87 protein-coding genes and 2 pseudogenes (1 of these 89 running past the window's edge) are annotated in these 102,256 nt (G+C 69.7%); 49 read left to right on the top strand and 40 right to left on the bottom strand.

Features of this window, described 5'->3' with window-relative positions; genetic code table 11:
• Nucleotides 1-178: 178 nt before the first annotated feature.
• The 6 genes from mug to QMG73_RS21395 form a co-directional block, all read right to left on the bottom strand.
• Nucleotides 179-724 carry a G/U mismatch-specific DNA glycosylase gene (gene mug, locus QMG73_RS21420; protein ID WP_281898303.1) on the bottom strand — a complete coding sequence of 182 codons (546 nt, stop codon included), beginning with the start codon at nt 722-724 and terminating at the stop codon, nt 179-181.
• Between the two features lie 610 nt (nt 725-1,334).
• Nucleotides 1,335-2,090, bottom strand: a complete 756-nt coding sequence (locus tag QMG73_RS21415) for an SDR family oxidoreductase (protein ID WP_281898301.1) — start codon at nt 2,088-2,090, stop codon at nt 1,335-1,337.
• Between the two features lie 12 nt (nt 2,091-2,102).
• Nucleotides 2,103-2,471: a hypothetical protein gene (locus QMG73_RS21410; RefSeq protein ID WP_407676835.1), complete on the bottom strand. Its 369-nt coding sequence runs from the start codon at nt 2,469-2,471 to the stop codon at nt 2,103-2,105.
• Nucleotides 2,472-2,535: 64 nt separating this feature from the next.
• Nucleotides 2,536-3,345 (bottom strand): DUF692 domain-containing protein, encoded by an 810-nt coding sequence (locus QMG73_RS21405; RefSeq protein WP_281898299.1) that lies wholly within the window; start codon nt 3,343-3,345, stop codon nt 2,536-2,538.
• Nucleotides 3,346-3,368: 23 nt separating this feature from the next.
• Entirely contained in the window at nt 3,369-3,941 is a 573-nt protein-coding gene (locus QMG73_RS21400; protein WP_281898297.1) for a TetR/AcrR family transcriptional regulator, read from the bottom strand.
• Nucleotides 3,942-3,995: 54 nt separating this feature from the next.
• Nucleotides 3,996-4,772, bottom strand: coding sequence for a thioesterase family protein (locus QMG73_RS21395; protein WP_281898295.1), 777 nt, complete (start codon nt 4,770-4,772; stop codon nt 3,996-3,998).
• A gap of 102 nt (nt 4,773-4,874) precedes the next feature.
• Between QMG73_RS21395 and QMG73_RS21390 the strand changes: the two genes are divergently transcribed.
• From QMG73_RS21390 to QMG73_RS21380, 3 genes are all read left to right on the top strand, one after another.
• Nucleotides 4,875-5,684, top strand: coding sequence for a carbon-nitrogen hydrolase family protein (locus tag QMG73_RS21390; protein ID WP_281898293.1), 810 nt, complete (start codon nt 4,875-4,877; stop codon nt 5,682-5,684).
• Between the two features lie 67 nt (nt 5,685-5,751).
• Entirely contained in the window at nt 5,752-6,417 is a 666-nt protein-coding gene (locus QMG73_RS21385) for an HAD family hydrolase (RefSeq protein WP_281898291.1), read from the top strand.
• A gap of 131 nt (nt 6,418-6,548) precedes the next feature.
• Nucleotides 6,549-7,433 carry a serine protein kinase RIO gene (locus QMG73_RS21380; protein WP_281898288.1) on the top strand — a complete coding sequence of 295 codons (885 nt, stop codon included), beginning with the start codon at nt 6,549-6,551 and terminating at the stop codon, nt 7,431-7,433.
• Between the two features lie 44 nt (nt 7,434-7,477).
• On the opposite strand, the gene QMG73_RS21375 is transcribed toward QMG73_RS21380, so the two are convergent.
• The 4 genes from QMG73_RS21375 to acnA all read right to left on the bottom strand — a co-directional run bounded on the left by QMG73_RS21375 (nt 7,478) and on the right by acnA (nt 13,836).
• The gene (locus tag QMG73_RS21375; protein WP_281898287.1) at nt 7,478-7,723 is read right to left on the bottom strand and encodes a DUF2630 family protein; all 246 of its coding nucleotides are present in this window, start codon (nt 7,721-7,723) and stop codon (nt 7,478-7,480) included.
• 10 nt (nt 7,724-7,733) lie between these two features.
• Entirely contained in the window at nt 7,734-10,094 is a 2,361-nt protein-coding gene (locus tag QMG73_RS21370) for an AAA family ATPase (RefSeq protein WP_281898286.1), read from the bottom strand.
• A 2-nt stretch (nt 10,095-10,096) separates the two neighbouring features.
• Nucleotides 10,097-10,759, bottom strand: a complete 663-nt coding sequence (locus QMG73_RS21365) for a DcrB/PsbP domain-containing protein (RefSeq protein ID WP_281898284.1) — start codon at nt 10,757-10,759, stop codon at nt 10,097-10,099.
• Nucleotides 10,760-11,058: 299 nt separating this feature from the next.
• Nucleotides 11,059-13,836: an aconitate hydratase AcnA gene (acnA, locus tag QMG73_RS21360; protein WP_281898282.1), complete on the bottom strand. Its 2,778-nt coding sequence runs from the start codon at nt 13,834-13,836 to the stop codon at nt 11,059-11,061.
• Between the two features lie 501 nt (nt 13,837-14,337).
• On the opposite strand from acnA, the gene QMG73_RS21355 reads away from it, so the two are divergent.
• Together QMG73_RS21355 and pulA are read left to right on the top strand one after the other, a co-directional pair.
• Nucleotides 14,338-14,718: a hypothetical protein gene (locus QMG73_RS21355; RefSeq protein ID WP_281898281.1), complete on the top strand. Its 381-nt coding sequence runs from the start codon at nt 14,338-14,340 to the stop codon at nt 14,716-14,718.
• A gap of 66 nt (nt 14,719-14,784) precedes the next feature.
• Complete coding sequence (gene pulA / locus QMG73_RS21350; protein ID WP_281898279.1) at nt 14,785-20,064, top strand: pullulanase-type alpha-1,6-glucosidase; 5,280 nt, start codon at nt 14,785-14,787, stop codon at nt 20,062-20,064.
• A gap of 609 nt (nt 20,065-20,673) precedes the next feature.
• Here pulA and QMG73_RS21345 read toward each other — a convergent pair.
• Nucleotides 20,674-22,137: an aminopeptidase P family protein gene (locus tag QMG73_RS21345; RefSeq protein ID WP_281898277.1), complete on the bottom strand. Its 1,464-nt coding sequence runs from the start codon at nt 22,135-22,137 to the stop codon at nt 20,674-20,676.
• 66 nt (nt 22,138-22,203) lie between these two features.
• Between QMG73_RS21345 and asnB the strand changes: the two genes are divergently transcribed.
• From asnB to QMG73_RS21320, 5 genes are all read left to right on the top strand, one after another.
• Nucleotides 22,204-24,132 (top strand): asparagine synthase (glutamine-hydrolyzing), encoded by a 1,929-nt coding sequence (asnB, locus tag QMG73_RS21340; protein WP_281898276.1) that lies wholly within the window; start codon nt 22,204-22,206, stop codon nt 24,130-24,132.
• Between the two features lie 144 nt (nt 24,133-24,276).
• Nucleotides 24,277-25,020, top strand: coding sequence for an SCO2525 family SAM-dependent methyltransferase (locus QMG73_RS21335; RefSeq protein WP_281898275.1), 744 nt, complete (start codon nt 24,277-24,279; stop codon nt 25,018-25,020).
• A 40-nt stretch (nt 25,021-25,060) separates the two neighbouring features.
• The gene (locus QMG73_RS21330; RefSeq protein WP_281898273.1) at nt 25,061-26,905 is read left to right on the top strand and encodes an SCO2524 family protein; all 1,845 of its coding nucleotides are present in this window, start codon (nt 25,061-25,063) and stop codon (nt 26,903-26,905) included.
• Nucleotides 26,906-27,823 (top strand): SCO2523 family variant P-loop protein, encoded by a 918-nt coding sequence (locus tag QMG73_RS21325; RefSeq protein ID WP_281898271.1) that lies wholly within the window; start codon nt 26,906-26,908, stop codon nt 27,821-27,823.
• Complete coding sequence (locus QMG73_RS21320; protein WP_281898269.1) at nt 27,808-28,779, top strand: SCO2522 family protein; 972 nt, start codon at nt 27,808-27,810, stop codon at nt 28,777-28,779. Before QMG73_RS21325 ends, QMG73_RS21320 begins: the two co-directional genes overlap by 16 nt.
• Here QMG73_RS21320 and QMG73_RS21315 read toward each other — a convergent pair.
• Together QMG73_RS21315 and QMG73_RS21310 are read right to left on the bottom strand one after the other, a co-directional pair.
• Nucleotides 28,772-29,761, bottom strand: coding sequence for a DUF6879 family protein (locus QMG73_RS21315; RefSeq protein WP_281898267.1), 990 nt, complete (start codon nt 29,759-29,761; stop codon nt 28,772-28,774). The two genes, QMG73_RS21320 and QMG73_RS21315, sit on opposite strands and share 8 nt — an antisense overlap.
• Entirely contained in the window at nt 29,758-30,687 is a 930-nt protein-coding gene (locus QMG73_RS21310; protein WP_281898266.1) for an SCO2521 family protein, read from the bottom strand. The genes QMG73_RS21315 and QMG73_RS21310 overlap by 4 nt, the downstream gene beginning before the upstream one ends.
• A 120-nt stretch (nt 30,688-30,807) precedes the next feature.
• Here QMG73_RS21310 and QMG73_RS21305 point away from each other — a divergent pair, with 120 nt between their 5' ends.
• Nucleotides 30,808-31,764 (top strand): FAD-dependent oxidoreductase, encoded by a 957-nt coding sequence (locus QMG73_RS21305; protein ID WP_281898264.1) that lies wholly within the window; start codon nt 30,808-30,810, stop codon nt 31,762-31,764.
• A gap of 42 nt (nt 31,765-31,806) precedes the next feature.
• On the opposite strand, the gene QMG73_RS21300 is transcribed toward QMG73_RS21305, so the two are convergent.
• The 3 genes from QMG73_RS21300 to QMG73_RS21290 form a co-directional block, all read right to left on the bottom strand.
• Nucleotides 31,807-32,829 carry a lytic polysaccharide monooxygenase auxiliary activity family 9 protein gene (locus QMG73_RS21300; protein ID WP_281898321.1) on the bottom strand — a complete coding sequence of 341 codons (1,023 nt, stop codon included), beginning with the start codon at nt 32,827-32,829 and terminating at the stop codon, nt 31,807-31,809.
• 262 nt (nt 32,830-33,091) lie between these two features.
• Nucleotides 33,092-33,925, bottom strand: coding sequence for an MBL fold metallo-hydrolase (locus QMG73_RS21295; protein WP_281898262.1), 834 nt, complete (start codon nt 33,923-33,925; stop codon nt 33,092-33,094).
• Entirely contained in the window at nt 33,909-34,316 is a 408-nt protein-coding gene (locus QMG73_RS21290) for a thioesterase family protein (RefSeq protein ID WP_281898261.1), read from the bottom strand. The genes QMG73_RS21295 and QMG73_RS21290 overlap by 17 nt, the downstream gene beginning before the upstream one ends.
• Nucleotides 34,317-34,430: 114 nt before the next feature.
• On the opposite strand from QMG73_RS21290, the pseudogene QMG73_RS21285 reads away from it, so the two are divergent.
• Nucleotides 34,431-35,426, top strand: a pseudogene (locus QMG73_RS21285) (phosphatase PAP2 family protein); the annotation flags it as partial.
• Here the strand turns inward: QMG73_RS21285 and QMG73_RS21280 are convergent.
• Both QMG73_RS21280 and QMG73_RS21275 read right to left on the bottom strand, forming a co-directional pair.
• Nucleotides 35,335-36,750 carry a PH domain-containing protein gene (locus QMG73_RS21280; RefSeq protein WP_456107255.1) on the bottom strand — a complete coding sequence of 472 codons (1,416 nt, stop codon included), beginning with the start codon at nt 36,748-36,750 and terminating at the stop codon, nt 35,335-35,337. The pseudogene QMG73_RS21285 and the gene QMG73_RS21280 sit on opposite strands and share 92 nt — an antisense overlap.
• Nucleotides 36,747-37,256 carry a PH domain-containing protein gene (locus tag QMG73_RS21275; protein WP_281898257.1) on the bottom strand — a complete coding sequence of 170 codons (510 nt, stop codon included), beginning with the start codon at nt 37,254-37,256 and terminating at the stop codon, nt 36,747-36,749. The genes QMG73_RS21280 and QMG73_RS21275 overlap by 4 nt, the downstream gene beginning before the upstream one ends.
• Before the next feature lie 497 nt (nt 37,257-37,753).
• On the opposite strand from QMG73_RS21275, the gene QMG73_RS21270 reads away from it, so the two are divergent.
• Genes QMG73_RS21270 through QMG73_RS21260 form a run of 3 tightly spaced genes read left to right on the top strand, consistent with a single transcriptional unit; the run spans nt 37,754 to nt 40,748 of the window.
• Nucleotides 37,754-38,887: an AAA family ATPase gene (locus QMG73_RS21270; protein WP_281898256.1), complete on the top strand. Its 1,134-nt coding sequence runs from the start codon at nt 37,754-37,756 to the stop codon at nt 38,885-38,887.
• Nucleotides 38,884-39,801 carry a DUF58 domain-containing protein gene (locus QMG73_RS21265; RefSeq protein WP_281898255.1) on the top strand — a complete coding sequence of 306 codons (918 nt, stop codon included), beginning with the start codon at nt 38,884-38,886 and terminating at the stop codon, nt 39,799-39,801. Before QMG73_RS21270 ends, QMG73_RS21265 begins: the two co-directional genes overlap by 4 nt.
• Nucleotides 39,798-40,748 carry a VWA domain-containing protein gene (locus QMG73_RS21260; protein WP_281898253.1) on the top strand — a complete coding sequence of 317 codons (951 nt, stop codon included), beginning with the start codon at nt 39,798-39,800 and terminating at the stop codon, nt 40,746-40,748. Before QMG73_RS21265 ends, QMG73_RS21260 begins: the two co-directional genes overlap by 4 nt.
• 982 nt (nt 40,749-41,730) lie before the next feature.
• Here QMG73_RS21260 and QMG73_RS21255 read toward each other — a convergent pair.
• The gene (locus tag QMG73_RS21255; RefSeq protein WP_281898251.1) at nt 41,731-42,399 is read right to left on the bottom strand and encodes a response regulator; all 669 of its coding nucleotides are present in this window, start codon (nt 42,397-42,399) and stop codon (nt 41,731-41,733) included.
• Entirely contained in the window at nt 42,396-43,589 is a 1,194-nt protein-coding gene (locus tag QMG73_RS21250) for a sensor histidine kinase (RefSeq protein WP_281898249.1), read from the bottom strand. Before QMG73_RS21250 ends, QMG73_RS21255 begins: the two co-directional genes overlap by 4 nt.
• A gap of 111 nt (nt 43,590-43,700) precedes the next feature.
• On the opposite strand from QMG73_RS21250, the gene fabG reads away from it, so the two are divergent.
• The 4 genes from fabG to QMG73_RS21230 all read left to right on the top strand — a co-directional run bounded on the left by fabG (nt 43,701) and on the right by QMG73_RS21230 (nt 47,092).
• A complete protein-coding gene (gene fabG / locus QMG73_RS21245; protein WP_281898247.1) occupies nt 43,701-44,405 on the top strand; it encodes a 3-oxoacyl-ACP reductase FabG in 705 nt (234 codons plus the stop codon).
• 19 nt (nt 44,406-44,424) lie between these two features.
• Complete coding sequence (gene fabI, locus QMG73_RS21240; RefSeq protein ID WP_281898245.1) at nt 44,425-45,192, top strand: enoyl-ACP reductase FabI; 768 nt, start codon at nt 44,425-44,427, stop codon at nt 45,190-45,192.
• A 112-nt stretch (nt 45,193-45,304) separates the two neighbouring features.
• Nucleotides 45,305-46,285 carry a ferrochelatase gene (locus tag QMG73_RS21235; protein WP_281898243.1) on the top strand — a complete coding sequence of 327 codons (981 nt, stop codon included), beginning with the start codon at nt 45,305-45,307 and terminating at the stop codon, nt 46,283-46,285.
• A gap of 66 nt (nt 46,286-46,351) precedes the next feature.
• Nucleotides 46,352-47,092, top strand: a complete 741-nt coding sequence (locus QMG73_RS21230) for an HAD-IIA family hydrolase (protein WP_281898319.1) — start codon at nt 46,352-46,354, stop codon at nt 47,090-47,092.
• Between the two features lie 137 nt (nt 47,093-47,229).
• Here QMG73_RS21230 and QMG73_RS21225 read toward each other — a convergent pair whose 3' ends face one another.
• Both QMG73_RS21225 and QMG73_RS21220 read right to left on the bottom strand, forming a co-directional pair.
• Entirely contained in the window at nt 47,230-47,868 is a 639-nt protein-coding gene (locus QMG73_RS21225; RefSeq protein WP_281898242.1) for a hypothetical protein, read from the bottom strand.
• 58 nt (nt 47,869-47,926) lie between these two features.
• Nucleotides 47,927-48,712, bottom strand: coding sequence for a hypothetical protein (locus QMG73_RS21220; protein WP_281898240.1), 786 nt, complete (start codon nt 48,710-48,712; stop codon nt 47,927-47,929).
• Nucleotides 48,713-48,800: 88 nt separating this feature from the next.
• Between QMG73_RS21220 and QMG73_RS21215 the strand changes: the two genes are divergently transcribed.
• Nucleotides 48,801-49,631 carry a DUF3097 domain-containing protein gene (locus QMG73_RS21215; RefSeq protein WP_281898238.1) on the top strand — a complete coding sequence of 277 codons (831 nt, stop codon included), beginning with the start codon at nt 48,801-48,803 and terminating at the stop codon, nt 49,629-49,631.
• Nucleotides 49,632-49,634: 3 nt separating this feature from the next.
• Here the strand turns inward: QMG73_RS21215 and QMG73_RS21210 are convergent, their stop codons facing one another.
• Both QMG73_RS21210 and QMG73_RS21205 read right to left on the bottom strand, forming a co-directional pair.
• A complete protein-coding gene (locus tag QMG73_RS21210) occupies nt 49,635-50,117 on the bottom strand; it encodes a Rieske (2Fe-2S) protein (protein WP_281898237.1) in 483 nt (160 codons plus the stop codon).
• Between the two features lie 72 nt (nt 50,118-50,189).
• Nucleotides 50,190-51,509, bottom strand: a complete 1,320-nt coding sequence (locus tag QMG73_RS21205) for a serine hydrolase domain-containing protein (RefSeq protein ID WP_407676834.1) — start codon at nt 51,507-51,509, stop codon at nt 50,190-50,192.
• A gap of 97 nt (nt 51,510-51,606) precedes the next feature.
• Between QMG73_RS21205 and QMG73_RS21200 the strand changes: the two genes are divergently transcribed.
• The 6 genes from QMG73_RS21200 (at nt 51,607) to QMG73_RS21175 (ending at nt 57,733) form a co-directional block, all read left to right on the top strand.
• Nucleotides 51,607-52,044, top strand: a complete 438-nt coding sequence (locus tag QMG73_RS21200) for an NfeD family protein (protein ID WP_281898235.1) — start codon at nt 51,607-51,609, stop codon at nt 52,042-52,044.
• 30 nt (nt 52,045-52,074) lie between these two features.
• Complete coding sequence (locus QMG73_RS21195) at nt 52,075-53,178, top strand: SPFH domain-containing protein (protein ID WP_281898233.1); 1,104 nt, start codon at nt 52,075-52,077, stop codon at nt 53,176-53,178.
• 105 nt (nt 53,179-53,283) lie between these two features.
• On the top strand, nt 53,284-54,045 hold the full coding sequence (locus QMG73_RS21190; RefSeq protein ID WP_281898231.1) for a hypothetical protein: 762 nt from the start codon (nt 53,284-53,286) through the stop codon (nt 54,043-54,045).
• A 19-nt stretch (nt 54,046-54,064) separates the two neighbouring features.
• Complete coding sequence (locus QMG73_RS21185; RefSeq protein WP_281898229.1) at nt 54,065-54,856, top strand: TrmH family RNA methyltransferase; 792 nt, start codon at nt 54,065-54,067, stop codon at nt 54,854-54,856.
• A gap of 4 nt (nt 54,857-54,860) precedes the next feature.
• On the top strand, nt 54,861-56,471 hold the full coding sequence (locus QMG73_RS21180; RefSeq protein WP_281898227.1) for a PucR family transcriptional regulator: 1,611 nt from the start codon (nt 54,861-54,863) through the stop codon (nt 56,469-56,471).
• Nucleotides 56,472-56,530: 59 nt separating this feature from the next.
• On the top strand, nt 56,531-57,733 hold the full coding sequence (locus QMG73_RS21175; protein ID WP_281898225.1) for a YncE family protein: 1,203 nt from the start codon (nt 56,531-56,533) through the stop codon (nt 57,731-57,733).
• Between the two features lie 38 nt (nt 57,734-57,771).
• Here the strand turns inward: QMG73_RS21175 and QMG73_RS21170 are convergent, their stop codons facing one another.
• Complete coding sequence (locus QMG73_RS21170; RefSeq protein ID WP_281898223.1) at nt 57,772-59,082, bottom strand: hypothetical protein; 1,311 nt, start codon at nt 59,080-59,082, stop codon at nt 57,772-57,774.
• A 37-nt stretch (nt 59,083-59,119) separates the two neighbouring features.
• On the opposite strand from QMG73_RS21170, the gene murD reads away from it, so the two are divergent.
• Nucleotides 59,120-60,436 carry a UDP-N-acetylmuramoyl-L-alanine--D-glutamate ligase gene (murD, locus tag QMG73_RS21165; protein WP_281898221.1) on the top strand — a complete coding sequence of 439 codons (1,317 nt, stop codon included), beginning with the start codon at nt 59,120-59,122 and terminating at the stop codon, nt 60,434-60,436.
• A 46-nt stretch (nt 60,437-60,482) separates the two neighbouring features.
• On the opposite strand, the gene QMG73_RS21160 is transcribed toward murD, so the two are convergent.
• Nucleotides 60,483-61,397: a hypothetical protein gene (locus QMG73_RS21160; protein ID WP_281898219.1), complete on the bottom strand. Its 915-nt coding sequence runs from the start codon at nt 61,395-61,397 to the stop codon at nt 60,483-60,485.
• A 74-nt stretch (nt 61,398-61,471) separates the two neighbouring features.
• Between QMG73_RS21160 and QMG73_RS21155 the strand changes: the two genes are divergently transcribed.
• The 4 genes from QMG73_RS21155 (at nt 61,472) to QMG73_RS21140 (ending at nt 66,097) form a co-directional block, all read left to right on the top strand.
• The gene (locus QMG73_RS21155) at nt 61,472-62,794 is read left to right on the top strand and encodes an aspartate aminotransferase family protein (protein ID WP_281898217.1); all 1,323 of its coding nucleotides are present in this window, start codon (nt 61,472-61,474) and stop codon (nt 62,792-62,794) included.
• 92 nt (nt 62,795-62,886) lie between these two features.
• Nucleotides 62,887-64,302, top strand: coding sequence for an N-acetylglucosamine/diacetylchitobiose ABC transporter substrate-binding protein (gene ngcE / locus QMG73_RS21150; protein WP_281898216.1), 1,416 nt, complete (start codon nt 62,887-62,889; stop codon nt 64,300-64,302).
• Complete coding sequence (locus QMG73_RS21145) at nt 64,302-65,210, top strand: carbohydrate ABC transporter permease (RefSeq protein WP_281898215.1); 909 nt, start codon at nt 64,302-64,304, stop codon at nt 65,208-65,210. The genes ngcE (QMG73_RS21150) and QMG73_RS21145 overlap by 1 nt, the downstream gene beginning before the upstream one ends.
• Nucleotides 65,207-66,097 carry a carbohydrate ABC transporter permease gene (locus QMG73_RS21140; protein ID WP_407676833.1) on the top strand — a complete coding sequence of 297 codons (891 nt, stop codon included), beginning with the start codon at nt 65,207-65,209 and terminating at the stop codon, nt 66,095-66,097. The genes QMG73_RS21145 and QMG73_RS21140 overlap by 4 nt, the downstream gene beginning before the upstream one ends.
• Before the next feature lie 67 nt (nt 66,098-66,164).
• On the opposite strand, the gene QMG73_RS21135 is transcribed toward QMG73_RS21140, so the two are convergent.
• Nucleotides 66,165-67,139, bottom strand: coding sequence for an N-acetylglucosamine kinase (locus tag QMG73_RS21135; protein WP_281898214.1), 975 nt, complete (start codon nt 67,137-67,139; stop codon nt 66,165-66,167).
• 147 nt (nt 67,140-67,286) lie between these two features.
• Between QMG73_RS21135 and QMG73_RS21130 the strand changes: the two genes are divergently transcribed.
• From QMG73_RS21130 to QMG73_RS21100, 7 genes and pseudogenes are all read left to right on the top strand, one after another.
• Complete coding sequence (locus QMG73_RS21130; RefSeq protein WP_281898213.1) at nt 67,287-68,159, top strand: MurR/RpiR family transcriptional regulator; 873 nt, start codon at nt 67,287-67,289, stop codon at nt 68,157-68,159.
• A 31-nt stretch (nt 68,160-68,190) separates the two neighbouring features.
• Nucleotides 68,191-69,600: an N-acetylglucosamine/diacetylchitobiose ABC transporter substrate-binding protein gene (gene ngcE / locus QMG73_RS21125; protein ID WP_281898211.1), complete on the top strand. Its 1,410-nt coding sequence runs from the start codon at nt 68,191-68,193 to the stop codon at nt 69,598-69,600.
• 10 nt (nt 69,601-69,610) lie between these two features.
• On the top strand, nt 69,611-70,522 hold the full coding sequence (locus QMG73_RS21120; RefSeq protein WP_281898208.1) for a carbohydrate ABC transporter permease: 912 nt from the start codon (nt 69,611-69,613) through the stop codon (nt 70,520-70,522).
• A 15-nt stretch (nt 70,523-70,537) separates the two neighbouring features.
• Nucleotides 70,538-71,428, top strand: a complete 891-nt coding sequence (locus QMG73_RS21115) for a carbohydrate ABC transporter permease (protein WP_407676836.1) — start codon at nt 70,538-70,540, stop codon at nt 71,426-71,428.
• A 51-nt stretch (nt 71,429-71,479) separates the two neighbouring features.
• Nucleotides 71,480-72,976 (top strand): annotated as a pseudogene (locus tag QMG73_RS21110) (bifunctional 3'-5' exonuclease/DNA polymerase); the annotation flags it as partial.
• A gap of 263 nt (nt 72,977-73,239) precedes the next feature.
• On the top strand, nt 73,240-73,839 hold the full coding sequence (locus QMG73_RS21105; RefSeq protein WP_281898202.1) for a type IV toxin-antitoxin system AbiEi family antitoxin domain-containing protein: 600 nt from the start codon (nt 73,240-73,242) through the stop codon (nt 73,837-73,839).
• Between the two features lie 34 nt (nt 73,840-73,873).
• Nucleotides 73,874-74,638, top strand: a complete 765-nt coding sequence (locus QMG73_RS21100; protein WP_281898313.1) for a nucleotidyl transferase AbiEii/AbiGii toxin family protein — start codon at nt 73,874-73,876, stop codon at nt 74,636-74,638.
• 31 nt (nt 74,639-74,669) lie between these two features.
• Here the strand turns inward: QMG73_RS21100 and QMG73_RS21095 are convergent, their stop codons facing one another.
• The 4 genes from QMG73_RS21095 to QMG73_RS21080 form a co-directional block, all read right to left on the bottom strand.
• Nucleotides 74,670-75,251, bottom strand: a complete 582-nt coding sequence (locus tag QMG73_RS21095) for an ASCH domain-containing protein (protein ID WP_281898201.1) — start codon at nt 75,249-75,251, stop codon at nt 74,670-74,672.
• Nucleotides 75,241-76,128 (bottom strand): amidohydrolase family protein, encoded by an 888-nt coding sequence (locus tag QMG73_RS21090; protein WP_281898199.1) that lies wholly within the window; start codon nt 76,126-76,128, stop codon nt 75,241-75,243. Before QMG73_RS21090 ends, QMG73_RS21095 begins: the two co-directional genes overlap by 11 nt.
• A complete protein-coding gene (locus QMG73_RS21085) occupies nt 76,125-76,934 on the bottom strand; it encodes a metal-dependent hydrolase (protein WP_281898198.1) in 810 nt (269 codons plus the stop codon). The genes QMG73_RS21090 and QMG73_RS21085 overlap by 4 nt, the downstream gene beginning before the upstream one ends.
• 64 nt (nt 76,935-76,998) lie before the next feature.
• Entirely contained in the window at nt 76,999-77,430 is a 432-nt protein-coding gene (locus tag QMG73_RS21080; protein WP_281898197.1) for a DUF1707 SHOCT-like domain-containing protein, read from the bottom strand.
• A 162-nt stretch (nt 77,431-77,592) separates the two neighbouring features.
• Between QMG73_RS21080 and QMG73_RS21075 the strand changes: the two genes are divergently transcribed.
• Together QMG73_RS21075 and QMG73_RS21070 are read left to right on the top strand one after the other, a co-directional pair.
• Entirely contained in the window at nt 77,593-78,693 is a 1,101-nt protein-coding gene (locus QMG73_RS21075) for a sensor histidine kinase (RefSeq protein ID WP_281898195.1), read from the top strand.
• 69 nt (nt 78,694-78,762) lie between these two features.
• Nucleotides 78,763-79,434 (top strand): response regulator transcription factor, encoded by a 672-nt coding sequence (locus QMG73_RS21070; protein ID WP_281898193.1) that lies wholly within the window; start codon nt 78,763-78,765, stop codon nt 79,432-79,434.
• A gap of 160 nt (nt 79,435-79,594) precedes the next feature.
• On the opposite strand, the gene QMG73_RS21065 is transcribed toward QMG73_RS21070, so the two are convergent.
• Nucleotides 79,595-80,641 carry an LLM class flavin-dependent oxidoreductase gene (locus tag QMG73_RS21065; protein ID WP_281898191.1) on the bottom strand — a complete coding sequence of 349 codons (1,047 nt, stop codon included), beginning with the start codon at nt 80,639-80,641 and terminating at the stop codon, nt 79,595-79,597.
• Between the two features lie 131 nt (nt 80,642-80,772).
• Here QMG73_RS21065 and QMG73_RS21060 point away from each other — a divergent pair, with 131 nt between their 5' ends.
• The 5 genes from QMG73_RS21060 to QMG73_RS21040 all read left to right on the top strand — a co-directional run bounded on the left by QMG73_RS21060 (nt 80,773) and on the right by QMG73_RS21040 (nt 85,420).
• A complete protein-coding gene (locus tag QMG73_RS21060; RefSeq protein ID WP_281898190.1) occupies nt 80,773-81,378 on the top strand; it encodes an alpha-ketoglutarate-dependent dioxygenase AlkB in 606 nt (201 codons plus the stop codon).
• Nucleotides 81,379-82,055: 677 nt separating this feature from the next.
• Nucleotides 82,056-83,048 (top strand): ABC transporter ATP-binding protein, encoded by a 993-nt coding sequence (locus QMG73_RS21055; protein ID WP_281898188.1) that lies wholly within the window; start codon nt 82,056-82,058, stop codon nt 83,046-83,048.
• Entirely contained in the window at nt 83,045-83,845 is an 801-nt protein-coding gene (locus QMG73_RS21050; RefSeq protein ID WP_281898186.1) for an ABC transporter permease, read from the top strand. Before QMG73_RS21055 ends, QMG73_RS21050 begins: the two co-directional genes overlap by 4 nt.
• A gap of 2 nt (nt 83,846-83,847) precedes the next feature.
• Entirely contained in the window at nt 83,848-84,642 is a 795-nt protein-coding gene (locus QMG73_RS21045; RefSeq protein ID WP_281898184.1) for an ABC transporter permease, read from the top strand.
• Between the two features lie 10 nt (nt 84,643-84,652).
• Nucleotides 84,653-85,420 carry an ABC transporter ATP-binding protein gene (locus QMG73_RS21040; RefSeq protein ID WP_281898182.1) on the top strand — a complete coding sequence of 256 codons (768 nt, stop codon included), beginning with the start codon at nt 84,653-84,655 and terminating at the stop codon, nt 85,418-85,420.
• Here the strand turns inward: QMG73_RS21040 and mdlC are convergent, their stop codons facing one another.
• The 7 genes from mdlC to QMG73_RS21005 all read right to left on the bottom strand — a co-directional run bounded on the left by mdlC (nt 85,421) and on the right by QMG73_RS21005 (nt 94,804).
• The gene (gene mdlC, locus QMG73_RS21035; RefSeq protein ID WP_281898181.1) at nt 85,421-87,025 is read right to left on the bottom strand and encodes a benzoylformate decarboxylase; all 1,605 of its coding nucleotides are present in this window, start codon (nt 87,023-87,025) and stop codon (nt 85,421-85,423) included.
• A complete protein-coding gene (locus QMG73_RS21030; protein WP_281898179.1) occupies nt 87,022-87,798 on the bottom strand; it encodes an ABC transporter permease in 777 nt (258 codons plus the stop codon). Before QMG73_RS21030 ends, mdlC begins: the two co-directional genes overlap by 4 nt.
• Entirely contained in the window at nt 87,795-88,562 is a 768-nt protein-coding gene (locus tag QMG73_RS21025; RefSeq protein ID WP_281898177.1) for an ABC transporter permease, read from the bottom strand. The genes QMG73_RS21030 and QMG73_RS21025 overlap by 4 nt, the downstream gene beginning before the upstream one ends.
• 1 nt (nt 88,563) lies before the next feature.
• On the bottom strand, nt 88,564-89,541 hold the full coding sequence (locus QMG73_RS21020; RefSeq protein WP_281898175.1) for an ABC transporter substrate-binding protein: 978 nt from the start codon (nt 89,539-89,541) through the stop codon (nt 88,564-88,566).
• Complete coding sequence (gene glgB / locus QMG73_RS21015) at nt 89,528-91,423, bottom strand: 1,4-alpha-glucan branching protein GlgB (RefSeq protein WP_281898173.1); 1,896 nt, start codon at nt 91,421-91,423, stop codon at nt 89,528-89,530. Before glgB ends, QMG73_RS21020 begins: the two co-directional genes overlap by 14 nt.
• Nucleotides 91,420-92,751: a glycosyltransferase family 4 protein gene (locus tag QMG73_RS21010; protein WP_281898171.1), complete on the bottom strand. Its 1,332-nt coding sequence runs from the start codon at nt 92,749-92,751 to the stop codon at nt 91,420-91,422. The genes glgB and QMG73_RS21010 overlap by 4 nt, the downstream gene beginning before the upstream one ends.
• Nucleotides 92,752-92,899: 148 nt before the next feature.
• Nucleotides 92,900-94,804, bottom strand: coding sequence for an amylo-alpha-1,6-glucosidase (locus QMG73_RS21005; protein WP_281898169.1), 1,905 nt, complete (start codon nt 94,802-94,804; stop codon nt 92,900-92,902).
• Between the two features lie 82 nt (nt 94,805-94,886).
• On the opposite strand from QMG73_RS21005, the gene QMG73_RS21000 reads away from it, so the two are divergent.
• Entirely contained in the window at nt 94,887-97,526 is a 2,640-nt protein-coding gene (locus QMG73_RS21000) for an MGH1-like glycoside hydrolase domain-containing protein (RefSeq protein ID WP_281898168.1), read from the top strand.
• A 913-nt stretch (nt 97,527-98,439) separates the two neighbouring features.
• Nucleotides 98,440-99,360, top strand: coding sequence for an FAD-dependent oxidoreductase (locus tag QMG73_RS20995; protein WP_281898167.1), 921 nt, complete (start codon nt 98,440-98,442; stop codon nt 99,358-99,360).
• A 58-nt stretch (nt 99,361-99,418) separates the two neighbouring features.
• On the opposite strand, the gene QMG73_RS20990 is transcribed toward QMG73_RS20995, so the two are convergent.
• Nucleotides 99,419-99,850 (bottom strand): RusA family crossover junction endodeoxyribonuclease, encoded by a 432-nt coding sequence (locus QMG73_RS20990; protein WP_407676832.1) that lies wholly within the window; start codon nt 99,848-99,850, stop codon nt 99,419-99,421.
• A gap of 268 nt (nt 99,851-100,118) precedes the next feature.
• Between QMG73_RS20990 and QMG73_RS20985 the strand changes: the two genes are divergently transcribed.
• Both QMG73_RS20985 and QMG73_RS20980 read left to right on the top strand, forming a co-directional pair.
• Complete coding sequence (locus tag QMG73_RS20985; protein ID WP_281898166.1) at nt 100,119-101,384, top strand: ABC transporter substrate-binding protein; 1,266 nt, start codon at nt 100,119-100,121, stop codon at nt 101,382-101,384.
• Nucleotides 101,381-102,256, top strand: the 5' portion of a protein-coding gene (locus QMG73_RS20980; protein ID WP_281898165.1) for a carbohydrate ABC transporter permease. The gene runs 15 nt beyond the window's last position; only the first 876 of its 891 coding nucleotides appear in the window; it begins with the start codon at nt 101,381-101,383; the stop codon falls past the right edge of the window. Before QMG73_RS20985 ends, QMG73_RS20980 begins: the two co-directional genes overlap by 4 nt.

Here is a 102,256-nt window from a genome sequence, read left to right as displayed (position 1 = left end):
CGCCCTCACCCGCCTACACCTCGGCGGCTACCAAACCCCACTACCCGGCCGCAACTCTCCCACCTGACCCACACATCAGACAGGAGAGCCAAAAGCGCGTGGTTTGATCTCTTTTCCGCGTGTATTTGCCCTTGATCCATGCGACGTTCCTTGATCGGGGTTGCGCCGCGCTGGTCGCCTAGGCCGCCGCCGCCGCCGCGCGCAGCGCGGCGAACTCGGCCGCCAACGCGTCGAGCTGGAAGTGCGCGTTGAGTCCGCTTGGATTGGGCAGCACCCACAGCCCCGCCGCCCCGAGCCCTTCAGTCTGCCGTCCCACGGCAGCCTTCGGCCGTCCGAAAGCCGTCCGGTAGGCGGTTACACCCACCACCGCCACCCACCGCGGCCGGCGTCGGGCCACCTTGGCGGCGAGGATTTGACCGCCTTCGACCAGTTCGGCGACGGCCAACTCGTCCGCGCGCGCGGTGGCTCGGGCCACCAGGTTCGTGATCCCTAGTCCGTACTCCAGCAGTTCTCCCTGCTCAGCCGGGTCGAGCTGACGCGGGGTGAAGCCCGCCCGGTGCAGCGCCGGCCAGAATCGGTTGCCCGGCCGCGCGAAATGGTGGCCTGTCGCGCCCGAGTAAAGGCCCGGGTTGATCCCGCAGAAGAGCACGTCAAGATCGTCGCGGATCACGTCTGGGATGGTGCAGCCGGCTGCGGCGGCGACCTGGGATTTCGAGGGCCTCATCCCTTTATCGTTGCCGCCTGATCGACATGAGGCCGACCCCTACGAGGACGGCTGCTGTGACGAGAAAAACGCACGCTGCTACCACCAGGTGCCACGGTTGGAGCGCTGCCATAGAGCGCACCCTATGGGGTCGGCGCCACCATTTCCTTGCCTGGCGATAGCCGATCAAGGGATTTCGTCGCGATCAAGGGCATTGTCACGTGAAAAAGAGATCAAAGCGCGTGCGTTAGCCCTTGATCGGCGGGAGAGAGAGGGGGTGGGGCTGTGGGCGCGCGGCGGCCCGGGCGAGGAGCCCAGGCCCCACCCGGCCCCGCCGATCAAGGGAAATCGCATGGATCAAGGGCAAATACACGCGGAAAAGAGATCAAAGCGCGTGCATTCGCCCTTGATCGACGAGAAGAGGGGCGGCGCGGCGGGGGAGAGGCGCGGCGCGGCCGGGCGGGCGCACGGGCGGGCGGCGCGGTCCGGCGGCGCGGGCTCGGCGGGCCGGCGGCGCGGGCCGGGCGCAGTCGGGCGCGGGGCGCGGCGGCGCGGGGTGTGATGGCGCCGGAGTGTGGTCGCGCGGGAGTGGGTGGCGCGAGCTGGGACGGGGTGGGCGGGGCGCGGTGGGTTAGAGGGAGCGGAGGAAGGAGCCGTCTATCGGGATGGCGGTGCCGCTTACGTAGCTGGCCGCGGGCGAGAGCAGGAAGGCGGCCACGCGCCCAAACTCGGCGGGGTCGCCTATGCGGCGGAGCGGGATCGACGCCTCCGCCTCGGCGCGGGCACGGTCGGCGTCGCCGGTGGCGGCGAACAGCTCGCGGTTGCGGTCGGTCAGGAAGCGGCCGGGCAGCAGGCTGAACACGCGCAACCCCCGGGGACCGTACTCGTCAGCCATGTCCTTGGCCACCGCCGCCAGCCCCGGCCGGAGGCCGTTGGAGATGCCGAGGCCGGGGAGCGGGCTGCGCACGGAGGTTGACAGTACGAGGCCGATGGCCCCGCCTTCACCGAGTGCGCCGGCCACCGTGCGGGCTGCCCGGACGGCGCCGAGGAAGACCGTCTCGAACGAGTCGCGCCACTGGTCGTCGCTGATCTCGGCGGCGGTGCCGCGCGGCGGTCCGCCCACCGACAATAGTGCGCCGTCCAGCCGGCCGAACTGGTTCCGGGCCGCCTCGACGAGGTGGCCCGCGGCGGCCGGGTCGCGGAGGTCGGCCGGTACGCCGAAGGCTCGATCGCCGAGCTTTTCGCAGGCGGCGGCCACACCGTCGGCTGAGCGGGCGGATAGCACCACGCGGGCTCCGTCGGCCACCAGGCATTCTGCGGTGGCGAACCCCAAGCCACGGGACGCGCCGGTGAGGACGTACACCCGTTCGCTGAGTCCGAGATCCATGAGCTGATCGTGTCACGAGCGGCGTCGATGCCACCATCGGCGGGGGCGGGGCGTGCGGGAGGCGAGCTCGGCCGCCGCGGCTCCGGTGAGCGGGACCGAGCGGGCCAGGTCCAGGCCGTCCTGCCAGCCGCCCTGTGGCGGCCGGCCGGCGGCCCACTCGGCGAACACCTCTGGCCATCGCGCGCCGAACGAAGCCGCCAGCAGCGGCCAGTGCCGCGCCACATCACCGGCCCGCTTCCGCAACAACGCCCGCCGGGCAGCCTCGACAAGGCGCGCGTCAAACCCGTCGGGGATGGCCGCCCCGGCGACCAGCGCCTCAACAAGCGCCGCCTGCCTCTCCTGCAGCGTCTCACCCGATCCCGGCGATCTTGCGCTTGTCATGTCCCAAACCGGGCAATCCGCCATGACAACTGCAAGATCGACGTGAGCGGGGCCGGGGAGCGGGTCATGTCATCACCGGGTAGCCGGAAGCTGCCGCTATCGCGTCCAGCTCGGCGCGCAATGTGGCGGCGGGTGGGTAGGTGCCGTCGCGTTCCAGCATCAGCGCCGGCGGGCGGTGCCGCTCGCAGAGGCCCGTGACCAGGTCAAGGACCGGCTCGGGTACCGCGTGGGTGTGGGTGTCGTGGTAGAGGCCGTCGTGTTCGGCGCCGCCGGCCACGTGGACGTACGCCACCCGCTCCAAGGGCAGGTGGTCGAGCAGGTCGACCGGGTCGATGCCACGGTTGCGAGCGTTGGCGTACACGTTGGCCACGTCGAGGAGCAGCCCCGCCCCGGTGCGGTCGAGGATCTCGGTCAGGAACTCCGCCTCGGTCAGCTCGTCGTCCGGCCAGTCGAAGAGCGCGGCGATCGGCTCCAGCGCGATCGGCACCGGCAGTTCGGCCTGGGCACGGGCGACGTTGGCGACCACCGCGTCGACCGCCTCGCGGCTGCGTGGCAGCGGAAGCAGGTGACCCGCCTCCAGGCCGCCGGCCCGCACGAACGCGATGTGCTCGCTGACCAGCGGAGCGCCCAGCCGCTCGGCGGCGGTGGCGAGGTGGCGCACGCGGGCCGGGTCGACGGGCTCGGCGCCGCCGAGGGAGAGCCGCACGCCGTGCGGCACCACCGCCACACCCCGGTCGCGCAGCGCGGTGAGCGGTTCCGGCAGCGGTCCGGTAGCCGGCACCGACTCGGCGATCACCTCGGTGAAGCGCAACCCGGGCAGATCAGCCACGAACCCGGAGATCTCGGGACGCCACCCGATGCCGACCCCGTACATGCTCCCCAGTGTGCGACCCGGTGTCACGCGCGCCGGACGGCCTCTTCGACCAGGTCGAGAACGCGCCCGAGGTCGCCCGCCGGGCGCCCCATGGCCAGGTGCAACACCAGGCCGTCGTAAGCCAGCTCCAAAAACTGCGTCAAAACCTCAAGGGGTACGTCGTCCCGCAGCACCCCGGCCTCCCGCTGGCGGCGCAGGCGCTCGTGGGTCGCGTCGGTGATCGCGGCCGACCGCTGCGCCCACCTCTTGGCGAAGTCTGGGTCGGTGCGCAGCCGGCGGGACACCTCCAGCTGGCTGCCGAGCCAGCCGGCGGTCTCGCTGGAGTCGGCGCGGGCGAGCAGGTCGCGCATGACCTGGACGAGGCCGTTGCGCGCCACGGTCTCGACCATGGCGACGGCGTCGTCTTCGGCGACGGCGAGGAAGAGCGAGTCCTTGTCGCGGAAGTGGTGGAAGATCGCACCCCGGGAGAGCCCGGTCGCCTCTTCGAGCCGGCGTACCGTAGCGCCCTCGTAGCCGTGCCGAGCGAAGCAGGCCCGCGCCGCGCCGAGGATCTCCTGGCGGCGTGCGTCGAGCTGGTCCTGGCTTACCCTGGGCACGCAGCGATCGTGTCATGACGACCCAGCACGGGGCAATCCGTACGTACGGCTTGGTTAACCGCGCCGGCCGACCAGAAGCGCCTGGGCGCCCCGCCCCACCCGTCCAGCCCGGTCGAACAGCTCGGTCTCGGCCAGGCCCACGCCGCTCGGGTCGAGCGTGGTGCGGGCGCTCATGCACATCCACTCGCCGGCCGGCTGGCGGTGCAGGTGGACGGTCAGCTCGGTGTTGATGAAGAGCCACTCGTCCGAGTCGATCAGGCCGCTGACGCCGTTGCCGGAATCGGCCAGTACCAGCAGGCGCTGCAGGCCGCTCGGCTCCTCACCCGACACCAACGGCACCCGCTGCCGGGCCCACACGACGGCCGGGCCGGGCTCCTCGAAGTGTCCCTCGGCGAACCGCCACTCCAGCGCCTTCAGGTACCCGACCTGCCACATCGACTGGGCGAAGGTCGTCTCATCGGCCGGCAGCGGCGGCGCGGGCGCGGGTGGCGGCAGGGTGAGGTCGAGCGGTGCGGTGCGCACCCGCCAGGCGCGCGCCTTGACAACTGGGCGTTCGCCGACGAGTAGCTCGGCCTCGACCAACTCCACGGAGCGGCCCGGCCGGACCACCTGGGCGCGGGTGCGTATCTCGGTCACCGGCACCGCGCCGAGGATCTCGACGGTCAGGCGCACCACCTGGGCCGGGCCGGCCACTGTGGACGGTACGCGCTCGATGGCCCGAGCCAGCAGGGCGGACGGCGGGCCGGCGTGCTGCTGCCCGGGCACCCAGGGGCCCTGCGTGTGCGGCGTGGCGGCGAACGCGTCGTCGCCGACCGGTTCGTAGAAGCTCATCGAGAGTGATTCTGGCAGGATCGAAGCGTGCGTCCCACAGCGCTCAATGGTTCGCCCAGTCCAGGCGCCGCCGCGCCACCTCCCTCGCTCACTGTGGCCGCGGTGCAGGCCGAGGCGGTGCCCGGCGATGTCGCGGGCAACGCGGCACGGGCGGCCCAACTCGCAAGGATCACCGCCGACCAGGGGGCCACGCTGGCGGTACTCCCAGAGCTTTTTCTACCGGCGTATCACCCGCCTGTTTTGAAGCGGACGGCGACCGACGTGGCGGCCGATGGCGCCGGACGCGTAGCGGACGGGCGCCTGGATCCGTTGCGCGCGGCGGCCCGCGAGCGCGGAGTGGTCGTTGTGGTTGGCGCGGCCGTGCGGCATCCGGACGGCCGGCGCACGTGTGCGGCGCTGGTGGTGGATCGGGCCGGCGAGGTGTCGGCCGCGTACGACAAACAGCACCTGTGCGGACCGGACGAAAAAGCGCTGTTCACGCCCGGCGCGTCCGGTGCGACGCTCGTGGTGGACGGATGGCGGTTCGGGCTGGGGGTTTGTTACGACGGTTGTTTTCCCGAACATGGCCGGGCGGCGGCGGTGGCGGGCGCGCACGCGTGCGTGTATCCGAGCGGATACGTGGTGGGTTCGGAGCATCGGCGCGATGTGTATTACGCGGCGCGAGCGCTCGACAACTCGATGTATGTGGTTTTCGCGAACTCGGTCGGCGGAGTGGCGCCGTGGCGATTCAACGGTGGGGCGGCCATCTATGACCCGGAAGGGCGACCGCTGGAGCGCGCGCCGGACGAGGGCGAGCGGGTCGTGGTGGCGACGCTCGATGCCAGCGAGGTGGACCGTGTGCGGGCGGCGCACGCCATGCTCGCCGAACACCGTCCTGACCAGGGAAAACGTCGGCCCGAGCTGGCGGCCTGAGTTGTCACACAGCTTGTTAACGATTCGGATCTGTTGTAAGGACCACGTGGTCACGTAGGGTGCGCGAGTGCCCCTCCTGCTCCTCGATCTGGACAACACCCTGCTCGACCGTGCAGGGGCGTTCGTGGGGTGGGCAAAGGGGTTCCTGGCCGAGATCGGCGCGCCGCTGGCAGACCTCGACTGGCTGATCGCCATCGACGCCGATGGACTGACCGACCGGTGGGACGTCGCCGACGCGATCCGCGACCGGTACCGGCTGCGCATCCCGTCGATCGACCTCGTCGACGAGCTCACCGAAGGGCTGGTCGAGCGCCTCTCGCTCGATCCGCTGGTGGCGTGCGCGCTGCGGATCGCCGACGACGCCGGCTGGGTGCCGGTGGTGGTCACGAACGGTGCGAGCCGGCAGCAGGACATCAAGATCAGGCGGACCGGGCTGGATCAGTACGTCGCCGATTGGGTGATCTCCGAAGACGCCGGGGTCAGCAAGCCGAACCCGCGGATCTTCGCGCTCGCGGCGCAGCGGGTGCGGATGCGGCTCCAGGGAGCGTGGGTGATCGGCGACAGCCCGGAGGCCGACATCGGCGGGGCGGCCGCGATGGGGTTGCCCAGCGTGTGGCTGCACCGGGGCCGCACGTGGGTCGAGTCGCGGTTCAGGCCGACACGGATCGCCGAGGGTGTGATCCCGGCCCTGGCGACGGTGCTCGCCAGCGCGGGAGCCGCGCGCTACGCCTGAATAATCGGTTGCCCTCCCGCAGAAGGGTGCTTTTACTTGTCCTCGGATCGAGTGAAAGGGGGTCGCGTAATGGTTGCCATCGTCTCGCGCCTTCGCATGCCCACTTTCGCCTCGAACCAGGAGACCCCATCATGCCCCGTCGCCGCTTTGACGACGATGACTTTGACTTTGTGAAGCGGGGGCCGCGCGCCGCGGCCGCCTTTGATACCAACGCCGACACCGACGAGCCCGAGACCGGCCATCGCTGGTCCACATGGGACGGTTCCGAGCACGGTCCCGAGCCGCATCCTGACTGGCTGGTCACTGAGTTCGCGGCCGTCGACACCGAGCTCGGCATCCTGAAAACCGGCAAGGAAGCCGACGTCTACCTTGTCGAGCGAGGGGTTCCCGGCACCGATCGGGTGTGCCTGCTGGCCGCCAAGCGGTACCGGAGCGCCGAGCACCGCCTCTTCCACCGCGACGCGGGTTACCTGGAAGGGCGGCGGGTGCGGCGCTCCCGGGAAAACCGCGCGATGGCCAACCGCACCTCGTTCGGGCGGGAGATGATCGCCGGACAGTGGGCGGCGGCCGAGTTCGCGGCGCTGTCCCGCCTGTGGGAGATCGGCTCCTCGTACGGGTCGGTGTCGGTGCCGTACCCGGTGCAGTTGCTCGGCACCGAGCTGATGCTCGAGTTCATCGGGGAGGACGGCGAGGCGGCGCCCCGGCTCGCACAGATGCGCCCTTCGGGCGCGCAGCTCTCCGGGCTGTGGGAGCAACTCGTGGACGCCCTGGTGGTACTGGCGCGGGCCGGATTGGCACACGGCGACCTGTCGCCGTACAACCTGCTCGTGCACGGCGAGCGGCTGGTGCTGATCGATCTGCCGCAGGTGGTGGACGTGGTGGCGAACCCGCGCGGCCGCGAGTTCCTGGCCCGTGACGTGCGGGTGGTGTCGGACTGGTTCGCCGCGCGCGGCCAGGCGACCGACGCGGGCGCGCTGACCACGATGCTCCTGGCGGAGGCCGGCGTGCCCGCGTGATTTGTCCGTGCCCGCATCACGAGGCGCGGGCACGGACATCGGCGCTACTGGAGGTAGCCCTCGACCTCGCCGCGCGGGCGGACTTCCTCGTTTCCGGGGTCGCCGCCGGCCTCACGCGCCGCGCGGCGGCGCCGCAGCAGGTCCCAGCACTGGTCGAGCGACTCCTCCACCTCGCGCAGCCGGGCGTGCTCCTCGTCGGTCGAGATCTGGCCGGCCTGTACCTGCGTCCGGAGGCGATGCTCCTCGTCGACGAGCTTGTTGATCTCGCTCAGGATCGTGGTGTCTTCCATGGTCAGAAGCCTACGAGCCGGCGCCCTCCGCCGGGGCGCGCCAGGCTGCGTCGGGCGTCACGGTCATTTGCGGCGTGGCGGGGAGGGCAAGCGTCAGCGGCGTGTGGCCGCGGTGCGCCGACACGGCCGCGCGATGGTACGCCTCGATGTCGCGCAGCAGGCCGTCGCGCTGGTAGACCGTGCCGTCGACCAGCGGACCCTGCCGCCGCTCCAGTACCGCGACGACGTCGTCACCGGTCAGCGTCTTGTGCGTCTCCAGCGCGTGCGCCAGCATCAGCACCTCGCGGCGGTTGGCCTTGAGCAGCTCGGCCGTGCGCTCCAGCAGGGTGCTGAGGTTGTCCTCGATCCGGTCGGCGAGCGCCCGCCGCGCGGCGGCCTGGGGGTCTTCCTTCTTACCGCCCGCGCCACCACCGGGCGCGGCCATGCCGATGCGGGTGCTCGTCGCGTACGACGACACCGTCGAGCCCATGCCCCAGAAGCCCTCCATCTGCGAGGCGACCATCGTGGCCGACTCCAGGTCGCCGGAGACCCCGGACGAGCTGTCGCCGTCGAAGAACATCCGCTCGCCGGCCAGCGAGGCCAGCGACACGTGAATGTCCGCCTCGTACTCGGTGCGCCAGCGGGTGAACTGGTCCTCCGGCGGGATGCTGGCGACCATGCCGAGGTAGTCGCTGCCCTTCTCGATGGTGGCGACGTCGATCTCCATGTGGCGGCGGGTGCGGTACGCGACGATCGCGTGGCACGCCTCGTGCACGGCGACCGCGTGCCGTTCCCGCTCGATGTACTCGACGTCTTCGGGCGGACCGAGCTCCTTGAGCTGCTTGGCCTTCATCACGTCGCGCCACTCGATGACCTCGCGGTCGTCGCGGATCGCGGTGATCAGCGCCTCGTTGACCAGGTCCTTGATGCTGGCGCCGGTGGCGTACGGGGTGATCGTGGCGAGCTTGTCGATCTCGTCTTCGGTCAACTCGTGCCGGACCTTGTCGAGGTACCCCTCGTAGGTGCGTACCCGGCCGGCCTTGCTCGGGTAGCCGACCTTGTAGATCCGGTCGATCCGGCCCGGCCGCAGCAGCGCCTCGTCGAGCGCCTCCGGCAGGTTGGTCGCCATCACGACGAGGATGCGGTACTTGGGCGGCGGCTTGGGACGCATGCCGAGCAGGCGCCGGATGTACCGGTTGACGAAGCCGCGCGGTTTCTTGAGGCCGGACAGCTCGGTGAGCAGCGCCTGGAGGGTACCCATGCCGCCGCCACCGCCACCCATGCCGGCGCCCATGACGAAACGCCGCTTCTCGACGGGCTCTTCAGCCGTGGCGGTGCGTCTCAGCAACCATTGGGCTTCTGGGGAGAGGTAGGAGAACCCGTGGCACGCGGGGCTCATACCCCGCGGGAAGCCGCCACCGCCGGGCCCTTGGGCGAGCACGCCGCGGTTGCCGAGCGAGTCGGCCTCGTCAAAGAAGACGATCACGCCGCCGTACCGCAGCGCGAGCTTGCGCAACTTGCGAAAGAGCGACTTGACCTTGAGGATGCCGACCCCGAAGAACATGTTGATGAAGGCGCCCGGGTCGACGAAGACGTACGGCTTGCCGGTCTCCCCGGCGATCGCCTCGGCCATCAGCGTCTTGCCGGTGCCGGGCGGACCCCACAGCAGGATGCCGCCGGGAACGTAGCCGCCCTTCGACTCGATGGCTTCCGGCTGCTCCAGGAAGACGATGTTCTCCCGCACCTTCGCCAGCACGTGGTCCTGGCCCCAGACGTCCGTGAACCGGGTCTTGACGTCGTCGGGGTAGTAGACCTCGACGCCACCCCGCGACAGGAACCAGAAGATCGCCACGAACTGCATGACGACGATGAACAGGATGAACACCATCTGCAGGAAGAACGGGAGCAGGGACCAGAGGATCGCGGGGGCCTCGAACAGGGCCAGGACGGGCGAGGTGTCGAGTACCGCGGCGGCGACGAACGCGAACACCACGATCCAGAAGATCCATTTGACCGCGCGGGCGAGGCGGAACCGGGTCCAGTCGCTCAGCCTGCGGTGGGTGACGCGTTCGAAGCCGCCGAAGACGCGATATGTCCAGAAGTAGTGGTATGCGGCCCACCGTTCGCTGATCAGGAAGTGTGCCTGCCTTATCACCTCAAGCCCGAGCAGCACGAACACCCAGAACGACTCGCGAGCCTCGATACGCGCCGCGTCGACGAACGGCAGCAGCGGGTTGTCGGCCATCGACGCCCACACCAGTACGAGCCACAACAGCGACAGCAGCACGATGAACTTGATCCGGTCCCAGAGCGCCAGCTTGGGACGGGTGGTGCGGGTGTCATCACGCGGGCCCTCGTCCGGAGGGCGCAGTCCTTCCACCGGCTCTTCCATGATCAGCTCCTCACCGTGAAGGACGTGACGACGCTGTTCAGTTCGTCGGCCCGCTCCGTGTAGCAGCGTGCCGAGCAGCGGACGAAGAGTAGGTACAGGCGGGTCGCGTCGTTGTTGACGAGCGCGGTCAGGTCGAACGTATGTACGATGCCGAGGAGGTCGTAGTTGTAGACGACGCGCACGCCGTGCAGCCCTTCTGACGGGGTCAGCACCTCGTCATGGAGCAGTTCGAAGCCGCTCAACATCGAGCCCGCCTGGGTCGTTGCCTCGCGGAGATCCTCGGTGACCGGCAGCACCACGTTGCGCAGCGCGTCGAACGAGATGCGGTTGCTCTGCACGGGTGCGAGCTGTTCGACCTTGGCCCAGGCGATCGGGTCCGGCGTGGGAAGTAGGCCGTACACGTGCGTGGCGGATGGCGACCCGGAGGCGTCGTACGCGACGTTCCACATCAACTGCTGGCGCAGCTTGCCCAACTGGGACTGGGGGTCGGCGTCGGCCGCCCACACGTTCAGCGCGTTCTGATCGACCTTCCGCCAGGAACTCGGCACCTTGAAGTAGGTCCGCTCATCGGAGTTCTTGACGTACTCGTACTCCGGCGCTCCACAGCCCGCCGCGATGATCGCCGCAGCGAGCGAGCCGACCAGAAATAGACGTTTTGCCTGCATGGCGCCCCTCCAGCGGTAGGGCCGTCCGTGCAGGTCAGTATGAATCGTTACTGATACGAGACACAGCGTTCGACAGGCTGTTAATTGCCGCCGCAAGGACTATGTCGCGGCGGGCGCGGGGCGGGGCGCGCGACATGTCGGTCGATCAAGGGCTTTTGTGCGGATCAAGGGCGAATGCACGTGAGTGGATCTCTTTCCACGTGCATTCGCCCTTGATCGCGAAGAAGGGGTCGCGCCAGCGTCCGCGGGGCGGCGCCGCGCCGCGGCGCGGACGCGCCGCGCGGTCCGTGCGGGCTTTGTTAGGACCCGAGCATCTTCCTCAGGACGTACTGGAGGATGCCGCCGTGGCGGTAGTAGTCGGCCTCACCCGGGGTGTCGATGCGGACAACCGCGTCGAACTCCACGCCGCTGTCGGTGGCGACCCGCACAGTGGCTGGCGTTTCGCCGTCGTTCAGGGCGACGACCCCGCTGAACGTGAACGTCTCCGTGCCGGTGAGGCCGAGCGACTCCGCCGTCTCCCCGGCCGGGTACTGGAGCGGCAGCACGCCCATCCCGATCAGGTTGGAACGGTGGATGCGCTCGTACGACTCGGCGATGACCGCCCGGACGCCGAGCAGCATCGTGCCCTTGGCAGCCCAGTCACGCGACGATCCCGACCCGTACTCTTTGCCGGCCAGGATCACCAGCGGCACGCCGGCCTCGGCGTACGCCACCGAGGCGTCGTAGATCGTGGCCTGCTCGCCGGTGAGGTGGTTGACCGTGAAGCCACCCTCGACACCGGGCACGAGCTGGTTGCGCAGCCGGATGTTGGCGAACGTGCCGCGGATCATCACCTCGTGGTTGCCCCGGCGGGACCCGTACGAGTTGAACTCGTGCCGCGCCACCCCGTGCGACGACAGGTACTCGCCAGCGGGAGAGTCCGCCTTGATCGAACCGGCCGGCGAGATGTGGTCGGTGGTGACCGAGTCGCCGAGCTTGGCCAGTACCCGAGCGCCGGCGATGTCGCTGACCGGTTGCGGCTCGCGGGCCATGCCCTCGAAGTACGGGGGCTTGCGCACGTACGTCGAGTCGCCGTCCCACGCGAACGTGTCGCCCGTCGGGGTCGGCAGCGACTGCCACCGCTCGTCGCCCGCGAACACGTCCGCGTAGTCCCGGGTGAACATCTCGCTGGCGATCGCCTTGGCGATCACGTCTTCGATCTCGGTGGCGGACGGCCAGATGTCCCGCAGGTACACCGGCTGACCGTCGGATCCCGTGCCGAGCGGCTCGTTGGCCAGGTCGATGTCCATCGTGCCGGCCAGCGCGTACGCCACCACGAGCGGCGGGGACGCCAGGTAGTTCATCTTGACGTCCGGGTTGATCCGGCCCTCGAAGTTGCGGTTGCCGGAGAGCACGGACACCACGCTGAGGTCGGCCTCGTTGACGGCCGCGGAGACCGCCTCGGGCAGCGGCCCGGAGTTGCCGATGCAGGTCGTGCAGCCGTAGCCGACCAGGTGGAAGCCCAGCTTCTCCAGGTACGGCGTCAGGCCGGCCCGCTCGTAGTAGTCCATGACCACCTTGGAACCCGGCGCCAGCGTGGTCTTCACCCACGGCTTGCGAGACAGGCCCTTGTCGACGGCGTTCCGCGCGAGCAGCGCGGCACCGAGCATGACCTGCGGGTTCGACGTGTTGGTGCAGGACGTGATCGCGGCGATCACCACCGCGCCGTGGTCCAGCTCGAACTCGGCGCCGTCATCGCCCTTGACCAGGATCGGGTTGGACGCGCGGCCATTAGCGCCTGCGGCGGCGGAGACAAGGTCGTGCGGGCGGTCGGCGGGGTCGTCGGCGTGGCCCGGAGTCGGCGAGTCGCTGGCCGGGAACGACTCGGCACTCGCCTCGTCGGCCGGCCCCTCGACGTCGACGTAGTTTCCCAGCGCGCTGCGGAACATCGTCTTGGCATTGGCCAGCGGCACCCGGTCCTGCGGGCGCTTCGGGCCGGCGAGCGACGGCTCGATCGTCGACAGGTCGAGCTCCAGGCGCTCGGAGTAGTCGGGCTCGGCGGCCGGGTCGTGCCAGAGGCCCTGCCGCTTGGCGTACGCCTCGACCAGCGCGACCTGCTCCTGCGAGCGGCCGGTCAACTCCAGGTACCGCACGGTCTCGGCGTCGATCGGGAAGATCGCGACGGTCGAGCCGTACTCGGGCGACATGTTGCCGATCGTGGCCCGGTTGGCCAGCGGCACCGCGCTGACGCCCGGCCCGTAGAACTCGACGAACTTGCCGACCACGCCGTGCTGTCGCAGCATCTCGGTGATCGTCAGCACCAGGTCGGTCGCGGTGGTGCCGGCCGGCATCTCGCCGTGCAGCTTGAAGCCCACCACGCGGGGGATCAGCATGGACACCGGCTGGCCGAGCATCGCGGCCTCGGCCTCGATGCCGCCGACGCCCCAGCCGACCACGCCGAGGCCGTTGACCATCGTCGTGTGCGAGTCGGTGCCCACGACGGTGTCCGGGTACGCCTGGCCGTTGCGCTCCATGATCGTGCGAGCCAGGTACTCGATGTTGACCTGATGCACGATGCCGGTGCCCGGCGGCACGACCTTGAACTCGTTGAACGCCGTCTGGCCCCAGCGCAGGAACTGGTACCGCTCCTTGTTGCGCTCATACTCCAGCTCGACGTTGCGCGCGAACGCGTCTTCGCGGCCGAAGAGGTCGGCGATCACGGAGTGGTCGATGACCAGCTCAGCGGGGGCCAGCGGGTTGACCTTGGTGGGGTCGCCCTGCAGGTCGCGCACCGCCTCGCGCATGGTGGCCAGGTCGACCACGCACGGCACGCCGGTAAAGTCCTGCATCAGCACCCGGCTCGGCGTGAACTGGATCTCCACGCTCGGCTGAGCGGTCGGGTCCCAGCTGCCCAGCGCGCGGATGTGATCGCCCGTGATGTTGGCGCCGTCTTCGGTGCGCAGCAGGTTTTCCAGCAGGATCTTCAGGCTGTACGGCAGGCGCGCGTGCCCGTCGACCTTGTCAATCGTGAAAATCTCGTAGCTCGCGTCGCCAACGCGTAGCTCGGTTTTCGCGCCGAAGCTGTCGAGACTGGCCACGTCGCACTCCTTCCCGCCGATGTCCCGCCGACAGTCTTTCGCACCCGACGTAGCGACGCCGGGTGAGGTCAGGCTTACGTCCAAACCGTACGTCCGTCTTGCTACTCGGCGCAACTCGCCATCGCGGCCGGCGCGGCGTCGGCGACGTCGCGGTAGCTCGAAATCTCTAGAGACCTCTTTCAGGATCAAGTTCAGGACCGGGCTTTGAGCTACCGCGATGCCCGTCGCGGTCGATGCCCGTTGCTCCCGCGGCCTCACCCTCCGCGTTTACACAACCGCGGGCGTGGGTGCTGTGCGGGCCTCGGCGGTCCGTGCGCGGCTGGCGGTGCGGCGTCGGCGGTGCGGGCTCGTCGATCAAGGGCATGTGCGTGGATCAAGGCCGTACGCACGCGGTTTTGAGATCGAACCGCGTGCGTTCGCCCTTGATCGGCGCGTCGGGCGGGGCGACACGCCGTGCGGGGGAGGGTTTGGGAGCGGTTCCGGGCGGCAAATCTTTGCGGCGTGAAGACCGAACTGGACGCGCTCGCTGACTTCTTCAATCAGTACGGCGCCGCGCTCACTGCGGGTGACGTGCCGGGTATCGCGAACTGCTACGCGATGCCGGGCGTGGTGGTGTCCGACAACTACAGCTTCGCCTTCAATACCCCTGTTGCGGTGGCGTTGTCGTTCCTCGGGGCGTCGCCGGAGTACCAGGAGCGGGAGTTGGTCGCCGCGCACGCGCAGATCCGGGAGACGCAGCGGCTGACGGGCGCGTTGACGCTGGTCGCGGTCGAGTGGGAGTACCTCGACAGTCAGGGGCGGGCGGTGCCCGGCGAGCGGTACCGGTACCTGATCAGGATGGCGGACCGCGGACCTCTCATCTGCGCGGTGATCCCGGGCTGATTGCAAACTCTTGCAGAATCTTTCTGCAAGAGTTAGCGTGCGGTCACCCACGAACGGAGACCGTCGATGAAGCCGCGCGCCCTCGCTGCCGCCCTCGCTCTCGTCCTCCTCCCACTCCCAGTCGCAACCCCCGCTGCGGCCGCGGCGGCCGTGCCGCAGGCGCCGGCTACGCGCGCCGAGCAGTTCTACTTTGTACTCCCGGATCGCTTCGCCAACGGCGATTCGCGCAACGATCGCGGCGGCCTCGCCGGCGACCGCCTCAGCACTGGCTACGACCCGGCGGACAAAGGGTTCTACCACGGCGGTGACCTACGTGGACTGATCGACAAGCTGGACTACATCCAGGGCCTCGGCACCACCGCCATCTGGATGGCACCCGTCTTCAAGAACCGCCCCGTGCAGGGCAGTGGCGCCGACGTCTCGGCCGGCTACCACGGGTACTGGATCACCGATTTCACCGACCTCGACCCGCACTTCGGCACGAAGGCCGACCTGCGCGAACTCGTCCGCAAGGCGCACGGCCGGGGCATCAAGGTGTACCTGGACATCATCACCAACCACACCGCCGACGTGATCCGCTATGCCGAGAATCAGTATTCCTATGTGGACAAGGCGACCGAGCCGTATCGCGACACGCAAGGGCGGGCGTTCGAAGACCGCAACTACGCGGACGGCACGCGCGCGTTTCCAGCGGTGAACGCGTCGAGCGGCCCGTACACGCCCGTCTTTCCGACACTGGCTGACGCGTCAGTCAAGAAGCCAGCGTGGCTCAACGACCCCGCGATGTACCACAACCGGGGGGACTCGACGTTTTCCGGGGAGAACAGCGAGTACGGCGACTTCTTCGGCCTCGATGACCTGTGGACCGAGCGGCCCGAGGTGGTCGAGGGGATGACGAGGATTTACGCCGACTGGGTCACCTCGACCGGTGTCGACGGGTTCCGCATCGACACCGCCAAGCACGTCAACATGGACTTCTGGCCCCAGTTCAGCCGCGGCATCAAGGCGGCCGCCCCCAAGGACTTCTTCATGTTCGGCGAGGTCTACAGCGCCGATCCAGCCTTCACCTCCACCTACGTGCGCCAGGGCGAGCTACCCGCCACATTGGACTTCCCGTTCCAGCAAGCGGCCCGCGACTACGTGGCGACCGGCGGTTCCGCACGAGCCCTCGCCGACCTGTACGCCGCCGACGACCTCTACACCGCGCCCGGCACCGACGCCGGACGCTCGCCCACCTTCCTCGGCAACCATGACATGGGCCGCATCGGCTCGTTCATCGCCGGAGGCGGCACCGATCCCGCGACGCATCTGCGGCGTGATGTGCTAGCGCACGAGCTGATGTTCCTCACGCGCGGCCAGCCGGTTGTCTACTCAGGAGACGAGCAGGGCTTCACCGGACCGGGCGGCGACAAGGACGCGCGGCAGGACATGTTCGCGTCGAAGACGGGCGACTACCTCGACGACGACCTGCTCGGCACCGACCGTACACATGCGAGCGACCAGTACGACACCGCACATCCGCTGTACACGAGCATCGCCGCACTGGGCGCGCTGCGCCGCGCCCACCCGGCGCTGCGCGACGGCATCCAGGTCACGCGCCACGCGGACGACGGACCGGGCGTGTTCGCGTTTTCCCGCATCGACCCGCGCGAGCGGGTCGAATACCTCGTCGCCGTCAACAACGCCAGCACCGCGCGGACCGTCACCCTCGACACGTGGTCCAGTTCGTTCCACAAGGTGTACGGGGATGGCAGTGCCACTGTCGGCGACCGTGTGACGGTGACGGTGCCGCCGCTGTCGGCGGTCGCCTTCCGCGCGGGCGCGCCGCTCGCCGTGGGGGCCGCGCCGACGGTCCAGCTGACCTCGCCGAGCGGCCCGACCGCCGGCCGTGCCGAGGTGGTGGCCGAGGTCACCGGCGACCCGCTCGCCCAGGTGTCGTTCGCCGCGCGCGTGGACGATGGGAAGTGGAATGCGCTCGGCACCGTGGGCCGGGCGCCGTACCGGGCCTATCACGACCTGACCGGTCTGCCCGCTGGGGCGACACTGGAATACCGGGCCACCGTGCGGGACGCCAAGGGAAGGACGAAGACCGTGACGTCGACGGCCACCGTCGCGACGCCGCCGCAGGGCGTCAGTCGCGACTGGCTGGTCGTGCACTACCAGCGCCCCGCTGGCGGGTACGACGACTGGGGCCTGTACGCGTGGGGCGACATCGACCCGTCCTGGCAAACTGACTGGCCCATCGGTCAGCCGTTCGCGGGCGAGGACGAGTACGGGCGGTTCGCGTGGGTGAAGCTCAAGCCGGGCGCGAAGAACGTCGGCTTCCTCGTCGTCAATTCGGCGGGGGAGAAGGACGTCGCCGCCGACCGGTTCGTCGATGTCACCCGGCACGGCGAGGTGTGGCTGAAGCAGGGCGACCCCGCGGTGGCCACGGAGCACGACAAGCCGCCCGTCGAGGACGGCGTGGCGCTGCTGCACTACCGCCGAGCCAACGGCGACTATGACGGGTGGGGCCTGCACGTGTGGGACGGCGCGGCAAGCCCGACCGAGTGGTCAGCGCCGCTCGCACCCGTGGCCCGCGACGCCTTCGGCGCCACGTTCCGGGTGCCGCTCGCGGCCGGCGCCACCGGTCTCAGTTACATCCTCCACAAGGGAGATGAGAAGGATCTGCCCGACGACCAGCGGCTCGACTTCGCCACGGCCGGGCGAGAGGCGTGGCTGCTGGCCGGTACGCCGTCGCGCCTGCTGCCGGTGCCGGTGAGCGCCGGACACGACCTCGACCTGACGAAGTCGCGGGCACACTGGATCGACAGGTCCACGGTGGCCTGGCAGACCGGGCCCACCGACGGCAAGCGCTACGACCTCGTGGTGGCGCCCCAAGGTGGACTGTCTATCGTAGACGGATCGCTGCGGGGTTCCTTTACGGAGATACCGTTGACCGCGCGGCGCAACGGGCTGACCGAGGCGCAGCGGCAGCGCTTCCCGCACCTGTGGGACCACAAATCGTTCGCGGTGTCGCGTGCCTCTTTCAAGGACGCGTTGCGCGGGCAGTTGGTCGTGACCGAGCGGGACCACGAGGGCACCCTGCTCGCCGTCACCGGCGTACAGATCCCGGGAGTGCTCGACGACCTGTATCCCGGCGCGACGGCGACGCCGCTGGGGCCCACGTTCCAGGGCAAGCGCGCCCGGCTGGCCGTCTGGGCGCCCACCGCCCAGGACGTCGCGCTCGAGCTCTTCGACACGCCTGCCGCGCAACCGCGCGTGGTCGACATGCGCCGCGACGACCGCACCGGCGTGTGGTCGGCCAGTGGCGCCTGGCGGGGCAAGTACTACCGGTACCGGGTGACGGCGTGGCAGCCCGCCACCCAGTCGATCCGCACCGCCTCCGTCACCGACCCGTACTCGGTGGCGCTCGCCGCTGACTCGACGCACAGCCTCGTGGCCGACCTTTCCGACCCGGTGCTCGCGCCGTCCAATTGGGACCGCCTGCGCAAACCGGCCGCGGTCCCGCCGACGCGCACCCATATCCAGGAGGTGTCCGTCCGGGACTTCTCCATCACGGACACTTCCGTGCCCGCGGATCAGCGCGGCACGTACCTCGCCTTCACCGGTGACGGCGCGGGCATGCGGCACCTGCGAAACCTGGCGGCGGCTGGGGTGACGCACCTGCACCTGCTGCCCGCGTTCGACTTCGCCACGATTCCCGAGCGCCGGGCCGACCAGGCGGTGCCGCCGTGCGACCTGGCCGCGCTGCCGCCCGACTCCGACAAGCAGCAGGCGTGCGTCGCCGAGGTGGCCGACCGCGATGGCTACAACTGGGGGTACGACCCGCTGCACTACACCGTGCCCGAAGGCGGGTACGCCGTCGACCCGGCCGCGCGCACGCGCGAGTTTCGATCGATGGTCGCCGGGCTCAACGGCGCCGGACTGCGTGTGGTCATGGATGTGGTCTACAACCACACATCGGCGTCGGGCGCCGACCCGAAGTCGGTGCTGGACCAGATCGTCCCCGGGTACTACCACCGGCTCCTGCCCGACGGCTCGGTCGCCAACTCGACGTGCTGCGCCAACACCGCCCCGGAACACGCGATGATGGGCAGGCTCGTGGTCGACTCCGTGGTGACCTGGGCCCGGCAGTACAAGGTGGACGGTTTCCGGTTCGACCTGATGGGCCACCATCCACGCGACAACATCCTGGCCGTACGCCGCGCCCTCGACGCATTGACCGTGGCCCGGGATGGCGTCGACGGCAAGGCGATCCTGCTGTACGGCGAGGGTTGGGACTTCGGTGAGGTGGCCGGGGGTGCCCGGTTCACACAGGCGACCCAGGCCAACATGGCCGGCACCGGCGTCGGCACGTTCAACGACCGGCTGCGTGACGCGGTGCGCGGCGGTGGCCCGTTCGACGCCAACCCGCGGGTGCAGGGCTTCGCGTCCGGGCTCTACAGCGACCCCAACGGCGACCCGGTCAACGGCTCGCCTTCCGAGCAGCGCGAGCGCCTGCTGCACCAGCACGACCTCATCAGGGTGGGGCTCGCCGGCAACCTGGCCGGGTATCGTTTCATCGACTCGTCGGGCCGGACCGTGACCGGGGCGGATGTCTCCTACAACGGCTCGCCCGCCGGATACACGGCGGCGCCGGGCGAATCGGTCACTTACGTCGACGCGCACGACAACGAGATCCTGTACGACGCCCTGGCGTACAAGCTGCCGCCGGGCACCTCCGCCGCCGACCGCGCGCGGATGCAGGTGCTCGCGCTGTCCACTGTGGTACTTGGACAGGGAATCGGCTTCGTGACGGCCGGCTCGGATCGGCTGCGCTCCAAGTCGCTCGACCGCAACTCGTTCAACTCCGGCGACTGGTTCAACCAGATCCGTTGGAACTGCGCCGATGGCAACGGGTTCGGTGCCGGGCTCCCACCCGCTGCCGACAACCAGTCAAAGTGGACGTACGCCCGGCCGCTGCTCGCCGACCCAGCGCTGGTGCCGGACTGCGCGGCGATCGCGCTCGCCACCGCCCGGTACCAGGAAATGCTGCGCATCCGCGCGTCGTCGCCGCTCTTCTCCCTCGCGACGGCGGCCGAGGTGCAGCGCCACCTGTCGTTCCCGCTCTCCGGCCCCGACGAGACGCCCGGCGTCCTCACGATGCGCCTGGGTGACCAGGTGGTTGTCTTCAACGCGACGCCGCAGGCGGCGACCCAGACGGTGCCGGCGCTGCGCGGCGCCGCGCTCGCGCTGCACCCCGTCCTCCGCGAGTCGGCCGACCCCGTCGCTCGGACGTCGACCTTCACGGCCGCGACCGGCACCTTCACCGTGCCCGCGCGAACGGTTGCGGTCTTCCGGTAGACAGTTCCGCAGGGTGCCCGATCCCGAGGCCGCCGCCACACCCCGCGCGCCGATCAAGGGCGAGTGCACGCGCTTGGATCTCATTTCCGCGTGCATACGCCCTTGATCCATGCAGATGCCCTTGATCGGCGTTTGGATCGGCCGTCGATGGTAGCGCCGCGCCTCACTCGGCGGTCAATGAGGATTTTGGGTCAAGATTGGGCCTTGAGCTGCCGCGACGTCCTCCGCGCTCCATGCCGTTGCTCCCGCGGCCTCACCGGCCGCGATGCACAGTCAACCGCGCGCGGGTGGGTCGTGGAACGCGGTGGGTGACGCTGCGGGAGCTGCGGTCTTGCGCGCGGCGGACGTCGCGGTAGCTCAAAGCTCGGTCCTGGTGCTGAACGTGCCGCAAGCCTCGTCGATCAAGGCCATGTGCGTGGATCAAGGGCGAATGCACGCGGAAATGCGATCGAACCACGTGCGTTTGCCCTTGATCGGCGCGGCGAGGGCCGCGTGCGGCGCGGCGAGGGCCGCGGCGCCGTGGCGAGGGCCGCGGCGCCGTGGCGCAGGGCGGCGCGGCCGGCCGCCGCGCACGCGGCGGGGGAAGCGAAGGAGGGAGCGGGTGGGCGATTAGGGGAGGCGGGGGCCGGCCTCGCGCTGGGCGGCCAGCCATGCCTCCACCTCGGACGCCTGCCGGGGGAGGCCGGCCGACAGGAGCACCGCGCCCGCCGCCGTCACCAGCACGTCGTCTTCGATGCGGACGCCGATGCCGCGCAGCTCGGCCGGCACCAGGTCGTCGTCGGGCTGGAAGTACAGGCCGGGCTCGACGGTGAGCACGTAACCCTCGTCCAGTTCGCCGTCGCGGTACTTCTCCTTGCGGGCCTTCGCGCAGTCGTGCACGTCGATGCCGAGCATGTGGCCGAACCCGTGCAGGGTCCACCGGCGGTACACCGTCGACTCCTTGTCGAGCGCCTCGTCGACGCTGACCGGCAGCACGCCCAGGTCGGCGAGGCCCTCCGCGAGCACGCGCATGCACGTCTGGTGCACCTCGCGGAACCTCACGCCCGGCTTGATGACGTCGATGCCGGCCTGCTGCGAGGCGTACACGATGTCGTAGACCTGCTTCTGCAGCGGGCTGAACGCGCCGGAGACGGGCACGGTGCGGGTCACGTCGGCGGTGTAGAGGTGCCGATTCTCCACACCCATGTCCATGAGCAGCAACTCGCCGGGGCGGGTGGCGCCGGTGTTGCGCACCCAGTGCAGCACTGTCGCGTTGGCGCCGCCGCCGACGATCGAGTTGTATCCGACGTCGTTGCCCTCGTACCGGGCGCGCAGCCCGAAGACGCCTTCCAGCAGCCGCTCCGGGACGCTCCGGTCGGCGGGCAGGATGCGGGCCACGTCTTCGAATCCGCGTACCGTCGCGTCGATCGCGTCCTGGAGCTGGGCGAGCTCCCATTCGTCCTTGACGAGCTTCAGCTCGGAGATGACCTCGGCGAGCCCGCGGTCGCGGGCGCCGGCCTCGTCGGCGTCGTACGGGTGGACGGCGGCGTCGACGGCCGGGTCGAGGCCGCGCAGGACGCGGGTGCGTGCGGGCGCGCAGGCGGCGAGGGCGGCGGGCAGATCGGTCAGGGACGCCGTGCGCAGGCCCAGCTCGGTGGACTTCTCGGCGAGCGTGGGGCGGCGGCCGACCCACAGCTCGCCGTCGCGGCTGCGGAAGAACTCGTCGGACTCTCGGGACGCGCGGTGCCGGGTGTAGAGGACAGCGTCGCCGTCGGGGTGCAGGAGCAGCACGCTGCCGGACTCGTGGTCGCCGGTCAGGTACACGAAGTCGCTGCCGGGCCGGAAGTGGTATCCGGTGTCGTTGGCGCGGACCTTCTCCGGGCCGGTCGGGATCACCAGCGTCTCGCCGGGGAACGCGGCGGAGACCGCGGCGCGGCGGCGGGCGTGGTTGGCGGCTTCGGAGCGGGGCTGGACGTCAATCGAGTCGTCGCGCCAGCCGGTCTTCATGAAGGCGAGGAGAGCATCGGGGTAGTCCGGGTCGTGCGACTCGGTCCGTGGTTCCGCCTTTACGACCTCTACGACCTCTTTGTCCATAACTTGACCGCTCCCGTTCCTCAGACGTTGCCCGGCTCCGACGGTACCTCGTGGGAGAATCGGGTCATGTGCGGACTTTTGGCTTTTTTCTCCACGAACCACGACGCCGCCGATCGCCAGGAGGCCATCGCCGGAGCGCTGGAGAGCCTGCACCATCGGGGGCCGGACGAGACCGGCGTCGAACTGGTCGACTCCGACGCCGTCTTCGCGCACAAGCGGCTGTCGATCATCGACGTGGAGCACAGTCACGAGCCGCTCTCGTACGCCGATGGCCGGTACCTGCTGACCTTCAACGGCGAGATATACAACTACCTGGAGTTGCGCGAGGAAATGGCTCGCGAGTTCGGAGCCGAATTCGCGACTCAGGGCGACGGCGAAGTGATCGTGGCTGGGTACCACCACTGGGGCGAGCGGGTGCTGCCCAAATTGCGGGGGATGTTCGCGTTCGTCATCTGGGACCGCCAGGAGCGGCGGGCCTTCGGCGCGCGCGACTACTTCGGGATCAAGCCGCTGCACTACGTGGTGACCGGCGATGGCCTGTACGTCGGCTCGGAGAAGAAGGCGCTCCTACCCTTCGCCGCCGGCGCGGGCATCGACACCGGCAGCCTTTCGCACTACCTGACCCTCCAGTACGTGCCTGAGCCCGGCACCCTGCACGAGGGGATCCGGCGGGTCGGCTCGGGTGAGCTGTTCACCTGGACCGCCGCGGGCGGGCTCGACCTGCGCCGCTGGTACCGGCCGACCTTCCGGCCCACCCCGGTGACCGAGCCGGAACGCGTCTACGAGCGGATCCGCGAGACGCTGCGCGAGAGCGTGCGGCTGCACATGCGGGCCGACGTGCCGGTGGGCGCGTTCCTGTCCAGCGGCATCGACTCGACCGCCGTGGTGGCGCTCGCCCGCGAGTTCAACCCGAACATCCTGACGTTCACCGTCGGATACGACGTCGATGGGTACTCCGAGATCGAGGTGGCTCAGGACTCGGCGCGGCACCTCGGCGTCACCACGATCCCGACCCGCATCGGGCCCCAGGAGATGATGGACGCCCTGCCGAAGATCGTCTGGCATCTCGACGACCCGGTGGCCGACCCGTCGCTCGTGCCGCTGTACTTCGTCGCCAAGAAAGCCGCCGAACACGTCACCGTGGTGCTCTCCGGCGAGGGCGCCGACGAGTTCTTCGGCGGATACACCATCTATCGCGAGCCGCTCTCGCTCAACGCCGTACGCAGCCTGCCCGACCCGATGCAGCGCGGCCTGCGCGCGGTGTCCAAAGTGATCCCCGAAGGCGTCAAGGGCAAGAGCTTCCTGGAGCGCGGCACCACGCGGATCGAGGAGCGCTACTACGGCAACGCCCGGATGTTCAACGAGCAGGAGAAGCGCGGGCTGCTGCGCCGCAACGACCAGGGCGTCCGGTACACCGACGTGACCGCGCCGATCTACGCCGAGTGCGTCGACCTCGACGACGTGACCAAGATGCAGTACGTCGACCTGTTCACCTGGTTGCGTGGCGACATCCTCGTCAAGGCCGACCGGATCTCCATGGCGCACTCGTTGGAGGTGCGAGTGCCCTATCTGGACCGCGAGGTCTTCGACGTCGCCGCCACCCTGCCGGTCGACCTGAAGCTGCCGCCGCGCTCCGACGCCACCAAGTACGCCATGCGCCAGGCCCTGCGCGGGGTCGTCCCACCGGCCATCGTGGACCGCCGGAAACTCGGATTCCCGACACCCACCCGGGTGTGGTTGCGCGGCGAGATGTACGAGTGGGCGCGGCACATCCTCGCCACCTCGGCGGCCGGTGACCTGCTGGATCTCGGTTACGCCGCCCGCCTGCTCGACGAGCACCGGCGCGGCGAAGCCGACCATTCACGCAAGGTGTGGACAGTTCTCGTCTTCTGCGTCTGGCATTCGATCTTCGTGACCGGCGCCTTGGACCCGGGCATCCAACGCAATCAATCTGCCCTGCTCACCAAGCCTGTTGTGGGTTCGATGGTCGCGTAGCGGGTGAATCTGAGTGACCGTAACCTGATCCGCGCGGTTAGCTCTTACGTAGTAGGCTGACGTGGTTGGCCTGAGACCGGACCCTGAGGGTGTCACTATGAAGGCTGGGACGGCTTGGCCGTGCACAGTGGTGGGGTCGCGCCCATGACCGACGTCAAGGTCCGCCGGGAAAATGACCAACATCCTTGGGATAGGTTCGACTCTGAGGCGTACTTCAAGAAGAACTATGCCTCCATGCGCGACGACGATCGGCAGATCCTCCAGAGGATGGCCCAGTTCTTCTCCTCCCGCCTTGAGCCCGGTCCGCGCCGCTACGGTCTGGATGTCGGACCCGGCACCAACCTCTACCCGGCCCTGACGATGCTTCCGTTCTGCGAGAGCATCTTCCTGTGGGAGCGGTCTCTCCCCAACATCACGTGGCTCCGAGCGGAGACCGAAAAGTTCCGTCCCTCATGGGATGCGTTCTGGGGGCAGTTGAACCGATTTCGCAAGGGACGCGCACAAGGCGACCCCCGTCTGCGGCTCGCCCGCAGCGCGCGACTCTGTCGCGGGAGCATCTTCGACCTGCCCGTCCACAGTTGGGACATGGGCACGATGTTCTTCGTCGCCGAGTCGATCACCTCTGACTATGTCGAGTTTCGCGAGGCGACGCAGGCTTTTGTGCGGTCCCTGAAGCCGGGTGCGCCGTTCGTCGCCGCGTTCATGGAGGAGTCGAAAGGTTACCGGGTCGGGTCATACGATTTTCCCGCCGTTCCGGTTACTATCGATGACATACGCGAATGCCTGTCTGATGTCGCCGACTCCACAGTGGAGAGGATCATCAGCGATGATCCCCCTCTTCGCGATGGATACAGTGGCATGCTCCTAGCGCTGGGACAGGCTCGCTAGACGTGAAATAAACGCCTCGCCTGGATGGTGGTCGCGACAGATGAGGATGCAGCCGCGCCAGCAATTGCTCGAGGTTTGGCGGGCCACGGCCCGTTCATCCGCAAAGAACGGCAAATGGATCTGGGGCGGTCGCGACGGCGCCAACTCGATCAGCGATGCCGAGCAGCTCCTGTGCCTGATGACTCCCGCCACTGGCGTGGAGTCGTTCAAGCTCGACCAGCCCAATGCCACCGAGGAACACGTCGCGGCGGCCCTGCGTAACCTGGGCGACCCGATGGAGATTCCGCAGCGGCTGGTGCGGGTCCTCACGGAGTACATGGAGCGATACACCGACACCGACGGCACGCCGGTCTTCTCCGGCGACACGTACTTCCGCACGGCGGATCCCGAAGACGAGCCCACCAGCGCGCAGACCGCCCTCGACGTGGTCGACTCCTTCGCCATGTCGGTCACGCTGGCGCTCGCCACGATCGGCTTCCTGCGCGTCTTCCGCTCCGAGTTGCGCCGTGAAGACATCAGGCGCGAGGTCGACAAGCTGGAGACGCTCGCCAGCAAGCGCCTCACCGCCGCGATGATCGGCCTGCTCCGGAGCTTCACGGTGTACGTGTTCGACGCTGACTCCCGCGAGGGCCGTGCGTTGGTGCGCACCGCCAACCAGAGTGGATTGCCGCCCAGGCAGGTCGTCGAGCGGCTGCGGCGGGCACTGCGCCAGGTCAGCGCCACCCTCCGCGAGGTCACGATCGGTTCGGGTGCCGCGCAGGTGCCCGACCTCGACAATCCCAACAGGCTCTTCGAGTGCGGTTGGTCCTGGGGTATCGCCAAGGACGCGCCGCTCGTCGACGTTCTCGGCGATGTGGGCGTGCAGCGAGACGGCGTCGCCCAGCCCGCTCCGTACCTGTACTTCACGGTGGTGGCGCTCGACGGCATCGCGGCGCTCTTCTCCGAGCGCACCCGAATCCTCGGCCTGCTCAACGAGGAGCAGCAGCGCCTCGCCCGTGCGCTCCAGATCCGGTGGGACCTCACCCAGCAGTACTGGTCGACGATCGCGAGCTTCGACCCGGTGCGCTGGCCGCTGGAAGACATTCCGTGGCGCACCAATGACGAGCTGGAAAACGACTACTTCAGCCTCCTGGTGACGGCTGTGACGGTGCAAGACCTGGTCAGCCGCCAGGCGTCCGACGTCGAGCTGGAGCGCGTCGGTCGGGTCCTCGAAGAGCTGGCCAACCGGGGTCGCATCACGCGGCGCCCGCTGGGCACCGACTCTGCGATCGCGATGCACTCGCCGGGTGTACGTTTCGACCTGCTGGGCAGCGACGACCCCGGCGGGCCACAGCTCGCGTGGGTGGTCTCCGACTTCTCGCCGCTGCTGCTCAAGCGCACGATCCAGGTGGCCGGGCTCGCCCGCGACACCGAGCTGCGCGGCCGGCTGCTCGCCCAAGCCGACGTGATCTGGGACCACCTGGAACGGCGGCGGCTCAAGAGCGGCCCCGGGCACGCCCTGTGGGACCAGCCGTCCGGCATCTTCGCCCAGGTCGACAGCCACGGCGACCAGCCGTCCTGGTATTACACCGAGCGCGTGGTCGAGTGCCTGGTCACCGCCGCCAACCTGGTCAGTCGAGCACCGCTGCGCAGTGAGATGCTCACCGAGCTCGCCGGCGAGTTGCTCAACGAGGCCGACCACCTCTTCGACCGCGAGCTGCTGGGCGGCGCGGGCGAGGCCGGCCCCGCCCTGCGCAACTCGCTGCAGACGGCTCGGGCCAGCCTGCGCCGGGCGCGCGACGTGCTCAGCGACCGGCCGGGCACCGCGTTCGTCCTCGCCAGCGACGTGCTGCGCGAGCTGGAGCAGCTCGCCGCGGCGCGCCAGGATGTTTTCGAGGTGGAGTAGATGCTGGTCTTCGCCACCTCCGACAAAGGCGGCACCGGGCGCTCGGTGACCAGCAGCAACGTCGCGTACCGGCGGTCGCTGCAGGGCAGCGACGTGTGCTACCTCGACTTCGACTTCGGTTCGCCCACCGCTGGGACCATCTTCAACGTCGATTCGGCGTCGCGCGGCACGACCGAGGGCGGCTTGCACTCGTACTTGCAGGGCCGCATCTCCGAGCCGCAGATGCTCGACGTGTGGACCCAGTCCGACCGGCCCAGCCTGCGGCACCGGCCACCCGGCGCGGGCCGGCTCGTGCTGCTGCCCGGCGACAGTGGCGGCGGCGAGTTCGCGGTCAACCACGAGGTCGTGCAGCGGTGCATCCGGTTGATGCGCCGGCTCGACGAAGAGTTCGACCTCTGCCTGCTCGATTTGAGCGCCGGCCGGTCGTACGCGACAGAGATGGTGCTGGCCGCGACGGCCGAGCCGGAGATGCGGGCGGTGACCGCCCGCTGGCTGGTCTTCCACCGCTGGACCCGCCAGCACATCATCGCGGCGTCCGGCCTCGTCTATGGCGAACGCGGCATCATCGAGGCCGGCCGGGTCTGGGGGCATAACCAGCAGGAGCTGATGGACTCGATCCGGTTCGTGCGCACCGCGGTGGTCGACCCCAACTCGGTCGAGCTTGCCGGTCTGCGGCCCTCACAGGTGGCCTGGCTGCGCGACTGTAACCGTGATCTGCAGGAGTTGGCGAGCCAGCGCAAGGTCGGGCGCACCACGATGCTCGGCGTGATCCCGCTCGACCCGGTGCTCCAATGGCGCGAGCAGCTGATCTCCGACAACGACGTGTACGCCCGCCAGATCGCCAACCGGGAGACGGTCGACGCGTTCGACTCACTGGCCAAGCGACTGACGGAGGACGCCGCGTGGGAGACGCTCTGACCAACGAGTCGCTGGCGGCGGACGCTGTCTTCCACGAGGCGGCCGCCGAGCGGCGGGTCAAGCGCGTCCCCATGTCGCACCTGTCGATCGAGCTCGGCCACCTGTACATGGAAGACTTCCTCGCCGGCCCGGAGCGGCTGCGGGCGCTCTTCACGCAGGTCGCGCCGTGGGCGGCGACGGCGCGTCAGGCGGCCACCGCGACCGAAAAGGCGCGCGTCAGCACCTGTTTCCTCATCGACGACTACTTCAGCCGCTTCAAGACGCCCGCCCAGGTCGTCCCCGACGTGCTCGACGCGGCCAGGGAGTGCGGGCTCGAGATCGACTACGTGGCGCGCGAGTCCTCGTGCGTGGAGGCCGGGGGAGTACCGCTCGCGAGGCTGGTCGAAGGCCGCCTGGTAGCCGACCCACCGCCCGAGACCAACGGCTCCCGCCCGCCGATCACCGAGAGCGGCTGGCTGTGCAACGGTCAGCGTTCGCCGGTGAGCGGCGCGATGGAGGCGATGGGCGGCTTCCGGAAGTGGGCGCCCCCGGTGCAAAACGCCGCCAACCGGCACTCGATCTTCGTCGACGTCGAGCTGTGGGACGAGGGCCCGCGGGGACGCGTGTGGTCCTGCCCGTACCTGGCAGCTGTTTGGCAGCTGCTGCGGCTCGGCATGCTCCGCAACGAGGGCGAGCCGGTCGCGGTGCCCGAACCGTCCACAGGGGACTTTCCGGACGACTGGGATCGGCTGCCCGCGGTGGTGAAGATAAACCCGAAGGCGGCACCGTTCAGCGCCTACCGCACCCTGTCGGTACTGGCGACCCGGTTCCTGCCGATCGAGCTGGCGGTGCGCACGATCCTCAGCCAGGTCTGGCCCGACCCCGAGGTGTCCCGCCAGGTGGCCGCCGCGGCTGAGCGCGACGGCGTCGAGCTACCCGACGAGCTAGTCGGCCGCGTCCAATACGTCTTCACGTGACCTCGGCGGAAGAGTTCCATAGGTCTTCGAACTGGCGGATCAGGTCGCGTACGCGGCTTTCGCGCCGCACCAGACGCGTGTTGACGATCGTCGGCTTGTGGTCACCCTCCATTCTGGACGCTGGCGTCGTCTCGTAGCTGATCTCCTTGTCGAAGAGGACGAAGTCGAACAGCGAGCTCTTGCGCAACCGTGGGTTGCTGCTCGGATCGAGGATGCGCACGTCGATGCCGATCTCCTTCTGCCGGCTGCACTCGGCCAGCAGCCCGGAGTCCTTGGCCAGGTCGGGCTGGTCGACGATGAAGACCCGCCGGATGCGCACCCCACGCCGGACCGCGTCGCGTTGCGCCTCCAGGTAACGCTGCCCCAGGTCGCTGACCCACAGCCCGTCGTCGGTGAAGCGCGCGCCGCCAGCGTCGACGGTGGTGAGGCTGGTGGCGTCGATGGTGACGCGGGCGTTGCGCGCCAGGCCCAGCAGCCAGTCGCGGTCTTCGCCGTCGTACGTGACGTCGGAGCCGGCGCCCAACTCGCGCAGGAACGCCGATATCCGGCCGATCTCGGACTGGGCGAACTCGTAGACGATCGGCGGGCACGTCGGGTCGATCCGGGTGGAGTGCCGCACGAGCTGTGTCACCAGGTCGGTGCGGACCGCCGACGCCTCGACGAGCCCGAACAGCTCGGTCGCCTCGTTGATTTTGGAGAACTTCTCCTCGACCAGCTTCTCGATGGTGAGGAACTTGTCTTGTACGAACGCCTCGGTGCGTGACGCGTGCTCGCTGAGTCCCTCCTCGACGGCCGAGAGCCGGTTGTCGAACTCGGTGAGGAAGTCGACCATCAGGGTCACGCCGGCGACGAACGCGGACAGCAGGATCGCGTAGATCTCCGGCTGGTCGGCGAGGTTACCGATGAAGTACGCCAGGCCACCGGTGAGCAGTGTGAGCACGACTTTGCGGATGATGCGCCCGCGTACGTCGACGGGTCTCATGGCCGTGCCTCGGTGCGCGCCGCGTCGCTGAGCAGTGCCACCGTGCCCGCCGCCACCTGGTCGCGGATGCGGTTGACCGAGGCCTCCCATTGCCGGGTCAGCCCTGGCCGGCGCTCGACGGCGTCCCAGACCGACCGGTCGACGCGTGCGGCCGGCATCCACAGGTGCAGCAGGTGGTCGATCGCCGGGCCGAACCGCCGGATTAGCTGCGCGCGGTCGACGGCGCCGATGTCGCTGCCCTCGATGAGCCCCTGCAGGCAGGTCAGCAACCAGTCGTGCAGCGCGAGGTCTTCGCACACATCCGCGAGATCGGCGGGGTCTCGGCCGGTCATCGGCAGCCGCAGCGTGCGGAGCCCGCGCTCCTCGATGCCAAATTGGATGATGGCCTCGCCTCGCGGCATGACGATCGCCCAGCGCAGCTTGGAGCGGCTGGTGCGAAGGGGCGCGCGCTGGTCGAGGTGGTCTGAGGTCTGCACCTCGTGCATCACGTCGGCGCAGATCGCGCCCAGGTCAAGGCTTTCGGGTGGGTGCCCCTCGGAGAGGAACCCGTCGGCGAGGTCGTTCCAGTCGACCTTGCCGAGCGTCTCCAGGATGCCGGGGCGAGCGAGGTAGTGCGGCCAGGGCAGCCGGCGGTCGGCCGTGCTGCCGGTCAGTGTCACGAACGCGGATCCCTGCAGCACATGCCCGCCGGTGATGGCGGCGCGCGCGGCGACGGTGCCGATCGCGCGATGCCGTGACCCGGATGCGGAGGTCAGGCGGCAGTCGATGCCGCGCAGGCGCTCGGGCGATACCGCGTACTGCACGGGACGCTCGGACCGGCGCACGCGTTCGCCCTGGATCAGAGCGAGGATGTGCGCGCACCGGTCACGGGACACCGACGTCGAGTTGCGCAGGAATCCGGTGTGGACCTCGCCCAGCGTGAGCATCGCACCACCATTTCGACCCGCCGACGACCAATCGATTGGATCGCATGATATGCGGTTTGCGCAACCTCGTGGGCACTCTCCGTATTCCTCGATCGACAGATGACGGTTAATGTCAATCTCGTGACACTTGCCTTGGTAGACGTACTCGTGATCGGTGCCGGCGTTTCCGGCTTGACCACCGCTGTGTGCCTGGCCGAGGCCGGCTATGCGGTCCGGGTGTGCGCCACCCGGCTGCCCCGTGACACCACCTCCTGCGCGGCGGGAGCCCTGTGGGGTCCGTACCTTGTGGAAGAAGACAATCGGGTCGAACGGTGGAGTTTCGAGACCAGGCTCGCACTCGAGCTGCTGCACGGCGCCGGTGTCGGCGTCCGCCTGGTCCGCGGCATCGAGGCCGCACGCTCCACTGTGGAGCCCCCCAGCTGGGCGACCACGCTTGACGGCTTCGCCGTGTGCCGCCCGGACGAGCTGCCCTCCGGATACGCCAGCGGCTGGTGGTACCGGGCACCGATCGTCGACATGCCCTCCTACCTGGACTATCTTGCGCGGCGGCTCACCGCGGCCGGCGGCAAGGTGGAGATCGGCGTGGTGACCTCGCTCGACGAGGCGACCACGCAGGCGCCGATCGCCGTGAACTGCACGGGATCGGGTGCCCGCACGCTGGTGCCGGACACCGAGGTCACGCCCATCAGCGGTCAACTCGTCGTCGTCGACAACCCCGGAATCGAGCACTTCTTCGCCGAGTACGGCCACGGGCCCGAGCTGACGTACATCTTCCCGCACGGCGACAACGTCGTACTCGGCGGCACGGCGCTGCCTGGCAGATCCGACACCACACCGGATCCGGTCGCGGCCGCCGCCATCATGCGCCGGTGCGCCGCAGTGGAGCCCCGGCTGGCCGAAGCCCGGATTCGGGACGTGCGGGTCGGCGTGCGTCCCAGCAGGCCGATGGTGCGGCTGGAGTGTGTCGAGATGGCCGGTCGCCACCTCATCCACAACTACGGCCACGGCGGCTCCGGAGTCACCCTCTCATGGGGTTGCGCCAGAGACGTCCTAGCCATCGTCAACGAGCTGGCATGAAAATGGGGGCCGCACGCGGCGGCCCCCATCATCGAACATTGGTTACGCGACCGAGCAGCTCACTGTCGGCGCGGATCCACTGCCGTTCGCCACGAAGCCGAACGTCGTAGACCCGTTGGCGTTCAACGCGCCGTTGTAGTTGGCGTTTCGCACCGTCAGGTTTGGTGCGGTGCCTGTCAGCGTGCCGTTCCACAGGTTGCTGAGGCTCTGGCCGCTGCCCAGTGTCAGCGCCACGGACCAGCCAGGAATGGCGGCCGTGCCGGTGTTGGTCACGGTCACCTCACCCTGGAAGCCGCCGCTCCAGGTGCTCGTCGCGCGGTACGAGGCCGAGCAGGCGCCGGTGCCCGGGTTCGGGCCGGGGCCGGTGGTCGTCGGGTTGGGGCCCGGCGACACGGTGCCCTGGCCGGGGCCGATGCCCGTGACCTCGCCGTTGCCGCCGTCGAAGGTCACGTCGGAGCAGCCGAAGAAGTTCTCGGCGCTGTCCGAACGCACCCACCGGGAGTAGATGATGTGCCGGCCGCTCTTGTTGGACGGCAGCGTCCCGGTGAAGTAGTAGTGACCGTCGTTCGAGCCGACCGCGCCGCGCTGGGGCGGGTTGGTCACCGTCAGGAACGGCTGCGCCTCCAGGTCACTCCACGCGAGCGGCCTGGTCGGGCTCCAGCTGTTGGTGGTCACGTAGAAGTAGAACGTGCCCGGGTGGTGGGCCCAGTTGCTGTACCGGAATTCCATTGTCCGTCCGGCCGTGAGGTGCGTGAGCGGCCAGTCGTTGCGCGCCAGGTTGTACGCCGAGAACGTCGTGTTGCCGCCGCTGCACAGCTGCCCGTCCGGCACGAAGCCGGTCGTGCGGCCGGCCGCATCGGAGCGCAGCACGCTGAACCAGTTGTACAGCGGGTTGGCGCCGCCCTGGGCGACCGCCGCCTGACACGCGGGGTTGTTCGGGATGATCTGGCCGGTCGACGAGAGGCCGTCCTGCCAGCACAGGCGGGTACGGCTGCCTGGGATGATCGCGGCGCCGTGCGCGTCGGCGGCATCGGGCGTGATCACTGTCAGCACGCCGACCGCCATGACAGCGGCCGCGGCAGCCGCCGCGGCCCTGCGTAGGAGTTTCACCTTTGGTCTCCCTTTTGTGGGGTGGGAACGCGGAAGGGAGATGCAGACGGTGGCACGCGGGCTTAGCGCACCGTCCGATCTCGGACGCACGCGCCTCTCGACATGGCCCTGCCCGGCAAACGTCGGCGGCGCGTCAGCCCCCACGCCGTCGGCATCGACATTGCACCATGAATCGATTACATCGGCAATAGCCGACCATCGATACAACTGTTAACGGCTAAAGGCGGCCGGACAGCTCCGCGTACCCTCGCCGGACCGCCACCAGCGCGGCTTCCGGGCCGAACGGAGCCTTCGCCGCGACGCGCTCCGCGGGCGCGCCGTCGGCGTGCCCGTCGCGGATCACCCAGTCCAGCGCCGCGAGCTCCTCGTGCTGCCCGCGCACGAAGTTCTGCCCCACCACCGCGCCGTGACCGGGCACGACCGACGTCGCGGGCGTGGTGAGCCGCAGCAGCGCGGCGACCGTCTCCGGCCACTCCAGCGGATAAGCGTCGTCGAACGCGGGCGCCGCGCCCTCCTCGACCAGGTCGCCGGCCACGACCACATCGGCGTCGGGCACGTGCACGACAAGATCGCCGTCCGTGTGCCCACGACCGAGGTAATACAAGATCACGGCACGCCCGCCGAGGTCCAGCGTGGACTCGTGCCGCACGGTCGCGTTCGGCGCCATTATGGGTACCGTCAACAGGTCCTCGGCGATCGATGGCGCGAGCCGCAGGGCTTCCTCGTAGGCCGCCCGCCGCACCGCTTCAGCGCGGTCGCGCAACAGCCCGGCGACGCTGGCGTGCCCCCAGATCGCTCGCGGCGGCGAGCTCAAGACGGCATTGCCGAACGTGTGGTCGAAGTGGTGATGGGTGTTGACGATCGTGAGCGCCGCGGGCGTGATCGCTCGCACCGCCGCCGCCAGTTCCTCGGCCTGCGCGGCCGTGGCCAGCGTGTCGACCAGGATGGCCTCGCCGTCGCCGAGGATCAGGGTCGCGTTGACGTCCAGCACCGGATAGCGCAGCACGTAGACGTCGTCACCGACCTCGGCGAACTCAGCCCGGCTGGGCAAAGGCCCGCTCCACGAACGTGTGGCGGTCGACCAGGACCCGCTCGACCCGGCCCTCAGCCACCGTGACCGATCCGTCGAAGACGACCACCTCGAAGAGCAGCCGCCGGCCGTCGACCTTGGCGAGCTTGGCCAGCGCGGCGACCGTGCGGCCGACCGGGGTGGGCGCCTTGTGGTCGAGCTCGACCCGCACGCCGACGGTGGTCTTGCCCGGCGCCATCCGGGTGGCGGTCGCCGCCACGGTGGCCGCCTCGGCGAGGGCGAGCACCCGGGGCGTGGCCAGCACCGGGACGTCGCCGGAGCCGAACGCCTGCGCGGTGTCGGCGTCGGTGACGGTCAACTCCACCCGGGCGGTGAGGCCGGGCGCGAAGCCGGGGTCCGGCTGCTGTTCCATCCGCTAAGCGTATGCGCTCGGGCCGCGTTCCGACGATGAGTAGGGTCGGACTATGAGCGACGTGTCCAGCCTGGTCGCTACCCTGCCATCCCCCGTCGCCTAACCTGGACGCCGATGTCCGTGACGATCACACCGGCGCCCGGCGCGCCGCCTCCCGACACGCCGCCGCCGACCGAGGCCGACCGGCGGCGCCGGTTGATCGCCATGCTGGTCTGGGCGGTCCTGTTCACGGCCGGTTGGCTGCTGATCGGCCTGCCCACCGATCCGCTGTACGCGTTCGGCTGGCTGTGGACGGCGACGATCGCCTGGCGGATCGGGCAGCCGTGGCGCTCCCACCTGCTCTTCGCGCGCGACTGGCTGCCGATCGTGCTGGTACTGGTCCTCTACAACCTGTCGCGCGGGTTCGCCGACAACGACGCCACGCCGCACGTGCTGGAGCTGATCGCCTTCGACCGGTGGATGTTCGGCTGGGCCACCGGCGGCGAGGTGCCCACGGTGTGGCTGCAGCAGCACCTGTACGACCCGGACAAGGTGTACTGGTGGGACGTGCTGGTGAGCTGGGTGTACTTCTCGCACTTCGTCACCGCGCTGACCGTCGCCGTGGTGCTGTGGCTCACCTCCCGGCCACGCTGGGCCGCGTTCATGCGCCGCTGGGTGTTCCTGTCGGTCACCGGCCTGATCACGTACTTCCTGTACCCGGCCGCCCCGCCGTGGTGGGCCGCGCAGTACGGGCTGCTGCCCGACGTGGTGCGGATCTCCACCCGCGGCTGGCGGGCGATGGGCATGCACGGCGCCGGCAACCTGCTCAACGTCGGTCAGGTGGCCGCCAACCCGGTGGCCGCGATGCCGTCCCTGCACACCGCGTTCGCCCTGTTCGTCGTGGCGTTCTTCCTCAACCGGGTGCGCAAGCGCTGGTGGCCCCTGCTGCTGTCGTACCCCTTGGCGATGACGTTCACCCTGGTGTACGCCGGTGAGCACTACGTGCTCGACGTGCTCGTGGGCTGGGCGTACGTGGGGCTCACGTTTCTGGCGGTGGGGCTGGGGGAACGGTGGTGGTCGGCGCGCCGAGCCCGGCTGGCGGCTGCTGAGCCTGCGGAGTCTGAGTCTGCTGAGCCCGGGCCTCGCGAGAGCGCCGAGCCAGCTCAGCCGCCAGCCACCACGCCTCGCTGAGATCCCGGTCGCGGGCGGCGGCGCTCTGGCCGCCGGCCGTGTCGGCGTACACCGTGGCGAGCCGCAGGCGGCGCTGGAGCGGCCCCTGCACCACCCGGACGCTCTGCACGCGGGCGTACGGCACGATCACCATCTGCCGGGTCAGCAGGCCGTCTCGCGACGCGACGATCTCGTCGGTCAGCGCGATACCGATCACCGGCAGCGCGAGCGGGTGGAACCACCTGGCCCGCTTGGGCGGGTTCGACAAGCGGAAATCGGTCAGCGTCAGGCTGTGTTGGCCCGTGGGGATGGGCAGCACCTCGGCCAGTACGCGCTCGCTGGTCGGCGCGTCACCCACCGGCAGCAGCCGGTCGAACGCCTTGCTCTCCTCGCCGCCCGACGTCGCGAAGCCGGCCACGTCGAGCCGCATCCGCAGCCACCGCTTGCGGCGCCACAGCAGCGGCCAGGTCACACCGACCCCTTGGACACGCTCGACCGGGATCGTCTGGCTGCGGGTCTCCAGCAGCCCGCCGCGCAGCCGCAGGCCGGCCTCGCCGCGCGCGATCCGGAAGTTCCAGTCGACGAGCACCCGGCGTACCGGCTGGAGCAGCACGCCCGCCATCGCGGTGGCCGTACTGGCCAGCGCGATGAACGACCAGGTCGCCTCGAACGCGAACTGCACCACCACGAACGCCACGCCGAACGGCATGAACAGCGCCTGCGGCGTCAGGAGCTGGCTGATCAGCAGATCCCGGTTGGTGACCGCGTGGATCGGCACCTCGATCGGCGCCACGGCCGGGGCGTCCGGCGTGGCGGGCGTCGCGGTGCCGGCGCGCCCCGCCAGGGTCAGCAGGCGCTCGCGCAGGGCCACCGCGTCCGGCATGGTCACGAACGCCAGCGGCGCCTCGGTCTTGCCGCCGCCGACCACCTCCAGCCGCAGCTCGGCCAGGCCGGTGAGCTGGGCGAGCAGCGGCCGGACCACCTCGACGGACTGGAGGCGTTCCAGCGGGATCGCCCGGGTGCGCCGCCACAGCAGGCCCTCGTGTATCCGCAGCTCCCGGCCGACCACGTGGTAGCCCGTGTTGGCCCAGCTGACGATGCCCAGGATGACCTGGCCGAGCAGCAGCGCGAGCACCATGACGGCGAACCAGCCCAGTCCCACCTGCCCGAGCGTCTGCCACGACAGCGCCGCGATGATGACCACGAGCGCCCGCCCGCCCCGCAGCAACGGCGTAAGCGGATGCAACCGCTTCTTCGGCTCCGTAGCCACAACCTGAGGGTTCACAGGCCCTCTGCCCGGTCTTCGCCGAGGGCGGTGAGCCGGTCGCGCAGCCGGGCCGCCTCCGGCGGGCGCAGGCCCGGCACCTTGGCGTCGCTCGCCGCGGCGGCGGTGTGCAGCTGCACGGTCGCCAGGGAGAACATGCGCTCCAGCGGTCCCGCGGTCACATCGACGAACTGCATCCGCGCGTACGGCACGATCGACAGCCGGCGGATCAGCAGCCCGTGCCGCACCAGCAGGTCATGGTCGCGCTCGGCGTACCCCCACGAGCGCACCGAGCGCACGCTGACGATCGCGTCCCACACCGTGAACACGGCGATCAGAGCCAGGCCCACGCCGAACAGCCAGTGGCCACTCACGGCCCAACCGAACCCGACCGCGGCCGCCACGACCGCGGTGGCGATCCACACCCGGATCAGCTCGACCCAGATGAGATCTCGGGAAACGGGACGCCAGTCGACGGTGTCTGGCCACGGTTCGAGCGCGTCGGTCGGCGCTTCCCTGGGGGTCACCCGTTCAGGCTACGGTGCCCGGTGCTCTTCCACCTCGCGCAGAAACCCGCGGACACTCAGGAACTCGCTTAGCGATTCGCGATGGGCCTCGCACGCGAGCCACGTCTTGCGCCGCTCGGGCTCGTGCAGCTTGGGATTGTTCCACCTCAGGGCCCAGATGGCGGATTCGGAGCAACCGCGAGCGGAACACTTCACCGCTGAAGTGTAGGGCGGCAGGGTGAAAGAAAGAGCGCCGGGCGGCCACGGGGGAAGCCGCCCGGCGACGGCTGAATCGTACACGCGTAAAACCCTCTTTTGTCTACCCGTACGCCGTGCCTGTTTGGCCAGTTCCAGTGCGCCGTTCGCGCTTTGGGTTTCGCCACCCCGGGCCCGGCGCCGGCCGGATTTCCGGCGCTCCATCCCCGGCTGGTTAGCTGGGCGTGTAAGGCTAGGTGGGGCAACGCCCCGTTGCCCGACCCGACGCCTCGTCGATGACGCCGCACCGCAGTGGAGGACCGGTGGCCCAGCCGACCACGCCCGCAACCCCCGAGCCGTCCGCCGAAGCGCTGGCGCCAAGCACCACCCCCGCCGAAGACGCCACCACGCTCGAACGCGCGTTGTTCGAGGTCAAGCGCGTGATCGTCGGGCAAGACCGGATGGTCGAGCGGATGTTCGTCGCGCTGCTGGCGCGCGGCCACTGCCTGCTGGAGGGCGTGCCCGGCGTGGCCAAGACGCTCGCCGTCGAGACCATCGCGAAGGTCGTCGGCGGCACGTTCGCCCGCGTGCAGTTCACCCCGGACCTCGTACCGGCCGACATCGTGGGCACCCGGATCTACCGGCAATCGTCCGAAAAATTCGACGTCGAGCTGGGCCCGGTTTTCGTGAACTTCCTGCTCGCCGACGAGATCAACCGGGCGCCGGCCAAGGTGCAGTCGGCACTGCTGGAGGTCATGTCCGAGCAGCAGGTGTCGATCGGCGGCGAGACGCACGAGGTGCCGAACCCGTTCCTCGTCATGGCCACCCAGAACCCGATCGAGCAGGAGGGCGTGTACCCCCTGCCCGAGGCGCAGCGCGACCGGTTCCTCATGAAGATCCTCGTCGGGTACCCGACCGACGCCGAGGAACGCGAGATCGTGTACCGGATGGGCGTCAGCGCGCCCGAGCCCAACCCGGTCTTCACGCCCTCCGAGCTGCTCGCGCTGCAGCGCAAGGCCGACCAGGTGTTCGTGCACAACGCGCTGGTCGACTACACCGTCCGCCTGGTACTGGCCACCCGCGCCCCCGCCGAGCACGGCATACCCGACGTCGCGCAGCTGATCCAGTACGGTGCCAGCCCGCGCGCCTCGCTCGGCATCGTGCGTGCCACCCGCGCCCTCGCCCTGATGCGCGGCCGTGACTACGCGCTCCCGCAGGACGTGCAGGACATCGCGCCCGACATCCTGCGGCACCGTCTGGTGCTCAGCTACGACGCGCTCGCCGACGACATCCCCGCCGACCACATCGTCGCCCGCGTGATGGCAAACGTGCCGTTGCCCAGCGTGGCGCCCCGGCAGAGCGCGGCTCCGGCGGCCGCCCAGCCGTCGGCGCCACCAGCGGGGGTGGGCGCGGGCGCGCCGCAACCCGCGGGCGCCTGGCCCGGCACCCTGCAATGAGCCCGCTGGACGCCCAGACGACGGCGCGGGCCGACGCCGTCCTCTCCCGGCTCCAACTCCTCGTCAGCCGCAAGCTCGACGGGCTGTTGCAGGGTGACTACGTAGGGCTGCTGCCGGGGCCGGGCACCGAGGCGGGCGAGTCCCGCGAGTACCGGCCGGGCGACGACGTGCGGCGCATGGACTGGCCGGTCACGGCGCGCACCACGCAGCCCCACGTGCGCCGCACCGTCGCAGACCGCGAACTGGAGACCTGGCTGGCCGTCGACCTGTCGGCAAGCCTGGAGTTCGGCACCGCCAAGTACCTCAAGCGGGAGGTCGCCATCGCCGCCGCGGCGGCGCTCACCTACCTGACCGTGCGCGGCGGCAACCGCATCGGCGCGGTCGTCGGCACGGGCTCCTCCACCGTGCGGATGCCGGCTCGCCCCGGCCGCAAGGAGGCTCAGGGGCTGCTGCGCGCCATCGCGCGTACCCAGGTGCAACCCGGACGCGGCGACCTCGGCGCCCTGATCGACCGGCTCAACCGCCCACCGCGCCGGCGGGGTGTGGCGGTCGTCATCTCCGACTTCCTCGCGGTGACCGACCAGTGGGCGAGGCCCATGCGCAAGCTCGCGGTGCGCCACGACGTGGTCGCGATCGAGATCGTCGACCCCCGCGAGATGGAGCTTCCCGACGTCGGCGTGCTCACGCTCGTCGACCCCGAAAGCGGTGCGCTGCACGAGGTGCAGACCGCCGATCCCAAACTGCGCCGCCGGTACGCCGAGGCGGCCGCCGCGCAGCGCACAGCCATCGCCCAGGCGCTGCGCGGCGCCGGGGCGGCACACCTTCGACTGCGCACCGACTCAGACTGGTTGCTGGACATGGTCCGGTTCGTCGCCGCCCAGCGGCACGCACGCACCCGAGGAACCACGCGATGATCCGTTTTCTGCAACCGTGGTGGTTGCTGGCGCTCCTTCCGGTACTGGCCATCGCCGGCGCGTACGTGTGGCGCCAGTTCCGCCGCCGGCAGTACGCCATCCGCTTCACCAACGTCGACATGCTGCGCACCCTCGCGCCCAAGGGCCTCGGCTGGCGCCGCCACGTGGCCGCGGTCGCGTTCCTGATCGCGCTGCTGGCGCTGGCCACCGCGATGGCCCGCCCCTCCGTCGACCGCGAGGAGCCGCTGGAGCGCGCCACCATCATGCTCGCCATCGACGTGTCCCTGTCGATGGAGGCCGACGACGTGTCGCCGAGCCGCATCGAGGCCGCGCAGGAGGCCGCCAAGCAGTTCGTCTCCGAGCTGCCCGCGACCTACAACCTGGGCCTCGTATCGTTCGCCAAGTCGGCCAACGTGCTCGTACCGCCGACCAAGGACCGCCCGTCCGTGCTCTCGGCCATCGACGGGCTCACGCTGGCCGAAGCCACCGCCACCGGTGAGGCCGTCTTCACCTGCCTGGAGGCCATCCGCTCGGTACCGGCCGACGGCGCCGCCGGTGCCCCGCCGGCCCGCATCGTGCTGCTCTCCGACGGCTACCGCACGTCTGGCCGCTCGGTCGAAGAGGCCGGCGCCTCGGCGGCTTCGGCCAACGTGCCCGTCTCGACGATCGCGTTCGGCACCGACTCGGGCGTCGTCGACATCGGCGGCCAACTCCAACCGGTACCGGTCGACCGCCTCGCGCTCGCCGAACTGGCCGAGACCACGCGCGGCTTCTTCTACGAGGCGGCGTCGGCGAGTGAGCTCAAGCAGGTCTACGAAGACATGGGCAGCTCCATCGGCCACCGCATCCAGCCCCGCGAGGTGACCCAGTGGTACGCGGGCTTCGCGCTGCTCTTCGCGTTGGCAGCCGGAGCAATGAGCCTCCTCTGGACCAGCCGCCTCCCCTAACCCAACCCCTGCGGGCCGCCCCCCGCGCCCCGCGCTGCCCTGCCGCCGCCCCGCCGCGCCGCGCCGGCCCCCCTGCCCGCCGCCGCGCCGCGCGCCGCCCCCTTCCGCCGCGCGCCGCCCGCCCCCTTCCGCCGCGCGCCGCCCCCTTCCGCGGCGCGCCGCCCGCCCCCTTCCGCCGATCAAGGGCAAATGCACGTGGTTGGATCGCTTTTCCGCGTGCGTTCGCCCTTGATCGATGCAATCCCCCTTGATCGCCGCGCGGCAACCAGCGGGTCCGCGCCGGTCGCGGCCGTGCCGCCAGGTTTGAGGGGTTGGCGGCGGTGCGCCGCCGCACTCTGCGCGGTGCGTGCCGCACTCTGCGCGGTGCGTGCCGCACTCTGCGCGGTGCGCGCCGCGTCCTGCGCGTCGATCAAGGGCATTCGCATGGATCAAGGGCGAACGCACGTGGAAAAGAGATCGAACCGCGTGCGTTTGCCCTTGATCGGCGGGAGCGGCGTGGCGACGCGCCGTGTCGGGCTGGCCTGGGGGCGGACGCGCGTGGAAACGAGATCGAAGCGCGTGCGTTTGCCCTTGATCGGCGTGTGAGGGGTGGCGACACGTCGTGCCGGGTTGGTGTGGGGTGGGCGTTAGACGAGGACGAAGAGGACGACTACCCAGACGGCGGCGAGGGTGAAGCCCAGCGGGGCGAAGTAGCGGTTCATGGCGGATCTCCCGTGGCGACAGGGCACGAAGGCACGCCCGGTCGAAACCGGGTGGCTCAGAAGGGAGGGCGCGCGGCCCGGCTATGACTAGGGGGATCGCTATCTCGCACAGCGATCACCTCCAAAGGTCGTCCGGGCTCAGAACCGTCCGACATCGTATACCCATCAGGTGACCAGACCCGGCACGCGGCAACCAAAATCACCCCGAAGGCCAGTAGCCATCCCAGCCGTGCGGCCAACCATGCTGGTCCGTCCGGCGTGGTGTGGGGAGAGCCGGTTGGTTACTCGCCGACCGCCACGAGGCCCGTTTCGTAGGCCAGGATGACCGCCTGCGCGCGGTCGCGCAGGTTGAGTTTGGCGAGGATGCGTCCAATGTGGGTCTTCACGGTCTGCTCGGCCACCACGAGCTCGGCGGCAATCTCCGCATTGGACCGTCCACGTGCGATCAACCGCAGGACCTCGGTTTCGCGCGGGGTGAGCGCGTTGAGTGCGGTGGGGCGGGGACGGTCGCGGCTGGGGCGCGCGGCGAACTCGGCGATCAGCCGCCGGGTCACCGACGGCGCGAGCAGCGCCTCGCCGGCCGCGACGACGCGTACGGCCTGTACGAGGTCGGCGGCGGGTGCGTCTTTGAGTAGGAAGCCGCTCGCTCCGGCCCGCAGCGCCTCGTAGACGTAGTCGTCGAGGTCGAACGTGGTCAGGATCAGCACGCGTGGGCGTTCGCTGCCGGTCGGGCGGTTGCCGATGAGGCGGCGGGTCGCCTCCAGGCCGTCGAGGACCGGCATGCGCACGTCCATCAGTACGACGTCAGGGTCGAGGCGGCGCGCGGCGGTGACCGCGTCGGCGCCGTTGGCGGCGTCGCCGACCACGAGCAGGTCGTGTTGGGCCGCCAGCAGGGCTCCGAAGCCCTGCCGCACCATTGCCTGATCGTCGACGATGAGTACCCGGATCATGTCTGGTCGTAGGGTAACCGAGCGTCGACCTCGAAGCCGCCGTCATCCGTGGGTGCCGCCTCGAACTCGCCACCAAGCAGTACCGCCCGCTCCCGCATCCCGGCGAGCCCATGCCCCTCGCCAGCGGCCTCGGGTGCCGGCTGGGCACTAGGTCCATTGTGGACGCGGATGAGGAGCTGGCGGCTCCAGGGGTGGATCTCCACGCGTACGGGGGCGCCGGGTGCGTGACGTGTGGCGTTGGCGAGCGCCTCCTGCACGATGCGGTAGGCGGCCAGGCCGACCGGCTCGGGCGGTTCGGGGCCGTTGGCGGCGTCGAGTTCGACCTGGACGCCGGCGCGCTGGGCGGTGGCCACGAGTTCGGGCAGGTCGGCGAGGCTCGGCTGCGGCGCCTTGAGCGGCTCGGCGGAGTCGCTGCGCAGTACGCCCAGCAGCCGGCGCATCTCGGTCAGCGCGCCTCGGGCCGCCCCCGCGATCCCCGTGAACTCGTCACGCACGGGGTCGGGCAGGTCGCCGAGCCGGTACGGGGCGGTCTCGGCCTGTACCGCGATCATCGACATGTGGTGCGCGACCACGTCGTGCAGCTCGCGCGCGATCCGCGTGCGCTCCTCCAGTACCGCGCGGCGGGCCTTTTCCAGCTCGCTGACCTCGGACTGCTCCGTGAGCGCTCGCTTGATCCGGGCGTTCCGGCCGATCAGGTCACCGACGACGATCACGACCGTGTAGAGCAGCGCGACGCCGGCCTGGTTGCCAGGGTCCACGAAGATCCAGACCGGGATCAGGGTGATGAGACCGATCCACACCACGATCGGCCGGTCGACCCGGGCGGCGACGACCAGCAGCACCACGAGGCTGATCGCGATCTGGGTGGGCGCCCACGGCCAGATGTCATTGTGGCGGTTGAACGTGCCGAACAGCTGCGCGACCATCATCAGCCGCCAGGCCACGAGCGGCCGGGAGAGCAGGAACGGGAGCGGCAGTACGGCGAGCACGCTCAGTATCACCGCCAGGGCCATCGGCAGCCTGCGGTCGTCGTGCAGGTACTGGACGGTCACGACGCCGAGCCCGACGAGCAGGACCGCACCGAACGACGCCAGCCGTCGCCAGCGCGGCCCCAACTGGACAGGCGGATAGTCCGGGCCGCCGAGGGTGCGGCGCAGCCAGTGCCAGGCCATGCGAAGGAACGATCCCACGATGGCAGGTTACGGGCGGTGACCAGTGCGGTCGTGATACCACGGTGCCAACCGCAAGGTCATACCCCGGTAATGTCTGTGCGGCACGCCCACACGACGTAGGGGGACACAATGTCGCGCACGGTGCTGGTGACCGGCGGCAACCGGGGGATCGGGTTGGCGATCGCCCAGGCGTTCGCGAAGCAGGGCGACCGGGTGGCCGTCACGCACCGGGGCTCAGGGGCGCCCGAGGGGCTGTTCGGCGTCCAGTGTGACATCACGGACACGGCGTCGGTCGACGCGGCCTTCACCGCGATCGAGGCGGAGCTGGGCCCGGTCGAGGTGCTGGTGGCGAACGCGGGCATCACCGACGACACGCTGCTGCTGCGGATGTCGGAGGAGCAGTTCACGCGGGTCCTCGACACCAACCTGACCGGGTCGTACCGGGTGGCCAAGCGCGCGGCGACCAAGATGCTGCGGGCGCGCTGGGGCCGGATGATCTTCATCTCGTCGGTGGTCGGCCTGTACGGCTCGGTGGGCCAGGTCAACTACGCGGCCAGCAAGGCGGGGCTCGTAGGCGTCGCCCGGTCGATCACCCGTGAGCTGGGCAGCCGTAACATCACCGCCAACGTGGTAGCGCCCGGCTTCGTCGAGACGGATATGACGGCCGTGCTGCCGGAGGAGCGCAAGGCGGAGTACCTGAAGGCGATCCCGGCGGGGCGGTTCGCGATCGCCGACGAGGTGGCGGGCGTCGTCACCTGGCTGGCCGGCGACGCTGCCGGGTACGTCTCCGGGGCGGTCATCCCGGTGGACGGCGGCTTGGGCATGGGGCACTGACTCTTTGGAGGGTTTCGAGTTGTCTGGACTGCTGGCCGGTAAGCGGCTGCTCGTCACCGGGATCATCACCGACCAGTCGATCGCGTTCTCGGTCGCGAAACTCGCCCAGGAGCAGGGCGCCACTGTCGTGCTCACCGGGTTCGGCCGGCTGTCGCTGGTCGAGCGGATCGCCAAGCGGCTGCCCAAAGAGGCGCCGGTCATTGAGCTCGACGTGCAGAACAAGGAGCACCTGGACGGGCTCGCCGACAAGGTACGCGAGCACGTCGACGGGCTGGACGGCGTCGTGCACTCGATCGGGTTCGCGCCGCAGAGCTGCCTCGGCGGCGGGTTCATGTCGGCGCCGTGGGAAGACGTGGCCACCGCACTGCACGTCTCGACGTACTCCTACAAGAGCCTCGCATCGGCCGCGCTCCCGCTGATGGGCCAGGGCAGCGCGTTCGTCGGGCTCACCTTCGACGCGCAGCTGGCCTGGCCGGTGTACGACTGGATGGGCGTCGCGAAGGCCGGCCTGGAGTCGGCGTCGCGCTATCTGGCGCTGCACCTGGGCAGCCAGGGCATCCGCAGCAACCTGGTCTCGGCCGGTCCGCTGCGCACGATGGCGGCCAAGTCGATTCCGGGCTTCGAGAAGTTCGAAGACGAGTGGGTCAGGCGGGCGCCGCTCGGCTGGGACCTCGGCGACCAGGAGTCAGCGGCGAAGGCGTGCCTGGCGCTGCTGTCGGACTGGTTCCCCGCCACGACGGGCGAGATCATCCACGTCGACGGGGGATTCCACGCGGTCGGCGCCTAGGGGTGTGGACCGCGGACGGTGAGGCCGCGGGAGCAGCGGTCTTGCGCGCGGCGGACGTCGCGGTAGCTCACGCCTGTCTCTTGAAGATTTTGGGTTAGGGCAGGATAGGGGCATGGCGTACGACGCGTTGCTGCTGGTGTCGTTCGGCGGGCCGGAACACCCCGACGACGTGCTCCCGTTCCTTGCCAACGTGACCCGCGGCCGAAACGTGCCGCCGGAACGGCTGGCCGAGGTGGCGCAGCACTACCAGCACTTCGGTGGGGTGTCTCCGATCAACCAGCAGTGCCGCGAGCTGCTGGAGGCGCTGCGGGCCGGATCTGACATGCCGGTCTACTGGGGCAATCGCAACTGGCACCCCATGCTCGCCGACACCGTCGCGCAGATGCGCGACGACGGCGTGCGGCACGCGCTGGCGTTCGTGACGAGCGCGTACGGCGGGTACTCGTCGTGCCGGCAGTATCTGGAGGACATCGCGGCGGCGCGGGCGGCGGTCGGGCCCGACGCGCCGGTCATCGAGAAGCTGCGACACTTCCACGACCACCCGGGCTTCGTCGAGCCGCACGCCGATGCGGTACGGGCGGCGCGGGCAACGTTGCCCGCTGGCGACGTCCGGCTGGTGTTCACAGCGCATTCGATCCCGGTTTCCATGGCTTCCACAGCTGGGCCAGACGGTGGGCTCTATGAGAAGCAGCTCAACGAGACAGCCGCGCTGGTGGCGTCGCTCGGGGCGCCCGACCTGCCGTGGGACCTGGTGTGGCAGAGCCGCAGCGGCCCGCCGCACGTGCCATGGTTGGAGCCGGACGTCAACGACCACCTGCGCGCGCTGGCCGACAAGGGCGTGGCGGGCGTCGTGGTCAGCCCGATCGGGTTCGTCTCGGACCATCTTGAGGTGATTTGGGACCTCGACAACGAAGCCGCCGACACCGCGCGGCGGCTCGGCATGGCGTACGCCCGCGCGGGCACGCCGGGAACCGACCCGCGCTTCGTCGCAATGGTCCGTGACCTGGTGCGCGAGTGCGTCGACGCGGGTACGCTGCCCGCTCGGGACACGTGTCACGCTGGGTGCTGCATGAGCAAGGGAGGCCGGCGGTGAGCGACCGAGCGAGCAGGAGACACAGTGAGTGATCGGCGGAAGCCGGTGGAGAGCTGGCTTACGGACATGGACGGCGTGCTGGTCCACGAGGGCCAGCCGGTGCCGGGCGCACCCGAGTTCATCAACCGGCTCCGGGCATCCGGCAAGCCGTTCCTGGTACTGACCAACAACTCCATCTACACGCCGCGCGACCTGCAGGCGCGGCTGACCCGGATGGGCTTCGAGGTGCCCGAGCACGCCATCTGGACGGCGGCGCTCGCCACCGCGCAGTTCCTTGCCGACCAGCGGCCGGGCGGCACCGCGTACGTCATCGGTGAGGCGGGACTGACCACCGCGATGCACGCGGTCGGATACATCCTGACCGACTTCGAGCCGGACTACGTCGTGCTGGGCGAGACCCGCACGTACAGCTTCGAGGCGATCACCAAGGCCGTCCGGCTGATCAACGGTGGGGCGCGGTTCATCTGTACGAACCCTGACCCGACCGGCCCGTCGATCGAGGGCGCGCTGCCAGCCGCTGGCTCGGTGGCAGCCATGATCTCCAAGGCGACCGGCGTCGAGCCGTACTTCGTCGGCAAGCCGAATCCGATGATGATGCGATCGGCGCTCAATACGATCGAGGCGCATTCCGAGACGACGGCGATGATCGGTGACCGGATGGATACCGATGTGTTGTGCGGGCTGGAGGCGGGGCTGGAGACGATCCTCGTGCTGACGGGGATCAGTTCTCGCGCCGAGGCCGAACGCTATCCGTATCGCCCGTCGCGCATCATCGATTCGGTGGTCGATCTGCTGGACGAGATCTGATCCGGTGTCGCCTTGACGGTGGTCGTTGGGTGGGTTAGCTTTGAGGAGCCAAGTGCAGTAGCGCTTGGAAGTGAACCCGGTAGCCTTCCGGACGGTGGGCGGGCCGGGTTTCGCGCTTTCCGGGGCGCTTTCCAGAGTCAGGCCCTTCTGACATCGTCCACGATTTCCTCGACGCGCCTTCGCCAATGACCACCGCGCGCCCAGGACCATGCGATAGCGTCCGGAACGCCGAGCAGGCATTCCTCTTTAGCGAGCAGATGGTAGAAGGGCAGTTGTGATCCGGCGTCGCGAAGCAGACCGCTGATCAAGCGGCGGTCGCTTTTCAGCGTGCCTTCCTCGGTTTCGAGGACGAAGCGTTCGACACCTAGGGCGACCAGGTCTGTCACCATCCGGGCGAGACAGGCGTCGCGTGCCGCCTTGTATCGGCCGCCGAAGCGACCACCGTCGTACACGATTGCCCGTGTCCCGAACGCGACGACGGCGTCGAGGATCTGCTTGCGTCGCGCATCGCTCTCTTTGTGTAGGTGGATGCGGCGCTGTCGGGGGAGGATAAGTGATCTCATCGCGCTGCGTGCCGTCGATAGGTGCGATGGCGCGAGAATCGCCGCGACCATGACGTAGCGGCGTTCTTTTGTCTCGTCGGTGAAGGCGTGAAACGGCACGGCCTGATTGATAGCACACGGAAGCGCTGGCGCGCTGCCCCCGAATTGATGGCGGCGCGACGTGCGATAGCGATCGCGATCAAGGGCGATTGCATGGATCAAGGGCAAATGCACGCGGAAATGAGATCAAAGCACGTGCATTTGCCCTTGATCGACGAAAAGAAAAGGGGGGTTATTCGGGGCGTAAGGGGGAGTTGCAGGCGGCTACCAGAGCGCGGCGGCACGCCGTTGTCAACGGGCGCAGGGCGGCGTCGCGTTGTTGGGCCTCGTAGCCGTTGACGGCGCCGCCGGGCGCGGCGTGCTCGGCCAGTACCAGCACGCGGTCGAGGACGCTCGCTCGGGCGAACACGCGCCGGGCGCGCGGGTCGAAGCCGGGCGGCAGGTCGATACCCGAGTCGGGGCGGCGGAGTGCGGCGAGGGCGCCGGCCAGCTCGGGGCGCCACTGTGCCACGTCGAGCCGGGTGAGGGCGGCGGTGGCCTCGGCGAGTGCGGCCGACAGGTCGGCTTCGGCCTCGGCGGCGGTGGGATCGCCGGCGGGCAGTGGGGCGTCGGGCAGCGGGTACACGCGCCAGAGCACGGTCTCGAACGTCACGCCGGAGCCGGACGTGTGACTGCGCACCTCGGGGATGAAACCCAGGCCGCGCGCCACGACGGCTTCGCCGGCGATGAGCGCCGCGCCCGTGAACGGCCCGTGGACCGGCAGGCCGCGCGGGTCGCCGGGGGCGGGCAGCGCGAGCCGGATGTCGTCGGGGCTCAACTTGGACAGTGCCGGGAGGGCGTCACCGAGCGGCACGTCTGTCCACGTGCCTGGTGCGTCGGCGACCAGGTGCTCCTCGTCTCCGGCGATTTCGTCGGCGACCTCGTCGTACGGCACCAATCCGGCGCGCCACGCACGAACCCACGCGACGAACCGGCTGGACCGGCGCGCCGCCAACGTCGCCGCTGCTGCGGGGAACATGCGGCAAGAGTACGTGCTGCCCGCTGCCCTGTCTCGGTTGCGGCGCGTCTGCGTGGTCCGGCGTACCCACGGCGCTAGCGTCCGATTCATGTATGGGGAGGACGTGCTCGCTGGCAATCTGCCCGGACGACAGCAGGGTGTACGCCGGCGCAAGACGATTCCGGAGGTCGACGCCGAGGTCGACCTCGTGGTGGAGGACGCCGACTCGGGGTTCTGCGGTGCGGTGGTGGGGTTCGAGTACGGCGCGGTGGTGCTGGAGGACCGGCACGGCAAGCGGCGAAACTTTCCCCTGGAACCGGCCGCGTTTCTGCTCGACGGCCAGCCGGTGACGCTGCGCCGGCCGTCCGAGACACAGAAGGAAACCCGCAAGCGCACCGCTTCCGGCTCGATCGCCGTAGACGGCGTACGCGCGCAGGTCGCGAAGGCGAGCCGGATCTGGGTGGAGGGCATACACGACGCCGCTCTGGTGGAACGGATCTGGGGCGACGACCTGCGCATCGAGGGCGTGGTGGTCGAGCCGCTGGACGGCATCGACGAGCTCGCCGCGGCGGTACGGGACTTCTCACCGGGACCGCGGCGCCGGCTGGGCGTACTGGTCGACCACCTCGTCGCGGGCTCGAAGGAGAGCCGGATCGTGGCGGCGGTCACCTCGCCGGACGTACTGGTGACCGGGCATCCGTATGTGGATGTCTGGCAGGCGGTGAAGCCGGCGCGGCTGGGTCTGCGGGAGTGGCCGGTGATCCCGCCGGGTCAGCCGTGGAAGGAGGGCGTCTGCCGGGCACTGGGGGTGGCGCAACCGGCCGACATGTGGCGGCGCATCCTGTCCACAGTGAACTCGTACCACGATGTGGAAACGCCGCTGATCAACGCGATGGAGCGCCTCATCGACTTCGTCACCGTCCCGGAGACGCCCTCCTGAGGGCTACGCGAGGCTGATGCTCGTGCCGCTCACGGTGATGTCGGCCGCGGGCAGGGCCGACTTCGCGGGACCACCCAGTACCGAGCCGTCCTTCAGCGAGAACGTGCTCTGGTGGCACGTACACGTGATGGCGTCACTGTCGACCTTGGACACCAGACAGCCCTGGTGCGTGCAGACGGCGCTGAAGCACTTGAAGTCACCCTCGGTGGGCTGGGTGATGACGACCTTCTCGTCTTCGAAGATCTTGCCGCTGCCGACGGGAATTTCGCTGGTGCTGGCGAGCGCGTTCGAGCCGGTCGAGCCGGAGTCGGCGGACGACGAGGCGGACGGTGCCGCCGCGGTGGGGGTGGTGGAACCGGACGAGGTGGAGGCGGAGTCACCCGAATCGTCGGACCCGCACGCCGCCACCAGACCGACCGTACCGACGGCGCCGGCGGCCAGCACGGTACGACGGGCGACTACGCTTGGTTGAGCGTTCATCTTCATGCCACGTAAGCATGGTGGGCCACCCTGGACGGTTACTGTGGTGAACCTGTGGATCAGCTGAAAGCCTTAAACTCAGGCAAGCCGGTGTGGATCACGACTGAACACGAATGTCGCGATATCTAGTGCTTCGACGGCACCATTCGCACCGCGCCGCACGCGTAGCGTCTCGCCGTCGTTGGTGCCCGACCGGCCACGCCACTGATCGGCCCCGGCCGGCGCGAACCGCCACGCCGTTCGCCCACCGCGCACCATCACCAGCTCACCTGCGGCACCGTCCCAGGACGTTTCGTGCGCCAGCCCCATCCACCACCACTGCCCGCACAGCTCGGCCGCCTCGGGAGGCGGCGGCGCCGACGGCCGCCAGGCGGGCGCGGCCGGGGTCGGCTCGCTGTCGAGCACGGTCGTGATGATCGACCGGCCCACGGCCAGCGGTACACCGTACGCGTTGGCGTAGACCACCACGCCCGTACGGGACGGCCGGTGCACGACCAGCGAGGACACGTACCCCGGCATCGAGCCGCCGTGCCCGACCAGTACGCGCTCGCCGACCCGGTACAGCTCCGGGCCCAGGCCGTGGCCGGAGGTCCACGAGTCGAGGTCGCTCATCACGACCGGCGCGCACATCTCGGTGAGCGTCTCGGGGGCGAGCAGGTCGGGCGACGGGTCGGCGAGGAACGCGGCCCACTTGGCCAGGTCGGTCGCCGTCGACCAGAGCTGCCCTGCGGGCGCCATGGCACCGGTGTCGGTGCGCGGCTCCTCGTGCAGCGTGCCGTGCCACGGGTGCACGACGTACCCGCGCGCGAACGGCTCCTCCGGGTGGTACGTGGTGCGGTTCATGCCGAGCGGCCCGAGCAGCCGGTCGGTGAGCAGCTCGATCCAACGCCGCCCGGTGATGCGTTCCAGCACCGCGCCGAGCAGCCCGTACGCCAGGTTGGAGTAGTGGTACGTGCGGTGCGGCGGGAAAGCGAGCTTGTCGGCGGTCAGCCCGGCCAGCAGCGTGTCGACGTCGCTGCCCTCGGTGCGCTCCCACCACCCGGGGCTGTCCGGCTCGCGCTGGAGACCGGCGGCGTGCCCGAGCAGCTGGCGCAGCGTCACGCCGCCGACGGGCGTGCCGGGCAGGTGCCGGTACAGCAGGTCGTCGAGCGCGAGCCGGCCCTCGTCGCGCAGCTGCATGACCAGGGTGGCGGTCATGGTCTTGGAGATCGAGCCGATGCGGTACTGCACCCCGGCGTCGGGGTGCGGGTGCTCGCCGGCGCCGGTGAAGTGCTCCAGCTTCCCGTCCCGCACCACGCCCGCCACCAGCGACGGCGCCCGCCCGGCCGCCTGGGCCTCGGCCACGAGCACGTCGACCTGACGGGCGGTCGCGGGCAGCAACGAAGGCAGCAACGACACGATTGAAAACCTCCCTGATAGGAGTCAACGCGCTCGGACCGCCGACGTTACCGTTCCGCTGCTCGCTGTACGTGCGCGAGCGTGACACGATCGTGGTGTGGATGTAGTTCTCTGGATCGTTCTGGGCGTTGTGCTCGCGGTCGCCGAGATGTTCACGTTTACGTTCGTCTTGATCATGCTTTCGTCGGGCGCCTTCGCCGCGGCCATCGCCGCGGCGCTCGGAGCTGGCGTGGCTGTACAGGCCATCGTCTTCGCGGTGGTGTCCGCCCTCGCTTTGCTCGCCGTCCGGCCAGTGATCAAGCGACACCGGCAGTCGGCGCTGGAGTCGGGCGACACGCCGATGGGAGTCGAGGCCATCGAGGGCGCGACCGGCCTGGTACTGGAGCAGGTCGACGCCGACCACGGCCTGGTCAAGATCGACGGTGAACTGTGGAGCGCTCGCGCGTACGACGGCACCCAGGTGCTCGAAGCGGGAGAGCGGGTGCGGGTCATAGAGGTGCGGGGCGCCACGGCAATGGTGTGGCGGGACATCTGATCGGGGCCCTTCGGGGAAAGGAACACGGGCATGGAATTAGTGATCGCGGTCATCGTCGCGGTGGTCGCACTCTTTGTGGCTATTACGTTGATCAGAGCGGTGCGGATCGTGCCGCAGCAGCGCAACTTCGTGGTTGAGCGGCTCGGCAAGTACCAGCGGACGCTGCGGCCTGGCCTCAACGTGCTGGTGCCGTTCGTCGACTCGGTACGCACGAAGGTCGACCTGCGTGAGCAGGTGGTCAGCTTCCCGCCGCAGCCGGTGATCACCTCGGACAACCTCGTGGTCTCGATCGACACCGTCCTGTACTTCAAGGTGATCGACCCGGTGAAGGCGACGTACGAGATCGCCAACTTCCTGCAGGCCATCGAGCAGCTCACCGTCACGACGCTGCGTAACGTGATCGGCTCCCTCGACCTGGAGAAGGCGCTCACCAGCCGCGAAGAGATCAACCGGCACCTGTCGGGCGTACTCGACGAGACGACCGGCCGCTGGGGCGTCAAGGTGACCCGGGTGGAGATCAAGGCCATCGAGCCGCCGCCGAGCATCCGCGACTCGATGGAGAAGCAGATGCGCGCCGAGCGCGAGCGGCGGGCGACGATCCTCACCGCCGAGGGCCACAAGCAGGCGCAGATCCTGAACGCCGAGGGTGACAAGCAGGCCGCCGTGCTGCGCGCCGACGGTGATCGGCAGTCGCGCATCCTGCAGGCCGAGGGCCAGGCCAAGGCGATCCGCACCGTGTTCGACGCGATCCACACCGCCAACCCGAGCCAGAAGGTGCTCGCGTACCAGTACCTCCAAGCGCTGCCCCAGATCGCCAACGGCACGGCGAACAAGATCTGGGTCGTACCCGCTGAGCTGACCCGAGCCCTGGAAGGGCTCGGCGGCGCGCTCGGTGGCCTGGCGGGCATGGCCGACGACAAGCCGGCGGCCTCGCTGGACGCCGGCGCCGTCGAGCGCGAGGCCGCGGAGGCGGCGCAGGCGGCCGCCGACGCGGCGCGCGAGATCCAGGACGAGGTGAAGGAAGCCGAACAGCAGGTGGGTGGCGGCGCGCCGCGCGGGCTGCCGGCGCCCGAGCCGGTATCGCCGTCGAGCCTTCTCGGTACCGAGGACAGCACCGCCCGCGAGCAGGCCTGAAAAGCTAGAACCGTCCACATCGCGCCCCGGCACCTGCCACGATCAACAGATCAGGTGGTGCCGGGGCGCCGGTGCGTTTCCGGCCTTGCGAAGGGCTGCCTGCCCATGACTAAAACGGCGAAATTCACCCGCCCGGCCGGTCCGACGAAGGCACACCGCACCGCACCACATACATCCGAACCACATACATCCGACGGCCCGCCCACCAACGTGACGTGGGCGTGGTCGGTACGCCGTCTCGGCCGCGTGCTCATGTGGACACTTCCCGCGTACGCGGTGGTCTTCGGCGGGGTCACGTTCGGCCGGATGGACGGCGGCGGACCGGCGCCGTACCTGGCCAACGGCCGGCTCCCGCACCTGATCGGCTGGGTGGTGGCGACCTGGCTCGGGGTGGTGGCGCTGCTCGCCATCGCCTGCCTGCTCGCGGCCGCGCGGAGCCGGCGCAGCGCGGCGGCCGGGCTCCTGATCGGCCTGACGGGTATCGCGCTGCTGCTCCCGTTCGCCGCGCTGCCGCCCGACACGGCGGTGTACGACTGGGACGCGCGCCGCCTCGCGCTGGCGGGTGCCGGCGTCTACAGCCTCGGCTGGGTGCTCGCCGGCTGGGCGGTGGCCCGCTCGAAGCTGTTTTCCAAGGCGGACGGCCTGATGCTGATGGTGGCCGGCCCGATGCTGGGCGTGGGCGGGCTGCTGGTCGGTCCGCTCCAGACGGTTGGGGCGATCTTCGTGCTGGCCGCCGGCATCGGGATGGCCTGGAGCGCTGGCCACCTCGTGCCGGCCCCGCGCCGCGGCGCCTCCGCCGAGGCGGCCGCGGCGACCGGCGCCCGCGCGGTGGCCGCCCGCGCCGCCGTCCACCCCCTGACCCACTGACCCAGGGGAGAATCCCCGTGTGGAGCTGATTACCGATCCGCACGACGAGCGGATCGCCGACTATCGCGCGCTCACCGACGTCGAGCTGCGCACCCGCTGGGAGCCGCCGCACGGGCTCTTCATCGCCGAGGGCGAGCTGGTGCTGCGGCGCGCGCTGCGAGCCGGGTACCAGCCGAGGTCCTACCTGGTCGACGAGAAACGCGTCGGGCAGATCGCCGACCTCGGCGACGCCCCGGTCTACGCCGCGAGCCAGGACGTGCTGGAGAAGGTGACCGGGTTCCACGTACACCGTGGCATGCTGGCGTCTTTTCACCGGCGTGCGGCGCCGGCGGCGGCCGATGTGCTCGCGGCGGCGCGCCGGGTCGTGGTTCTCGAAGACGTCAACAACCACACCAACCTCGGGGCGATCTTCCGGGGCGCCGCGGCGCTCGGCGTCGACGCGGTGCTGCTCTCGCCCACCTGCGCCGACCCGCTGTACCGGCGCAGCGTCCGGGTCAGCATGGGCGAGGTGTTCGCGGTGCCGTACGCGACCCTGTCGCCGTGGCCGGACGCGCTGGAGCTGGTGCGGGAGAGCGGGTTCACGCTGCTGGCGCTGACGCCCGCGCCGGACGCGGTACCCATCCAGCGACTGACTCACGACCAGCGCGCGCGGGCGGCGCTGCTCTTCGGCGCGGAGGGCGCCGGGCTGACCCGGCGCGCGATGGAGGCCAGCGACGCGCGCGTGGTGATCCCGATGCGGCGCGGCGTCGACTCCCTGAACGTGGCCGCGGCCGCCGCGGTCGCGTTCTGGGAACTGGGTCGGGAAGACTGATCACGTGTTTCCTACCGTGCGTGAGGTCATCGCGCTGGACCCGGTGCGGCACGGCGAACCGCGTGTCGTGGCCGCCGGCTCCGCGCTGGATCGGCCGGTGCGGTGGGTGCACGTGGCCGAGGTGCCCGACATCGCGACGCTGCTGCGCGGCGGTGAGCTGGTGCTCACCACCGGCATCGGCCTGCCGGCCGACGACGAAGGGCTGCGCGCGTTCATCGCGGACCTGGCCGGCGTCGGCGTCGCGGGCCTGGTCGTGGAGCTTGGCCGGCGGTACAGCGGTAGCGTCCCCAAGGTGATGGCAGCCGCGGCCGAACGGCGCGGGTTGCCGCTGATCGAGTTGCGCCGCGCCACGCCGTTCGTGCGGATCACCGAGGCGGTGCACGCGTTGATCGTCGACGCCCAGCTCACCGAGCTGCGCGCGACCGAGGAGATCCACCAGCGCTTCACCGAGCTGTCCGTCGAGGGTGCCGAGCCGACCGAGGTCCTGCACCAGGCGGCCGAGCTGTCCGGCTGCCCGGTGGTGCTGGAGAACCTGTCCCGCCAGGTGCTCGCGTACGACACCGCTGGCGATAGCGCCGAACTGCTGCTCGACGGGTGGGAGCAGCACTCGCGGCGCATCCAGCCGGCCGGCCGTACCGCGTACGACGCCGGTTGGCTGGTCACGACCGTCGGCGCGCGCGGGCAGGACTGGGGCCGGCTGCTGCTGCGCTGGCCCGGTGCCGAGGCGCCGCCAACGCGGCTGTCGATCCTGCTGGAGCGGGCCGCTTCGACGCTCGCGCTGGGTCGGCTGATCCGCCGCGACGCCGAGAGCCTCGAACGCCAGGCGCACCGCACGCTGCTCACCGTCCTGCTCGACCACAGCCGGCCGGTCGACGAGGTCGCCCTGCGGGCGCGGGCGCTCGGCGTGCCGCTGGAGCGCCACCCGCTGGTCGGGGTCGTGGTGCGGCACCGCCTCGACGAGCCGGTGCCGCCCGCGCGGCTGCGCGACCTGTCCGAGGCGGTCGGCCAGGCGCTGCGCGAGGCGTCGCTGACCGGGCTGACCTCCGCGCTGGACGAAGCGGCCGTGGGCGCGCTGGTCGCGCTGCGCGGTGACGAGGAGCGTGCACTGTCCGCGTTCGCCGTCGCGCTTGATCGGGTACGCGGTGCCGCGGCACCGCCGGTCATCGTGGCCGCCGGATCGCGGGTCGAGGAGCTGCGGGACGCCCGGCGGTCGCTCGTCGAGGCCCGGCAGGTGGCCGACGCGGCTCGCCACGACCGGCGGGACGTCGCGGTCTTCCGGCTCCCGCACGTGGGGCTGGCCGGCCTTCTGCACCTGCTGCGTGACGAGCCGCGCCTACAGACCTTCGTGGAGCGTGAACTGGGCGGGCTGCTGGCGTACGACGCGCGGCACCCGAAGGAGCAGCTGCTGGGCACCCTGCGGGCGTACCTGGACAGCGGGCGGAACAAGTCGGCGGCCGCCGCGGCGACGCACCTGTCCCGCCCAGCCCTGTACGAGCGGCTGGCCCGCATCTCCCGCATCCTCCGAGTGGATCTTGACTCCGTCGAGTCCTGTCTATCGCTGCATGTGGCCCTGCTGGCACTGGAAGCCGTCCGCGAGTCAAACATGAAACATTGACGCTTTTCCAGATCGTCATTTTTACTAGTGGGTAACATTCGCGGTCGAAAGGACGCCCGATGCGCTCACCGTGGAGAAGACGACTGGCTCTGCTGGCTGTGCCGGCGCTGTTGAGCGGCACGCTCTTGGGGGGCGCGGTAGGCCCCGCTCAGGCGGCTGCGCCGCTGCGAAACGTGCTGATGGTCGGCAACGCGTACGCCGGCACAGTCAGCTTCATCGACGAGCAGACCTTCGCCAATCTCGGCTCCCTCAACGTCATACCCGACCTCCAGCAGCGCCTCGACGAGATGACGCTCGTCGAGCGCACCGCCTACGAGATCGTTCGCGGTCAGAACGGCGACAAGTTCGTCGACGACATGTTCCTGTCGCTGGACGGGAAGATCATGTACGTCTCCCGCGCCAACCTGCCCGACGTGGTGGCCATCGACCTGGTCACGCACCGGCAGCTGTGGCGCTTCAAGCTGGAGGGCTATCACGCCGACCACATGGCGATGTCGCCCGACGGCACCAAGCTCATCGTGTCGGACACCACCGTCAACAAGGCGCAGGTGGTCGACGCGCGTACCGGCACTGAGGTCGCCGAGTTCCCCACCGGCTCGTACCCCCACGCCAACGACTACTCGCCCGACGGTACCAAGCTGTACAACTCCAGCATCGGCACCGTCTCGCTTCCACAGTGGATGGAGTGGGCCAAGGGCGCCAAGCAGCTCACCGTCGTCGACCCGGCGACGTTCAAGGTCACCCGGGTCTACAACTTCGACCACGGCGTACGGCCAGCCGTGTTCACCGCCGACAACAAGACGATGTACGCCCAGCTGTCGTACCTGAACGGCTTCATCGAGTACGACCTCGTGGCCGGGCGGATCGTGCGGACCGTCACCATGCCCTACGGGTCGGACGGCGCGTCGATCAGCCCCGACGACTACCCGGGCAACTCGGCGCACCATGGGATGGCGATGTCGGGTGACAGCGCGAAGCTGTGCATCGCCGGCACGATCGACGACTACGCGGCGATCGTGTCCCGTCCCGGGCTGACCACCGACCGGATCATCCCCCTGGGCGACATCCCGTACTGGTCACAGACCAGCGCGGACGGCAGGTACTGCTACGTCTCGCTGAGCGGCGAAGACGAGGTGGCCGTCATCTCGTACGCGACCGCCCAGGTCGTGGCCCGCGTCCCGGTGGGCGACTTCCCCCAACGCGAACGCAACGGCAAAGCCGCCCCCGAAGCTCTAGCCACGCTGGACGCGTCCGCCGGCTAGCTCACCCACTTCCCGTGATCAGGGCGTCCCTCAAGTCGTTAGAGCGACTTGAGGGACGCCCTGATCATGTAGGGCTCGGGGATGAACGCGGAGGCGCTCGGGGTGAAAGCGTCGGAGGTCGCGGCCGTGGCCCAGGCTTCCGCGGGGACCTCCGCGGACAGCGCGACCACCACCGGCGCGTCGCGCCAGTCGTCGGAGTCGCGCAGTAGCGAGAGCGCCACTACCGACTCCTCGACCTCGCCGACGCACTCGAAGGGCTTGTGACCGTCGAGGCCGAGCAGTTCGCGGTACCCGGGGAGCTGGGTCGGGTCGGCCAGCAGGTCGGCGCTGAAGATGTCGACGAGGCGTTGGCGGGGCAGGAACGGTGCCAGCGCCAGGAACACGAACCGGCACTTCGGGCAGTGGCCGCACCAGCGGGCGCTCGGGTCGCGCAGCTTGAAGGCCGCGTTGCAGCTGGTCACGACCGCGTCGTACCGGGTGTGCCGCGCGAACAGCTTCGCGATGTGCAGCTCGGACAGCGGGCGCAGCAACGAGAAGTACGCGTCGGCCAGTCCCGCGTGTGCGGCGAGGGCGTCCCGGAGCAGGCCCTCGGCCTCCACACCCTTGGACCACTGGTGGTTGATCTCGTGCCCGTTCCAGACGAGGTTCGGGTCGGAGGCGGAGCGTTCGTTCGACATCACGACCGGGCCGAGCCCGTGCAGCACCGCCGTCGCCACGGCGATCAGCGAGTTGATCGCGGTGACCGGGATGTGGCCGTTGAGGGCGCCGGCCGCGTTGAGCTCGAAGAGTTGCGGGTCGATCGCGCGGCGGGCGGAGAGCGGGGCGAGGCCAGAGGCATCGAAGACCGACTCGATCACCCAGTTCGGGTTGACCGCGAACGGGACCGGGTCGAAGCCGCCCTCGCGTAGCGCTTCGAGGGTGACGATCGAGTCTTTGCCGCCGCCAACGGCCGACAGCGGGCGCCCGGTGACGGGGTGTGCTTCCAAAGCGGCAGCCTGTGGCGCCGAGATCCGTGTGGACAGTACGTGCGGCAGGTCGTTGCGGTAGGCGTACTCGGACATGCCCTTGGTGTAGACGGCGTCGAGCAGCGCGGCGGCGCCCTCGCTCAGCGGGGTCGTCGTGACGATCTCGCGCGGCGCGCCCACCTTGTAGTAGCTGACGCCCGCGACGAGGTGGAGCAGGGTGAGCACCTTGCCGAAGGCGGCAGGTGGCGCCTGCGCCGGCACCGGGAACGTCACCTTCTCCACGAACGCAAGGTCGTCGAGCGCGTAGGGGAAGGTCGCCACGCCGGTCGCCGGGTCGAACGACAGCGGGGGGAAGGACAGCCGCCGAAACTGGGTGTCGAGCACACGCAATACTAAGACCCACTCTGACGAAGGAGGGCATGTGCGCCTGGCTGACCTGCGCGGCCGGTCCGTCGCCGTTTGGGGCACCGGTCGAGAGGGCCGGGCGGCGGTGCTCGCCATCGCGCGGCACGAGCCGTCGAGCCTGGTGGCGGTGGACGACAGCGGCAACTTCCTGTCGCTGCCGTGGGAGCCGCCGCTGTCGGAGCTGGCGCCGCTTCGCGGCGACTTCGACTCCCTGGCCAGCGCCGACGTCGTCGTGCGGTCGCCGGGCGTCGCGCAGACCCACCCGTGGGTGGTCGAGCTGCGCGCGCGCGGCGTCAGCATCACCAGCGGTACCGCGCTGTGGATGGCGGAGCACGCGGAGCGCACCGTCGGGGTGACCGGAAGCAAGGGCAAGAGCACCACGTCGAGCCTGATCAGCCACCTGTTGACGGCTGCGGGTCGCCCCAACGTGTACGGGGGGAACATTGGCGTGGCGGTGCTCGATCTGCCGGAAAGCGACCTGTATGTCCTAGAGCTGTCGAGTTACCAGTGCAGCGATCTGACCGACTCGCCCCGGGTGGCGGTGGTGACGTCGCTGTTTCCCGAGCACCTGGACGCGCACGGGGGCGAGCGGGAGTACTACCGCGACAAGCTGAACCTCATCGCCCATGATCCGGAGACCGTCGTGGTGAACGGGCTCGACGAGCGGTTGACGGTGGAAATCGGGTCACAAGCGGCAATCAGGGTGGGTTTGTCGGATTCTTTTCATGTCCGTGACGGCGCCTTCTACCGGAAGGACGAGCGGCTCTTCGATCGCAGCGCGTTGCCGCTGGTCGGGAAGCACAACGAGCGCAACCTGTGCGTGGCGCTGGCGGTGCTGGAGTCGCTGGGCGTCGATCCGCGCGGCTTCGACGTCGCCGCGGCGGTCGGGTCGTTCAGCGCCCTGCCGCACCGGCTCGCCGAGATCGAGGATCCGTCGGGGCTGACGTTCGTCGACGACACGCTCGCCACCAGCCCGTACGCGTCGATGCACGCGATCGACGCGTACGAGGGACGGCCGCTCACGGTGATCGTCGGGGGAGCGGACCGGGGGCTCGACTACACGCCGCTGCGCGATCACCTCGCCGCTCGCGAGATCACGGTGATCGGGGTACCGGACAGCGGCCCCCGGATCGTCGAGGCGCTCAAGGGGCTGCCCGGCGTGCGCACCGAGCTCGCCGAGGACCTGGAGGCAGCGGTGCGGCTGGCCCGGTCGCTGACCCCGTCGGGCGGCGCTGTGCTGCTGTCGCCGGCGGCACCGAGCTACGGCCGGTTCCGCAACTTCGAACACCGCAGCGAAGCGTTCGCCGCCGCGATCAAGGCAACTTCTCCGTGATCAGGGCGTCCCTCAAGTCGCTCTAACGACTTCAGGGACGCCCTGATCACGCGAGCGCTGCGACCAGGTGGCGCATTGATCTGATCGCGGAGCGGATCTCCTGGAGGTATCTGCCGGGCGTCAGCACGGGCTCCGGGAGGCTGTCGTCGACGGCGCGGGGGTCGACACCGACCGTGTCGACCGTGCAGCCGTAGGGCAGGGCGAGCGTGCGGATCGCGTCGCAGTGCTGGAACGGCACGTAGATCGGTGCGGTGACGACCAGTACCCGATCGCCCTTCTTCAGCGTGGCGTGCTGCGCCCAGAAGAGCTGCGTATCGGCGGTGTGCGCCCGGCGCAGCCGGGGATCGCTCGACGGCGCTGCCAGTACCGTGACCGCCGGCCCCTCCGCGGGCTGGTAGGTGCGGACGTCGCCGTTGGAAGCGACGGGTGCCCGCACCCCGAACGCCGCCCGTACTCCCAGGTCGAGCACGTCGACCTCGGTGGCGCAGCCGCGCACGACGGGAATCGCGAGTTCCGCGTCGCTGAGCGGGCGGTAGCTGCCGAGCACGCCTACGCCCTCCGCCACGGTCCCCCGGCGCAGCAGGTGGGCGGCGTACGCGGTGCGGCGCACGCAGGCGTGTGCGAGCCCGCCGAGCACGATCAGGTGCTGGTACTCGCGGTGCCGGGGCGGGCGCGACTCCACCATGCCGAGCGCGGCGGCCGACTCCTCGACCACCGCCTTGACGGCCGGGGCGAGGGCGGGCTCGGCGGCGTCGGGGCGCTCGCCGCCGCGCCGGAAGTCCCAGTGCGCGGCCGAGAACGCGTCGAGCCAGGCGAGCAGGGAAGGGCTGTCGCCGGTGGGCCACTGCCCGCCGAACGCGGCGACGAGGTCGCGCAGTGGACTCGACGTGATCCAGCGAGCGACGCCGTCGAACACCGCGGCGGGCTCGCCGGTTGGCAGCGGTACCGGCTGGACGTGCACCGTGGGATCTTAACGGCGCCGCCGATTACAGAGTGTAGGTTGCCTGTTGAGTCGTGGCGGTGGGAGCGTGCGTTATGACCTCAGATGACCTGTTGGCGGCCGGCGGCGGCGCGCCCGACCTGCTCGCGCGGCACAAGGCCGTCATGCCGTCGTGGATGCCGATCTACTACGCCGAGCCGATCGAGATCGTGTCGGGGTCGGGTCGCCGGGTCACCGACGCCGCCGGCCGCACCTATCTCGACTTCTTCGGCGGCGTACTGACGAACATGCTCGGGTACGACATCGCGGAGGTTCGCGAGGCCGTCGAGCGGCAGTTGCGCACGGGCGTGTCGCACACCTCGACGCTGTACCTGATCCGCCAGCAGGTCGAGCTGGCCGAGAAGATCGCGCGGGTGTCCGGCATCGAGGACGCGCGGGTGTTCTTCACGAACTCGGGCACCGAGGCGAACGAGGCGGCCCTGCTGATGGCCACCACGATCCGCCGCTCCAACCAGGTGCTCGCGGTGCGCAACAGCTACCACGGCCGGTCGTACGCCGCGATCGGCATCACCGGCCACCGCAGCTGGTCGTCGAGCAGCCTGAACCCGCTGCAGGTGGCCTGGCTGCACTCCGGTGACCGCCTGCGCGGCCTGCTGGCCCGGCTGGACGAGGCCGACCACATCGAGGCGGCCGTCGAAGACCTTCGCGAGGTACTGGCCACCCAGACAGCGGGCGACGTGGCGTGCCTGATCGCCGAGCCGATCCAGGGCGTGGGCGGGTTCGTGCACGCGCCCGACGGGCTGTTCGCGGGGCTGAAGAAGGTGCTGGACGAGTACGGCATCCTGCTCATCTCGGACGAGGTGCAGACCGGGTGGGGGCGCACGGGCGAGCACTTCTGGGGGTATCAGGCGCACGGCGTCACGCCGGACCTACTGACGTTCGCCAAGGGCATCGGCAACGGGTTCGCGCTGGGTGGCGTGGTCGGCCGCGCCGACGTCATCAACGCGATCCAGGCGATCTCGTTCTCCACGTTCGGCGGCAACCCGATCTCGACGGCGGCCGGCAACGCGGTACTTGACTACGTGCTCGACCACGACCTGCAGGCCAACGCCCAGCGGGTCGGGGCGATCCTGCGCGACGGGCTGCGCGAGGCGGCCGAAAACCACCCGATCGTGGCAGAGGTGCGGGGCAAGGGCCTGATGCTGGCCGTGGAGTTCGTACGCCCGGGCACGCTGGAGCCCGACGCGGCGGTCACCACGCGGGTGTTCGAGGAGTGCAAGGCGCGCGGGCTGCTGGTGGGCAAGGGCGGCCTGTACGGCAACGCGCTGCGGATGGGGCCGCCGCTCACGCTCACCGAGGACGAGGCGCGGGAGGGCCTGGCGATCCTGGTCGACTCGATCGCAGCGGCTGCCGCGTAACAGTTCGAAACCGGGGGTTGCCGCCATCACACTCTTGTCGTAAGAATCCTTCAAAGCGCTAACAGCGATTGAAGGGAAGTGACGCAGCCCCTATGAATAGTACAAGGCGTGACATTCTTCGCCGTGGGGTCGCCGCCGGCGTCCTGGCGACCCCACTTGCGGGCGCATTGTCGAGCTGCGCGATGGGCTCCGACGACTCCGGCGACTCCACCGCCGCGGCCGGTGAAAAGAGCGAGCAGAACCCGTTCGGCGTGAAGGAGGACGCGCCGCTCGAGGTCGTCATCTTCAACGGCGGGTACGGCGAGGACTACGCCAAGGCCCACGAGGCCATGTACAACGAGAAGTGGCCGAAGGCGAAGATCACCCACTCCGCCACCCAGGAGATCAGCAAGACGCTCCAGCCGCGCTTCGTCGACGGCAGCCCGCCGGACGTCGTCAACAACTCCGGCGCCGGCCAGATCGACCAGGGCGGCCTGGTATCGCAGGGTGCGCTCACCGACCTCACGGCGCTGCTCGACGCGCCGAGCCTCGACGTGCCCGGCAAGAAGGTCCGCGACACGCTGCTGCCCGGTGTCGTCGACGTGGGCAGCTACGACGGCAAGTTCTACGTGCTCAACATCAGCTACACGACGTACGGCATCTGGTACTCCACCAAGCTGTTCGCCGACAAGGGCTGGACGTACCCGAAGACGTGGGACGAGCACATCGCGCTCTGCAGGACCATCAAGGCGGCCGGCACCGCGCCGTGGACGTACGCCGGCAAGCACCCCCGATACATGAGCTGGCCCGTGATCGCCACGGCCATCAAGTTCGGCGGGCTCGACGTCGCGAAGAACATCGACAACCTGGAGCCCAACGCCTGGAAGTCGGACGCGATGAAGGCTTCCGCCGACGCGTGGTACCAGATCGTCAAGGACGGCTTCATCCTCCCCGGCACGCCCGGCCTCGACCACGTGCAGTCGCAGACCGCGTGGTGCCAGGGCAAGGCGGCGTTCATCTCCTGCGGCTCCTGGCTGGAGAACGAGCAGAAGGCGGTCACCCCGGCGGGCTTCAACATGGCGGTCGCGCCCACGCCGAGCCTCGGCGCCAGCGACAAGCTGCCGTTCGAAGCCGTTCGCGGCACCGCCAGCGAGCCGTTCATCGTGCCCGCCAAGGCCAAGAACGTGCCCGGTGGCCTGGAGTACTTCCGTACGATGCTGTCGATGAAGGGTGCCAAGGACTTCACGGGCAAGGTCTCCGCGCTGAGCGTGGTGGCCGGCTCCGCCGACGGTGCCACCCTCGGCCCCGGGCTGACCAGCGTCGTCAAGGCGCTCGAGGCGTCGGGCACCAACGGCTTCAACTGGGTGTACCAGAACTACTACCGCAAGCTGGAGCGCGAGCTCGTCGACGCGGCCTGTGGCGAGTTCTTCAGCGGCCGCACCACCCCCGCCGAGTTCCTGGAGCAGTGCCAGAAGGGTGCCGACTCGATCGCGAAGGACACCTCCATCAAGAAGTACAAGCGGGCTTAATGCGCCACGGTAAGTATCCGCTGATCGTCGCGTTCCTTGTGCCGCCCCTGCTGCTGTACGGGGTCTTCGTCCTGTCGCCATACGTGCAGGCGTTCCAGATCTCGACAACGGACTGGGGCGGCTACACGGCCGACGCGAACTACGTCGGGTTCGACAACTTCACCCGGCTGTTCCGCGACGACTACGTGTGGAACGCCATACAGAACAACGCGATCCTGCTCGCCGTCGTACCGCTGGTGACGATCGCCCTCGGCCTGTTCTTCGCGACCATGCTCAACATGGGCGGTCGCGGCGGCAAGGCGGGCGTCACCGGCGTGCGCGGCACCGCGGCGTACCGGTTGGTGTATTTCTTCCCGCAGGTGCTTTCGGTCGTCATCATCGCGGTGGTCTGGCGCGAGGTGTACCACCCCAACAACGGCCTGCTGAACGGCTTGCTCAAGCCGCTGGGCATCGACGGACCCACGTGGCTCGGCGATCCCAGGTACGCGTTCTGGTGCGTGCTGGCGGTGATGGTGTGGAGCAACGTCGGTTTTTACGTGGTGCTTTTCGGAGCCGCCATGCAGGCCATCCCGCGTGACATCTACGAGGCCGTACTGCTCGACGGCGCTTCTCGCTTCGTCACGCTGGTGCGCATCACGATCCCGCTGCTGTGGGACACCGTGCAGGTCGCCTGGATCTACCTGGCGATCGCGGCGCTCGACGGGTTCATCCTGGTGCAGCTCATGACAGACGGCGGTCCCAACCACTCGTCCGACGTCATCGGCCTGCGGATGTACAACACCGCGTTCGCCAGCGACACGCGCTTCGGGTACGCCTCGGCGATCGGCGTGGTGATGTTCTTCCTGACGTTGTCCGTGGCGGTACTAGCGCTGCGCGCGTCCAAGCGGGATCGGATCGAGTACTCGTGACAGCTTTGCAGGAACGCGCCGCGCCGGCCCCGCCCGCCGCCGAGAAACCACTACGCCGCGAGTGGGGCGTCGCCAACGTCTTCTCCCACGGCTTCCTGGCGTTGTGGGCATTGCTGACGACGTTTCCGTTGCTGTGGGTGCTGATCAGCTCATTCAAAAACGACACGGAAATCCTCAGCGACCCGTGGGGCCTGCCCGGCGCGCTGCGCTTCGACAACTGGGCGCGCGCGTGGACCGAAGCCCACATTGGACAGTACTTTTTCAACAGTGCCGTCGTGGTCACCGGCTCGTTGACGCTCACCATGCTGTTCGGCGCGACAGCGGCGTACGTGTTCGCGCGGTACGAGTTCCGCTTCCGGCAGGTGTTCTACTACCTGTTCGTCGGCGGCATGATGTTTCCGGTCTTCCTGGCGCTGGTGCCGCTCTTCTTCGTGGTGCGCAACGCCGGACTGCTCAACACGTGGCCGGGCCTGATGATCGTGTACGCGGGCTACTCGCTGCCGTTCACGGTGTTCTTCCTGACCGCGTTCTTCCGCACACTCCCCGAGTCGGTGGCGGAGGCGGCGCTGCTCGACGGGTGCGGTCACTTCCGGCTCTTCTTCCGCGTAATGCTTCCGATGGCACGGCCGGGGCTGATCAGCATCGGCATCTTCAACTTCCTGAGCCACTGGAACCAGTTCATCCTGCCGCAGGTGCTCATGCAGGGCGACGAGTCCAAACAGGTACTGGCGCAGGGTCTCGCGACGCTGGCGGTGAGCCAGGGCTACGAAGGCGACTACAGCGGCCTGTTCGCCGGCTTGACGATCGCGATGCTCCCGGTTCTGGCCGTCTACATCCTCTTCCAGCGCCAGATCCAGTCCGGCCTGACGGCCGGCCAACTCAAGTAGCGCCACCTTCGTGATCAGGGCGTCCCTCAAGTCGTTCTAACGACTTCAGGGACGCCCTGATCATGTATCACGAGAACAGTGCGGTGTGGAGGCGCAGCGCGTCTACGTCGGGGAGGGTGCGGGCGGCCAGCCAGGCGCCCGCCGCGGCGCCGTCGGCGGCTAGGCCCAGGGGAGCGGCCGGCCAGCGTGCCGACAATGCGTCGGTCACAGCCGTCGCCAGTGGGGTGTCCGTGGTGAGGAGACTGCCGGCGCGGACCACCGGGGTCGTGTCCCCCTCGGGGCGTACTCGGGAGACGCTGTCCACGAGGTGAGCCGCGGCCTCGTTCACCACCGCGGCGGCGGTCGGGTCGTCCGCGTACAAACTTGTCACGAACGGTGACAAGCGTGCCAGCTCGATGGCCGGGCGGCGGGTGACCCGTTGTACGAGTAGGTCGACGGTGTCCCGCGGGCGCGCGGCGATCTCGGTGCTACCCAGCAGTTCGGTGAGGATGGCCCGCGCCAGCGGGCCGAGCGGGCGCCCGGCGTCGACCGCGGCGAGCGTGCGGCGCACCGCCTCGCGACCGAGCCAGAAGCCGGAGCCGGCGTCGCCGAGCAGCCAGCCGTGCCCGTCGGCGACCCGGCCGAGCGTGAAGTCGTCGACCTCGGCGGCGATCGCGCCCGTGCCGGCGATGAGCACGGTGCCGTGCGGGCTCGCGGTGCCTGAGGCGTAGGCGACGAGCGCGTCGCCGACCAGCGTGTACGGGCAGCGGAGCCCCACCGCCTGCCAGGTGCGGTCGAGCTCGGCTTGGCTCTCGGGGTCGTCACGCAGCCGGCCGACCCCGGCGAGCCCGATCGTGCCGGCTCGCACCCGAGCCGGGTCGACGTCGGCGAGGGCCTGCTTGAGCGCGCGGCCCCACTCGGCAGCGGCCGCCGCGGCGCCGTGCGAGGTGGGGTTGCCGCCGCCCGCCAGGCCGGTGCCGAGTCGCTCGCCGGTGAGGGAGGCGACCAGGACCCGGGTCGAAGTGGCGCCGACGTCCAAGCCGATCACGAGTGGATCAAACACCCCGCCATCGTGGCGGAAATCGGGCGATGAAAGCGCTTACCCACGGTAACAGTTTGAAAACTTCACCCAAGTCCTTGACAAGGTGGCCCTCTTAGTAAGAACTTTTACCACTATCAGTTAACACTCTTTTCTGAAAGGTGGTCGGTCGTGCGTGATGGTGTGCTGACGACCGTCCGCGCCAAGCTGCCGGAGTTCACCGGGGCTCTGCAGCGGGTCGCCGAGCAGGTGCTCAGCGACCCGGCGGCCGCGGCGCGGGCCACGATCGTCGAGCTTGCCGAGCGCAGCGGCACCTCGCCGGCCACCATTACCCGGTTCTGCCGGGCGCTGGGCTTCGAGGGGTACGCCGAGCTGCGGCTCGGCATCGCCGCGGAGACCGGGCGTGCTCGCGCCGCCGGCTGGACCGTCGACATTGGACGCGAGATCCAGCCGGGTGACCCGCTCGACCGGGTGCTCGGCCAGATCATGGCCGCGGACACGCGCTCGATGCACGACACCGCCGCGCTGCTCGATCTCGGCGAGGTCGAGCGGGCCGCCGACGCGATCGCCGGTGCGACCCGGGTCATCATCTTCGGCGCCAGCGGCAGCGCGCTGGTCGGCGAGGAGATGCAGTTCAGCCTCCATCGCATCGGCGTCGCGGCGTGGGCGTGGACCGATGTACACAATGGACTGGCCGGTGCGGCGCTGCTCCGCGCCGGCGATGTGGCGCTCGGGATCTCCCACAGTGGACAGACGCGGGAAATCATCGAGATGCTGGCCGAGGCCGGCAGCCACGGCGCCACCACCGTCGCCCTCACCAGCTTCCCGAAATCCCCCCTCGCGGAGCTGGCCGACATCGTGCTCGTCACGGCGACACAGGCGACCACGTTCCGCCCGGACGCGCTCTCCGCGCGCCATCCCCAGCTCGTGGTGCTCGACCTGCTCTACATCGCGGTGGCGCAGCGCACCCACGACAGGGCACACGCGGCATTCCAGCGGACCGCTCAGGCGGTCGACGGACACAAGTCACGTTCGACGAGCTAGTCACGTTTCAACGAGTTAGAAGGAGACCCCCATGTCAGAGGATCGACGCACATTCCTGCAAAGGGCGGCTGCCGCGGGCCTGCTCGCAACCCCGGCCGCGGGGCTGCTCAGCGCGTGTGTCGGCGGCGGCGATGACGACACGCAGGACCAGGCCGAGGGCGAGAAGAGCGAGACCAACCCGCTGGGCGTCGACGCCAAGGCGCCGCTCGAGGTGGTCATCTTCAACGGCGGCCTGGGCACCAAGTACGCCACCGACGTGCACATCCCGTCGTACAAGAAGTCGTTCCCCGAGGCCGAGGTGAAGTTCTCCCAGGCCGAGGAGATCGCCACCGTGCTGCAGCCGCGCTTCACCAGCGAGCAGCCGCCGGACATGGTCAACAACGCCGGCTCCAAGCTGATGGACCAGGGCGCGCTCGTGCAGGCCGGGCAGGTGCAGGACCTGACCGACCTGTTCAACGCGCCGTCGCTCGACATCGCCGGCAAGACCGTCAAGGACACCCTCGTGCCGGGCACGGTGGAGCAGGGCACGTTCAACGGCAAGCCGTACGTGCTGAACTACGCGTTCACCACCTTCGGCCTCTGGTACTCGGACAAGCTCTTCAAGGACAACAGCTGGACCGTGCCGAAGACCTGGACCGAGTTCACCGCCCTGCTCGACAGCATGAAGGCCAAGGGCGTCACGCCGTACGCGTACGCCGGCGCGAACGCCTCCTACTACCAGTACCTGGTCATCCTCACGACCGCCGCCAAGATCGGTGGCGCGGACGTCCTCAAGAACATCGACAACCTCGAGGACGGCGCCTGGCAGGTCGACGCGGTCAAGCAGGCCGCGCAGCTGTGGGGCGAGATCGGCAACAAGTACATGCTCAAGTCGCACCTCGGCCTGCGGCACACCGAGGTCCAGCTCCAGCAGAACCAGTACCGGGTCGGCCTGTACCCGAGCGGCTCGTGGCTGGAGAACGAGCAGGCCAAGGACACCCCGGCCGGCTTCAACTACGCGGTCATGCCGCTGCCGAGCGCCACCGCGTCCGACAAGCTCCCGCAGACGGCGATCTACGCGGCGGCCGGCGAGATGTACTTCGTCGCCGCCAAGGGCAAGAACCCGCGCGGCGGCATGGAGTACCTGCGGCACATGCTGTCGAAGGAGGGTGCCAAGGGGTTCACCGAGCTGACCAAGGTGCTGACCGTCGTGCAGGGCGCCACCGAGGGCCTGACGATCTCGCCGGGCCTGACCAGCAGCGAGGCCATGCTCAAGGCGGCCGGCAGCGACTACTTCGCGTACCGCTGGGACACCTGGTACAAGAAGATGGACGACGAGTGCCGCGCGGCCACCAACGAGCTGATGTTCTCCGGTGGCGACGCCAACAAGTTCGTGGCCCGCATGCAGAAGGTCGCGGACGAAGTGAAGAAGGACCCGTCCATCGAGAAGTTCAAGCGCTGAGGCTCAGATCATGCGGCACGGCAAGTACCCCTTCATCGTCGGCTTCTTGGCCGCACCGGTCGCGCTCTACGTGACCTTCGTGATCGCGCCGTACCTCCAGGCGTTCTACCTGGCGATGACCAACTGGCGCGGTGTCTCGGCGAACCCCAAGTTCATCGGGTTGGACAACTTCCAGCGGTTGTTGCAAGACGACGTCTTCTGGAAAGCCGTCCGTCACCACGGCCTGTTGCTGCTTGCCCTGCCGCTGGTCACCATCGCGATCGCGCTGTTCTTCGCGTTCCTGCTGAACGTGGGGGGCGGCTCGCGCGGTGGCGTGATGACGGGGGTCTGGGGGTCGAAGTTCTACCGCTTCGTGTTCTTCTTCCCCCAGGTCCTCGCCATCGTCATCATCGGCGTGATCTTCCAGCGGGTGTACGCCCCGGACGACAGCGGCCTGCTCAACGGCTTCCTCAAGATCTTCGGTATCGATCCGATCCTGTTCATGGCCAACGGCAGGATCGCGCTGTGGGCCATCGTCGCGGTACTGGTCTGGCAGTCGGTCGGCTTCTACGTGGTGCTCTTCTCGGCGGGCATGGCCTCGATCCCGAAGGACATCTACGAGGCGGCCACCCTCGACGGCGCCGGCCGGGGCGCCATGTTCTTCCGGGTCACGATGCCGCTGCTGTGGGACACGCTGCAGGTGGCGTGGGTGTACCTGGGCATCGCGGCGTTCGACGCGTTCGCGATCGTGCAGGTGCTCTCGGTCGACCAGGGCGGGCCGGACGGCGCCACCACGGTGCTCGGTATGGAGATCTACCGCAACGCGTTCTCCTACTCCCAGTTCGGCTACGCCTCCGCGATGGGCGTCGCCCTGTTCTTCCTGACCATCACGTTCGCCGCGCTCACCCTGCGGGTGAGCAGGCGCGAGACGATCGAGCTCTAAGGGGTACCGGTGGCACTGTTGACCCGCGAGGCGACTCGCCAGGCGGCGCCGGCTTCGACGGAGCGTCGCGAAGTAAAGGTCTTGTCGGGCTTTGCCCACCTCAGCCTGGCGGTCTGGGCGATCCTCGTGATCGCGCCGCTGGCCTGGACGGTCATGGCCTCGTTCAAGAACAACACCGAGATCTTCCTGGGTAACCCGTTCGCCCTGCCCAGCAGCTTCAACTTCGACAGCTACGTGCGGGCGTGGAACGACGCGCACGTCGGGCGCTACTTCCTCAACAGCGTCTTCGTGGTCTCGATCAGCACGGCCGGCACCATGCTGCTCGGCTCGATGGCGGCGTATGTGCTGGCCCGGTACAAGTTCTTCGGCAACCGGTTCATCTACTACCTTTTCGTGTCCGGGCTCGCTTTTCCGGTGTTCCTCGCCTTGGTGCCGCTCTTCCTCGTGGTCAACAACCTGGGGCTGCTCAACACCTACACCGGACTGATCCTGGTCTACATCGCGTACTCGCTGCCGTTCACCGTGTTCTTCCTGGCCGCGTTCTTCAAGACGCTGCCGAACTCGGTGGCCGAGGCCGCGATGATCGACGGCGCTTCGCACACCCGGCTGTTCTTCCAGGTCATGATGCCGATGGCCAAGCCCGGCCTGGTCAGCCTCACGATCTTCAACATCCTCGGGCAGTGGAACCAGTACCTGCTGCCCGTGGCGCTCATGCAGGGTGAGAACGCCGACCAGAAGTGGGTGCTCACCCAGGGCATCGCGAGCATCTCCGTGCAGGCCGGATACGAGGCGGACTGGGCGGCGCTCTTCGCCGCGCTGACGCTCTCGATCCTGCCGATGATCGTCATGTACGGCTTCTTCCAGCGCCAGATCCAGCAGGGCCTGACAGCGGGCGCGGTCAAGTAGCCGGTTTCTGTCGGTGCGTCGGTGCAGAATGCGGTCGTGGAGGTCGACGGGCGGCGGGTGTGGGGGTCGACAGCGACCTCCTACCCGCCGCTGCTGCGCGCCGGCACCCGCGTCGAGCGCTGCCACGACATCGAGCTGACCGAGGCACTGCTGCTCGGATACGACGGGCGGTGGGGTGAGCCCCGGTCGCTCGCCGCCGCGCACGCGCGGCTCGCCGGCACACCCGTGCCACCCGACCCGCCGCCGAGGGCGGCCTTACCCCCTGGCGACGGCCAGGGGACCTTGTTCGAGGCCGCGCCGCCACCCGCTGACGATCCCGAGATCTTGTCCAAGGTGTACGCGGACCAGGGTCATCGGCTCTCGTTGGTGGGCCAGCCAGGGCGGTTCAAGCTGCTGGTGGCCGCCGAGTCCGCGGGCGCGCTGATCGCCGTCGAGATGGGCGCCGTCGGGCTGCCCTGGCGTGCCGACATCCACCACAAGCTCCTCGTCGAGCTGCTCGGCGAGCCCTCGGCGGTCGGCGGTCCGCCCCGGCGCCTCGCCGAGCTCACCGCCCGCATCAACGACGCGTTCGGCGTCCGCAGCCTCCACCCCGAGTCCCCGGCCGAGGTGCTGCGTGCCTTCACCCGCGCCGGCATCCAGCTGCCCAACACCCGAGCGTGGTCGCTACGCGACGTCGACCATCCGGCGGTGCCGCTCCTGCTGGAGTTCAAGGAGCTCTACCGCATCTGGACCGCACACGGCTGGGCCTGGTGCGACGCGTGGGTGCGCGACGGCAGGTTCCGCCCGGAGTACGTGCCGGGCGGTGTCGTGTCCGGCCGCTGGGCCACCCGAGGCGGCGGCGCCCTCCAGATCCCCAAAGTCGTCCGGCGCGCCGTCGTCGCCGACCCGGGCTGGAAGCTGGTGGTCGCCGACGCCGGCCAGCTCGAACCGCGCGTGCTGGCAGCGGTCTCCGGCGACACCCGCCTCGCCGCGGCCGCCGCCTCCGGCGACCTGTACGCCGCACTCGCCACCGACTCGTTCGGCGGCGACCGGGCGAAGGCCAAGGTGGCCCTGCTCGGCGCCATGTACGGCCAGACCGGCGGCGCGGCGATCCCGGCGCTCGCCACGCTCCGGCGCCACTACCCGACCGCGTTCGACTACGTCGAGGCGGCCGCCCGCACGGGCGAGGGTGGCGGCCTGGTCCGCTCCTGGCTAGGTCGCACCTGTCCACCGTCATCCGCGCCGCTCGGCTTCAGCGAGGATGGCGCGGGCGCTGGCGCTCGGGCCCGCGGCCGGTTCACCAGGAACTTCGTCATCCAGGCGACCGCCGCCGAGTGGGCGCTGACCCTGCTGGCCATGCTTCGCGGCCGGCTCGCCGGCACCGGCGCCGAGCTGGTCTTCTTCCAGCACGACGAGGTGATGGTGCACTGCCCGGCCGACCGCGCCGACGAGGTCTCCGAGGCCGTGCACTGGGCCGCCACCCGCGCGGGTTCACTGCTGTTCGGCGACACCGCGGTCCGGTTCCCCCTCGACGTCTCGGTCGTCGACTGTTACGCGGACGCCAAATAACCGCGTCTGCCCGCCCGTGACGACGTCTCCCCACGCCCCTGTCCGCCGATCAAGGGCGAATGCACGCGGTTCGATCTCAGTTCCGCGTGCTTTCGCCCTTGATCCACGCATATGCCCTTGATCGGCGAAGGCATAGGGCTCGCCACGGTCCAGTGCGTTCGCCCAATGCAGAGCGTCAAACTAAAGGAAATTTTTAGTTTTGCGTCTCAGGAGTGCACAGAAGTACAGTTTTGCTTTAGCTACCGGTTCATGAGAGGCCGCGCGTGACTGTGGATCGCAGGGACCTACGGGCCGCGCTCTGGCGCGTCGCCAGCGCCCAGCGCGGCTACTTCACGGCCGCGCAGGCGCGCGAAGTCGGATACTCGTATCAGGCTCAGCATCACCACACGCAGCGTGGCAACTGGGTCGCCGTCGACCGGGGCATCTACCGCTTTCACGAGTTCGACATGCTGCCCAGCGGCGAAGACGACCATCTGGCTCGCTGGGCGCTATGGGGCAAGGGACGCGCGATCGTTTCTCACACGACCGCGCTGGCCGTCCATGACCTGGGCACAGCCAACCCCTCCCGGATTCACCTCACGGTCCCACCGGGGTTCCGGCAGAAGAGCGATGGGGTGGTTCTCCATCGCGCCGATCTAACGGACGACGAGATTGACGACTACGGCGGATATCGCGTCACCAGCCCGGTACGCGCGATCGTGGAGAGTGCGGCCGCGAGGATGGACCAGGACGTGGTGGACTCGGCAGTCACCGAGGCGATCCAGCGTGGGCTAACCACCCGTCGCGGGCTCCTCAAGGCCGCCCAACGGTTGGGCGTCCAAGCGGAGTTGGGCGTCGAGCGGGCACTGCGGGCCACGCCATGACGGAGCGGTACCGCAGTGCTGAGTCGCTTCGCGGATCCTCGCTCGCCTTTCGACCGACCGGGCCACCGGCTGGGTCCTCAAAGGAGGCGCGGTACTGGAGTTCCGCCTCCCCAGCCGGGCTCGTTCCACCAGGGATCTGGATCTGGCGGCGCGCCCCGAAAGCGAGCCGGAGCTCGACGGCGCCACGGTGCGAGATCTCCTCATAGACGCACTCTCGATCGACGAGGACGGCGACAAGTTCCTCTTTCGAGTCTCTCCGCCGGCTGATCTGAGAGCGGATACCGCCGGTCGGGGTGGCTGGCGGTTCTCGGTGGAAAGCCTGTTGGCGGGGAAGACGTTCGCGACCGTCCGCGTCGACGTCGTGGCTAGAGGCGAAGAGATCGCCTTGACCGAGCGGCTTCCCCTTCCCAACCTGCTGGAGTTCGCTGGCACTCCGCCCCGAGAGATTGAGGCCGTGGATCGTCGACAGCACTTCGCTGAGAAGGCGCACGCCCTCAGCCGCGACTATGGTGACCGCCCGAACACCCGGGTGAAGGACCTCGTCGACCTGGTGCTGCTCATCGAGAGCGGTCTGGCGGCCGACGCGGCATTGGCGGAGGTCGTACGCCATGTCTTCGCTGTGCGGGCCACGCATCCTGTTCCGGATGTGTTGCCTGAGCCGCCACCGACCTGGGCCGACCTCTATCCCGAACTGGCCGGGGGCCTCACCGACTCCCCGCCTCGGATAGAAGCCGCACTGGACATCGTGCATGCCTTCTGGGCTGCGGCCTTCGCGGGCGCTGAAGTGAACTCCGATTGATTTCGCTCGGGGGAAGGCGGAAGGGCAGGGTTTAGCGGCGGAAGGTCAGGTAGGCGGCGCCTCGGGGGGAGAGGCGGTAGCCGATCTCGAGCGCCTCGGTCAGGCCCAGCGCCTTCAGCTTGCGGACGTCGATCTTGAAGGAGGCTGTGTCGCGGCTCAGCATCGCGGCCAGGTCCGCCGCCCTCACGCCCGGGTGGTCGGCGATCGCTCCGAGCGCGGCCGCCGTCCATGGGCCGCGGGGGCTAGCGTGGTCGAGGCGGGCGAGTCGCTGGTCGATCGCGGCCACCCCGGCGGCGTCGAGGTGGTCGTCGGCGGCGAGGGCGTCGCGTGGGTCGGTGCCGTCGATCCGGTGGAAGCGGAGCAGGTACAGCTGCCCGTCGGGCGGGCCGGTCACGTGGGCGAGGAGGGACGCGGCGTCGGGGTACCCGGCCGCGCGGGCGTCGTCGTCGGTCAGGTCGTCGGGACTGGTTGACTCTACAGTGGACATCTCGACGATGTCGCTGCCCGTGCGGTAGCGGCGGCCGGCGACAGCCTGCGGCCGGCGCCACCGGCGCAGCGCGGCCGTGATCGAGCCGTCGGCGATGCCTTCCCGTAACCGCCGCTCAAAGAGCACGATCCATGGTAAACAGACGGGCGAAGTTGCCCCAGCACACCGCGCGCAGCCAATCGTCGCCGAGATCCAGGTCGACCAGGCCGTCGAGCTGAGTGGCGTACTGGTACGGGATGTTGGGAAAGTCGCTTCCGAGCAGCACTTTTCCGGCCAGCCCGAGATCGCGCAGGCGTGCCCGTTCCCCTGAAGGGAACGGCACGAGGTTCTCGAAAAACGGCGTGAACACCATGGTCGTGTCCAGCGACACCCGCTCGTACTCCTGGGCGAGATCGAGGAAGGACGTGTAGTCGGGCGACCCCATGTGCGCCACGATCGTGGTCAGCCGGGGGTGCCGCGCGAGCAGCGCCGTGAACGGCTCCGGTCCGGTGTACTCGGCGCCGATGGGTGCGTGCCCCGCATGGATGACGATGGGGGTACCCGTCTCGGCGAGCAGCCCGAAGACCGGCGTCAGCGCCGGGTCCAGCGGGTCGAAGGCGCCCACCTGCAGGTGGAGCTTGAACACCCGCGCGCCCGCCGCCAGCGCCCCGGTCACGTAGTCGAGTACCCCCGGCTCGGGGTAGAAGGTCGCGGAGGGCAGGCAGCCGGGCGTGTCGCGGGCGAAGGCGAGCGTCCACTCGTTGAGGTCGGCGGCCATATCGGGCCGGTGCGCGTACGCCAGCGCGGTGAACCCCCGTACCCCCAGCTTGTCGAGGTGGGCGACCCGCTCGGCGTCGGACCACCGGTACCTGATCGGCCACTCGATGCCGACCAGCGGCCCGGCGCTGTCGAAGTGATCCCACACCCTGCGCAGCATCCGGGGCGGCAGGAAGTGCACGTGCACGTCGTTCAGGCCGGGCAGCCCCAGCGTGCGCCAGAACCCCGGTACGTCGTCGTCGTTCACACCTCGATATTGAACCGGCGCAGGACGGATGGCGCCAGCAGGCCGGCTGCGCACAGCAGCGAGATGATCGTAAAGGCGCCCCGCAGCACGTACACCTCGACCGCCCCGCCCACCTTCACCGCGAGCGCGTCGGGCATGCCGATCATCCGCCACATGCGCTTCCCGGTCGGTATCGGCCACAGCAGTGGTACGCCGGCGCTGGTGATGAGGTCGCCCAGGATGTGTACGACGCAGCCGACGCCCACCGCCAGACCGAGCATCGGGTACCCGCGATCGCCGGGCAGTTCGAGGTACGTGTAGTACGCCGCGCCCGCCGAGATCAGGGTGACGAGCACCCAGCCCGCCCGCTTGGCCCACTCGTCGAACAGTCCGCGCAACGCTAAGCCGATCATCAGGAAGAGGATGCCGATGACGGCCCACTTCCCGAACGCGGTGCACAGCGTCGTGGTGCCCCACCCCACCAGCGCCGCGAACGGCAGCGTGTGGGTCAGCGTGCGGTGGCCGTTCTCCCGGTCGGGGTCATCGCTCAACCGCGTCGCGTGGTACACGCCCAGCGACAGCTTCTCGATCACCTCGGCCACGAACAGCGACGCCACGCCGAACGTGCGCGCGATCGTGGCACCGCCCTTGTTGCGCGTGACCTTGCCAGAAAGGTCGAGGTCGGGAAAGAGCGCCCCGCCCGCGCATACGGCAGTGCCGACGGCGATCGCCAGCGGCGACTGCTCGTACCCGGCGAACTTGTCCAGCGCCCACGAACCGGCCAGCCACACGGCTGCGCCGGACAGCGCATGGGACGGTCCCATCATGTGTCCGCGCCCTCCCCATATCCCAGAGCGCGGTCACTGTGTCAGAGGGACCGTCCACAATCAACTACCGCCACGGTGGTCCATGCCACGCCCGCCCGCGGTGATAGTGGTGATAGTGGCGGTGCTTCATCATCCCCACGAAGATGAACACCAGCGGGATGGCGGGCCAGAAGAAGCTCGCCCCGGAGAGCGCCCACAGTCCCACCAGCACGGCCGCGACGACGACGAACCCGCTGAAGCGCCGCCCGGCCTCCCGCCGCATCTGCGACCGCGCCTCTGGAGTCTCGGCCAGCGCGCGCCGGCCTCCGTCGGGCAGGTCGGTGGTGAGCAGCGCCAGCTCGTCGCGGTACGTCGCCGCGTAGGCTGTCGCCAGCCGCTGTTCGCCCTCCGTCAGGTCGAGCCGGCCCTCGGTCATCGCGGCGCGCAGGATCTGCGCCATCTGTTCGCGTTCGGCGTCGGATGCCCGCAGGCGGCGAGCACTAACTGACTCACTCATACCCCTAGGCTGCGCCCGTCGGGAGGACGCGGCGTCGGTTGGGCGGAGGCATTCCGGGTACGCCCAGCGGCGTACGCCGCGTTGGGGGTACTCCCGTGGGCGTACGTGGGGGACGGCGTGCGGCCGATGCGCCGCCGGTCGCCGGTGACCTACCGTCGAGGCGTGGAGGCTGGTCGGCGGTACAAGGGCACGGTTGGTGCCGCGGTGCTCGCCGGCGTCATCCAGGTGGTAGGCGCCCGGACCGGCGGGGCGGATCTCGGGGCGCTGGAGTACGTGCTGCTGCTCGCCGGGCCGGCAGCGCTGCTGGCGCGACGGAGGCAACCAGTACACGTGCTGGTGCTGACGGTGGCAGCGGCGCTGGGGTATGCCGCGCTGGCCGAGCCGGCACCCACCGGCCCGTATTTTCTGGCCGTGCTCTTCGCGATCTTCGCGGTGGGACACCGTGCGGCCACGTGGGTGGTCGCGGTCGCCGGCTACGCCGGCTACCTGCTCATCGTCGGACCACCCTGGCGTCAGGCGGCGGTCGTCGCGGTCGCGGTGCCCGCCAGCATCGCCCTGGGGGAGGCCAACCGGGTACGCCGGCAGCACTTCGCCGAGATGATGAAGTACCGGGCGGAGCAGGAGCGTGCGCGGGAGGAGCAGGAGCGGCGGCAGGCCAGCGAGGAGCGGCTGCGGATCGCTCGCGAGTTGCACGACGTGCTCGGGCACCACCTGTCACTGATCAACGTGCAGGCGGGTGTGGGGCTCCACCTCATGGACAGCCGCCCGGAGCAGGCCCGCGAGGCGCTCACCGCGATCAAGTCGGCGAGCGCCGAGGCGTTGCGGGAGGTGCGGTCGGTGCTGGGAGTACTCCGTCCGGAGGACGAGGTGGCACCGCGCGGGCCCGCGCCCGGCCTGGCGCGGCTCGACGAGCTGACCGGCGGCGCGGGGCTACCCGTGCGGACGGAGATCATGGGTGAGGCGCGATCGCTGCCCGCCGAGGTCGACCGGGCGGCGTACCGGATCGTGCAGGAGGCGCTGACGAACGTGCGCCGGCACGCGGGCGGGGCGACCGCGTCGGTGATCATCGAGTACGGGGAAGGGGCACTCACGGTGCGGGTGACGGACGACGGTCCGGGCAATGCGTCGGTGAACGACGCGGGCAATGGCATCGCCGGCATGCGTGCAAGAGCCGAGGCACTGGGGGGCAATCTGGCGGCCGCTCCGCTCGATGGCGGCGGTTTCGAGGTGTCGGCGCGCCTGCCAACAACAGACCCACCGTGATCAGGGCGTCCCTGAAGTCGTTAGGGCGACCTCGGGGACGCCCTGATCACGGTTGGGGGAGGAGGGTGAATGATCCGGGTGCTGCTGGCTGACGATCAGGCGCTGGTGCGGGCCGGTTTTCGGGCGTTGCTCGACGCGGAACCGGACATCGAGGTCGTCGGGGAAGCCGCCGACGGGGTGGCGGCCGTGCGTCTGGCCGCCGAGACCAGGCCGGACGTGCTGCTCATGGACATCCGGATGCCGGGCGTCGACGGGCTGGAGGCGACCCGGCGGATCGCGGCCGACCCCGCGCTGGCCGGCACGCGGATCGTCATCCTGACCACGTTCGAGCTCGACGATTACCTCTTCGAGGCGCTGCGGGTGGGCGCGGCCGGCTTCCTGGTCAAGGACACCGAGCCGGTCGACCTGCTGCGCGGAGTACGCGCGGTGGCGAGCGGCGACGCGCTGCTCTCGCCGGGGGTGACGCGGCGGCTGATCGCCGAGTTCGCGGCGCGGGCCCGCAGGTCGGCGCCGGCGCCGCCGTCGGAGCTGGACCACCTCACCGACCGTGAGCGGGAGGTGATGGCGCTCGTCGGCGCCGGCCTGTCGAACGAGGAGATCGCCGAGCGGCTGGTCGTGAGTCCGGCGACGGCGAAGACGCATGTGAGCCGGGCGATGGTCAAGCTCGGCGCCCGCGATCGCGCGCAACTCGTCGTGTACGCCTACGAGGCCGGGCTAGTACGCCCCGGCTGGGCCGGCTAGCCCCGCCCGCGGCTGCGCCGCCCGCCCCGCTCCTCTCCCCGCCGATCAAGGGCGAATGCACGTGGTTGGATCTCAAAACCGCGTGTATTCGCCCTTGATCCATGCGATTGCCCTTGATCGGCGCGGTCCGCTGGAGGAACGCGCCGGGACGACACGTCGTTCAGGCGGTGAGCTTGGCGATCTCTGCCATCTCCGCGGGTGGATCGACTACTGGCTGGATGACGATCTCGTCGATCCCGGCTGCTTCCATGGCGGCGACCCGGGCGAGCAGGTCGTCGCGCGTGCCGACCAGGGTGAGTCTGTCCATCAGCGACGGCAGGACCAGGTCCCGGTCCGCTGGAGCGACGCGCCCGAGGTAGTTGGTGTAGAGCGCCTGGTACCGGTCCGGCATGGTGGCCGTGGTGCCACGCCGGTCGAGCAAGCGTCGCACGGCTTCACGCTCTTCGGCGCCGAGTACCTCGGCAAAGGAGGGTTTGTCGGCGGCGAAGGCCAGGAAGGACAGAACGGTGTGGCCCGTCGCGCCACGTGCCGAGTCGCCGTACGGATCCTCGCCCTCCCCAAGCAGGTACAGCGAGGTCATCAGATAGGTCTCGCCGTCAACAGGTACGCCAGCGGCCTCCGCCGCCTCCCGGCGAGCACCGCGTAACGCGTGCCAGGCCGCGGGATCCAGGATGGCGAACGAAAGCAGGCCGGTGCCGCGTCGGCCGGCGATGGCAGCAGCCTTCAGCCCTTGCGCGGCCACCACGAACTCGATGGGGTCGGCGCTGTGCTGGTGCGGCGCGCCGTGCAGGAACCGGATGTCGCGGACCCGGTCACCCTCGCGGTAGCTGATCGAGCGGCCGGCGCACAGTTCCTGCAGCGACGCGGTGAACGTTTCGAGTTCGGCCGCTGTGGTCGGGGGCATTCCGAGGGTGCGCCGGGAGGAGTTCCCGGTGCCGACGCCGCAGATGATCCGGCCCGGTGCCAGCGCGTTGAGGCTGGCGAACCCGCTCGCCGCCGCCGGTATCGACCGCAACGCCGGTGACGTCACGCCGATACCGAGCCTGATGCGGCTGGTGGCCTTCGCGCACAAGGCCAAAGCTGTGAACGGATCGCCGTGGACCATGGGGGTGTCGTAGACCCAGAAGCTGCTCAAACCCAGCTCTTCGGCGCGTACGGCGAGCTCCTCTACACCGGGCCGCGCCGCGACCACAATGCCCGTACGCAAAGGTGCCTCCCGGGCTCGTCACGCCACGGCGTCGCCATCGTAGCGTTCCGTCGCCGTGCCTGACCGCCCGTTTCCCCTGTACTTGCACACCGTCGCACGTGTGTTCTAATGGCGGTATGTACCAACCGTCCATGCTTGACCTGGCGGAGGTCGCGGGGCTCGGTCAACTCGCCGGGCGGATCCAACGGCACACACTCACGCGTGGCGCGTGGGTCGATCACCTGCCGGGCTGGATCACCGGATCCGAGGTCGTACTGGATACGCTCCTCAGCGATGTCGACTGGCGGGCCGAGCGCCGCGAGATGTACGAGCGCGAGGTCGACGTGCCGCGCCTGCTGCGCTGGTACGGCCGGGGCGAGCGGCTGCCCCACGCGATCCTGGCCGACGCCCGCGACCGGCTGTCCGCGCACTACGCCGCGGAGCTGGGCGAGCCATTCGTGACCGCCGGCATGTGCCTGTACCGCGACGGGCGCGACAGCGTGGCCTGGCACGGCGACACCCTAGGCCGAGGCGCGCGGGCCGACACGATGGTGGCGATCGTGTCGTTCGGGTCGCCACGCGCGCTGATGCTGCGGCCTCGAGGCGGCGGCAGCAGCCTGCGGTTCCCGCTCGGCCACGGCGACCTGATCGTGATGGGCGGATCGTGCCAGCGCACCTGGGAGCACGCGATCCCGAAGACCGCGCGGGCCGTCGGTCCTCGCGTGAGCGTCCAGTTCCGCCCGATCAACGTCGCCTGATTCGCGGCCCGACTTCGCTCGGCCACCCGCACCTGGCCGTCCGAGGATGCCTGCTCCCGCCCGCACGCGCCGGCCGCGCCGCCATCCGGCCGGCGGTCTTGCGCTCCGCGATCAAGGGCGAATGCACGCGCAAAGAGATCCAATCACGTGCGTTCGCCCTGAGACGGTCCCGGGTGTGAGGCGGCGCGTCGTCGCTAGGGCTGACCGTCGGGGTTTGAGGGGTGGCGGCGGTGTGTCGCCGCGCCCTGCGCGGTACGCGGTGCGCGGTGCGCGGTGCGCGGTGCGCGGTGCGCGGTGCGCGGTGCGCGGTCCGCGTGCGCGGTGCGCGGTCCGCGTGCGCGGTGCGCGGTCCGCGTGCGCGGTGCGCGGTCCGCGTGCGCGGTGCGCGGTGCGCGGTGCGCGCCGATCAAGGCCAATCGCATGGATCAAGGGCGAATGCACGCGGAAAGAGATCCAACCGCGTGCATTCGTCCTTGATCGGCGGGGAAAGGGGCCGCGCGGTGGGCGCGGCGGAAGGGGGCCGCGCGGCGGAAGGGGGCCGCGCGGCGGGCGCGGCGGAAGAGGGCCGCGCCGCGGGCGCAGCGCGCGGCGGTGAGGTGGTCAAGATGTGGGAGGGGCTTCGTCCAAGGGTTAGGAAATGTCTCGCACGGTCGTGATCACGCCAGGATGATCATCAAGTGGACGCCATCATCGCTCGTGACCTCACCAAAACGTTCCATACCATCGCACGCCGCCCCGGGTTCGTCGGCGGGTTGAAGTCGCTGGTGGCGCCCGCCCGGATCGCGAAGACCGCGGTCGACGGCGTCTCCTTCTCGGTGCGCGAAGGCGAATTGCTCGCGCTGCTCGGCCCGAACGGTGCGGGCAAATCCACGACAATCAAGATGCTTACCGGCATCCTTGTACCGACCTCAGGCTCGGTGCACGTCGCGGGCATTGAGCCGCACCGTGACAGGGAACGTAACGCGCGCACCATCGGTGCGGTGTTCGGGCAACGCACGCAGCTCTGGTGGGATCTGCCCGCGCGCGATTCGCTCGCCATCCTCCGGGATATTTTCGGTGTCGAGGCCGAGGAGTACCGGCGGCGGCTGTCGGAGTTCGACGACCTGCTGGGGCTGTCGGAGTTCTGGGACACCCGGATCCGGCACCTGTCGCTCGGGCAGCGGGTGCGCTGCGACCTCGCCGCCGCGCTCATCCACGACCCGAAGATCGTGTTTCTGGACGAGCCGACGATCGGCATGGACGTCGTCGTCAAGGAGCAGGTGCGCGAGTTCCTGCGGCATCAGGTGGAGCGGCGCGGGCGCGCGGTCGTATTGACCACCCACGACATGACCGAGGTCAACAGGCTCGCCGAGCGAATCGTGCTCATCAATCATGGCCGGCTGTTCTTCGACGGCTCGCTGACCGAACTGCGCAGCCGGTTCGGCGCCACCTGGCAGGTGCACGTCACGCTGGCCGACGCGCCCGCCGAGGTCGCGGTGCCGGGCCTGCGGGTGCTGCGGCATGACGGGCCGCGGGTCGCGTTCGGGCCGGGCGAGGGCGCCACGACGACGCACGAGGCGCTGCGCCTCATCATCGAGCGGTACGCGATCAGCGATCTCACCATCGAGGAGAACGACCTCGAAGACGTCATGCGCGAGGCATACCTGCACCGCGAACAGGTGACAGCATGAGCGTCGCGCAATGGCGGGTCGCACGCGTCACCCCGCTGGGCGAATTCGCCCAGCCGGCCCGAATCACAGGCACCGCCGTGCGCCTGGCCGCGCAGGTGTTCCTCGTCGTCTGCCTTTGGCGGTCGCTGTACAGCCAAGTGGAGACCAGCGCCGGCCTGGCGCGCGAGCAGGCCGTCACCTACGCGGTGCTCGCCGTGCTCGCCCTTCAAATCAGGGGCCTCGACCGCTCGGCCTCGCGCGACACGATGCTGCAACACATCCAGGAGGGCACCGTCCTGTACTGGTTCGTGCGCCCGATCCCACCCCGGCGGTACTACCTGGTGCGCGCGGTCGGCGACCAGCTCTACGGATTCGCGTGGGTCATCGTCGGATACGCCATCTGCCTCGCCGCCGGAGCGGTGAAACCGCCCGCGTCGGGCGGCGCCGCCGCGGCCTTCGCGGTCAGCCTGCTGCTCGCGCAAATCATCATGTACCAGTTGCTGCTCGCCGTGGACCTGGTCTGCTTCTGGACACTGCAGAACAACGCGGCGCTGACGATCCTGCGCTTCCTGCAGAACCTTCTCTCCGGTGTCATCGCGCCGCTGTGGTTCTTCCCGGACTGGTTCCTCACGATGAGCTCGGTGCTGCCGTTCCGGTACACGTTGGACGTTCCACTGTCTCTCTATATTGGACGGTCGGCGGTCGGTGAGGCGCCGCGGCTGCTCGCGATCCAGTTGCTGTGGTGCGTGCTGCTCGCCGGGCTGACCCGGCTCATGTGGCGCAAGGCCGCCGGTGTCGTCACGGTGCAGGGAGGTTGAGGATGGGACTCGTCTGGCGAATCACCAGGCTCAACTTCCGGGCGGTGCTGGAGTACCGCGCCGAGTTCATGCTGAAGGTCGCGGTGGGCGCCGCCTGGCAGATCTCCGTCGTGGTGTTCGCGACCGTGCTGCTGACCCGGTTTCCCGGCATGGGCGGTTGGGCCACCAGCGACGTGCTGTTGCTGGCCAGTATGCGGCTGCTGAGCCACGGCCTGTACGTGCTGTTGCTCGGCCGGGTCACCTGGACGCACATCATCGTCCAGTTGGGACAGATCGATGCCTTCATGCTGCGGCCGATGCCCGTGTACCGCCAGGTGCAGCTCGCGTTCTTCAACGTCAACGCGGTCGGTGACCTGCTGGTGGCGGCAAGCCTGTTCGCCGGTGCGGTGCTGGTCGTCGACGTCGACTGGACACCGGCCCGCATCGTGTACCTCGTCGTGGCCCTCGTGGGCGGCGTACTCGCCGAAGGCGCCATCGGCACCGTGCTCGGCAGCATCGCTTTGCACGCCCCGGCCACCGCGTACTGGTCACTCTGGCTGGACGAGATGATGACCGCGTTCGGCAACTATCCGCTGCACATCCTGCCAGGGCTGGTGCGGGACGCGTTCACGTTCGTGGTGCCGTTGGCGTTTGTCGCGTACCTGCCGGCGGCGGTCCTGACCGGTCACGTCGACACGCTGGCCGTGCCGGGGTGGCTGGCGGTGGCGTCGCCGCTGGTCGGCCTGCTGGCGTATCTCGCGTCGCGGCTGTTGTGGAAGCGGAGTCTGCGGGCGTACAAGGGGTACGGCGGCACGTAAAGTGATGGTCATGCTTGAGGTGCGGGAGTTGGGCCACGCGTACCCCGACGGGCACGTCGCGCTCCACGATCTCAGCCTCAAGGTGGCCGGGGGTGAGCTGGTCAGCATCGTCGGCCCGTCCGGCTGCGGAAAGTCGACGCTGCTGCGGTGCGTGGCGGGTCTGCTGCGGCCGGTGCGCGGGCAGGTCGTGCTCGACGGTGCGCCCATCGTGGGCGTGCCCGACAACCTCGCCGTCGTGTTTCAGGACTACAGCCGTTCGCTGTACCCCTGGCTCAGCGTGCGTGACAACGTGGCGTTGCCGTTGCGGCGGCGGGGAATGGGGCGTGCCGAGCGGCGGACGGTGGCTGTCGAGGCGCTGGAGTCGGTGGGTCTCGCCTCGGCGGCCGGCAAGCATCCGTGGCAGCTATCCGGCGGCATGCAGCAGCGGGTGGCGATCGCGCGGGCCTTGGCATACCGGCCGGCGCTGCTGCTGATGGACGAGCCGTTCGGGTCTGTCGACGCGCAGACCCGCGAAGACCTGGAGGATCTGCTGTTGCGCGTGCGCGGCGGCAGCGGCATGACGATTCTGCTGGTCACTCACGACATCGACGAGAGTGTGTATGTGGGTGATCGGGTGGTCGTGCTGAGCGCGGCGCCGGGCAGCGTCAAGGCCGACCTGCCGGTGGAGCTGCCGGCACCGCGCGAGCAGATCGCCACCCGCGAGCTGCCCGCGTTCGTGCGCTTGCGCGCCGAGGTCGGCCGCCTGGTCCGCGGCCAGCAGACCGCCCAACACCCGTGATCAGGGCGTCCCTGAAGTCGCCCTAACGACTTGAGGGACGCCCTGATCACGAGGAGGGGGTACGGGGATCTCCAGCAGGTACGGGCCGTCGTGGGTCAGGGCGCGGGCCAGCGCGGCTGGCAGGTCGGCCGCGCGTGACACCCGGCTCGCGGCGCAGCCGAAGCCGGTCGCGAGCGCCACGAAGTCGAGGGCACCGAGGTCGGTGCCGGGGATCTTCGGGATGCCGATGCGGCGGCCGAGCTCCGACACAGCGGCGTACGCGCGGTTGTCGAGCACGATGACGGTGACCCGGGCGCCGTGCCGCGCGGCTGTCCACAGTGACTGGATGGAGTAGAGGCTCGACCCGTCGCCGACGACGCAGATGACCCGGCCGCCGGTCAGGGCGTGCCCGACCGCCGCCGGAAGGCCCCAGCCAAGTGCACCGCCACCCGTCGTGACGTATCCGCCCGGCCGGGTGATGGGCAGGTGCTCGTGCAGCGTGTCCTTGTGGGACGGCGCTTCCTCGACGATGACGGCATCCGCGGGACGGGCGGCGTGCAGCGCGGCCATGACGGCGGCCGCGTCGAGCGGGTCTCCCAGTGGTGGTGCGGCCGGCCGCGACCAGGCCGCCGGCGGGGACCGATCGACGTCGGTGACCAGAGCGAGCAGCCCGGCCGTGGCGGCCCGTATGGTCGAGAGCACGCTCGTGCCCGTGACCGCCCAGGCGATCACCGCCGGATCACAGTCCACATGAAACAGTCGCGTGTGGTCGGCGAGGAGCGGTCCGTCGCTGAACGAGTGGTAGGTGAACACCGGTGCGCCGAGCACCAGTACGACGTCGTAGCCGCGCAACCGCTCCGCGATCGCCGACCTCAACGGCGGCAGGTGGCCCTGGAACAGTGGGTGGTCCTCCGGGAAGGCGGCCCGGCTGGCCCTTGGGGCGGTCCAGACGGCGGCGCGCAGCCGTTCGGCGAGGGCGGTCACCTCGGTCCACGCGCCGTCTTCGTCGACGCCCGAACCCACCACGATGGCGGGGGAGACGGCACCGTCGAGGGCGGCCGCGATTTCTCGCAGCGCCATCGGATCGGCGCCGAAGATCGCGTGCACCGTCCGTGGCGGCACCGGGTCGGCGGGCGCGTCCCAGTCGTCTTCGGGTACCGACAGGAACACCGGGCCGTACGGCGGGGTGAGCGCCACGCGGTGCGCCTCGGCCAGCGCCCCCGGCACCGCACCGGGCGTCTCGGGCTGCTGGCTCCACTTGACGTATGGGCGCGGAAACGTGGCCGGCTCGGCGGCGGACAGGAACGGGTGGGCCGGCAGCATCGATCGGGTCTGCTGTCCGGCCACGATGACCAGGGGCACGCGGTCGCGGTACGCGTCGAAGACCGCCCCGAGCGAGTGTCCCACCCCGCCGGCTGAGTGCAGGCTCACCAGCGCGGCGCGGCCGGTGGCGATGGCGTATCCGGCGGCGACGCCGACCGCGGAGGACTCCTGAAGGGCGAGCACGTAGCGGAAGTCGTCCGGCCAGTCGCGGAACATCCGCAGCTCGGTGGAGCCGGGGTTTCCGAACCAGGTGGTCATGCCGGTGCGGCGGCACACCTCCAGGAAACGAGAACGCACCGTCATGCGCGCACCTGCCAGGCCAGCACCCGCCGCTCCACCGCGACCAGTGCCACGTTGAGCAGGTACCCGAGGATGCCGAGCAGCACGATCGCCGCCCATACCGTCTCGTAGTCGAAGCGCGTGGTCGCCTCCTGGAGCTGGAACCCGATGCCGTCGGCGGCGCCGGGTTGCAACTCGGCGAAGACCATGAGGATCAGCGCGAGCGACAGCGACAGCCGCAGGCCCGCGAAGATCTTCGGCAGCGCGGCCGGGACGATGACGAGCAGCAGCCGTTCCGGGCCGGTGAGGCGGAACGCGCGTGCGGTGTCGATCTGTTGACTGTCCACTGTGCGCGCTCCGTCGGCGGCGTTGAGCAGTACCGGCCACAGCACGCTGAACACGATCGAGGCGACCTGCATCGACGTGCCCAGCGAGAACAGCACGATGAACACGGGCACGAGGGTGGGTGGCGGGATGGCGCGGAAGAACTGGAGCACCGGGTCCAGCACGTCGTACGCCCACCGCGACCGTCCAATCGCGATGCCCAGTATCGCGCCGGCCAGCGCCCCGCCGATGAATCCGGCGCCGAGGCGCGCGAGGCTGGGCAGGATGTTGCTGACCGCGCCGTCAGTCAGGAACAGGTGGGACGCCGGTCCGGAGAACCACAGCTGGCCCATCTCCGCGACGATCGTGGCCGGGGTGGGGAAGAACGGGTCATCGGCGGCGGCCGCCGCGAGCTGCCAGCACACCACCACGACAGCGAAGATGGTCCACCGTTCGAGAGCGGCTCTCATCATCGCGGGGCCGCCCAGCCGAAGAGTTGCCGTTCGCCGCGCACCAGCACGGCGTTGATGACAAGGCCGATCACGCCCGCCCATACGGTGGCGGCGAGTGTCTCGTCGACGCCACCGGGATAGTTGGCGGCCTCCGCGATGAAGATGCCGATGCCCTCGCCGAACCCGCCGAACATCTCGGCGGTCACCGCCAGGATCAGGGCGACCGCCGCCGACAGCCGTACCCCGGTGGCGATGAACGGTGCGGTGGCTGGCACCGATACGCGCCACAGCACAGCCAGCCGCCCGAACCCGAACGCGCGCAACGTCTCCTTCGCCACCGGGTCGACGCCGCGCAGTCCGTAGATCGTGTTGAACAGCACCGGCCACACCGCGGCGTACACGATGACGGTCAGCTTCATCTGGATGCCGGTGCCCAGGAGCATGCCGACGAGCGGGATCAGCGCCACCGACGGTATCGGGCGCAGAAACTCCACAATGGTCGTCGCCGCGTTGCCGACGAGCGGCACGGTGGCGAGCAGCACGCCGGCAGGTACCGCGATCGCCACCGCGATGACAAGGCCGACGGCCCACGCGGCCAGCGTGGCGCGGACGTCGGTCAAAAAGGCCGGGTCGAGCGCGAGCTCGCCGGCGCGCAGCAGGATCGTCGACGCGGGCGGCAGGAAGTCGGAGTGGACGATGCCGGCGCGGCCGAGCGCCTCGCTGGCGGCCACGACGAGCAGGACGCCGGCCGCGCCGCGCCCGACGCGGCCTGCCGGTCCAGCCACGTCAGGACGCCCCCACGACGATTATCTTGGCGTCGAGCGGGTTGGTGAGCAGGCCCTGCTCGCGCATGAGATCTATCAGCGCCTGAACGCGTTCGACGCTGTTGGCGGTCGGGTACGCGGGCAGCGTCATCGCTTTGACGATTTCGGTGTCTACGTTGCGCGCGTACGTGGGCAGGATCTGTTCGACCCGGGTGCGGTCGGCGGCCATTTCCTGTGCCTTGCGCATGGCGCGCTGGAACGCGGCCGCCGTCTTCGGGTTCTTCTGCGCCCAGTCGGCGAGCGAGAAGTACCCATCGAGGGGGAGGTCGGTGACGGGTGCGCCGCCGCCGTCCGCGACGAGCCGGGCGCCGAGCTTCTCCTGCGCGTCGCTGAGGAACGGCTCAGTGACGTGGATGGCGTCTACGTCACCCTTCTGCATGGCGGCGGCCATCTGCGGAAAGACCACCTGGCGGTACTGGATCTTCGCGGGGTCGGCGCCGTTGGCCTTCGCGACCGCGTTGAACGTGATGGCCTGGATGTTGTTGAGCACGTGGACGGTGAGGCTCCGGCCCTCCAGGTCCTTGGCCGTCTGGACCGGTGAGTTGGGCATGACGAGCACGCCCATGAAGCGTGGCGTGAGCCGGGTGCCCTCGGACACCAGGGCGATCCGCATGTCGCCCTTGTCGTGGCCGAGCAGCAGCGACGCGTCGTTGGCGAAGACGAGGTCGATGTCGCCGTTCTTGAGTGCCGGGTAAGCCTGCGTGCTCTGCTGCACCGGCTGCGTCTGCACGGTCAGCCCTTCGGCCTCGAAGAGCTTCTCCTTGACCGCGATGTAGTAAGGCGCGTTGTTGACCAGCGACAACATGGCGACTTTGATGGTGGTTTTCTCCAGGCCCGTGCCGTCGCTGGATGCTGGGTCGGAGCCGCCGCACGCGGCAGCGAGCGACGCGGTGAGGGCGAGTGCGAGAACGGTGCCAGAACGGGACTTATGCCGTCTCATGCCTCTCTACGTTACGTGATGCGTCCCGGCGAAACCAGACAGCGGCATATGGGCCTACATGGATCTCCGCGGAGTGGTCGTGGCCATGGGACGGCGACGGCGACGCTTCCACGAAGCCGTAGTTGCCCACGCCCGAGCCGCCGTAGCACGTCGCGTCGGTGTTGAGGATCTCCTCCCACCGGCCGCCCGCGGGCAGTCCGATGCGGTAGTCGCAGCGGGGGACGCCGGAGAAGTTGACCACGCAGGCGACCGGGTCGGTGCCAGGGGGACCGAAACGAACGAACGACACCACGCTCTGCCGCCAGTCATCCCAGGCGATCCACCGGAATCCCTCCGGGGAGGTATCCAGCGCCCAGAGGGCCGGCAGCGACCGGTACAGCCGGTTGAGATCGCGCAGCAGCGCCGGCACGCCCTCGCCGGTCAGGGACCAGTCCAGGCCGGCCGCCTCGCTCCACTCCCGCTCGTCGGCCAGCTCGCAACCCATGAAGAGCAGCTGCTTGCCGGGGAACGCCCACATGTACGCGAGGAACCCACGCACCCCGGCCAGCTTCTGCCACCGGTCACCGGGCATCTTGCCCACCAGCGATCCCTTGCCGTGCACCACTTCGTCGTGGCTGATCGGCAGCAGGAACTGCTCGTCGAAGGCGTACACGGTGGGCCAGGTCAGCTCGTCGTGGTGGTAGGAGCGGTACAGCGGATCCCGCTCCACATAGGACAGGGTGTCGTGCATCCAGCCCATGTTCCACTTGAGACCAAAGCCGAGCCCGCCCCAGTCGACCGGCCGCGAGACCCCGGGCCACGCCGTCGACTCCTCGGCGATCATCACGGCGCCGGGGCAGGTGCGGTACACGGTTTCGTTGAGCTGCCGCAGGAACCCGATGGCCTCCAGGTGCTCGTTGCCGCCGTGCTCGTTCGGCGCCCACTGGCCGGGCTCCCTGGAGTAGTCCAGGTAGAGCATGGAGGCCACGGCATCGACGCGCAGCCCGTCGACGTGGAACTCCTGTAGCCAGTACAGCGCGTTGGCGACGAGGAAGTTGCGCACCTCCCACCGGCCGTAGTTGAAGATGAGGCTGCCCCAGTCCGGATGCTCGCCGGCCCAGGGGTGCTCGTACAGGGCGGTGCCGTCGAAACCGGCCAGGGCCCAGTCGTCCTTCGGGAAGTGGGCGGGTACCCAGTCGAGCAGTACCCCGATGCCGGCCTGGTGCAGGCGGTCGACGAGGTACCGGAAGTCGTCGGGGGAGCCGAACCGGGCCGTGGGCGCGTAGTAGCCGGTGACCTGGTACCCCCACGACGGGCCGTACGGGTGCTCCATGACCGGCATCAGCTCGACGTGCGTGAAACCGAGGTCACCCACGTACTCGACGAGCTGGTCGGCGAGCTCCCGATAGGACAGTCCCGGGCGCCACGATCCAAGGTGGACCTCGTAAACCGACATCGGTTTCGCGTGGTGGTCCGAGGCCCTCGAGGAAAGCCACGCCTCGTCGCCCCACTCGTACGACGACTCGTAGATGACCGAAGCGGTGCGTGGCGGGCACTCGGTGGCCAGCGCCATCGGGTCGGCGCGGTCCTGCCATACCCCGTCGGCGCCCTGGATCCGGTACTTGTAGCGCATCCCCGGCCGCGCGCCGGGCACGAACGCCGCCCGGATGCCGCTGGATCCGACCGGCGGCAGGGGCACGCCGTCGTACGGACCCCAGCCGCACCAGTCACCGATCACCCGGACCTCGCGGGCGTTCGGCGCCCACACGGCGAAGCGGCAGCCGCCGTCGCGCGGTTGGGCGCCCAGCATCTCCCACAGCCGTTCGTGCCGGCCCTGGTTGAACAGGAACAGATCGAGGTCGCCGAGAAGGGGGATGGAGAGTGCGGGAAGAACAGCTGTCATGAGACGGCGCCGTCCAGGGCTAGCAGGTTGCCTTCGGGTACCACGACCTTCGCCCGGCCCTCGGTGAGCAGAGCGGTGGCCTGGCGGGTGTTGAACGAGGACGATTCGCGTTCCGCCGAGGCGTACGCGGCCGCCGTGCGTGCCGCGATCGTCGCCCAGCCGTAGCGCTCGGCGACCATCGACTGTGCCTGCTTGGCGACCTTGCGCGCGAACGTCTGGTCGGCCAGCAGCGAGCCGACCGCACCGGCGAGGGCGTCGGGGTCGCTGTGCGGGAACGTCACGCCGGTCACGCCCGGCTCGACGATCTCGGCGAGGCCGCCGGTGGCCGACACGGCGAGCGGCGCCCCCGCGGCCGCGGCTTCGAGCGCCACCATGCCGAACGGCTCGTACAGGCTGGGCACCACGGTGGCGTCGGTGGCGGCGAGCACGGCCGGCAGCTGCTTCTCGTTCATGAAGCCGGCGAAGCTCACCGTGCTGTGCAGGTCGAGCCGGCCGGCCTCCCTCAGCAGCTCCTCGCGGTACGGGCCGTCGCCGGCGATCACCACGCGCAGCCCGGGGTGCCGCTCGCGCAACTGCGGGATCGCGTGCACCAGGTGCTGTACGCCCTTCTCGTAGACCAGGCGGCCGGCGTACCCGACGAGCGGTCCCTCAGCGGCGAAGCGCGAGCGGGCCGCGGCGACCGCGCGCGGCTGGGCCTGCCATACCCGGTCGTCCACCCCGTTGGGGATGACCTCGACGCGGGCGCCGGGCAGCTCCAGCAGCCGGGACACCTCCCACTTCATGTACTCCGAGCACACCAGCACCCGGCACGCCTCCTGGCCGAGCCACCACTCGACGGAGTGGATGCACCTGTTCATCTCCTCGGGGAGCCAGCCCTGGTGGCGGCCCGCCTCGGTGGCGTGGACGGTGGCGACCAGGGGGAGGTCGAGGTGCTCCTTGAGGGTGACGGCCGTGTGCGTGACGAGCCAGTCGTGCGCGTGGATGACGTCGTACTCGCCGGACTCCGCGGCCCGCAGGGCGGCGCGGGTCAGCGTGTGGTTGAAGGCCATCGTCCAGGCGAGCAGGGAGGGTGTGGCAAGGGGAAAGAGCGGAGGATCCTCGGGCGCCCGGACGATGCGCACGCCCTCGGCGTACTCCTCGAGGGGTGCGCCGGGCGCGTGCCGGGTGACGACGGTGACCTCGTGACCGGCCGCGGCCAGCGCGGTGGAGAGCGCGTGCACGTGGCGTCCCAGTCCCCCCACGACCACCGGGGGGTACTCCCAGGAGAGCATCAGCACCCGCTGCCTCGCCGGGGTTCTCATCTCGATGACGTCTGCGTTCGGTGACATACGGCCCGCCCCCTTGAAGTCTTCCCCCGTGCACACGGCCATAGGCACCAATGACCGGCGCCTACGCGACGTTGGCTTGGGACCAATCGTGCCGGTCCCGAGAAAACCAGCGAAGACACCACCATTGCAGGCCTGTAACGCGCATTAATCAAAACCGTCGGGCGCGCAGGGCCTCCGCCACTGACCAAGCCTGGAAGGGACAGCCGGTCGCGACGTGGGGCGCCAGCCCGTCCGCGGTTTCGCTTACGGATGCTAGGCCAAACTCCCGCAAATGAGACTCGATACCGCCGAACAAAACGTGAATTTCAGTGCCAAGTCGTTTAACGGCGCTCGCATAAGGTCCGACCAACCACGGCCAGACCGTGCCCTGGTGGTAGGCCGCGTCCCGCTGCGCGGGACCGCCGCGGTGGCGGGGCTCGTATCCGGCTGAGTCGGGGGCCAGGCTCCGCGGTCCGAGCGGCGTCATGAGGGCGGCTCCGATGGTACCGAGCACGGCCGGATCGGGCTCCAATGGCGCGTGCGGGAGCGACCACGCGAGCAACTGGTTCGGGCGCAGCGCGAGATCGTTGCCGCCCGGGCCGTCCAGCACGTCGTACAGCCAGCCGGTGGGCGCCGGGTAGCGCAGGCGGAAGGTGTCGAGCGCGCGGGCCAGCGCGGTGGGCGCCCCTCCAGGGTCCTGCCCCGTGCGGCGGGCCAGGGCGACGACGCCGGCCAGCCCGTTGACCCAGAGCGCGTTCACCTCGACCGGCTTGCCCAGCCGAGGCGTCACCGGTACCCCGTAGACCCTGGCGTCCATCCAGGTCAGTGCCTCGCCCGCGGCGCCCTGCGTGATCAGGCCGTCGGCGGGGTCGACGCGGATGCCGTACCGCGTGCCGGCCAGGTGGGCGTCGACCACGCCCCGCAGCGCGGGCAGCAGCTCGGCGGCCAGGTCTGTGTCGCCGGTCAGCGCGACGTGCCGTTCCACCGCGTGGAGGTACCAGAGCGTGGCGTCGCAGGTGTTGTACTCCACGCTGCCCGTGTCAGCCGTGTTCGCGAGCATCCCCTCGGAGAGGGTCGCGGTGTACGCCCGCAGCAGCTCCCGGCCCTCGTCGGCCCGCCCGGTGCACAGGAACAGCCCCTCGTACGAGGTCATCGTGTCGCGCGACCACGCTCCGAACCACGGGTACCCCGCCACCACGTCCGGCCCCGTGGCGGTGCGCACGATGAACGCGTCCGCCGCGAGGGCGAGCGTCGCGTCCACCGCGTCGGCGGGGCGTGCGGCGGCGACCACCGCCCGGTTGCGCTCCCGGGCGCCGTCGACCACGCTGGCCGCGGGCGCCGGCCGGTCGTCGAGATCCCGCGCCCAGGCGAGTACGTCGAGGGTGTCCCCGGGCGCCTCCAGCGACCCGCCGAACCGGCCCGCGTGCCACAGGTCCTCCTGCGGGTGGAGGCCCCGCTCGGCCTCCTCCCGGTGATGCGCGCCCCGCCACCACTGCCCCGTGGGCGTCCACCCGGGGCCGGCGAGGCGGTACGCCTGTTCGACCGTCGCGCCATCGGCGGTCGGTATCACCCGGGGTGGGGGCCCGTCCGCGTACCTCTCACCGTGCGCGTCCCGCCACGTGCACAGCGCGTCCAGCGCCAGCTTGACGGGACCGCCCGCGATCAGCCGGTGTACCACCGCCACTCCCGGCCGGCCATGAGTCATGGCGATCTCGCGCTCGAGTACCGTGTCGCCGATCCGCCAGCGCCAGCGCGGTACCCCCTCGATGAGGTCGAAGCGCTCCAGCAGCTCGTGGCCGCGAGGGTCGACCGCCCCCGACGCCCATTCGTGCGTCGCCAGCCGGACCTGCGCCCCGGAGGCCAGGGTGACGACGGGGTCGAGCGCCACCAGGCCGGCGTGCCGCGCCGCCGGCGTGGCGCCCGCGACCACGAGCAGCGCGTGGTACCTGCGCGTGCGCAGCCCGCTGACGGTGCCCATGGCGTACCCGCCGCACCCGTCTGTGAGCAACCACTCACGGCTGCCACCGGCGGTGAGATCTCCGACGACCTGGGGGCCGAAGCCTATTTCGATCACTAAGCTCCCTTACGTAGGCGTAACACGTCAAGGCGACAATGGTCCGGTGTGGTCACGACGGAAGAGGAAGGGGACTGCCGCGGTGGCGTCCGCCGAAGAGGCCGAGCACAAGCGCCTGGCGCAGGCCGACTCGGGAGAACAGCCGTGGCGCGCATGGGGCCCCTACCTGTCCGAACGTGCCTGGGGTACGGTCCGCGAGGACTACAGCGAGCACGGTACGGCCTGGGACTACTTTCCGCACGACCACGCCCGGTCGCGAGCGTATCGCTGGAACGAAGACGGCATGGCCGGCATCTGCGACGACCGGCAGACGTTCTGCTTCGCGCTCGCCCTCTGGAACGGTCAGGACCCGATCCTCAAGGAGCGGATGTTCGGCCTCGGGGGTGACGGCGGCAACCACGGGGAGGACGCCAAGGAGTACTGGTGGTACCAGGACTCGACACCCACCCACTCCTGGATGCGCTGGCGGTACCACTATCCGCAGACCGCGTTTCCCTACGACGACCTGGTAGCGGTCAACGCGGCACGCGGGCGCGACGAGACGGAGTACGAGCTGGTCGACACGGGGGTATTCGACGACGACCGCTTCTGGGCGGTGACCGTCGACTACGCCAAGGCGTCTCCCACCGACATGTGCGTCGTCGTCAAGATCGCCAACCGCGGCCCCGAGACGGCCACCCTGCACGTCCTCCCCACGCTCTGGTTCCGCAACACGTGGTCGTGGGGGCTGCCCGGCCGCGACCAGGTGCCGGTGCTGCGCGGCGACGAGGGCCGGCTGGTCGGCGAGCACTGGGTGCTCGGGCAGGTCGTCCTGCAGGGGGAGGGCGACCCGACGGTCCTGTGCTGCGACAACGAGACCAACACGCAGCGGCTGTGGGGGTTGGAGGGACGCAGCGAGTACCCCAAGGACGGCATCAACGACCACATCGTCTCCGGCGCCGCCACGGTCAACCCCGCGCTGACCGGTACCAAGGGCGCCCTGCACTACGAGCTGAGCGTGCCGGCGCGCGGCGAGGCGTACATCCGGCTGCGCCTCACGCTCACCTCGCCGCCACCGGCCGGCGAGCCCGCGCCGATCCTCGACCTCGGCGCCGGCTTCGACAAGGTGATCGCCGCCCGCCGCTCCGAGGCCGACGCGTACTTCACACAGGTGATACCCGCCAAGGCGTCCCGCCAAGAGGCCGCCGTCGCCCGCCAGGCCATCGCCGGGCTGATGTGGGGCAAGCAGTTCTACCACTTCGACGTCGAGCAGTGGCTCAGCGGCGACCCCGCCAGCGCTCCACCCCCGGAGGGACGCCGGCACGGGCGCAACAGCGCCTGGTGGCACATGAACAGCTTCGACATCGTCTCCATGCCTGACCCATGGGAGTACCCGTGGTACGCGGCGTGGGACCTGGCGTTCCACTGCGTGCCGCTGGCCCGCGTCGACCCCGGCTTCGCCAAGCAGCAGGTCCTCCTGCTCCTCCGCGAGTGGTACATGCACCCCAACGGGCAGATCCCCGCGTACGAGTGGGCGTTCGGCGACGTCAACCCGCCCGTGCACGCGTGGGCCGCGCTGCGCGTCTTCGAAATCGACGGCGGGCGCGACCACGACTTCCTCGCCCGGGTGCTCCACAAGCTGCTGCTCAACTTCACGTGGTGGGTCAACCGCAAAGACATCAACGGCAACAACGTATTCGAGGGCGGCTTCCTCGGTCTCGACAACGTCGGCCCGTTCGACCGTTCGGCCGCGCTGCCCGTGTCCGGCGCCCTCGAACAGTCCGACGGCACCGGCTGGATGGCGATGTACGCCCTCAACCTGCTCGACATCGCCGTTCGCCTCGCCGTCCACGACCCGGCCTACGAAGACGTCGCCACAAAATTCTTCGAACACTTCGCATACATCGCGGCCGCCGCGTACAAGCAAGGCTTGTGGGACGAAGACGACTCCTTCTTCTACGACCAACTCCGGCTCGCTGACGGCAGCACGGTGCCGCTCAAGGTGCGGTCGGTGGTCGGCCTGCTGCCGCTGGCAGCCACCACCACCCTGACGACGCGGACGCTCGCGCAGCTTCCGGAACTCGCCGCGCGCTTACGCTGGTTCCTCACCAATAAGCCTGAGTACGCCGACGTACTGGGCGCCCGACGAGTGGCTCGTGACGGACGGCAGCGCCGTCTGCTGTCCATGGTCGGCCCCGAGCAGATGGTGCGCGTGCTCGCCCGCATGCTCGACGAAGACGAGTTCCTCTCGCAGTACGGGCTGCGCACCCTGTCCCGCTCCCACCTGGACAAGCCGTTTACGGTGTCGCTCGGCGGGCAGGAATTCACCGTCGGCTACGAACCGGCCGAATCCACCAGCGGCCTGTTCGGCGGCAACTCCAACTGGCGCGGTCCAATCTGGATGCCGACGAACTACCTTCTGGTGTGCGCGTTGCGCGACTATGCCGCTTTCTTCGGCGACGACCTGCTGATCGAACACCCGACACGTTCCGGCACCAAACACTCTCTCAACGAGGTGGCCGACGACCTGTCAGAGCGCCTGATCGCCCTCTTCGTACCGGACGAGTGGGACCGGCGCCCGATGTACGGCGCGTGCGAACTCTTCCAAACTCATCCGGACTGGAAGGACCTGCTCGCCTTCCCTGAGTACTTCCACGGCGACAACGGCGCCGCCCTGGGCGCCTGGCACCAGACCGGCTGGACCGCCCTAGTGGCCGACCTAATCCTGACCCTCCGCTCCTAACCCTCCCCCCACGTCCCACCCCACGCCGCGCTGCGCCCGCGCGTTCCGTGCCCGCGAGGCGCGGGGCCGCCTCGCGCCTCGCGCGGGCCCCCATCCGTCGATCAAGGGCGAATGCGCGTGGTTGGATCTCTTTTCCGCGTGCCTTTGCCCTTGATCGACGCATTTGCCCTTGATCGGCGTGCGGTGTGGCGTCGGCTGTGGCGCGCGCGGCGGGATAAGCCCGGTGCCGGCGTGGTCGGGGGCGTGGCCTCGTGTGGACGCGGCCTGGCGTCGTGGACGCGGCGTGGCTGGCGTTTGCTGTGGATCGTGGAAGGTTGCTGCCCCTGTGGGGGCAGCGATTCGCCACGGACGCCGGCGGTGTCCCAATCTTGGAGCGCCACCGTCGCTATGACGACGGTCGCGCTCCAAGATTCAGCGCGCGCCGCGCCGCGCGTGCCGGGTGCGCGGCGGCGTGGGGACGATATCGCTGAACTTGCGGCCTCCGGGCGCTCGTGATGCCGCAAGTTCAGCGATTTTGCTGCCTCGCGCCGTCGGCGCCGAGGCCGTCAAGGCCGGCCGCGCCGTCAAGGCCGGCCGCGCCGGGGTGAGAGCGCGGCAACTGACGGCCGCGCGGCGTCGGGCCGTGTGCAGCCGGGCCCGCCGACCCCTGCCGCAGCGCGCGGTCGTTCGCCGATCAAGGAAGATCTCACGGATCAAGGGCAAAGGCACGCGGAAAAGAGATCCAACCACGTGCATTCGCCCTTGATCGGCGGGAAAGCAGGCCCTCATGGCGGGAAAGCAGGCCCTCATGGCGGGAAGCGGGCTCGCGCGGGAGGTAGGCCGCGTGGGGGAGGCGCGGGCGGTTGGGCTTGAGGGGTGGGAATACGGTGGGCGGGGGAGTAGACCGGCCTGGGAGGGTGGCATTCGCGAGGTTGTGGTTGTGGGGGCTGGGGTTGTCGGGCTGACGTCGGCTGCGCGGCTACAAGAGGCTGGAGCTCGGGTCGCTGTGGTCACGGCGGACGAGTCCGCCGATACGGTGTCCGCGGTGGCGGCGGCCGTCTGGTATCCCACGCACACGGATGAGGATCCGCGGGTCCTTCGGTGGGCCGCGCGGACCTATGAGGAACTGTGCCGCCAGGCAGCCGATGGGGTGCCGGGGGTGGTGATGCGGCCTACCCGGATGCTGGTGCGCCAAGCGGTGGGCGAGGACCCGTGGTGGTCGGCCGCCGTGCCTGACTTTACGCGCGCGGCGCCGCCGAGTGCGCAGTACACAGAGGAGTGGCGGTTCACGGTGCCGGCCGTGGAGATGCGGCCGTACCTGGAGTGGCTGCGCGATCGGCTCGGCGGTGCGGTGGAGCGGCGGCGGATCGAGCGGTTCGACGAGATCGAGGCGCCCGTCGTGGTGAACGCGACCGGAATCGCGGCCGGACGGCTCTGCGGTGACCCGGACGTGTACCCCGCGAGGGGGAGGATCGTGTTGGTCGCCAATCCGGGTCTGGTGACGTCGGTGCGTGACGAGGATAGTCCGGCCGGCATGACGTACATACATCCGCGCAGCCGGGATGTGGTGCTTGGGGGGACGTTCGAGCCGGGTGAGTGGGACACCGCGCCCGATTCGCGAGTCGGCAACGAGATTGTGGCGCGCTGCGCTGACCTGGTACCCGAATTGGCGAACGCGACGGTGCTGGCGCATGTGGCCGGGCTGCGGCCGGCACGGCGCGGCGGACCGCGCGTGGAGGCGGACCCGGCGCCGCTGCCCGGTGGTGGGCGCCTCATTCACAATTATGGGCACGGTGGCGCGGGCGTCACGCTCTCCTGGGGCTGTGCGGACGCCGTGACCGAGCTCGCCGTCTAACCAGTGCGGTGATCAGGGCGTCCCTCAAGTCGTTCTAACGACTTGAGGGACGCCCTGATCACGCTGTGATGGGGAGTGCCACCACGCGGACCGTGTAAGACGGGGCTTCGGCGGGCTCCTCGCGGTAGGAGATCTGCCGGATCTGGCGGTCGTCGGCGTACAGGGCCACGTCGGCGAGCACGCCCAGGTGCGCGAGGCGCACACCGTACAGCCAGCGCTTGTCCTGGAGCACGTCGGCGATGCCCCCGAGGAAGTTGGTGGCGTCGCCCGAGTGGTGCTCGGGTGGGCGGCGCAGCACGACCTCGAGCGCGACGGGGTCGGTGAGCGGGGTCCAGCCGGTGTGCTGAGCGGCCGCACAGGCCGCGCTCAGCAGGGCGCGGACCCGGCCGGCCTGCCGGTGCCCGGCCGAGAAGATGGACAGCGCGCCGTCTTTGAGCGGCGGCATCCCGGGAACGTCGAATGACAGCGTCAATGTCCCGATGTCCGACACGGCGGTACCTCCTCTTCGCTGACGATCATGCCCGGGGATCGTCGAGCGGGGCGTGGCTTTCCGTGAAAGGTGTCGACGTCGGCGGCGACTCCGCGATTTGACCGTACCGACGTGGTTCGCCCCGGGGACAGCAGCCGTTTGTGCACAGTTCGCGACCAAGGTTTGTGAGACTGGGTGTTATGTCCGTAATGCGAGCGTGTCGAGGTTTGGTGGCCCGCGTCCCGGGGGAGACAGGTGATCGGCAGCCGACCGGAGGGAGGCGAAGTCGGTGGTGACACACGCAGGCACGTGGGTGCGGGCGACCGCGGCGGCGGTCGCGCTTTTGTTGTTGGGACCGATGACGGCGTGCGGGTCCGACGAGGGTGGCGTACCCACCATCAACTTCTATTACGCGCAGGAACAAAATTTGCAGAAGGTGGTCGACGACTGCAACGCCGAAGCGGCCGGCAAGTACCGCATCTCGTATCAGGTGCTGCCGCGCAGCGCCGACGACCAGCGGGTGCAGATGGTACGCCGGCTCGCGGCCGAAGACAGCGGGATGGACATACTGGGGCTCGACATCACGTGGACTCAGGAGTTCGCGAGCGCGGACTGGATCCTCGAATGGACGGGCGCCAACAAGTCCGAGGCCGAGCAGGGCACGCTCGCCGGGCCGCTGGAGAGCGCCGAGTACGACGGAAAGCTGTACGCGGCACCGAAAAACACCAACGTCCAACTGCTCTGGTACCGCACGGATCTGGTGCAACAGCCGCCGACCACGTGGGATCAGATGATCCAGCAGGCGCTGGAGCTCAAGCAGCAGGGCAAGCCGTACCAGATCATCACGATGGGCGCGCAGTACGAGGGCCTGGTCGTCCTCTACAACACGCTCGTCGCCAGCGCCGGCGGCCACATCCTCAACGACGATGGCACCAAAGCCGTCTTCGACGAGGGCGCGGTGCGCGGCCTGGAGATCCTGCAGAAGTTCGCGTCCGCGGGCGTGACGCATCCGTCGTTCACGAACACCATCGAAGACGACGCGCGGTTGCAGTTCCAGAACGGCGACGGGGCGTTCGAGCTCAACTGGCCGTTCGTCTACCCGGCCATGCAGGAGGGCGCGCCGGACCTCGCCGCGAAGGTGAAATGGGCGCGCTACCCGGGCGTCGATTCCGGTACGCCGAGCAAAGTCACCATCGGTGGCTACAACCTGGCGGTGTCGAAGTACTCGAAGCACCCCGACCTCTCCTTCGAAGCCGCGCTGTGCCTGCGCAACGCGGAACACCAGAAGTTCTCGGCCATCAACGATGGCGTACCACCGACCATCGAGAGCGTCTACGCCGATCCGGAGATGACGAAGGCGTACCCGATGAAGGACGAGATCCTGGCCGAGCTGCGCGACGCGGCCAACCGCCCACTCACGCCGGCCTACCAGAACGTCTCCACGGTGATGTCGGCGACGCTGTCGCCGCCCGCGTCCATCAACCCGGAGAAGACGGCCAAGGAGCTGCGCGGGTCCATTCAGGACGCACTGGAGTCGAAGGGAGTTCTCCCATGACGGTGCGGGTATCCGAAGGCAAGCGCGCCGAGCGCCGGCTGGGCTGGCTGCTGTGCGCGCCCGCCGCGATCGTCATGGTGGCGGTGACCGCGTACCCCATCCTGTACTCGGTCTGGCTCTCGTTGCAGCGTTTCGACCTGAAGTTCCCCGACGAGCGGGAGTTCGTCGGGCTGTCCAACTACATCACGGTGCTGAGCAACGAGTACTGGTGGACCGCGTTCGGTGTCACGATGCTCATCACCGTCGTGTCGGTGGCGATCGAGCTCGTACTCGGCATGGGACTCGCCGTGGTCATGCACCGCACGCTCGTCGGGCGTGGCCTGGTGCGCACGTCGGCACTCATCCCGTACGGCATCGTGACGGTGGTCGCGGCGTTTTCCTGGCGGTACGCGTGGACGCCCGGCACCGGGTATCTGGCGAACCTCTTCAGCGATGGCGCACCCCTGACCGAGCGGGCCAGTTCGTTGGCCATCATCATCCTGGCCGAGATCTGGAAGACCACGCCGTTCATGGCGTTGCTGCTGCTGGCCGGGCTGGCTCTGGTGCCTGACGATCTACTCAAGGCCGCGTCGATGGACGGCGCGACCGCGTGGCAGCGTTTCGTGAAGGTGACGCTGCCGGTGATGAAACCCGCCATCCTGGTGGCACTGCTGTTCCGCACGCTCGACGCGTTCCGCGTCTTCGACAACATCTACGTGCTGACCGCCGGCGCCAACGAGACGTCGTCGGTGTCCATGCTCGCTTACAACAACCTCTTGCGCGGCTTGAACCTCGGTATCGGCTCGACGATGTCGGTGCTCATCTTCATCTCCGTGGCGATCATGGCGTTCATCTTCGTGAAGCTGTTTGGCACGGCCGCTCCCGGCAGAGAG

It is taken from the genome of Phytohabitans aurantiacus (assembly GCF_027923225.1).
Lineage (GTDB): Bacteria > Actinomycetota > Actinomycetes > Mycobacteriales > Micromonosporaceae > Phytohabitans > Phytohabitans aurantiacus.
This window is presented reverse-complemented; position numbering and strand designations above follow the sequence as displayed.

What these genes read in the sequence shown, in the direction of transcription:
- mug (WP_281898303.1), bottom strand. Translation starts at nt 724, where the DNA reads ATGAGGCCCTCGAAATCCCAGGTCGCCGCCGCAGCCGGCTGCACCATC.
- QMG73_RS21415 (WP_281898301.1), bottom strand. Translation starts at nt 2,090, where the DNA reads ATGGATCTCGGACTCAGCGAACGGGTGTACGTCCTCACCGGCGCGTCC.
- QMG73_RS21410 (WP_407676835.1), bottom strand. Translation starts at nt 2,471, where the DNA reads ATGACAAGCGCAAGATCGCCGGGATCGGGTGAGACGCTGCAGGAGAGG.
- QMG73_RS21405 (WP_281898299.1), bottom strand. Translation starts at nt 3,345, where the DNA reads ATGTACGGGGTCGGCATCGGGTGGCGTCCCGAGATCTCCGGGTTCGTG.
- QMG73_RS21395 (WP_281898295.1), bottom strand. Translation starts at nt 4,772, where the DNA reads ATGAGCTTCTACGAACCGGTCGGCGACGACGCGTTCGCCGCCACGCCG.
- QMG73_RS21380 (WP_281898288.1), top strand. Translation starts at nt 6,549, where the DNA reads ATGCCCCGTCGCCGCTTTGACGACGATGACTTTGACTTTGTGAAGCGG.
- QMG73_RS21375 (WP_281898287.1), bottom strand. Translation starts at nt 7,723, where the DNA reads ATGGAAGACACCACGATCCTGAGCGAGATCAACAAGCTCGTCGACGAG.
- QMG73_RS21370 (WP_281898286.1), bottom strand. Translation starts at nt 10,094, where the DNA reads ATGGAAGAGCCGGTGGAAGGACTGCGCCCTCCGGACGAGGGCCCGCGT.
- QMG73_RS21365 (WP_281898284.1), bottom strand. Translation starts at nt 10,759, where the DNA reads ATGCAGGCAAAACGTCTATTTCTGGTCGGCTCGCTCGCTGCGGCGATC.
- pulA (WP_281898279.1), top strand. Translation starts at nt 14,785, where the DNA reads ATGAAGCCGCGCGCCCTCGCTGCCGCCCTCGCTCTCGTCCTCCTCCCA.
- QMG73_RS21345 (WP_281898277.1), bottom strand. Translation starts at nt 22,137, where the DNA reads ATGGACAAAGAGGTCGTAGAGGTCGTAAAGGCGGAACCACGGACCGAG.
- asnB (WP_281898276.1), top strand. Translation starts at nt 22,204, where the DNA reads ATGTGCGGACTTTTGGCTTTTTTCTCCACGAACCACGACGCCGCCGAT.
- QMG73_RS21335 (WP_281898275.1), top strand. Translation starts at nt 24,277, where the DNA reads ATGACCGACGTCAAGGTCCGCCGGGAAAATGACCAACATCCTTGGGAT.
- QMG73_RS21330 (WP_281898273.1), top strand. Translation starts at nt 25,061, where the DNA reads ATGAGGATGCAGCCGCGCCAGCAATTGCTCGAGGTTTGGCGGGCCACG.
- QMG73_RS21325 (WP_281898271.1), top strand. Translation starts at nt 26,906, where the DNA reads ATGCTGGTCTTCGCCACCTCCGACAAAGGCGGCACCGGGCGCTCGGTG.
- QMG73_RS21315 (WP_281898267.1), bottom strand. Translation starts at nt 29,761, where the DNA reads ATGAGACCCGTCGACGTACGCGGGCGCATCATCCGCAAAGTCGTGCTC.
- QMG73_RS21310 (WP_281898266.1), bottom strand. Translation starts at nt 30,687, where the DNA reads ATGCTCACGCTGGGCGAGGTCCACACCGGATTCCTGCGCAACTCGACG.
- QMG73_RS21300 (WP_281898321.1), bottom strand. Translation starts at nt 32,829, where the DNA reads ATGGCGGTCGGCGTGCTGACAGTGATCACGCCCGATGCCGCCGACGCG.
- QMG73_RS21290 (WP_281898261.1), bottom strand. Translation starts at nt 34,316, where the DNA reads ATGGAACAGCAGCCGGACCCCGGCTTCGCGCCCGGCCTCACCGCCCGG.
- QMG73_RS21265 (WP_281898255.1), top strand. Translation starts at nt 38,884, where the DNA reads ATGAGCCCGCTGGACGCCCAGACGACGGCGCGGGCCGACGCCGTCCTC.
- QMG73_RS21260 (WP_281898253.1), top strand. Translation starts at nt 39,798, where the DNA reads ATGATCCGTTTTCTGCAACCGTGGTGGTTGCTGGCGCTCCTTCCGGTA.
- QMG73_RS21255 (WP_281898251.1), bottom strand. Translation starts at nt 42,399, where the DNA reads ATGATCCGGGTACTCATCGTCGACGATCAGGCAATGGTGCGGCAGGGC.
- fabG (WP_281898247.1), top strand. Translation starts at nt 43,701, where the DNA reads ATGTCGCGCACGGTGCTGGTGACCGGCGGCAACCGGGGGATCGGGTTG.
- QMG73_RS21235 (WP_281898243.1), top strand. Translation starts at nt 45,305, where the DNA reads ATGGCGTACGACGCGTTGCTGCTGGTGTCGTTCGGCGGGCCGGAACAC.
- QMG73_RS21230 (WP_281898319.1), top strand. Translation starts at nt 46,352, where the DNA reads ATGGACGGCGTGCTGGTCCACGAGGGCCAGCCGGTGCCGGGCGCACCC.
- QMG73_RS21220 (WP_281898240.1), bottom strand. Translation starts at nt 48,712, where the DNA reads ATGTTCCCCGCAGCAGCGGCGACGTTGGCGGCGCGCCGGTCCAGCCGG.
- QMG73_RS21215 (WP_281898238.1), top strand. Translation starts at nt 48,801, where the DNA reads ATGTATGGGGAGGACGTGCTCGCTGGCAATCTGCCCGGACGACAGCAG.
- QMG73_RS21210 (WP_281898237.1), bottom strand. Translation starts at nt 50,117, where the DNA reads ATGAAGATGAACGCTCAACCAAGCGTAGTCGCCCGTCGTACCGTGCTG.
- QMG73_RS21195 (WP_281898233.1), top strand. Translation starts at nt 52,075, where the DNA reads ATGGAATTAGTGATCGCGGTCATCGTCGCGGTGGTCGCACTCTTTGTG.
- QMG73_RS21190 (WP_281898231.1), top strand. Translation starts at nt 53,284, where the DNA reads ATGACTAAAACGGCGAAATTCACCCGCCCGGCCGGTCCGACGAAGGCA.
- QMG73_RS21175 (WP_281898225.1), top strand. Translation starts at nt 56,531, where the DNA reads ATGCGCTCACCGTGGAGAAGACGACTGGCTCTGCTGGCTGTGCCGGCG.
- QMG73_RS21155 (WP_281898217.1), top strand. Translation starts at nt 61,472, where the DNA reads ATGACCTCAGATGACCTGTTGGCGGCCGGCGGCGGCGCGCCCGACCTG.
- ngcE (WP_281898216.1), top strand. Translation starts at nt 62,887, where the DNA reads ATGAATAGTACAAGGCGTGACATTCTTCGCCGTGGGGTCGCCGCCGGC.
- QMG73_RS21145 (WP_281898215.1), top strand. Translation starts at nt 64,302, where the DNA reads ATGCGCCACGGTAAGTATCCGCTGATCGTCGCGTTCCTTGTGCCGCCC.
- ngcE (WP_281898211.1), top strand. Translation starts at nt 68,191, where the DNA reads ATGTCAGAGGATCGACGCACATTCCTGCAAAGGGCGGCTGCCGCGGGC.
- QMG73_RS21120 (WP_281898208.1), top strand. Translation starts at nt 69,611, where the DNA reads ATGCGGCACGGCAAGTACCCCTTCATCGTCGGCTTCTTGGCCGCACCG.
- QMG73_RS21085 (WP_281898198.1), bottom strand. Translation starts at nt 76,934, where the DNA reads ATGATGGGACCGTCCCATGCGCTGTCCGGCGCAGCCGTGTGGCTGGCC.
- QMG73_RS21080 (WP_281898197.1), bottom strand. Translation starts at nt 77,430, where the DNA reads ATGAGTGAGTCAGTTAGTGCTCGCCGCCTGCGGGCATCCGACGCCGAA.
- QMG73_RS21070 (WP_281898193.1), top strand. Translation starts at nt 78,763, where the DNA reads ATGATCCGGGTGCTGCTGGCTGACGATCAGGCGCTGGTGCGGGCCGGT.
- QMG73_RS21060 (WP_281898190.1), top strand. Translation starts at nt 80,773, where the DNA reads ATGCTTGACCTGGCGGAGGTCGCGGGGCTCGGTCAACTCGCCGGGCGG.
- QMG73_RS21050 (WP_281898186.1), top strand. Translation starts at nt 83,045, where the DNA reads ATGAGCGTCGCGCAATGGCGGGTCGCACGCGTCACCCCGCTGGGCGAA.
- QMG73_RS21045 (WP_281898184.1), top strand. Translation starts at nt 83,848, where the DNA reads ATGGGACTCGTCTGGCGAATCACCAGGCTCAACTTCCGGGCGGTGCTG.
- QMG73_RS21040 (WP_281898182.1), top strand. Translation starts at nt 84,653, where the DNA reads ATGCTTGAGGTGCGGGAGTTGGGCCACGCGTACCCCGACGGGCACGTC.
- mdlC (WP_281898181.1), bottom strand. Translation starts at nt 87,025, where the DNA reads ATGACGGTGCGTTCTCGTTTCCTGGAGGTGTGCCGCCGCACCGGCATG.
- QMG73_RS21030 (WP_281898179.1), bottom strand. Translation starts at nt 87,798, where the DNA reads ATGATGAGAGCCGCTCTCGAACGGTGGACCATCTTCGCTGTCGTGGTG.
- QMG73_RS21020 (WP_281898175.1), bottom strand. Translation starts at nt 89,541, where the DNA reads ATGAGACGGCATAAGTCCCGTTCTGGCACCGTTCTCGCACTCGCCCTC.
- glgB (WP_281898173.1), bottom strand. Translation starts at nt 91,423, where the DNA reads ATGACAGCTGTTCTTCCCGCACTCTCCATCCCCCTTCTCGGCGACCTC.
- QMG73_RS21010 (WP_281898171.1), bottom strand. Translation starts at nt 92,751, where the DNA reads ATGTCACCGAACGCAGACGTCATCGAGATGAGAACCCCGGCGAGGCAG.